Source organism: Microbispora sp. CA-102843, assembly GCF_050936215.1.
Classification (GTDB): Bacteria; Actinomycetota; Actinomycetes; order Streptosporangiales; family Streptosporangiaceae; genus Microbispora.
The window spans coordinates 7,976,869-8,089,770 of the sequence record NZ_JBNJNF010000001.1; the positions used below are offsets into that span (position 1 = coordinate 7,976,869).

107 protein-coding genes (2 of these 107 cut by a window edge) are annotated in these 112,902 nt (G+C 70.8%); 47 read left to right on the forward strand and 60 right to left on the reverse strand.

The features are described 5' to 3' along the window. Positions 1 to 304: the 5' portion of a sigma-70 family RNA polymerase sigma factor gene (locus ACQEVJ_RS36825; RefSeq protein ID WP_433109286.1), read on the reverse strand. It extends 275 nt beyond the left edge of the window; only the first 304 of its 579 coding nucleotides appear in the window; the start codon lies at positions 302 to 304; the stop codon falls past the left edge of the window. Between the two features lie 129 nt (positions 305 to 433). On the opposite strand from ACQEVJ_RS36825, the gene ACQEVJ_RS36830 reads away from it, so the two are divergent. The 12 genes from ACQEVJ_RS36830 (at position 434) to ACQEVJ_RS36885 (ending at position 12,027) form a co-directional block, all read left to right on the forward strand. Further along, positions 434 to 1,021, forward strand: a complete 588-nt coding sequence (locus ACQEVJ_RS36830) for a DUF4142 domain-containing protein (protein ID WP_433109287.1) — start codon at positions 434 to 436, stop codon at positions 1,019 to 1,021. A 23-nt stretch (positions 1,022 to 1,044) separates the two neighbouring features. Then, entirely contained in the window at positions 1,045 to 2,130 is a 1,086-nt protein-coding gene (locus tag ACQEVJ_RS36835) for a DUF1996 domain-containing protein (protein WP_433109288.1), read from the forward strand. Positions 2,131 to 2,242: 112 nt separating this feature from the next. Further along, entirely contained in the window at positions 2,243 to 3,103 is an 861-nt protein-coding gene (locus ACQEVJ_RS36840) for a hypothetical protein (RefSeq protein ID WP_433109289.1), read from the forward strand. After that, positions 3,100 to 4,557, forward strand: coding sequence for an NADH-ubiquinone oxidoreductase-F iron-sulfur binding region domain-containing protein (locus ACQEVJ_RS36845; RefSeq protein WP_433109290.1), 1,458 nt, complete (start codon positions 3,100 to 3,102; stop codon positions 4,555 to 4,557). Before ACQEVJ_RS36840 ends, ACQEVJ_RS36845 begins: the two co-directional genes overlap by 4 nt. Positions 4,558 to 4,629: 72 nt before the next feature. After that, on the forward strand, positions 4,630 to 6,090 hold the full coding sequence (locus ACQEVJ_RS36850; protein ID WP_433109291.1) for an FAD-binding oxidoreductase: 1,461 nt from the start codon (positions 4,630 to 4,632) through the stop codon (positions 6,088 to 6,090). Positions 6,091 to 6,182: 92 nt separating this feature from the next. Continuing rightward, positions 6,183 to 6,680, forward strand: a complete 498-nt coding sequence (locus tag ACQEVJ_RS36855) for a DUF2975 domain-containing protein (protein ID WP_433109292.1) — start codon at positions 6,183 to 6,185, stop codon at positions 6,678 to 6,680. Next, positions 6,680 to 6,901, forward strand: coding sequence for a helix-turn-helix domain-containing protein (locus ACQEVJ_RS36860; protein ID WP_433109293.1), 222 nt, complete (start codon positions 6,680 to 6,682; stop codon positions 6,899 to 6,901). The genes ACQEVJ_RS36855 and ACQEVJ_RS36860 overlap by 1 nt, the downstream gene beginning before the upstream one ends. 45 nt (positions 6,902 to 6,946) lie before the next feature. Continuing rightward, positions 6,947 to 7,681, forward strand: a complete 735-nt coding sequence (locus ACQEVJ_RS36865; protein WP_433109294.1) for a GNAT family N-acetyltransferase — start codon at positions 6,947 to 6,949, stop codon at positions 7,679 to 7,681. A gap of 151 nt (positions 7,682 to 7,832) precedes the next feature. Further along, on the forward strand, positions 7,833 to 8,480 hold the full coding sequence (locus ACQEVJ_RS36870) for a hypothetical protein (protein WP_433109295.1): 648 nt from the start codon (positions 7,833 to 7,835) through the stop codon (positions 8,478 to 8,480). Between the two features lie 49 nt (positions 8,481 to 8,529). After that, positions 8,530 to 9,198 carry an ABC transporter ATP-binding protein gene (locus ACQEVJ_RS36875; protein ID WP_433109296.1) on the forward strand — a complete coding sequence of 223 codons (669 nt, stop codon included), beginning with the start codon at positions 8,530 to 8,532 and terminating at the stop codon, positions 9,196 to 9,198. After that, positions 9,195 to 9,983 carry an ABC transporter permease gene (locus tag ACQEVJ_RS36880; RefSeq protein WP_433109297.1) on the forward strand — a complete coding sequence of 263 codons (789 nt, stop codon included), beginning with the start codon at positions 9,195 to 9,197 and terminating at the stop codon, positions 9,981 to 9,983. The genes ACQEVJ_RS36875 and ACQEVJ_RS36880 overlap by 4 nt, the downstream gene beginning before the upstream one ends. A 19-nt stretch (positions 9,984 to 10,002) precedes the next feature. Beyond that, positions 10,003 to 12,027, forward strand: coding sequence for a polyprenyl synthetase family protein (locus tag ACQEVJ_RS36885; protein WP_433109298.1), 2,025 nt, complete (start codon positions 10,003 to 10,005; stop codon positions 12,025 to 12,027). Between the two features lie 22 nt (positions 12,028 to 12,049). Here the strand turns inward: ACQEVJ_RS36885 and ACQEVJ_RS36890 are convergent, their stop codons facing one another. After that, on the reverse strand, positions 12,050 to 12,772 hold the full coding sequence (locus ACQEVJ_RS36890; protein ID WP_433109299.1) for a TetR/AcrR family transcriptional regulator: 723 nt from the start codon (positions 12,770 to 12,772) through the stop codon (positions 12,050 to 12,052). An 84-nt stretch (positions 12,773 to 12,856) separates the two neighbouring features. Here ACQEVJ_RS36890 and ACQEVJ_RS36895 point away from each other — a divergent pair, with 84 nt between their 5' ends. From ACQEVJ_RS36895 to ACQEVJ_RS36915, 5 genes are all read left to right on the forward strand, one after another. After that, positions 12,857 to 13,705, forward strand: coding sequence for an SDR family oxidoreductase (locus ACQEVJ_RS36895; RefSeq protein ID WP_433109300.1), 849 nt, complete (start codon positions 12,857 to 12,859; stop codon positions 13,703 to 13,705). Between the two features lie 309 nt (positions 13,706 to 14,014). Beyond that, positions 14,015 to 14,581 (forward strand): hypothetical protein, encoded by a 567-nt coding sequence (locus ACQEVJ_RS36900; RefSeq protein ID WP_433109301.1) that lies wholly within the window; start codon positions 14,015 to 14,017, stop codon positions 14,579 to 14,581. Positions 14,582 to 15,050: 469 nt separating this feature from the next. Further along, the gene (locus tag ACQEVJ_RS36905) at positions 15,051 to 15,482 is read left to right on the forward strand and encodes a hypothetical protein (protein ID WP_433109302.1); all 432 of its coding nucleotides are present in this window, start codon (positions 15,051 to 15,053) and stop codon (positions 15,480 to 15,482) included. Positions 15,483 to 15,511: 29 nt separating this feature from the next. Next, a complete protein-coding gene (locus tag ACQEVJ_RS36910; RefSeq protein WP_433109303.1) occupies positions 15,512 to 17,104 on the forward strand; it encodes a hypothetical protein in 1,593 nt (530 codons plus the stop codon). A 91-nt stretch (positions 17,105 to 17,195) separates the two neighbouring features. Next, positions 17,196 to 19,415 (forward strand): glycoside hydrolase family 6 protein, encoded by a 2,220-nt coding sequence (locus ACQEVJ_RS36915; protein WP_433109304.1) that lies wholly within the window; start codon positions 17,196 to 17,198, stop codon positions 19,413 to 19,415. 20 nt (positions 19,416 to 19,435) lie between these two features. On the opposite strand, the gene ACQEVJ_RS36920 is transcribed toward ACQEVJ_RS36915, so the two are convergent. Together ACQEVJ_RS36920 and ACQEVJ_RS36925 are read right to left on the reverse strand one after the other, a co-directional pair. Next, positions 19,436 to 22,522: a DUF3427 domain-containing protein gene (locus ACQEVJ_RS36920; RefSeq protein WP_433109305.1), complete on the reverse strand. Its 3,087-nt coding sequence runs from the start codon at positions 22,520 to 22,522 to the stop codon at positions 19,436 to 19,438. Positions 22,523 to 22,664: 142 nt separating this feature from the next. Next, positions 22,665 to 23,348: a hypothetical protein gene (locus ACQEVJ_RS36925; RefSeq protein WP_433109306.1), complete on the reverse strand. Its 684-nt coding sequence runs from the start codon at positions 23,346 to 23,348 to the stop codon at positions 22,665 to 22,667. A gap of 190 nt (positions 23,349 to 23,538) precedes the next feature. Here ACQEVJ_RS36925 and ACQEVJ_RS36930 point away from each other — a divergent pair, with 190 nt between their 5' ends. The 5 genes from ACQEVJ_RS36930 (at position 23,539) to ACQEVJ_RS36950 (ending at position 25,456) form a co-directional block, all read left to right on the forward strand. After that, entirely contained in the window at positions 23,539 to 23,760 is a 222-nt protein-coding gene (locus tag ACQEVJ_RS36930; RefSeq protein ID WP_433109307.1) for a hypothetical protein, read from the forward strand. 125 nt (positions 23,761 to 23,885) lie between these two features. Then, positions 23,886 to 24,104: a hypothetical protein gene (locus ACQEVJ_RS36935; protein ID WP_433109308.1), complete on the forward strand. Its 219-nt coding sequence runs from the start codon at positions 23,886 to 23,888 to the stop codon at positions 24,102 to 24,104. Positions 24,105 to 24,168: 64 nt separating this feature from the next. Further along, positions 24,169 to 24,381: a DUF397 domain-containing protein gene (locus ACQEVJ_RS36940; protein WP_433109309.1), complete on the forward strand. Its 213-nt coding sequence runs from the start codon at positions 24,169 to 24,171 to the stop codon at positions 24,379 to 24,381. A 61-nt stretch (positions 24,382 to 24,442) separates the two neighbouring features. Further along, on the forward strand, positions 24,443 to 24,862 hold the full coding sequence (locus ACQEVJ_RS36945) for a hypothetical protein (RefSeq protein ID WP_433109310.1): 420 nt from the start codon (positions 24,443 to 24,445) through the stop codon (positions 24,860 to 24,862). Between the two features lie 312 nt (positions 24,863 to 25,174). Then, the gene (locus tag ACQEVJ_RS36950; RefSeq protein ID WP_433109311.1) at positions 25,175 to 25,456 is read left to right on the forward strand and encodes a Fe-S cluster assembly protein HesB; all 282 of its coding nucleotides are present in this window, start codon (positions 25,175 to 25,177) and stop codon (positions 25,454 to 25,456) included. Between the two features lie 120 nt (positions 25,457 to 25,576). On the opposite strand, the gene ACQEVJ_RS36955 is transcribed toward ACQEVJ_RS36950, so the two are convergent. Then, positions 25,577 to 26,332: an SDR family NAD(P)-dependent oxidoreductase gene (locus tag ACQEVJ_RS36955; RefSeq protein ID WP_433109312.1), complete on the reverse strand. Its 756-nt coding sequence runs from the start codon at positions 26,330 to 26,332 to the stop codon at positions 25,577 to 25,579. Positions 26,333 to 26,469: 137 nt separating this feature from the next. Here ACQEVJ_RS36955 and ACQEVJ_RS36960 point away from each other — a divergent pair, with 137 nt between their 5' ends. After that, entirely contained in the window at positions 26,470 to 26,598 is a 129-nt protein-coding gene (locus ACQEVJ_RS36960) for a hypothetical protein (protein WP_433109313.1), read from the forward strand. 138 nt (positions 26,599 to 26,736) lie between these two features. Then, on the forward strand, positions 26,737 to 27,261 hold the full coding sequence (locus ACQEVJ_RS36965) for a GNAT family N-acetyltransferase (protein ID WP_433109314.1): 525 nt from the start codon (positions 26,737 to 26,739) through the stop codon (positions 27,259 to 27,261). Positions 27,262 to 27,274: 13 nt separating this feature from the next. Here the strand turns inward: ACQEVJ_RS36965 and ACQEVJ_RS36970 are convergent, their stop codons facing one another. From ACQEVJ_RS36970 to ACQEVJ_RS37030, 13 genes are all read right to left on the reverse strand, one after another. After that, positions 27,275 to 28,075, reverse strand: coding sequence for an alpha/beta fold hydrolase (locus ACQEVJ_RS36970; RefSeq protein WP_433109315.1), 801 nt, complete (start codon positions 28,073 to 28,075; stop codon positions 27,275 to 27,277). Positions 28,076 to 28,084: 9 nt separating this feature from the next. Beyond that, positions 28,085 to 28,663: a GNAT family N-acetyltransferase gene (locus tag ACQEVJ_RS36975; protein ID WP_433109316.1), complete on the reverse strand. Its 579-nt coding sequence runs from the start codon at positions 28,661 to 28,663 to the stop codon at positions 28,085 to 28,087. A gap of 203 nt (positions 28,664 to 28,866) precedes the next feature. Further along, the gene (gene hxlB, locus ACQEVJ_RS36980) at positions 28,867 to 29,421 is read right to left on the reverse strand and encodes a 6-phospho-3-hexuloisomerase (RefSeq protein ID WP_433109317.1); all 555 of its coding nucleotides are present in this window, start codon (positions 29,419 to 29,421) and stop codon (positions 28,867 to 28,869) included. After that, positions 29,418 to 30,059 carry an orotidine 5'-phosphate decarboxylase / HUMPS family protein gene (locus tag ACQEVJ_RS36985; RefSeq protein WP_433109318.1) on the reverse strand — a complete coding sequence of 214 codons (642 nt, stop codon included), beginning with the start codon at positions 30,057 to 30,059 and terminating at the stop codon, positions 29,418 to 29,420. Before ACQEVJ_RS36985 ends, hxlB begins: the two co-directional genes overlap by 4 nt. 7 nt (positions 30,060 to 30,066) lie before the next feature. Beyond that, entirely contained in the window at positions 30,067 to 31,020 is a 954-nt protein-coding gene (locus ACQEVJ_RS36990; protein ID WP_433109319.1) for a sugar kinase, read from the reverse strand. Next, positions 31,017 to 32,399, reverse strand: a complete 1,383-nt coding sequence (locus tag ACQEVJ_RS36995; protein ID WP_433109320.1) for an amidohydrolase family protein — start codon at positions 32,397 to 32,399, stop codon at positions 31,017 to 31,019. Before ACQEVJ_RS36995 ends, ACQEVJ_RS36990 begins: the two co-directional genes overlap by 4 nt. Further along, complete coding sequence (locus ACQEVJ_RS37000; RefSeq protein WP_433109321.1) at positions 32,396 to 32,788, reverse strand: RidA family protein; 393 nt, start codon at positions 32,786 to 32,788, stop codon at positions 32,396 to 32,398. Before ACQEVJ_RS37000 ends, ACQEVJ_RS36995 begins: the two co-directional genes overlap by 4 nt. Positions 32,789 to 32,802: 14 nt before the next feature. Continuing rightward, positions 32,803 to 33,645, reverse strand: coding sequence for an FCD domain-containing protein (locus ACQEVJ_RS37005; RefSeq protein ID WP_433109322.1), 843 nt, complete (start codon positions 33,643 to 33,645; stop codon positions 32,803 to 32,805). Further along, positions 33,626 to 34,363, reverse strand: a complete 738-nt coding sequence (locus tag ACQEVJ_RS37010) for an SDR family NAD(P)-dependent oxidoreductase (protein ID WP_433109323.1) — start codon at positions 34,361 to 34,363, stop codon at positions 33,626 to 33,628. Before ACQEVJ_RS37010 ends, ACQEVJ_RS37005 begins: the two co-directional genes overlap by 20 nt. A gap of 55 nt (positions 34,364 to 34,418) precedes the next feature. After that, on the reverse strand, positions 34,419 to 35,438 hold the full coding sequence (locus tag ACQEVJ_RS37015; RefSeq protein WP_433109324.1) for an ABC transporter substrate-binding protein: 1,020 nt from the start codon (positions 35,436 to 35,438) through the stop codon (positions 34,419 to 34,421). A gap of 28 nt (positions 35,439 to 35,466) precedes the next feature. Further along, positions 35,467 to 36,492 carry an ABC transporter permease gene (locus ACQEVJ_RS37020; RefSeq protein ID WP_433109325.1) on the reverse strand — a complete coding sequence of 342 codons (1,026 nt, stop codon included), beginning with the start codon at positions 36,490 to 36,492 and terminating at the stop codon, positions 35,467 to 35,469. Further along, entirely contained in the window at positions 36,489 to 37,277 is a 789-nt protein-coding gene (locus tag ACQEVJ_RS37025; protein ID WP_433109326.1) for an ATP-binding cassette domain-containing protein, read from the reverse strand. Before ACQEVJ_RS37025 ends, ACQEVJ_RS37020 begins: the two co-directional genes overlap by 4 nt. Before the next feature lie 3 nt (positions 37,278 to 37,280). Continuing rightward, positions 37,281 to 37,961: an isochorismatase family protein gene (locus ACQEVJ_RS37030; protein ID WP_433109327.1), complete on the reverse strand. Its 681-nt coding sequence runs from the start codon at positions 37,959 to 37,961 to the stop codon at positions 37,281 to 37,283. Between the two features lie 167 nt (positions 37,962 to 38,128). Here ACQEVJ_RS37030 and ACQEVJ_RS37035 point away from each other — a divergent pair, with 167 nt between their 5' ends. Beyond that, positions 38,129 to 39,103, forward strand: coding sequence for an NAD-dependent epimerase/dehydratase family protein (locus ACQEVJ_RS37035; protein ID WP_433109328.1), 975 nt, complete (start codon positions 38,129 to 38,131; stop codon positions 39,101 to 39,103). A 7-nt stretch (positions 39,104 to 39,110) separates the two neighbouring features. On the opposite strand, the gene ACQEVJ_RS37040 is transcribed toward ACQEVJ_RS37035, so the two are convergent. The 6 genes from ACQEVJ_RS37040 to ACQEVJ_RS37065 form a co-directional block, all read right to left on the reverse strand. Next, complete coding sequence (locus ACQEVJ_RS37040; protein ID WP_433109329.1) at positions 39,111 to 39,716, reverse strand: response regulator transcription factor; 606 nt, start codon at positions 39,714 to 39,716, stop codon at positions 39,111 to 39,113. After that, positions 39,713 to 40,663, reverse strand: coding sequence for a sensor histidine kinase (locus ACQEVJ_RS37045; RefSeq protein WP_433109330.1), 951 nt, complete (start codon positions 40,661 to 40,663; stop codon positions 39,713 to 39,715). The genes ACQEVJ_RS37040 and ACQEVJ_RS37045 overlap by 4 nt, the downstream gene beginning before the upstream one ends. Positions 40,664 to 40,850: 187 nt before the next feature. Continuing rightward, complete coding sequence (locus tag ACQEVJ_RS37050) at positions 40,851 to 41,588, reverse strand: ABC transporter permease (protein WP_433109331.1); 738 nt, start codon at positions 41,586 to 41,588, stop codon at positions 40,851 to 40,853. After that, positions 41,585 to 42,496 (reverse strand): ABC transporter ATP-binding protein, encoded by a 912-nt coding sequence (locus ACQEVJ_RS37055; RefSeq protein ID WP_433109332.1) that lies wholly within the window; start codon positions 42,494 to 42,496, stop codon positions 41,585 to 41,587. The genes ACQEVJ_RS37050 and ACQEVJ_RS37055 overlap by 4 nt, the downstream gene beginning before the upstream one ends. Before the next feature lie 103 nt (positions 42,497 to 42,599). Next, the gene (locus tag ACQEVJ_RS37060; protein ID WP_433109333.1) at positions 42,600 to 43,391 is read right to left on the reverse strand and encodes an alpha/beta fold hydrolase; all 792 of its coding nucleotides are present in this window, start codon (positions 43,389 to 43,391) and stop codon (positions 42,600 to 42,602) included. Between the two features lie 12 nt (positions 43,392 to 43,403). Next, positions 43,404 to 44,057, reverse strand: a complete 654-nt coding sequence (locus ACQEVJ_RS37065) for a dihydrofolate reductase family protein (protein ID WP_433109334.1) — start codon at positions 44,055 to 44,057, stop codon at positions 43,404 to 43,406. Between the two features lie 98 nt (positions 44,058 to 44,155). On the opposite strand from ACQEVJ_RS37065, the gene ACQEVJ_RS37070 reads away from it, so the two are divergent. Then, positions 44,156 to 44,665 (forward strand): winged helix-turn-helix transcriptional regulator, encoded by a 510-nt coding sequence (locus ACQEVJ_RS37070; RefSeq protein WP_433109335.1) that lies wholly within the window; start codon positions 44,156 to 44,158, stop codon positions 44,663 to 44,665. An 80-nt stretch (positions 44,666 to 44,745) separates the two neighbouring features. Here ACQEVJ_RS37070 and ACQEVJ_RS37075 read toward each other — a convergent pair whose 3' ends face one another. The 3 genes from ACQEVJ_RS37075 to ACQEVJ_RS37085 all read right to left on the reverse strand — a co-directional run bounded on the left by ACQEVJ_RS37075 (position 44,746) and on the right by ACQEVJ_RS37085 (position 48,565). Next, positions 44,746 to 46,671, reverse strand: coding sequence for an acetoacetate--CoA ligase (locus ACQEVJ_RS37075; RefSeq protein ID WP_433113177.1), 1,926 nt, complete (start codon positions 46,669 to 46,671; stop codon positions 44,746 to 44,748). A gap of 62 nt (positions 46,672 to 46,733) precedes the next feature. Next, positions 46,734 to 47,621, reverse strand: a complete 888-nt coding sequence (locus ACQEVJ_RS37080; RefSeq protein ID WP_433109336.1) for a serine hydrolase — start codon at positions 47,619 to 47,621, stop codon at positions 46,734 to 46,736. Then, on the reverse strand, positions 47,618 to 48,565 hold the full coding sequence (locus ACQEVJ_RS37085; protein WP_433109337.1) for a LysR substrate-binding domain-containing protein: 948 nt from the start codon (positions 48,563 to 48,565) through the stop codon (positions 47,618 to 47,620). Before ACQEVJ_RS37085 ends, ACQEVJ_RS37080 begins: the two co-directional genes overlap by 4 nt. A gap of 108 nt (positions 48,566 to 48,673) precedes the next feature. Between ACQEVJ_RS37085 and ACQEVJ_RS37090 the strand changes: the two genes are divergently transcribed. Then, a complete protein-coding gene (locus tag ACQEVJ_RS37090) occupies positions 48,674 to 50,221 on the forward strand; it encodes a penicillin-binding transpeptidase domain-containing protein (RefSeq protein ID WP_433109338.1) in 1,548 nt (515 codons plus the stop codon). A gap of 109 nt (positions 50,222 to 50,330) precedes the next feature. Here the strand turns inward: ACQEVJ_RS37090 and ACQEVJ_RS37095 are convergent, their stop codons facing one another. Both ACQEVJ_RS37095 and ACQEVJ_RS37100 read right to left on the reverse strand, forming a co-directional pair. Next, positions 50,331 to 52,601 carry a DUF222 domain-containing protein gene (locus ACQEVJ_RS37095; protein ID WP_433109339.1) on the reverse strand — a complete coding sequence of 757 codons (2,271 nt, stop codon included), beginning with the start codon at positions 52,599 to 52,601 and terminating at the stop codon, positions 50,331 to 50,333. A 117-nt stretch (positions 52,602 to 52,718) separates the two neighbouring features. Further along, entirely contained in the window at positions 52,719 to 53,438 is a 720-nt protein-coding gene (locus tag ACQEVJ_RS37100) for an HAD family hydrolase (RefSeq protein WP_433113180.1), read from the reverse strand. 421 nt (positions 53,439 to 53,859) lie between these two features. Here ACQEVJ_RS37100 and ACQEVJ_RS37105 point away from each other — a divergent pair, with 421 nt between their 5' ends. From ACQEVJ_RS37105 to ACQEVJ_RS37115, 3 genes are all read left to right on the forward strand, one after another. Further along, positions 53,860 to 57,990 carry a LamG-like jellyroll fold domain-containing protein gene (locus ACQEVJ_RS37105; RefSeq protein WP_433109340.1) on the forward strand — a complete coding sequence of 1,377 codons (4,131 nt, stop codon included), beginning with the start codon at positions 53,860 to 53,862 and terminating at the stop codon, positions 57,988 to 57,990. A gap of 110 nt (positions 57,991 to 58,100) precedes the next feature. Then, positions 58,101 to 64,355, forward strand: coding sequence for an RHS repeat-associated core domain-containing protein (locus tag ACQEVJ_RS37110; protein WP_433109341.1), 6,255 nt, complete (start codon positions 58,101 to 58,103; stop codon positions 64,353 to 64,355). 1 nt (position 64,356) lies between these two features. Further along, positions 64,357 to 64,767: a hypothetical protein gene (locus ACQEVJ_RS37115; protein ID WP_433109342.1), complete on the forward strand. Its 411-nt coding sequence runs from the start codon at positions 64,357 to 64,359 to the stop codon at positions 64,765 to 64,767. Positions 64,768 to 64,771: 4 nt separating this feature from the next. On the opposite strand, the gene ACQEVJ_RS37120 is transcribed toward ACQEVJ_RS37115, so the two are convergent. From ACQEVJ_RS37120 to ACQEVJ_RS37135, 4 genes are all read right to left on the reverse strand, one after another. Continuing rightward, entirely contained in the window at positions 64,772 to 65,404 is a 633-nt protein-coding gene (locus ACQEVJ_RS37120) for an HAD family hydrolase (RefSeq protein WP_433109343.1), read from the reverse strand. 50 nt (positions 65,405 to 65,454) lie between these two features. After that, on the reverse strand, positions 65,455 to 65,961 hold the full coding sequence (locus ACQEVJ_RS37125; RefSeq protein ID WP_433109344.1) for a DUF6912 family protein: 507 nt from the start codon (positions 65,959 to 65,961) through the stop codon (positions 65,455 to 65,457). A 29-nt stretch (positions 65,962 to 65,990) separates the two neighbouring features. Next, positions 65,991 to 66,665 (reverse strand): HAD family hydrolase, encoded by a 675-nt coding sequence (locus ACQEVJ_RS37130; protein ID WP_433109345.1) that lies wholly within the window; start codon positions 66,663 to 66,665, stop codon positions 65,991 to 65,993. 73 nt (positions 66,666 to 66,738) lie between these two features. Beyond that, positions 66,739 to 67,578: a YbaB/EbfC family nucleoid-associated protein gene (locus ACQEVJ_RS37135; protein WP_433109346.1), complete on the reverse strand. Its 840-nt coding sequence runs from the start codon at positions 67,576 to 67,578 to the stop codon at positions 66,739 to 66,741. Positions 67,579 to 67,661: 83 nt separating this feature from the next. On the opposite strand from ACQEVJ_RS37135, the gene ACQEVJ_RS37140 reads away from it, so the two are divergent. From ACQEVJ_RS37140 to ACQEVJ_RS37150, 3 genes are all read left to right on the forward strand, one after another. Further along, on the forward strand, positions 67,662 to 67,988 hold the full coding sequence (locus ACQEVJ_RS37140; RefSeq protein ID WP_433109347.1) for a hypothetical protein: 327 nt from the start codon (positions 67,662 to 67,664) through the stop codon (positions 67,986 to 67,988). Positions 67,989 to 68,052: 64 nt separating this feature from the next. Further along, a complete protein-coding gene (locus ACQEVJ_RS37145) occupies positions 68,053 to 68,988 on the forward strand; it encodes a hypothetical protein (protein WP_433109348.1) in 936 nt (311 codons plus the stop codon). 80 nt (positions 68,989 to 69,068) lie between these two features. Beyond that, positions 69,069 to 69,263: a hypothetical protein gene (locus ACQEVJ_RS37150; protein WP_433109349.1), complete on the forward strand. Its 195-nt coding sequence runs from the start codon at positions 69,069 to 69,071 to the stop codon at positions 69,261 to 69,263. Here ACQEVJ_RS37150 and ACQEVJ_RS37155 read toward each other — a convergent pair. The 7 genes from ACQEVJ_RS37155 to ACQEVJ_RS37185 form a co-directional block, all read right to left on the reverse strand. Further along, positions 69,256 to 70,590: a glycoside hydrolase family 3 protein gene (locus ACQEVJ_RS37155; protein WP_433109350.1), complete on the reverse strand. Its 1,335-nt coding sequence runs from the start codon at positions 70,588 to 70,590 to the stop codon at positions 69,256 to 69,258. The two genes, ACQEVJ_RS37150 and ACQEVJ_RS37155, sit on opposite strands and share 8 nt — an antisense overlap. Before the next feature lie 57 nt (positions 70,591 to 70,647). Then, positions 70,648 to 72,378 (reverse strand): phosphoenolpyruvate--protein phosphotransferase, encoded by a 1,731-nt coding sequence (gene ptsP / locus ACQEVJ_RS37160; RefSeq protein ID WP_433109351.1) that lies wholly within the window; start codon positions 72,376 to 72,378, stop codon positions 70,648 to 70,650. A 5-nt stretch (positions 72,379 to 72,383) separates the two neighbouring features. Next, positions 72,384 to 72,641 (reverse strand): HPr family phosphocarrier protein, encoded by a 258-nt coding sequence (locus ACQEVJ_RS37165; protein WP_433109352.1) that lies wholly within the window; start codon positions 72,639 to 72,641, stop codon positions 72,384 to 72,386. A 24-nt stretch (positions 72,642 to 72,665) separates the two neighbouring features. Then, a complete protein-coding gene (locus ACQEVJ_RS37170) occupies positions 72,666 to 73,301 on the reverse strand; it encodes an HAD family hydrolase (protein ID WP_433109353.1) in 636 nt (211 codons plus the stop codon). Further along, positions 73,301 to 73,747 carry a PTS sugar transporter subunit IIA gene (locus tag ACQEVJ_RS37175; protein WP_433109354.1) on the reverse strand — a complete coding sequence of 149 codons (447 nt, stop codon included), beginning with the start codon at positions 73,745 to 73,747 and terminating at the stop codon, positions 73,301 to 73,303. The genes ACQEVJ_RS37170 and ACQEVJ_RS37175 overlap by 1 nt, the downstream gene beginning before the upstream one ends. Positions 73,748 to 73,827: 80 nt before the next feature. Further along, on the reverse strand, positions 73,828 to 74,064 hold the full coding sequence (locus ACQEVJ_RS37180; protein ID WP_030509331.1) for a glucose PTS transporter subunit EIIB: 237 nt from the start codon (positions 74,062 to 74,064) through the stop codon (positions 73,828 to 73,830). 33 nt (positions 74,065 to 74,097) lie between these two features. After that, positions 74,098 to 75,132, reverse strand: coding sequence for an SIS domain-containing protein (locus ACQEVJ_RS37185; RefSeq protein WP_433109355.1), 1,035 nt, complete (start codon positions 75,130 to 75,132; stop codon positions 74,098 to 74,100). A 153-nt stretch (positions 75,133 to 75,285) separates the two neighbouring features. On the opposite strand from ACQEVJ_RS37185, the gene ACQEVJ_RS37190 reads away from it, so the two are divergent. The 3 genes from ACQEVJ_RS37190 to ACQEVJ_RS37200 all read left to right on the forward strand — a co-directional run bounded on the left by ACQEVJ_RS37190 (position 75,286) and on the right by ACQEVJ_RS37200 (position 78,118). After that, positions 75,286 to 76,026 carry a GntR family transcriptional regulator gene (locus ACQEVJ_RS37190; protein ID WP_193202539.1) on the forward strand — a complete coding sequence of 247 codons (741 nt, stop codon included), beginning with the start codon at positions 75,286 to 75,288 and terminating at the stop codon, positions 76,024 to 76,026. A gap of 42 nt (positions 76,027 to 76,068) precedes the next feature. After that, positions 76,069 to 77,403, forward strand: a complete 1,335-nt coding sequence (locus ACQEVJ_RS37195; protein ID WP_433109357.1) for a PTS transporter subunit EIIC — start codon at positions 76,069 to 76,071, stop codon at positions 77,401 to 77,403. Positions 77,404 to 77,665: 262 nt separating this feature from the next. After that, positions 77,666 to 78,118 (forward strand): Rv3235 family protein, encoded by a 453-nt coding sequence (locus ACQEVJ_RS37200; RefSeq protein WP_433109358.1) that lies wholly within the window; start codon positions 77,666 to 77,668, stop codon positions 78,116 to 78,118. 65 nt (positions 78,119 to 78,183) lie between these two features. Here ACQEVJ_RS37200 and secA read toward each other — a convergent pair whose 3' ends face one another. Continuing rightward, positions 78,184 to 80,985, reverse strand: a complete 2,802-nt coding sequence (gene secA, locus ACQEVJ_RS37205; protein WP_433109359.1) for a preprotein translocase subunit SecA — start codon at positions 80,983 to 80,985, stop codon at positions 78,184 to 78,186. 218 nt (positions 80,986 to 81,203) lie between these two features. Here secA and ACQEVJ_RS37210 point away from each other — a divergent pair, with 218 nt between their 5' ends. Both ACQEVJ_RS37210 and ACQEVJ_RS37215 read left to right on the forward strand, forming a co-directional pair. Beyond that, complete coding sequence (locus ACQEVJ_RS37210; protein WP_433109360.1) at positions 81,204 to 81,476, forward strand: HGxxPAAW family protein; 273 nt, start codon at positions 81,204 to 81,206, stop codon at positions 81,474 to 81,476. A gap of 68 nt (positions 81,477 to 81,544) precedes the next feature. Beyond that, positions 81,545 to 82,780, forward strand: coding sequence for a winged helix-turn-helix domain-containing protein (locus tag ACQEVJ_RS37215; RefSeq protein WP_433109361.1), 1,236 nt, complete (start codon positions 81,545 to 81,547; stop codon positions 82,778 to 82,780). Positions 82,781 to 82,844: 64 nt separating this feature from the next. Here the strand turns inward: ACQEVJ_RS37215 and ACQEVJ_RS37220 are convergent, their stop codons facing one another. From ACQEVJ_RS37220 to mtrA, 6 genes are all read right to left on the reverse strand, one after another. Beyond that, complete coding sequence (locus tag ACQEVJ_RS37220) at positions 82,845 to 83,549, reverse strand: response regulator (RefSeq protein WP_433109362.1); 705 nt, start codon at positions 83,547 to 83,549, stop codon at positions 82,845 to 82,847. A 159-nt stretch (positions 83,550 to 83,708) separates the two neighbouring features. After that, the gene (hpf, locus tag ACQEVJ_RS37225; RefSeq protein ID WP_433109363.1) at positions 83,709 to 84,374 is read right to left on the reverse strand and encodes a ribosome hibernation-promoting factor, HPF/YfiA family; all 666 of its coding nucleotides are present in this window, start codon (positions 84,372 to 84,374) and stop codon (positions 83,709 to 83,711) included. A 526-nt stretch (positions 84,375 to 84,900) separates the two neighbouring features. Beyond that, positions 84,901 to 85,623, reverse strand: coding sequence for a ComF family protein (locus ACQEVJ_RS37230; RefSeq protein WP_433109364.1), 723 nt, complete (start codon positions 85,621 to 85,623; stop codon positions 84,901 to 84,903). A gap of 44 nt (positions 85,624 to 85,667) precedes the next feature. Continuing rightward, positions 85,668 to 87,434: an LpqB family beta-propeller domain-containing protein gene (locus tag ACQEVJ_RS37235; RefSeq protein ID WP_433109365.1), complete on the reverse strand. Its 1,767-nt coding sequence runs from the start codon at positions 87,432 to 87,434 to the stop codon at positions 85,668 to 85,670. Beyond that, the gene (mtrB, locus tag ACQEVJ_RS37240; RefSeq protein ID WP_433109366.1) at positions 87,424 to 89,172 is read right to left on the reverse strand and encodes an MtrAB system histidine kinase MtrB; all 1,749 of its coding nucleotides are present in this window, start codon (positions 89,170 to 89,172) and stop codon (positions 87,424 to 87,426) included. The genes ACQEVJ_RS37235 and mtrB overlap by 11 nt, the downstream gene beginning before the upstream one ends. 16 nt (positions 89,173 to 89,188) lie before the next feature. Then, on the reverse strand, positions 89,189 to 89,866 hold the full coding sequence (mtrA, locus tag ACQEVJ_RS37245; RefSeq protein WP_030509347.1) for an MtrAB system response regulator MtrA: 678 nt from the start codon (positions 89,864 to 89,866) through the stop codon (positions 89,189 to 89,191). Positions 89,867 to 90,162: 296 nt separating this feature from the next. Here mtrA and ACQEVJ_RS37250 point away from each other — a divergent pair, with 296 nt between their 5' ends. The 5 genes from ACQEVJ_RS37250 to ACQEVJ_RS37270 are packed head-to-tail and all read left to right on the forward strand — an operon-like array spanning position 90,163 to position 95,584. Further along, entirely contained in the window at positions 90,163 to 91,491 is a 1,329-nt protein-coding gene (locus ACQEVJ_RS37250) for a glycerophosphoryl diester phosphodiesterase membrane domain-containing protein (RefSeq protein WP_433109367.1), read from the forward strand. Then, positions 91,488 to 92,129 (forward strand): DUF4129 domain-containing protein, encoded by a 642-nt coding sequence (locus ACQEVJ_RS37255; RefSeq protein WP_433109368.1) that lies wholly within the window; start codon positions 91,488 to 91,490, stop codon positions 92,127 to 92,129. The genes ACQEVJ_RS37250 and ACQEVJ_RS37255 overlap by 4 nt, the downstream gene beginning before the upstream one ends. Then, positions 92,126 to 93,289: a DUF4350 domain-containing protein gene (locus tag ACQEVJ_RS37260; RefSeq protein ID WP_433109369.1), complete on the forward strand. Its 1,164-nt coding sequence runs from the start codon at positions 92,126 to 92,128 to the stop codon at positions 93,287 to 93,289. Before ACQEVJ_RS37255 ends, ACQEVJ_RS37260 begins: the two co-directional genes overlap by 4 nt. After that, positions 93,286 to 94,251 carry an AAA family ATPase gene (locus ACQEVJ_RS37265; protein WP_433109370.1) on the forward strand — a complete coding sequence of 322 codons (966 nt, stop codon included), beginning with the start codon at positions 93,286 to 93,288 and terminating at the stop codon, positions 94,249 to 94,251. Before ACQEVJ_RS37260 ends, ACQEVJ_RS37265 begins: the two co-directional genes overlap by 4 nt. A gap of 7 nt (positions 94,252 to 94,258) precedes the next feature. Beyond that, on the forward strand, positions 94,259 to 95,584 hold the full coding sequence (locus tag ACQEVJ_RS37270) for a DUF58 domain-containing protein (protein WP_433109371.1): 1,326 nt from the start codon (positions 94,259 to 94,261) through the stop codon (positions 95,582 to 95,584). A gap of 31 nt (positions 95,585 to 95,615) precedes the next feature. Here the strand turns inward: ACQEVJ_RS37270 and ACQEVJ_RS37275 are convergent, their stop codons facing one another. Beyond that, on the reverse strand, positions 95,616 to 96,608 hold the full coding sequence (locus ACQEVJ_RS37275; RefSeq protein WP_433109372.1) for a stage II sporulation protein M: 993 nt from the start codon (positions 96,606 to 96,608) through the stop codon (positions 95,616 to 95,618). Between the two features lie 41 nt (positions 96,609 to 96,649). On the opposite strand from ACQEVJ_RS37275, the gene ACQEVJ_RS37280 reads away from it, so the two are divergent. Continuing rightward, complete coding sequence (locus ACQEVJ_RS37280; RefSeq protein ID WP_433109373.1) at positions 96,650 to 97,570, forward strand: RDD family protein; 921 nt, start codon at positions 96,650 to 96,652, stop codon at positions 97,568 to 97,570. Positions 97,571 to 97,775: 205 nt separating this feature from the next. On the opposite strand, the gene ACQEVJ_RS37285 is transcribed toward ACQEVJ_RS37280, so the two are convergent. Next, complete coding sequence (locus tag ACQEVJ_RS37285) at positions 97,776 to 99,191, reverse strand: LVIVD repeat-containing protein (protein ID WP_433109374.1); 1,416 nt, start codon at positions 99,189 to 99,191, stop codon at positions 97,776 to 97,778. A gap of 172 nt (positions 99,192 to 99,363) precedes the next feature. On the opposite strand from ACQEVJ_RS37285, the gene ACQEVJ_RS37290 reads away from it, so the two are divergent. Together ACQEVJ_RS37290 and ACQEVJ_RS37295 are read left to right on the forward strand one after the other, a co-directional pair. Further along, a complete protein-coding gene (locus ACQEVJ_RS37290; protein ID WP_433109375.1) occupies positions 99,364 to 100,014 on the forward strand; it encodes a DUF305 domain-containing protein in 651 nt (216 codons plus the stop codon). Between the two features lie 62 nt (positions 100,015 to 100,076). After that, a complete protein-coding gene (locus ACQEVJ_RS37295; RefSeq protein WP_433109376.1) occupies positions 100,077 to 100,493 on the forward strand; it encodes a nuclear transport factor 2 family protein in 417 nt (138 codons plus the stop codon). Between the two features lie 34 nt (positions 100,494 to 100,527). On the opposite strand, the gene ACQEVJ_RS37300 is transcribed toward ACQEVJ_RS37295, so the two are convergent. Both ACQEVJ_RS37300 and ACQEVJ_RS37305 read right to left on the reverse strand, forming a co-directional pair. After that, positions 100,528 to 101,184 carry a response regulator transcription factor gene (locus tag ACQEVJ_RS37300; RefSeq protein ID WP_433109377.1) on the reverse strand — a complete coding sequence of 219 codons (657 nt, stop codon included), beginning with the start codon at positions 101,182 to 101,184 and terminating at the stop codon, positions 100,528 to 100,530. Further along, positions 101,181 to 102,344 carry a sensor histidine kinase gene (locus ACQEVJ_RS37305; protein ID WP_433109378.1) on the reverse strand — a complete coding sequence of 388 codons (1,164 nt, stop codon included), beginning with the start codon at positions 102,342 to 102,344 and terminating at the stop codon, positions 101,181 to 101,183. The genes ACQEVJ_RS37300 and ACQEVJ_RS37305 overlap by 4 nt, the downstream gene beginning before the upstream one ends. Positions 102,345 to 102,429: 85 nt before the next feature. On the opposite strand from ACQEVJ_RS37305, the gene ACQEVJ_RS37310 reads away from it, so the two are divergent. Then, positions 102,430 to 103,977: a hypothetical protein gene (locus tag ACQEVJ_RS37310; protein ID WP_433109379.1), complete on the forward strand. Its 1,548-nt coding sequence runs from the start codon at positions 102,430 to 102,432 to the stop codon at positions 103,975 to 103,977. A gap of 89 nt (positions 103,978 to 104,066) precedes the next feature. Here ACQEVJ_RS37310 and ACQEVJ_RS37315 read toward each other — a convergent pair whose 3' ends face one another. From ACQEVJ_RS37315 to ACQEVJ_RS37355, 9 genes are all read right to left on the reverse strand, one after another. Next, positions 104,067 to 104,888, reverse strand: a complete 822-nt coding sequence (locus ACQEVJ_RS37315) for a carbon-nitrogen hydrolase family protein (RefSeq protein WP_433109380.1) — start codon at positions 104,886 to 104,888, stop codon at positions 104,067 to 104,069. Continuing rightward, the gene (npdG, locus tag ACQEVJ_RS37320) at positions 104,885 to 105,604 is read right to left on the reverse strand and encodes an NADPH-dependent F420 reductase (protein WP_433109381.1); all 720 of its coding nucleotides are present in this window, start codon (positions 105,602 to 105,604) and stop codon (positions 104,885 to 104,887) included. The genes ACQEVJ_RS37315 and npdG overlap by 4 nt, the downstream gene beginning before the upstream one ends. A 2-nt stretch (positions 105,605 to 105,606) precedes the next feature. Next, positions 105,607 to 106,614, reverse strand: a complete 1,008-nt coding sequence (locus ACQEVJ_RS37325; RefSeq protein ID WP_433109382.1) for an LLM class flavin-dependent oxidoreductase — start codon at positions 106,612 to 106,614, stop codon at positions 105,607 to 105,609. 24 nt (positions 106,615 to 106,638) lie between these two features. Beyond that, entirely contained in the window at positions 106,639 to 108,054 is a 1,416-nt protein-coding gene (gene hydA / locus ACQEVJ_RS37330) for a dihydropyrimidinase (protein ID WP_433109383.1), read from the reverse strand. Between the two features lie 52 nt (positions 108,055 to 108,106). Further along, positions 108,107 to 109,507, reverse strand: a complete 1,401-nt coding sequence (locus tag ACQEVJ_RS37335) for an aminotransferase class III-fold pyridoxal phosphate-dependent enzyme (RefSeq protein WP_433109384.1) — start codon at positions 109,505 to 109,507, stop codon at positions 108,107 to 108,109. After that, positions 109,504 to 110,067, reverse strand: coding sequence for an amino acid synthesis family protein (locus tag ACQEVJ_RS37340; RefSeq protein ID WP_433109385.1), 564 nt, complete (start codon positions 110,065 to 110,067; stop codon positions 109,504 to 109,506). The genes ACQEVJ_RS37335 and ACQEVJ_RS37340 overlap by 4 nt, the downstream gene beginning before the upstream one ends. A gap of 106 nt (positions 110,068 to 110,173) precedes the next feature. Further along, a complete protein-coding gene (locus ACQEVJ_RS37345; protein WP_433109386.1) occupies positions 110,174 to 111,037 on the reverse strand; it encodes a nitrilase family protein in 864 nt (287 codons plus the stop codon). Beyond that, entirely contained in the window at positions 111,034 to 112,518 is a 1,485-nt protein-coding gene (locus tag ACQEVJ_RS37350) for an NAD-dependent succinate-semialdehyde dehydrogenase (protein WP_433109387.1), read from the reverse strand. The genes ACQEVJ_RS37345 and ACQEVJ_RS37350 overlap by 4 nt, the downstream gene beginning before the upstream one ends. A gap of 51 nt (positions 112,519 to 112,569) precedes the next feature. Continuing rightward, positions 112,570 to 112,902 carry the final stretch of an IclR family transcriptional regulator gene (locus ACQEVJ_RS37355; protein WP_433109388.1) on the reverse strand. It continues 459 nt past the right edge of the window, so 333 of the gene's 792 nt are visible here — the last part of the coding sequence; its start codon lies beyond the right edge, outside the window; its stop codon occupies positions 112,570 to 112,572.

Consider the following 112,902-nt stretch of genomic DNA (forward strand, 5'->3'; position numbering starts at 1 on the left):
CGCGCCTGCGGCGCCCGTCGATCACGATGCGGCGGGCGACGGTGAGGAGCCACGCCCACAGCAAGGGCGGCTCCCACGTCAGCTTCGCCGAGTTACGCCAGGCACGCACCAGCGTCTCCTGGACGACGTCCTCAGCCCATTGCAGGTCGTTGCCGGTCGTCTTGCGCACGTGACGCAGCAGCGGACCGCCGAACTCGCGGTACAGCTCCCGGATCAGGCGTTCATCCCGATCGGGGTCCTCGTTGTCAGCGTCGTAGTCAGGGGGGTCAAGACGCACGAACCGGCTGTCGAGTTGTCGACGCACGGCCACATATTTGCACCAGGGTTACATGTTCGTACACCACATCCGTAACTCCAGTCATTTCTGACTATTTCCTGAACCGCGCCCCAGGGGACCGCGTACCTCCGACCGAAGGTCACGAAAGGAGGCACGATGCGGTTCCGGTTTGGGGAACTCCTGGTGCTCGGCGTCTTCCTCTTCGCGGCGGCCGTCACGGTGATCGTGGTCGTCCCCCGGAGCGCCTCGTCCCAGGCGGGCTGGACGCAGACTCCCTACGGCCCGCTGGGTCCGGCCGACCGCGACCTGCTGGTCCGGGTGCGCTGGGCCGGGCTCTGGGAGATCCCCGCCGGCCGCTGGGCCCAGGACCGGGCCGGCAGCGACAAGGTCAAGGACGTCGGCAGGCACCTCGTGGAGGACCACACCAAGCTCGACGCGGCCGTCAGGGAACTCGCCGCCAAGCTCGCCGTCCCGCTGCCGGACCAGCCGAACCCGGACCAGCGCGGGTGGCTGGACGAGATGGCCGCCGCACGCGGCGCCGGCTTCGACCGCGTCTTCGCCGCCCGCCTGCGCGACGCGCACGGCAAGGTGTTCACCTTCGTCTCCGCCGTACGGGCGGGCACCCGCAACAGTCTGATCCGCGACTTCGCCGGGCAGGCGGTCGACGTCGTGATGAAGCACATGACCTTGCTCGAAGGCACGGGGCTCGTCGACTACTCCACGCTGCCCACTCCCACGGTCTAGAAGGCACTGTCTAAGGAGCATCCATGCGAAAACGGCTCGTGCTCGCGATGGCGGGCGTACTGATCGCAGGCTCGCTGACCGGTGTGGGCCGGCCCGCGCTCGCCGACCACTGCGACCCCTCCATCCAGGGCACGGAGTGCGAGGACGTCGGCCCGGCCCTGGAGGACTTCGTCGACATCCGGCAGGTCCCGCCGGGGAACATCGGCGTACGCGCCGGGCGCGGCTCGTTCACCTCACGCTGCGGACGCAACGAGAACGGCCACCGCAACTCCGACAACCACATCGTCACGCCCGGGGTGTCGAACGGCGCGCACCACGTGCACGACTACGTCGGCAACCTCACCACCAACGGCTTCTCCACCGATCAGAGCCTCGCCGCGGGCGGCACCACCTGCCGGTTCGGCGACAGGTCGGCGTACTTCTGGCCCGTGCTGCGCGGCCGCACCGGCGTCGGCGCCCAGCCGGCGGCCTCCCCCTCGCCGGACGACACCGCCGCGCCGGCCGCCCAATCCCAGGCCACGCGGGATCGTGGCCGGGATACAGGTACGGGTACGGGCGCGGGGGCGGACGAGCCGGGCGGCGCGTCCGAGGGCAACATCGGCGGGATCCTCCTGGCCCGGTCGGTCACGCTGCAGTTCCGCGGCAACCCGGTCAGCAGGGTCGCGGCGATGCCCCGCTTCCTCCGGATGATCACCGGCGACGCGAAGGCGGCCACCAACGGCGGCGCCAACGCCCGGGCGCAGTGGACCTGCACCGGCTTCACCAACCGGCTGACGAGCAAGTATCCGCTCTGCCCGCGCGGCAGCCTGGTGCTGCGCGTCCTCGACTTCCCCAGCTGCTGGGACGGCCAGAACACCGACAGCGCCAACCACAGGACGCACGTCGTGTTCCCCGGCGCGAACGGCGCCTGCCCCGCGGGCACCCGGGCGATCCCCCAACTGCGGATGACCCTGGCCTACTCGGTGCCGAGCGGGCCGTCGTTCGCGGTGGACAGCTTCCCCGAGCAGCTGCACAACCCGATCACCGATCACGCCGACTTCGAGAACGTCATGCCCGACCGGCTGATGAGCACGGTCGTCTCCTGTGTCAACCGCGGCCTGCGCTGCTGAGCCGCGTCCCACACGTGCCGCTCCCCGTCCGGTCCTTCGCAGACCACCCCCGCCTGAGGACGGGGAGCGGCGCCCCCCACTCCGAGCCCGTATTGATCAGACGGAGGAATCAGTGCCCAACAGACGGGCTCCCCGGCACACCCGGCCGGATTCCGGCCTCGACCTCGAAAGGCGCAGCGTACGGATCGGCCTCGGCGCCGTGGTCACCCTGGCCCTCACCGGAGGGCTCGCCGCCACCCGGACCAGCGGCGGCGCGGTGTTCCTGGCCGACGCCCAGTCGTTCCTCACGTTCTACGCCGGGGTCTTCTCTCTCGTCGGCCTCACGACGACGGTCGCCCTCGGCCTGGCGGCGACCGACCGCGTCGTCCTGCCGATCTCCCAGCGGGTGCGCGTCCAGCTCGTGCACCGCGCCATGGCGCTGCTCGGGATCGGTTTCCTGATCGTCCATATCGGCATGAAGATCGCCGCCGGACTCGTGCCGCCGTACGGGTCGGTGATCCCGTCCACCAACGTCTACGTGTCGCTGGGGGCCGTGGCCTCGGACCTGTTCGTCGTCATCGTCGCGACCGGCGTGATGCGCGGCAGGTTCGCCCAGGCGGAGCGGCCCTGGCTGTGGCGGGGGCTGCACGACCTGGCCTACCTCGCCTGGCCGGTGGCGATCCTGCACGGCCTGACCGCGGGCCGGTCCGCCGCGCCCTGGGTGACCCTCAGCTACGTGGCCTGCCTGGCGGGGGTCGGCGCCGCCCTGCTGATCCGGCTCGCCGCCGCCACCCGGCCCGCACGGCAGGCCCCGACCACCGACTGGAACACCGACCGTTCGGTCCGCGAGGACCTCGCGACGCCACGGCCCGTCGTACGGCGGCAGCAGGCGCCGCGTGAGGCCGCCGTCCTCGGCCGCACCGGCACCGATCCCTTCGACGTCCTCGACACGCCTCCCACCCCCCAGGAACCCCGCCTCCGGAGGATCGTTTGATTCCCTACCGCGTCTCCCACGTCCGGCGGCTCGGCCCGGCCCGGCTCACCGCCGGTCTGGACGACCACCGCAGGCTCGACCTGAACGCGCACTACAAGTTCCACGACCGGCTCCCGGGCCAGACCGTGGACGCGCTGATCTCCATGGCCGAGGAGGTGGACCTGCGGGGCCGGGGCGGGGCCGCGTTCCCGTTCGCGCGCAAGCTGCGCGCCGTGGCCTCCCGCGCCCGCGACAGCGAGACGGTCGTGCTGGTGAACGCCGCCGAGGGCGAGCCCGCCAGCCTGAAGGACAAGACCCTGCTCACCCGGGCGCCCCATCTGGTCCTGGAGGGCGCTCTGCTCGCGGCCAGCGCGCTCGGCTCGCGGGAGGTGGTGATCGCGGTCGGCGCCGGCGAGCTGGCCGAGGCCTCGGTCACCGCCGCCGTGGCCGAGCGCGGCCTGACCGGCCTGGTCCGCGTCTCGGGCATCCAGGAGCGGTTCATCTCCGGCGAGGGCGGCGCGCTCGTCCGCGCGGTCAACGGCGAGGCAGGCCTGCCCCCCGGCCGGAAGGTCCGCTCCAGCGACAGCGGGGTGCGCGGGCTGCCCACACTGCTGTCGAACACCGAGACCTTCGCCCAGCTCGCCGTGCTCGCCGAGCTGGGGCCGGAGGAGTACGCCGCGGTGGGCACCGTCCAGGAGCCGGGGACGATCCTGCTGACGGTCGGCGGCTCGGTGACCACCCCCGCGGTCGTGGAGGTCACGCCGGGCGTGCCGCTGGCCGACGTGCTGAACCTGTGCGAGGCGAAGATCGGCGACGGGCTGCTGCTCGGCGGCTACCACGGCACGTGGATGTCCGCCGAGGACGCGTACGGCGCGATCCTGTCCCGGCGGGGCGCGAAGGAGGCGGGCGGCGAGCTGGGCGCGGGGATCGTGGTGGTGTTGGGCGAGGACACCTGCCCCCTCGGCGAGACGGCGCGGGTGGCGGGCTACCTCGCCGCCCAGTCGGCCGGGCAGTGCGGGCCGTGCCGCCTCGGCCTGCCGGACCTCGCGCGGGCCTGCCGCCGGCTCCAGGACGGCGACCCGGACGGCCCCGACCTGGTCCGCCGGGCCGCCGCCGCGGTGAAGGGCCGGGGCGCCTGCTTCCACCCGGACGGCTCGGCCAGGTTCGTGCTGTCGGCCCTGGACGCGTTCGCCGACGACGTGGAGGAGCACCGCTTCCACGGCGGTTGCGGGCGGGCGACGAAGGGCGTGCTGCCGCTGCCGATCGAGGACGCGCAGGACGCGCGGCTCGTCGTCGACTGGACCCGCTGCCAGGGCCACGGCCTGTGCGCGCACCTCGTGCCTGAGCTGGTCAAGCTCGACCGCCACGGCTTTCCGGTGTTCATGGACACCGGCGTGCCCTCGTGGCTGCTGGGCGAGGCGCAGAAGGCCGTGGAGATGTGCCCCGCGCTGGCCCTGCGTATAGGAACGAAGTGATGGGCTTGTAACCAACCGGACCGGTTCCATGAGCGTCTCAACGAGGTAGATCACCACCTCGGGAGTACGACCATGATCGACAGACGGAGTTTCCTTCGCGTCTCGGCCCTGGCCGGGGCCGCGGCTTTTTCCGGCACGGCTTTCGCCGCCGCGGGTCCGCGTCCCGCCGACTGGTCCGCGCTCGGCCGGGGGCTGGACGGCAAGCTGATCCGTCCCGGCGACGTGTCGTACGACAACGCGCGCCGCGTGTTCAACTCGGCCTTCGACTCCGTGCGGCCGTCCGGGGTGGCCTACTGCAAGACGGCGGCGGACGTGTCGGAGTGCCTGGCGTTCGCCCGGCGGTACGGCGTGCCGGTGACCTCCCGGTCGGGCGGCCACAGCTACGCGGGCTGGTCCACGGGCAGCGGGCTCGTCGTCGACGTGTCGCCGATGAGCGGCGTGTCCTACTCGGGTGGCCACGCCACGGTCGGCGCCGGGGCGCGCCTGGTCGACGTCTACGCCAAGCTGGCCGCGCACGGCGTCAGCATCCCGGCGGGTTCCTGCCCGACGGTCGGGGTGGCCGGGCTCACGCTAGGCGGCGGCATCGGCGTGGTGTCGCGGCAGTACGGCCTGACCTGCGACGTGCTGGAGTCTCTGAAGATCGTCACGGCGGACGGGAAGGAGCTGACCTGCTCGCCGAGTTCGCACCCGGACCTCTACTGGGCCTCCCGGGGAGGCGGCGGCGGCAACTTCGGCGTGGCGACGTCGTTCACGTTCCGGACTCACCCGACGCGTTCCGTGACCCTGTTCTTCCTGCACTGGCCCTGGTCGAAGGCCGCGGCCGTGCTGAAGGCATGGCAGGCGTGGGCGCCCTCCGCGCCCGACGCGATGTGGTCGAACTGCCATCTCGACCGTGATCCCTCGTTCAACGTGATGGTCGGCGGCCTCTACCTGGGCGGCAAGGCGGCGTGCGAGAACCTGCTGCAGAAGCTCGTCGACCGCATCGGCTCGGGCCCTTCGAGCCGCTACGTCGCGACGTCCGCGTACGACCACGCGATGATGGTGGAGGCGGGCTGCGCCTCGATGTCCGTGGCCCAGTGCCACCGTCCCGGCACCCTGCCCGGGCAGAATCCGAGCGGGAAGCTCGTGCGCGACTCATTCTCGGCCAAGTCGCACTTCGCCTACACGCCGCTGTCGTCCGCCGGGATCAAGGCGCTGCTGGCCCAGGTCGCCGCCCCGGGACGGCACTCGGTGATGCTCGACGCGCTCGGCGGCGCCGTCGGCCGGGTCCGCCCCGACGCCACCGCGTTCCCGCACCGCAAGGCGCTGTTCAGCGTGCAGTACTACTCCCACTTCAGCGGCGCCGCCGGCTGGGCCCGCGCCGCCCACGCCGCCATGCGGCCGTACTTCGGCGACCACGCGTACGTGAACTACATCGACCCCGATCTGACGAACTGGCGGCAGCAGTACTACGGCGCCAACGCCGCCCGGTTGGCGCAGGTCAAGGCCGCGTACGACCCCGGCCGCCTGTTCCGCCTCCCCCAGGGCGTCTAGGAAGCGGTCGCGAGCATCGGCCGGCGGATACGCCTTGCCACCCTTATCGATTATCGATAGATTTCTATTGAGAGTCGATCGAGGGAGGGACGATGAGGAAGCTGACGGTGATTGCGCTCCGCGCCGTGCTCGTGGCGCTGCTCGCCGGCTCGGTGTTCGTGCAGACGGTGATGGTGCCGCTGCTGGCCGCCGACCTGGAGGAGCTCGACTCGGAGTACGCGTACCTGCGCGTCCCGATCCTCGCGATCACGGTCCTGGGCTTCGTGACGGTGGAGGTGGTCCTGGTCTGCGTATGGCGGCTGGTGACCATGGTGCGGCGCGGCACGGTGTTCACCCACGCCGCCTTCCGGTGGGTGGACGTCGTGATCGGCGCGGTCGTGGCGGCCGCCCTCCTGATATTCGCGCTCGCGGCCGTCCTGGCGCCGGGCGAGCCCGTCCCCCCTGGCGTGGTCCTCCTGATAGGCGGGGCCGGCGTGGCGGCCCTGGGGGTCGCGCTCATCGTGCTCGTGCTGCGGATGCTGCTCGCCCAGGCCGTCGCGCGCGACGCCGAGGCGGCGCGGATGCAGGCCGAGCTGGACGAGGTGATCTGATGCCGATCGTCGTCGAGATCGACGTCATGCTGGCCAAGCGGAAGATGTCCGTGGGCGAGCTCGCGGACCGCGTCGGGATCACGCCCGCCAACCTGGCGGTGCTCAAGAACGGCCGCGCCAAGGCGGTGCGCTTCTCGACACTCGCCGCGCTCTGCGAGGCGCTCGAGTGCCAGCCGGGAGACCTGCTGCGCTGGGAGGCCGAGGACGGCGCGGACGCGTGATCTCGACCGGTTGCCGAGCGAGCCGGGTTGCGCGAACCTCACGGTATGACCGAGGAGCGGCGGAGAATGCTCGGCGCCGACGGCGTCCCGGCGTTCAGTTACCTGGAAGGCGTCCGTGACGGAAGCCCGTGGGCCTACGCGATCGAGGACATCGGTCCGGGAGCCGCCGACGCGATGACGTCGCGGATGCCCGGTTGGGTGGTCTCCGTGCCGGCCGATCTCGGTCAAGCCCTGCTCGACCGAGGCGCGCGGCTGCTGCGGCATATGAACGTGATGCTGTGCGATCTGCCGAGCGCCCGGCCGCTCGCGGACGCCGCTCCGGACGGCTTTCGGATAGTCCCCTGCGACCGATCGCCTGCCGAGATCTTCCCCGCGTGGTTCGCGGCCTACCCGCCCGGCCATCCCGACTACCGTCCCCGGGACGGCGAGAAGGCCCTGGAGGAGGAGCTCGTTCCGCTCCTCGGCGGCGAGGAGATCGGCCCCCTGCTTCCCTGCAGCGTCCTCGCCGTACGGGACGGCTCTCCTGGGATGGGCGAAGTGGTGGGTGGCGTTTTCGTGCACGACTCGAACCGGGGACCGTGGATCGCGGACGTGTTCCGGCATCCGGACCGGTCGCCACGAGGTCTCGGCGCGCGCATGCTGTCGACCGCCCTGGCCCGCGCCGCCGAGGGCGGGCTCACCACGATCGGCCTGGTGGTCACCAAGGGCAATCCCGCACGCCGCGTCTACGAGAGGCTCGGTTTCCAGGCGGTCGCCGCCACGATGACGGTCATGATCTGACAGCTGAACCGAAACCCGGACGTCGTTGTCGATCACAGACGTACCGGTACCGATGAGGGGCGCGGCGCATGACCGGTCTCGAGTCACCGGCCTACTCGTTACTGATTGTGATAAGTAGTTTACTGACAGCAATCACCTCGGGGGGATGTCCATGAACGTTTCTCGATCGCGCGTCTACCTGGCCTGCGGTGTCGGCACCGCCGCGGCGGCCGTCGCGGGCCTGGCCCTGGTGGTCGCCCCTACGGTGGCCCAGGGCGCGTCCGGCGGCACCAGCGCGAACGCCAGGCCGGTCGCCGATCCCTCGCCGAAGCAGCCGGGCGGGCACACCGTGCTGACCTGCGCGGTGAGCACCGACGGTCAGCCGATCACCGCCGACCCGGCGGTGGGCAAGGAGACCCGCACGGTGACCGCCAAGGGCAGCGTGACGTTCACCAACTGCACCTCTCCCGACGGGAGCTTCCCCAACATCCGTTCCGGGACGGCCACCCTGAAGGGCACCGGGCAGGCGTCCTGCACGGGCATCCAGAACGTCACCGGCACGGGCACCATCACGTGGAAGGACGGCCAGGGCCAGACGCTGGGCACCTCCACGGTCCGCCCCAACCTCGACGGAATCAACTCGTACAACCCGGGCGACATGATGCTGGTCGGCGAGGTCACCGAAGGAAAGCTGAAGGGCAAGCGGATCGCCGGTAAGGCCGCTCCCACCTCGGACATCAGCCAGTGCTCCAGCAAGGGCGTGAGCAGCGCCCAGGGCAGCGGATCGGCCGCCTTCATCGCCGTCGACACACCGAACTAGCCGAAGCAGCGCAGTCAGATGGTGGGACCGGGTCAGGGGAAGGTGGTACATGCCGTCGGATGAGCCCGTGCTGCGGGTGCGGGACGTACGGAGGAGCTACCGGGGCGGCCCGGTCCTGCGTGGAGTGAATCTCGATCTGCCGCCCGGCCGGGTGATCGGGATCGTCGGGGAGAACGGCGCGGGCAAGACCACGCTGCTGCGCGTCCTCGCGGGCGACCTGCGGCCGGACGGCGGGTCGGTGCGCCACGGCGGGCGCATCGGTCACTGCCCTCAGGAGACGGTGCTGCACGACGCGTTCACGGTCGAGCAGCACCTGAGGTTCTTCCAGGTCGCCTACGGCCTGGAGAGCCTGCGCAGGGCCGAGGAACTGATGGAGGCGCTGCGGTTCTCCGGCTCCCGCCGGGCCCGCCCCGCCACGCTGAGCGGCGGCACGCGGCAGAAGCTCAACCTCGTCCTGGCCCTGATGCACGACCCGGACGTGCTCCTGCTCGACGAGCCCTACCAGGGCTTCGACTGGGAGACGTACGTACGGTTCTGGGACCTGGCCGAGGAACTGCGCGCGCGTGGCCGCTCGGTGCTGGTGGTCTCCCACCTCGCCTACGACGCGGCACGTCTCGACACGCTCCATCGGCTGGAGGGCGGCGTGCTGCGCGAGCAGGAACACGTGAGCACGGGGGCCGCCGGCGAGTGGGCCGCGGACCGGGCGGGTGCGCCGTGAGACGCCATTGGGGCTGCTACGCCACCGCCGTGCGCATGACGTTCGTGGAGCACCTCCGCAACCGGCTGGCATTGATGATCATCGTGGTCTTCATCCCGGTGTGGGCGATCCTCATCTACGCCCTGTCCCTGGAGATCTCGCTCCCGTTCTACGTCCGGGCCGCCGGCCGGACCGTCGCGGTGCCGGCCAACGTCCTCAACCAGCTCGCCGGGGCGCTGCAGATCCTGGCGTTGATCACCGGGTTCATGATGTTCGTGACCACGATGAACTCGGCGTCCTTCGACCGCCGGCTGGTGCGATCCGGTTTCCCCCAGCTGTGCCTGATCGCGGCGAAGCTCACCGCCCTGGCGGTGGTCGCGCTCTGCGTCGCGCTCTACGCGACCGGCCTGATCTGCCTGACCCACCCGACCGCGCAGCCCCTGCTGCTCGCCGCCGCCCTCACCGGTGGAGCGGTGATCTACGGAGGGATCGGCATCGCGCTCGCCGCGGTGCTGACCAGCGACCTGGCCGGATTGGTCCTCGTCACCGTGATCTGCTCGATCGACCTGGCCCTGCAGAGCCCGCTCGCCACCCCGGCCGCGGCCAGCGTCCTGGTTCGTTACCTGCCCGACTACGGGCCGATGCAGGCAGCGGTCGCGGCCGTGGCCATGGACACGGTGCCCGGGAACGCCGTCGGCCCCGCCGTGTGCTGGGCGCTGGGCACGGTGATCCTCGGCATCTCCGCTTTCGCCGCCCGCACGCGCGCGCACCAGCCGGTGGGCCGGCCGGTGACGGCGCATTCATAAGTCCCCGTCAGGAGCATCCGTGACATCTGAGAGCGTTTCTCGTGCCTTCCCCGCCCTGGAGTCCGACCTGGATCGGGTGCGGGAGATCGTCGGCATGGCGGACGTGCCGAGCCGCTCCGAGCTGGCCCCGCTGACCAGGCAGCCGGCCGGTCACCGCCATCTGATCCGGCCCACCCTGGCACTGCTGTCCTACTACGTGCTCGCCGGCCCGGGGCGGGCCGCCGACGTCCGCGCTGTCAAGGCCGCGGCGGCCGTCGAACTGCTGCACATGGCATCGCTCTATCACGACGACGTCATCGACGACGCGCGGCAGCGCAGAGGCAGGCCGAGCGTCAACATCGTCTGGGGCGCGCGCCTGGCGGTCCTGGCCGGCGACCTGCTGTTCATCAGCGCCAGCCGGATCCTCTCCGAGCTGGGCCGGCGTGAGGCCCTGCTGGTCGCCGAGACCGCCCAGCACACCTGCTCGGGAATGATCGCCGAGACCGCCGACCGCTTCCTGTTCTCCCGCAGCGAGGAGGCCTACATGGAGGTGACCGGCGCCAAGACCGCCGAGTTACTGTCCCTGGCCTGCAGACTGGGCGCCATGCAGGCCGCGCGGGACCCCGAGGCGGAGGAGGCCCTGGCGCGGTTCGGCTGGCATCTCGGCATGGCCTACCAGGTGCGCGACGACATCCTCGACCTGACCGCGACGACCGGGGAGCTCGGGAAACCGGCCAACTCCGACATCATGGAAGGCGTCTACACGCTCCCCGTCATCAAGGCTCTGGCCCGCGAACCCGCGCTCGCCCGGCTGCTGCGCCGCGGCCTGACGGCGGCCGACGCCGAGCGCGCGCGGCAACTGGTCCTGTCCTGCGGAGCCGTGGAGGAGGCCCGGCAGGTCGCCGACGCCCAGATGGAGACGGCCCTCCGGCGACTCGGCGGCCTCGGCGATCCTCGGTCACGGGAGGGGCTGGCCGGCTACGTGCGGTCGGTCATGAGCTCCGGTGGAAAGGCCGCCCCGGCGCCCGTCACCGTGCCCGCCCCCTCCCCCGCTCCCTCTCTCGCTCCGGCTTCCGTGCAGGCCGACGTCCTGGCCCGCGTACAGGAGCGGTTGGACGCATGGTTGCTGGACACCGGGCTGGCCGCCACGCCGGAGGAGGCCCGCCACCCGCGATGGAACGCCATGGCCTCGACCGCCGCGCGGTTCTGGCCGGACGCCGACGCCGAGCAGGCCGAGACGCTGGCCCGATGGATGCTGGTGATCGCCGTCGTCGACGACCTCTTCGACGAGCCGGGTCTTGCCGACCCTGGCGAGATCGTCCGGCTGCGACACCGGCTCGCCCTTCTCGTACGGGGGCTCGACGACGGCCCGCCGGCCGGTGGAGCGGTCGCCACGGCCATGGCCCAGGCTTGGGAGCGGATCCGCCTGATCCAGCCGCCCTCATGGCGGACGCGCGCCCTCGGCCACCTCGAGGAATGGCTGGAGGCGGCCGAGCGCGAGGCATGCCACCGGCTCAGCGGGTTCATCCCCAGCCTGCGGGACCAGTTCGCGCTGCGCGTGGGGAGCTCCGGGGCGCCCGTCTTCCTGGACAGCTTCGAGATCACGTACGGCAGGGAGTTCGAGCCGGCGGTACGCGACCATCCGCTCTTCCGGCGACTGCTGGACGTCGCCCTGGCCGCGGCACTCGCGGAGAACGACCTGCGGACCCTGGACGAGGACGATGCCACAGGCGCTCCCTACAACCTGGTCAGGGTGCTCCGCCACGAGACCGGCTGCACCAGGCAGGAGGCGATCGACGAGGTGACCCGCCAGGTCGAGGACGGCTTCGCCCAGGTGGACGCCATACTCACCGCCGCACCCGCCATCCTGCGGCCCGGCGACGGCGGCGCCGCCTCCGTGACCGGGATGGGTCTCCTGCGCCTTGCCCGAGAGCGACTGCCGGGCTGGCGCACCCTCCACGACATCGACCGCTACAGCCGCTCGTCCGCCGGCAGCGAGACGTACCTGACCCGGCTGCGCCGGGAACTCCTGATCGAGTACGCCGAGACCGGCGCGGCCCGCTGACCCCGGCCTGTGCGCCGAGACCTCAGCCGGACCCGTCCGCGGCGAGGCGGTCGAGCCATTCGCCGAGCACGTGGCGTTCTCCGTCGGTGAGAGCGATGGCGTCCGGCAGCGCGGCGCGCAGCGCCATCGCCGCCGCGGCGGGTCCGGGGGTTTCGACGGCGGGAGCGTCGGTGGTGATGGCGGCTATCGCCGCGTCGCGGGCCACCTCCGACAGGCGCGGGTCACGCCGTTCCTCCGGCAGGGCGAGCAACGTGAAGACCGTGCCACAGCCCGCGGCGTGCACGAGGTCCGCCGCCAGGCGCTCGCCGACCTTCAACCGGCCGGCGGCGGCGATGGCGCGGATGCGCTCTCCCAGCATGCGGAAGGCGGCGACGGCGGCGGGCGACTGCCGTCCCGGCGTGGGATCGCCGTACATGAGCGAGAACAAGGCGGGGTTCGCCAGTCCGAAGCCGACGTGCAGGTCCCATCCGGCACGCAACGCTTCCATCGGATCGTCGGCGGGCGGGCTCGCCTTCTTGTCCTGGAGATACGAGCTGAAGCCGAACTCGGCGACCGCGTCGACCAGGCCCTCCTTGTCGCCGAACAGCCGGTAGATCGTCGGGGCCTGCGTCCCCGCTGCGGCGGCCACCGCTCTGGTCGAGAGCGCGTCGCGCCCGCCGCTCGCGAGCAGCCGGGCCGCGACCGACACGATGTGCACCCGCGTCCTGTCGCGGCCGCTCGCCGTCTCGCTCTCACGATCGCTCATGCTTCCAACGATATCAGCTTGTTGCTATCACTGGATTTCCAGTGTTAGCGTTCGGCCGATATCAGCGATAGCAAGGAGTGTGCCGTGATCATCATCACCGGAGCGACGGGGCAACTCGGCCGCGGCGTCGTCGAACACCTGCTCGCACGCATCCCCGCCGACCGGATCGGCGTCAGCGTCCGTGACATTGTGAGAGCCGATGACCTCGCCCAGCACGGCGTACGCGTCCGGCAGGGCGACTTCGACGACCCCGCGAGCCTGGCGTACGCGTTCGAGGGCGCGTCGCAGGTGCTCATCGTCTCCGGCCCGGCGGACGCCCGCCCGCACCGTACGGCGATCGAGGCCGCCAAAGCCGCGGGCGCCGAGCGGATCCTCTACACCAGCCACATGGGCGCGAACCCGGCCTCCCCCTTCCTTCCGATGCCATCCCATGCCGAGACAGAGCAGGACCTGCGCGCATCCGGGGTCACGTTCATCGCACTGCGCAACGGCTTCTACGCGACCACCGCGCTCCAGTTCGTCGGTCAGGCGCTCGAGACCGGCACGCTCGTCGCACCGGAGGACGGCCCGGTCTCCTGGACCGCCCACGCCGACCTCGCCGAGGTGACCGCCGTCGCGCTGACGGAGGAGGGCCGGCTCGACGGGATCACGCCGCCGTTGACCGGTCCCGAGGCGCTCGATCTCGCTGACGTCGCCGCGATCGCCTCCGATCTGACGGGGCGCGAGATCACCCGCATCACCGTCCCGGACGACGAGTGGGTCGCGGGCATGGTGGCGCGCGGCGTTCCCGAGCAGCAGGCCCGGTTCTTGCTGGGCATGTTCGAGGCCAGCCGTCAGGGCGAGTTCGCCGAGGTCGGCCCCGCCCTCGGGGAGCTGCTCGGCCGTAAGCCGATCGCGTTCCGCGAGCTGCTGGCGGCCACGCTGACGAACTGACCGGCCATGCTGCGCTTTTGAGCCCGATTCCGCCCGTTGAGGCGCTATGGCTGCAACGGCTCAACGACCCCGGCCGATGGCGGCAACTGGATCACACCATGTGAGCCACTACGGGTCCTGGGCGAACGCGCGGAAACTTTCATCGGCCGAGATCGCCCACCAGCACGTCCATGCCGCCCACGCCGCCGAGAATGGCCGCCGGGAAACGGCAAATCTACGATGACGTCGCGCCCCGAGATCACGCCCAAAGGGGGGTTCAGAGCACATCCTGCACTGTCGCTATTCATCAGGCGCTCATAGGAGACGCGAATGGCTCAGCACGATGAACCGTACGGAAAATCCCGGCGTGGTTCGCTCGCCGGCCGATTGGTGATGCTGGTGGCGCTCGTCGCGGCGGGGATCGGCCTCAGCCCGGCGGCGGCCCACGCCGACACCTGGCGGACGGCGACCGGCTCGGCATGGGGCCAGACGCAGGCCGCAGCTTCGGCGGCGGCGCAGGCGAGCGCCCGTACCGCCCTTACCCAGATGGCCGCCCAACTGGGTGAGGTCTGCACGAACGTGACCTCGTCGGCCACCCTCGTGTACGTCGTACCCAGCGGAGGTGGCTACCAGTACAGCGGAACCGCGACCGGCCTGTGCGCTCCCGCGCCGCCACCGCCTTCCTACACCGTGTCGCGCACCGCGACGGCTCGCGGTGAGGCGAGCACGTACTCAGTGGCTGTGCAGAACGGCGCGGCAGCGGCCCGTGCCGCCATCCTCGCGGCCGGAGGCGACTGCACCGGCTACCAGACGACCGCCGTGAACTACGTGTACGTAACTCCTACCGGAAGCTGGTACATCTACGACGTGACCGTGTCCGCTCTCTGCGTCCAGTAGCGCCTCTCGGTGATCGCGGGGCGCGATCTGCCGGAGTTGGCGCTCGGCGGTGGTCAATAGGGTCCTTGGTGACCTGACCTGACCTGTCCGAGGCATCCCAGCGGGGGCGAGCGATGTCGCGTTCCGGCGCGAACGGCGGCAGCGAGGCGGGGGGCTTACGCGGTTCCGGTGATGGGCACGAGTCCGGCACCGGGTGGCCGTCAGGCCCGCCGTGGCACCCCGCCGACCTGCGTACCGGCGACCGCAAGCCGCGCAGGGGTCCGTCAACTGCGTGAAGGCCGTTTGGAGCAGTCGGGGAGGCTGTCATCGGTCCCTTAATACGAGCCCCCGCTGCCGACGATCCGAGGCATTATCAGGCGTAATCCCTTCAGGCGGCCTCGTTTTCCGGGTCGATTTCCATGTCTAGACATCCGGCGACCTCACCATGGCCAGATATAAAGTGTCATGAAAACGTGTGAGGAGGCCGGAAATGCTGGTCGAATGGCTGGCAGCGGTGGCCGCGGCAGGTGGCACCGCGGTGGTGCAGGCCGCGGGCACGGACGTGTGGGTGAGCGTGCGGCAGCGGGTGGCGCATGTACTCGGCCGCGACGATCCCGAACGTGAGCAGGCGGAATTGATGCGGCTGGAGCAGACCGCGACGGATCTCGCCTCGCTCGCCCCTGGGGAAGCGGCGCTGATTCGGGCCCGGCAGGAGGCGTCCTGGACGGCCCGATTCGAGATGCTGCTGGAGAGTCTCGGCGAGGCCGATCGCGAACGGGTCGCCCGCGAACTGAACGACATCGCCGACCAGGCCCGTCAGGCATCGGTGGGGGGAGTGTCGGGGAACGTTTTCCATGGACCGACCGCGTTTCAGGTCGGGGACCGCAACCGTCAAGACAACCACTTCGGGCCGAGGGCATGACCCGCGACGCCGAATCAGGAAGAGACGGAGTGTCGGGAAACGTCTTCCACGGCCCGGCCCCCTTCCAACTCGGCGATCGCAACGTCCAGATCAATCACATCCATCAATCCGCGCCGCAGCGCCGCCCGCTGGTCCTCGCAGGTGCGGCGGTTACGACCCGGGAAGAACTGGCCGCCGCCATCCGCGGTGACTGGACTGCCGCGAGGCGTCAGTTCTTCGAGGGCGCGACCACAACGGGCACACCCTCCGATGGTTGGCTCAGCCTTCTCGCCTGGCTGCACGAGCTCGACCGTCTCACCGCCGATGACCTGACCGCCCAGATCGAACTCGTCGACCATCGGCTCCGAGACGACAGACTCCCGGCTGACCTGAAACTGCTTCACCTGCTGGGCTGGCTCGATCCGGAGGGAGCAGCCGTCTGGCGAGGAACGGTCGTGACCCCGGAGTCGCTTTCCGAGGCACTCAGGATCGGTCGTCTACGAGAAAGCGGCCCCGAATGGGAGCTCTACCGCGACCTCTGCGAGGGCGGCATACTGGACGCCCTCTCCAGATTCACTGTGCTGAGCGCGCTGCGAGGAACGCAGCGGGCCTGGGACGAGGTCTGGGATTCGTGGCGGCAGTTGGCCGCTCAGGTTCCCGGACTGCCGCCGGAAGCCCGGGAATGGGCCGAGAGCGGAGCGCGCGGGCTGCTCTTGGCGGCCCTTCTGCCCTACTCGGAGAGCAAGACGTGGTTGCGCGCCGGCTGCGAGCGCGTGGCGCCACCCCCCACCGGTGAGATCGAGTGGTACGACTGGTTGCGTGCGCGGGACGGTGGCTCGGATACCCCTATCGGGTGGCTCGTTCGCGCCGACTTCACCGCCTTCGCCGCGGCCCAGGCGGAGCAGCAACGCCGGCAGGCGGTGGTCGACCGGCAGAACCAGCGGATGTCGGCCGTGCTGGACGCCGCCTCCACTCTGCGAGACCGGCAGTGGGCCGACTATGAGAGCCGGCGGCTCTCGCCCACCGCCCGGCTGGAAGCGGTCATCCGCGCGACACTGTGGCTCGGGGCCTGGGGCGCCGCCACGATCCCGGTGGCCTGGATCATGTGGGGCTGGACTCGGCCGGACATCGCCGCGACGCTGTCCTGGTATCTCGTCGCGCTGACCCTGGCGGCGTACGCAGGCTGGCTGCCGAAAGTCATACGGCTCGGCGCGGCGTACCAGCCTCCGCTGCGGCGCGTACGCGAATGGGCCGAGGAGGCCCGGGCCGACCGCGGAAGCGTTCGGAGAGGCCTGATCAGAGCCGGCGGCGTGGCCGGATTCGTGCTGATTTTCGGGGTGCTCCTCCACGACGTCGACTTCATCGTGACGACGGTTCTCTTCACTCCCTTGCTGGCCGTGGCGTTTTACTTTGCCCGCATTGGGGCGATTCACGACTGGGCGGACGAGCATCGGGAACGACTGCGGGACTACCAGTCCAGGCGGGGTTCCGGCGGAATCCCTCAGAGCATCGCCCGAGGCGTGCGATCGCCATCGCCCAGAGCCCGGGCCGACGCCTACCAGGCGTATATACGACAGTTCACCGGCCTCGACCACGGCGGGAAGGACGAAGCCGACCGAGGGAAAGGCCGCCGCGACCGCTGAGCGGCTCCCCGATGCTGGGCGATGGCCGCGCCCGGCGGTGGTCAATAGGATCCTTACTGATCTGTCGAGAGCATTCCAGCGGGGGCGAGCGATGTCGCATTCCGGGGCGAACGGCGGCAGCGGGGCGGGGGGCTTACGCGGTTTCGGTGACGGGCACGAGTCCGGCCCGGGGTGGCCGTCAGGCCCGCCATGGCACCCCGCTGACCTGCGTACCGGTGACCCGTACCAGGTGGGGCCGTACCGGCTGCTGCGCAGGCTGGGCGAGGGCGGGATGGGCACCGTCTACCTCGGTGAGGCGCCGGACGGCACGCGCGTGGCGGTCAAGCTGCTCCACCACACGATCGCCGCCGACCCCGACTTCCGCCGCCGATTCCGACGCGAAGTGGAAGCCGCAAAGCGAGTCGCCCGCTTCTGCACCGCCGCCGTCCTCGACGCCGAAATGGACGGCGAGACCGCCTACCTGGTCACCGAGTACGTACCCGGCCCGACCCTCCGAGAGGCCGTCCAACGGGACGGACCGCTACGCGGCTCCAGCCTGGACGGGCTCGCCGTCAGCATCGCAACCGCCCTGCGCGCCATCCACGCGGCCGGCATCATCCACCGCGACCTCAAGCCCGGCAACGTCCTGCTCTCCCCCATCGGTCCCAAGGTCATCGACTTCGGTGTGGCCCACCTGTCCGACACCGCCACACACAGCAGCGCGGTCGTCGGCACGCCGTCGTTCATGTCCCCCGAGCAGTTCGAAGGCGGCCCCCTCACACCCGCCTCGGACGTCTTCGCCTGGGCGAGCACGGTCGCGTACGCCGGCACGGGCCACGCCCCCTTCGGCAACGGGCCGCTGCCGGTCGTCATCAACCGGGTCATCAACGGAGAACCCGACCTGACCGGCCTCGACGGGCCGCTGGCCACGCTGGTCACCCGCGCCCTGGCCAAGAACCCGGCCCAACGGCCGACCGTGCAGGACATCCTTGACGCCCTCACCGGCTCGTCCCCGGTTGAGGAGTCGCCGGTCGCGGAGTCGTCGGTCACCACACTGCCCGGGGGCGGGAGACGCCGTCGCAGGCTGCTGACCGGGGTCGGGGCCGGAGTCGCCGGGCTGGCAGTGGTCGCGACGGTGGTCACCGTATGGCCCTCCGACCGCGACACGCATGCCGCGGCGTCCGCGACCTCCTCAATCACCTCCGTGCGCTCCACGGTGGTGGTCTCCGGGGGGCCGGCCCAGACCGGTGCGCCCACCACCCCGGCCGCGTCACCCGCTCCGACGGGCAGTGGCGGCAACCCGCTTCGCGAGCCCGGCGTACGGTTCGCCTACCGGCCGGGCGCCGATGCGCAGCGCCAGGCGGGCGTCTGGAGCGGGCAAGGCAGGAAGGCCGATGCAGCGCTGATGCGTGCCCTCGCCGCGGTGCCGCATCCCGTGAACCTGAACATGCCTGCCGCCGAAGCCGGGCGTACGGTCGCGTCCACCGTGCGGGTGGCCTCCGCGCGTCACGCCGTTCCCGTGTTCGTGACCGATCACGTGCCGATGAAGGACTGCTCCCAATGGGGAGAGCCGGACGAGCGGTCCTACCGTGACTGGATCGACCGTGTGGCGAAGGGAATCGGCAAGGCGCGGACGGTGGTCGTGCTGGAGCCGAACAGCCTGACCAGACTCCCCGGCTCGAACAGTTGCTCGCAGGGAAGCAAGGCGGGCGCGGCCGAGCGCTACCGTGAGCTCTCGTACGCGGTGAACCGCCTGGGGAAGCTCCCCCACACGGCCGTGTATCTCGACGGCGGCATCAAGGGCTGGCCCAGCCTCGTCGAGATCGCCGACCGGCTCGTGAAGGCCGGGGTGAAGCGAGCCGACGGCTTCTACCTGAACGTCGCGGACTTCCAGGAGACCGACGAGCTTCTCAGGTATGGGGAAAGCCTGTCCCGTTGCCTCTACCTGAAGATGAACGACGGCGGGAGCACCTGCACCGGCGCCGAGATCGACGCGGTGCCGGCCAACGCGCCCCTGACCCACTTCGTCATCGACACCAGCCGGAACGGCAAGGGCGTGTGGCAGCCGCCGGAGGGCAAGTACGCCGACCCCCAGATCTGGTGCAACCCTCCGGGCCGGGGCGTCGGCCCCCGCCCGACCACCGACACGGGCAGCGAGCTGGCCGACGCGTTCCTGTGGCTCCGCTCCCCCGAGCAGTCCAACGGCCAGTGCACGCGAGGCGGCAAGGGCCCCCAGGACCCCGTCTACCACCAGGTCGACCCCATCGGCGGCACCTGGTGGTCCACCCTCGCCCTCGACCGCGCCAAGAACGCCGCCCCCCCACTGCGTTGATCAGACCGGCGTACCTAGATTCACCCCGCGATGGCAGCCCTGCGGAATAGGTCGGCGGGCATTTCCTCATCGAGTCGCCAGGTGATGGCCATGGGACGCTCACCTCGATGTTCGACGTATCGCGCGGTTCCATGGAAAACGAACGGTTCGGGGTGACCGCTGTCGTTTTCCTTCCGCTCCCGGGTGAACAGGAGCACGTGGCTACCCTCGCTCTCATGGTTCTGATAGCGCAAGCCAGTAGTCGAGTGGGAACTGGTCCGGTTCTGCGACTCCCAGTGGAACAGACTTGGAGTGAGCGCATAATCCCGGTACATGGTCTGCGGGGAAAACTCCTTCTCGTTCTTGTGCAGGGTGACGAACAGTGCGTCGCACTTGGTGGCGGGGCTCCACGCAACACCCTCGCGCATCGTGGACGGCACCAGCCCTCCAAGGGATGCCCAGCCGATCGCAGCGAGCACTTCCTCCATGGAGTAACGGGCATTGACCGCGAGTGGCACCGCATCGAAGTTCGGACCGAGCGGTCGGGCAACGTGTCGTGGACGGTCGGCGCCGTAGGCGAGAACCTGGCGGATCTCCTCGCACAGATCACGCTCACCGCGTAGTCGTTCTAGCGCCTGGCCATAGGAGGAGAAGTCTCCACCGTCGCGCCAGAAGGAGAAACACAGCATCCGCGCAAAGGCCTGGTCCGCAGGTGAGCAGTCTGCGTAGTGCGGGCCATCGGCGCTCAGCAGCCGGACATAGGCTTCAGCACGGCGACGGTCGTCTACATGCAAAAGCGCCCGGATCCGCCGGCCAAGCAGCTCCTCTAACGGTGAGCCGGACTCGGGCAGCAGGCCTGCTCGACGGAGGAGCGATGTCCAGTACCTGCGGTTGCGATACAGGTCGCCGATTTCGCGCCCACTCTCCTCCAGGTACGCGATGAGCGACTTTTCTGCGAAAGAGCGAATCTCCTGCGTCAGCGTATTCACTGTCGCGCCGAGATGGATCTTTAGCTCGGCCAGGAGTCGATCCTTGGTCACTCGGTCCAGCACAATCTGACTGCCCGGCGGAAGCAGCGGGAAGTCGTCTTTGACCTGCTTGTCCAGCCACCCCCGGGCGAACCCAGTCAATGCACGGAACCGATTAGCGAAACGGTACTCCTTACGGTGCTGGCCGACAAAGTCCAACACCGTAAGCACCTCTTTGTCCGGGGTACGGCGAAGCCCTCGGCCGAGTTGCTGAAGGAAGACAGTGGCGCTCTCAGTCGGCCGTAGAAGCAGCAGAGTGTCCACGTCGGGCACGTCCAGGCCCTCATTGAACAGGTCGACCGCAAACAGGAAGCGGACTTCGCCATCCCTCAGCGCCCGCAAGGCCGCCTTTCGGGAGGCGTCGTCGGTCGAGCCGTCCACCGCGAGAGAGGGCAACCCCGCCTCGGTGAAGAAATCAGCCATGAAGCGCGCATGCCGTACTGAAACACAGAAGCCCAGGCCACGGACAACGGCCAGGTTACTAACCTTGTCGCTCAGCGCGTTGAACACCAGACGGGCTCGGGCATCGTCGCCAGTGAACAAGTTGTCAAGCGCGTTGCTGTCATATGAGCCCCGTGACCATTTAATGCCGGTGAGGTCGGTTTCGTCGTTGATGCCGAAGTAGTGGAACGGGCAGAGCAGGTCGGCGTCTAACGCATCCCACAGGCGCAGCTCAGAGGCGATGCGGCCTTCGAAGAACTCATCCTGAACCCAGGTACCATCGGCGCGTTCCGGGGTGGCGGTGAGTCCTAACAGTTCCTTGGGCTTGAGGTGATCAATGATCCGTCGATAGGTACGAGCAGCTGCGTGGTGAAACTCATCGATGACAACTACATCGAAATGCCCAGGATCAAAGGATTCGATTCCCATGGCGGTGAGCGACTGCACGCTAGCGAAAGCGTGTCGCCAGTCTCGCGAACGATCCGCGCCTACATGCAGCTCGCCAAAGTCTGGCACGGCCAGCACCTGCCGATACGTGCGCAATGCCTGAGTGAGGATCTCACGCCGGTGCGCCACGAACAGTAGTGACGGCTGGCGTCCCAGCCGTTTCTGCAGCTTCCGGTAGTCAAAAGCGGCTACCACCGTCTTACCCGTGCCGGTAGCAGCGACGAGGAGGTTGCGATGCGTGCCATGCACGGTGCGCTCGACGTCCAGATCCTCCAGCATCTCCTCCTGGTGCCGATAAGGGCGCGGCATCAGTGCAGGAATGTCGAAAAGCTGCTTGCCCGCCTTCGAGCGGGACAACGCCTCATCCAGCCGTTCTGCATCAATTACCGGGTCGTAAAGTTCGAACTGGGATCGGTTCCAGTAGGAGTCGAAGGTTGCCTCGAACTTGTCCAGCAGCCGAGGGGTGGTCACGGACGAGAGTCGTACGTTCCATTCCAGCCCATCTAGCAGCGCCGCCCGGGACAGGTTGGAGCTACCAACGTAGGCTGTGTCGAAGCCAGTGTCGCGGCGCAGCAGCCATGCCTTGGCGTGCAGGCGGGTGGAGTTCTGCTCGTAACTGATCCGCACCTCGGCGCCGAAGTCCCGCACTAGCCGGTCCAGCGCACGTCTCTCTGTCGCGCCCATGTAGGTCGTCGTGATCACTCTCAGCGGGACACCCCGACGCTGTAGCTCGGCGAGTGGGCGTTCCAGGATGCGCAGTCCCGACCACTTGACGAAGGCGCACAAGAGATCCACCCGGTCGGCGCTGACCAACTCGGCCGCCAACTCATGCGCCAGGTTGGGGTCCTCGCGAGCGTTGGTCAGCAAGGCCGCCTCGGACAGCGAGGTCAACGGGCGTACCGGGGCGCTCGCACCCGGACTGTGTCTCACGATCGACAACAGCCTGTTCGGCCCATCTGCCACAGTTGGGGGCTCCGCCAACTGGCTCAGCAACCGGTTGACCAACTCAACCTGCTCTTGGGGCTCTTTCAGCATGGCCAAGGCCCGCGCTGCCGTTTCGCCGACGAAACGACCCAGCAGGTGAGCGACCTCTTCCTTATCGACCTCCGACACCTCCACGAGGTGTCCCGTCTGCCGCCACGCATCGACGCTTTTGGCGAGTTTGTCAGTGAGCAGCGAATCGTACAGACCAGTGATCGGGGCGTCGTCCACTACATGTCCTTGTGACTAGATCTGCGCTACAGGCGCACCGCAGGCGATCATCGTATTTGGAACGCGCCAAAAGTTTCACAACAACATGATCACAAAGTCGCCACTCATTCCGATTTACCAAACTCGCACGTCACGGGTGATGTCATCCCACGCTCGTCCCCGACCAGATGTCTCGTCCGGCTGACCACAGTTCGTTGACGTGGTACGCGAAGCGGTCGTAGAGGCCGTCATCCTGGTGGCGCTTGAGGTGCAGGAGCGGCGAGTCGTGGCCGACCAGCTTGGCCAGATGTGGGGTGACGAGCATCTCGTCGTCGAACTGGAATGCCGACAGGGCGATGTGCTCGTCACCGAACCGCGCCTCAATGCCAGGCACGTCCTTGAGCTGGTCTAGTTCGGCCAGCGTGATACGAATCCGAGTGGACACCGTGAGCGGGACCGCTTCCGTCTCCTCGCGTCGGCGGGTTACCTCACTATCGGGGTCACCGATGAGAAAGCGGATGCAGCAGCCCTGTTCAGCTTTGCGCTTCAGTACCTTCGCCAGATTGGGATGCTCCAGCCAGAGAAAGTAGTTCGTGTATCCGGCCAGCGTGATTGTCGACTTCGCGTCGGTGATGAGCGCCCGCCATACGCTCTTCGGGCAGGCGGACCGGTAGGGGTAGACCGACACGATCTCCCGATCAGGTCCAGTCTTGACCGTGGTCCTTATCGCCTCTGGCCATAACACGGACTCATCCACTCCCAACGCTTCGGCAGCGGCCCACCGATGACGCGGGTGCGGCACGCGTGCCTCGTCAGTCAGCCAGCGGGACACCGTCTTGACGTCCACCTCGCATCGCAACGCGAGGTCTCTTTCGGTAAGTCTCGCATTGGTCATGGCATGGCGTAGAGAGTCGTTAGCCACTGGCGACCTCGAATCGGGAGGACGTTGGGGACGTATCCAGACGGTAACGCGAAACGTCCCGCACGTCCCGAGAACGCGGTGTAAACGCCCAGACACGATACGTCACGCTGTCGCCATGTCCACGACGACAACCTTTGAGGATCTGCAGGCCGCGTTCCCCCACTGGACGATCTGGCGGAGCTCAGCGGATCGCCTATGGGCCACACGCAACCAGCGACTCACCGATGCTCAGTTGAATCGCGGGCTGAGCCACACCATCGACGCTGACAATGCCGACCAACTCGTTGCGCAGCTCCACCACCAGGAGGAGCTCGCCGCAGGATCGTTGCCCCAGTGAGTGGCGGCATACCTGCCCTCCGATCGGCCGCCGTTCGGGCGCTCGATGCGCTGGCCCAGGCCGAGTCCGCCTGTCCCGGGTTGCATGTGGCGCCCGAACAGCCGGGGCATGTCGCGATCCGGTGGATGCGCGAGACCAGGCGCTGTGTCCGGGCCCGGGTCGTGGCGCACACCTGCGACCACTGCTCGCCCCTGGCGTACGAACTGTGCGCCTCCGGCGGGCTGCTGTTCGTCCGCCGTACCGACCGAACCGGCACAACACCGCAGGCCCGAGAGACCGAACGCCTGCCCGACGCGCGGGCGCGACGGCTGTGGCTGGACCTGCTGCTCGGCCGCGCCCGATGAATTCACACAAGACGCCCGCCCCGGCAAGCCGTCCCAGGCGGGACCACCAACAGGAAAGAACGCGGTGGGCCTGTACGAACGCAACCTCGCCGGAGTGCGCTTCCGGCGGTTGTGCGGCGGCAACCAGCAGGAGGAGGACATGGAGTCCTGCGTCGAGCTGGCCCCGATTCCGGGCGAAGCCGACGCCTTCGCCCTGCGTGACAGTAAGAACCCGGATGCCGGGACTCTCCGGTTCACCGCTGCCGAGCTTCGCGCGGCCGGCCTGACCACACTGTAGGAGCACGGTGGCCCCTGCCCGGTGATAGCAGGCAGGGGCCACCCCCACTGTACGGAGCGTCATGCACCTGCATTGCTACGTGTGGAGCGGGATCGGGGAAGACCTGCGCAACGAGGCCGAGCGGCGACCGCCGCTGCCGCCCGCCGACCTCGGTCCGTTCACGAACTCCCCGCTGCCGCCCATGCGTACGTGCGACTGGCTGCTGAAGCCGGCCCGCCGGATCGACGCCTCTCCGGCCTCGCCCGACGACGCTCTCGCCTGGCTCGCGGAGCGCTACCGGTCGATGGAAAGCTCCTTCCTTCGCCCGGCCGACGAGGCCCGGATCGGGCTGGGCCTCCGGCTTCGCAACGCCCGCGAGGCGCTCACCAACGGTGTGGACGTGCAGTGGGGCATCTGGCTGACCGGCGGCCGCTTCCTCACCTACGGCGTGGTCTGCTGCTCCCCCAACCGCCACGCCGACTACCGCTGCCCCGCCTCCTGAATCGGCCTACGAGCCTTCCGACCAGAAGAGCTGAAGACGAGCAAGAGCCTCATCGCGCGACATGCGGGCGACCTCGGCGCCCGTACGTCCCCCCGTGCACAGGTGGTGGCCGAGCCGACAAGCCACATGATTGGCAGGACGCCCGCTACCGGAGCGCTACGTGGTTTCCCGCCCACAACAGGGGTACGGGCTACGAGGTCAGGGTGGCCGGGTTTCACACTCGCCGTCGGGCCATCCCGACCCACAGGCGGTGCCCGCGGTTCACTCCGGGCCCGTCGGAAAATCCGTCCCCACTGGTGAAGGAGCATTTCAATGCTGACACTGACCGACAACGCCGTCATGGCGATTCGTGATCTGACGGTCGGTGAGAACATCCCCGACCAGGCGGGCCTGCGGCTGGCGCCGAAGCCCGGCGAGGAAACCTCGCTCGAACTGTCTCTGGTGAGTGCGCCGCAGGCCGGCGACCAGGTGATCGAGAAGGCGGACACCCGGGTCTTCGTCGAGGCGGGGGTGGCACCCGCGCTCGACGACAAGACGTTGGACGCCGAGATCGGCGCGGAGGGTGAGCACACCTTCAAGCTGATGCGCCAGTAGATCCACATCTCCAGCGGTACGACACCGAGGCCCAAGGTCGTGTGGGCCCGCAGGTCTTCCGGCATCAGACCAGCCGGCGGCTCTCGCGGGCTCGCATAGGGTCGCCACAGCGAACAAGTGTCAGGCCCCGCCGGTCACCTTGATCGCCTGTCCGGTGATGCCGGTGTTGGCGGCCGAGCCCAGGTAGACGACGGCGTTGGCGACCTCGGCGGCGTCGAGCAGGCGGCCGATCGGAGCCAGTGCGCTGTAGTGCCCGCCTGCCTGGTCGACGATCGCGACGTCGGTCTCGGTCCTGGTGAGGCCGGGCATGACGACGTTGGACAGGATGTCGCCGTCCTTTCCGAGCCCGAACGCGGCGGACCTGCTGAAACCGTGCAGTGCCGCCTTGGCCGCACCGTAGTACTCACCACCGGCCATGCCGTCGGCCGCGATACTCGACGAGATGTGCACCAATCGGCCCCATCTACGCTCTCGCATGGACGGGACGACCGCCCGGCTGAGCCGGAGCGCGCCCTCGACGTTGGCCCGGATCACCTTCTGCCACGTCTCGTCGGGCACGGCCTCGAAAGGGCGGCCGGGTGTCGGCTCGGTGGCGCCCCAGTGCACGGCGTTGTTGATCAGCACGTCGATCCGGCCGGACCATTCGAGCACGGCCGCGACCAGGCCGCGGGCAGCTTCGTCGTCGTCCAGCTCGTACGGGGCGACCAGCGAGCGTCCGCCGATCTCCTCGGCAAGCTGCTCCGCGCCCGCCTGCGAACGGTGATAGGTGAGCACCACGTCAGCCCCTTCGGCGGCGAACCCGCGGGCGATCTCGCGGCCGATGCCCCCGGAGGCCCCCGTCACGATGACCGTACGGCCGGTGAGTCCCAGATCCATTTCAATGCTCCCCACGACTGTAGAAACCTTGAGCAGGGCCAAGGGTTCTGCGGCAGGACCGCCGGAGGGAGGCCGGGCCGAGACTGGCCCCGGCAGGGCCACGATCGGAAACGAGGTCACTCGGTAGCCTGCGAATCGTGAGCGACAACACTCTGGGCGAGTTCCTGCGGGCCCGCCGTGAGGCCGTCACCCCCATCGAAGTCGGGCTACCCGGCGGCGGCCACCGCCGCACCCCCGGCCTTCGCCGTTCCGAAGCCAGCTCCTGATCGTCTATCTCCCCGCAGACGACTCCACCGCCGCCAGGCTTGACCGCCTCACCGGCCGGCGCCCCGGCGCCCTCCGCGCCGTTAGCGGCTGATGATCTCCCCACTATCGTCCAAGAGCATGCGCAGGAAGGCGGCACGGTGAGCGCGTTTGAGGTACGACTACGCCCGGTCGCAGAGGACGATCTCGCCATGTTCCGGCGTTTCGCCACGGAGCCGGGACTGATCGGCCTGGACTGGGCGGGGTTCCGCGACGCGCAGGCCCCGGCGCGGCGCTACGCCAAGGACGGATACCTGGGCGAGGATGACAGCAGGGTCATCGTCGAGGTCGACGGCACGGCCGCGGGCATGATGAGCTGGTCGGCGCGAGGGTTCGGGGTCTCCCGATACTGGGAGATAGGGATCGCCCTGCTTCCGGACTGGCGTGGGCGTGGCATCGGCTGGCGCGCTCAGGCGATGCTGTGCGACTATCTGTTCACCCACACCCCGGTCGAGCGCATCCAGGCTTTCACCCATGCGGAGAACACCGCAGAACAGAAGTCGCTCGAGAAGGCCGGCTTCACGCTGGAGGGGGTCCTGCGCTCGGTGGAGTTCCGCGCCGGTCAGTGGCGCGACGGCTGGATGTACAGCAGGCTGCGAAGCGATCCGTACCCGCTCAATCCGTGAGCCGCTCGCGCGCTCATGCGGCGAGACGCTCATTCACTCGGTCGAGCCATTCGGTGATGAGCGCGCCGAACAGCCCTGCCTGCTCGTGCGGAAGCGCGTGGCCGGCGCGGTCCAGGACGGCGAACGTGGCGTGCGGATAACGCTCCACCAATTCCCATGAACCGGCGTACCCCACCGTGGCGTCCTGTCGCCCGGCGACGATCAGAGTCGGTCCTGTGTACGCGGACGTGTCGCTCAGCCGCCATTGTTCGAACACCCGCCCAAGGCCGTCCCGGTCGACGAGGGGCAGGGCCGGAGCCACGTACTCCCGGAACTGTTGGAGAGTGGCAGGCGTCTGCACCACGAAGTAGTCCCTGAACTGGGCCTGCTCGGCCGGGCTCAGGACATCGGCCACGTCGACCGAGGCGTGCTGCACCTCGTGTGCGGGCACATCCCGCGCCTTCTCGCCGAGGGGGCAGATCACCGCCAGCCCCGCGACCTGGGCCGGGCGCCGACCGGCGATGCCCCTGGCCAGATACCCGCCGAACGAGTGGCCGACGATCGCGAACTCCTGATCGCCGATAACAGCGTCGACAAGGCCGAGCACGAGATCGAGGACATCGTCAGAGCCACGGAACGAGTCCGGCACCGGAGTGCGCCCCATGCCGGGCAGGTCCGGATAGACGCGCCGATAACCAGGCCGGTCGCGGAAGACCGACTCCAGGGCGCCGGCCATCTCGCGATGGTCCACCCCCGCTCCGTGCAACGCCACCACGGGGAGTCCGCTTCCGTGCTCGACGTAGTGCACCGCTACGCCGCCGACCTCTGCCTCCATACCGACAACTTAACCAAGCTTGGCCGCTTGGGAAGCGAGCCATTGCTCTCGGTTGATCGCGTACTCGACCTCGCCGAGATCACTGCCGGGGAGCGGCTCCTCCCAGTCCGCGTGGAAGGTACGGACGTACCGCATGCCGATCGCCGTCATCGTGGCGCGAGAGGCGGTGTTGACCGCCATGGTCTCGGCGAAGACGCGGGTCAGCCGGAGGTCCTCGAATCCGTGGCGGAGGAGCTCGCGGGCTCCCTCGCTGGCCAGGCCCTGACGCCAGTAGCGACGCAGGAGCCGGTATCCGAGTTCGGCCTGCCCTTCGACCGGACCCTGGTCGTCACGCGTAGGTGGCTCCAGAAGCCACCAGCCGACGAACTGCCCATCCACGAAACCGACCCAGAAGCCGAGCCCCGCAACGCGGCCCGCGGCGGCGAGCCGCTGGCGATGGAGGTCCTCCACTTCCTCACGGCTACGTGCGCGACCGGTGAGGTATCGCATGACCTCGGGATCAGCGTCGAGTTCGATCTCGAGTTCCAGGTGTTCGTCGCACAGCGGAACGAGCTCGATGCGGTCGGTACGCAGTATCGGCTGAGACATGGGGGCGATTCTCGCGCTTGAGCCGCGTGCCGGTCATTCGGTTTTCCCGGGGGACGTCGGCGATCGCGGCGCCAGGCCATGGCACACCGGCCGCAGCGCGCACCAGCGCGCCAGACCCTGGCTCAGGAGGACCGCCTGCGGGCGATGGCATGGCTGTCGTCCTACACCGTATGAACGCGACACCGGCGTCGGCGGCCGTAGCGTCACTCGGTGTTCGCGTGGGCCTGCCTGGCCTGGTCGTCGGTCACGCCATGCCGCCGGGCCAGCTCCAGGCACACGCAGTCGAGCAGCAGGTGCGTGCACTGGTCGAACAGGCTGGACAGAGGCTGCACCGTGGCCGCCTCGCCCTCGCGCCGGTGCTTGGTGGCCGCCGGAACATGCAGGACGTGAAGGGCGCCGGAGGCGAGGGGCGACGTGGGAGCGGTGGTGACCGCCAGCACGCTGCCGCCGCCGTCGGTCACCGCCCGCGCTGCACGTACGGTGGCCGCCGTCGTCCCGGACCCGGAGACGGCGACGAGCAGGTCTCCCGGTCCGGTCGACGGCGTGCAGGTGTCGCCGACGAAGTAGGCCGTACGGCCGAGGTGTACGAGACGCATGGCGAACGCCCTGGCCATGTATCCGGACCTGCCCTCCCCCGCCACGAAGATCCGCGGCGCGTGCTCCAGCAGATCGGCGGCCGACACCGGCGAGGACGGGTCGATCCCGGCCAGGACGCCGGCCACCTCGGACTGGACGATGTCGAGAAGGTTCGAGGTCATCGTGTTCCTTTCATAAGCATGGCGGCCTTCATGCCGACGACGGCGGCGAGGGGATCCGGCGCCTTGGTGATCGCCGCGCCGGCGATCACCCGCAACCCCGGCCACTCGGGAGCGAGCGCCGCCACGTCCCCCGCGCCGAGCCCTCCGGCGACGGCGAGCCGCAGGCCACGTGCCCAGGGCCCGAGCACCGCCGCCACCTTGGCCTTCCCGTCCTGCGCGTCCTTGCCCAGGTGCGGCGCCCACAGCACGTGGGGAGCCGGCCCGAGCAGGGCGAGGAGGTCCGTACGCCGCGACGGCGACACGGCCAGGAGGTCGACAAGCAGCTCGGCGCCGTGATCGGCCGCGATGGCGGCGCACGCCCGCACCGTGGCGTCCGTCGTCATGCCGAGCACGGTCACGGCCTTCGCTCCGGCGTCGAAGCACATGCCCAGCTCGGTCGCGGCGTCGTCGGCGGTCTTGGTGTCCGCGAGCACCGGCACCCCGCCCGCCGCGTCGGCAACCGCCGCGACCGCCGCCGTGCCGTACCTCTTGATCAAGGACGTGCCGACCTCGATCCAATCGGCGTGCGGGGCGACAAGCCCGGCCAGCTCCACCGCGCGGTCGAGGGTCATCCGGTCGAGAGCGACCTGTAGCTCCATGTCCCGCCTACCGTCCGCCGGGGCCGGCCGCGAGCAGGGCGTCCAGCTCCGCACGGGTAGGCATGCCGTCGCAGTCGCCCTCGTTGCTCGTGGCGAGCGCCCCCACCGCACACGCGCGCCGAAGCCGCTGCTCGTCGCCGAGCCCGTCGAGCAGGGCGCTGATGAAACCGGCCGCGAACCCGTCACCCGCCCCTACGGTGTCGACGGTGGTGACCCGGAACGGCGGGCAGGACCACGATCCGCCGGACGTGAACAGGCGGGCACCCGAGGCGCCGAGTTTGACCGCGACCCCGCGCGCTCCCCGTGACAGGTAATGGTCGGCGATGGCCTGCGGCTCGCGCCGCCCGGTCAGCGCCTCGCCTTCCGCGACCCCGGGCAGCACCCAGTCGGCCCGGGCGGCCAGATCGTTCACGACTCGCACCATCTCGCCGCGGTCCGGCCAGAGGGAGGGACGCAGGTTCGGGTCGAAGGTGACACCGGTTCCGGCGTCCCTGGCCGCCTCCATCGCCTCGTACGCGAACCGGCGTGCCGTGGCGGACAGCGCGGGCGGGATGCCGGTCGCGTGCAGTTGCCTGGACGACGCCAGGTAGGCGAGCGCCTCCGGGTGGGGCGCGAGCAGCGACCCGGCCGACCCGCGGCGGTAGTACACGTAGCGGGGATCCCCCACGAGCACGCGTTCCTTCAGCTGGATCCCGGTGACCGCGTGTTCCTCGGCCAGCACGTGCGTGTCGTCGATGCCCTCCTCGCGCAGGCGGGCCCGAGCGGCCTCCCCCAACGGATCGCCGCCCACGCGGCCGACGAAGCCGGCCCGGTGGCCGAGCCGCGCCAGCGCGACCGCGACGTTCAGCTCCGCGCCCGCGAGCCGCCGTTCGAACAGCTCGGCCTTCTCCAGGGGCCCCACGGCGGCGGCCACGAAGTTGCCCATGATCTCGCCGTACGTCACGACGTCCGGTGCGCTCATGAACGTGCCATGGGTTCACGGGCGAGGAAGCTCCCGGCGCCCTTCTCCCCCGCGAACCGCCCGTCCTCGACGACCAGCCGGCCGCCGGCGATGACATGGCGGGCGAACCCGCTGCCGCTGGAGCGCTCGTACAGCGAGAAGGTGGAAGGCGAGACGGGCCGCAGGTCGGCGCCGGTCCAGGCGTGGGCGGGGTCCCACAGGACGAGGTCGGCGTCGGCGCCGACCGCCACGCGGCCCTTGCGCGGGAACAGCCCGAGGGCTCGGGCGGCGCGCTCCGCCGAGACCTGGACGAACAGGCACGGATCGAGCCCGCGTACGTTCACGGCCTCGTTCCACAGCACCGGCGTGCGGGCCTCGATGCCGGGGGCGCCAGCGGGAATCTTACGGTGGTCGTGCTCCCACCCCCGCTTCGCGGAGGTGTCGTACGCGCAGTGGTCGGACCCGACCGAGACGACCGTTCCGTCCGTCACCCCGGACCACAGGTCGCGCCGGTCGCTCGCGGCACGGATCGGCGGGGAGATGACGAAGCGCCACGCGTCCTCACCGGTGAACACGCTCTCGTCGTGCGCGAGGTAGTGCGTGCACGTCTCGGCGTGGACGACCGTCCCCGCCCGGCGGGCGAAGCGTACGGCGTCCAGCGCGTCGGAGCCGGAGACGTGGAAGATGTAGACGGGCGTGTTCAGCCGCCGCGCGTACATCGACACCATGTGGATGGTCTCGGCCTCGGCCAGCCCGGGACGGCTGTGCGGATAGTCCGCCAGGCCGAGGTGGCCGGAGCGGACCTGGTCGTCCAATGCGCTGGTGAGGATCTCGTGGTTCTCGGCGTGGAAGCCCGGCAGCCCGCCGTGGGCGGCGATGGCCCGCATCAGCACCCAGGCCGCTCCGTCGTCGACCCGCCGGTCCTCGTACGTCGTGTACATCTTGAACGAGGTGAAACCCTCGGCGATGACCTTGCCGATGTCCTCGACGTCCCGGGTGTCGGACGCGGTGAGGATCGGGTGGAACCCGAAGTCGATGACCGCGCCCGCCGCGGCCTCCTCGGCACGGGCGCGGCAGCGCGCGGCCAGGCCGCTCTCGCCGGGCGGGACGAAGTCCATGATCGTGGTCGTTCCGCCCAGCACCGCGGCCCTGGTCGCCGAGTGCCAGTCGTCCACCGTGACGGTGTCGTCGTACGGCCAGGCGACGTGGGTGTGAGTGTCGACGCCGCCGGGCATGACGAGCAGCCCGGTCGCGTCGATCTCTTGCTCGGCGGCGGCCAGCGAACCGGGTGCGAGGAGAGCGGCGACCCGCCCTCCGGACACGCCGACGTCCAGGGCCGCCCGGGCGTCGCCGTTGACGACCTCACCGCCGCGGACGAGTAGGTCGAAACCGGGCCTCATGCCGCGTCTCCGGGCTTGACGGCCCACGCCTCGATCTCGAACAGCAGGTCGCCCGCGAGAGCGACGCCCACCGTGCTGCGCGCGGGGAGCGGGTCGGAGAAGTGCCGCCGGTAGACGGCGTCGAACTCCTCGAAGTCCTCGATCCTCGTGAGGAAGCAGTTCGTCTTCACCACGTGCGACAGGTCGAGGCCGGCCGCCGCCAGCACGGCCTTGAGGTTGGCGATGGCCGACTCCACCTGCCCGGCCAGCGTCCCCGCCAGCTCGCCTGTCACCGGGTCGCGGCCGACCTGCCCCGCCGTCGCGACGAGCCCACCGGCCACGATGCCCTGGGAGTACGACGCGGTCGGCGCCGCCGCGGCGTCGGTGATGATCGGAACGATAGTGGTCACGGATTCCTCCAGGGTCATGTGCCACCGCCGATGACGGGGCTCTGGTTTTTCAGCAACAGTTCGATCGCCAGGCGCGTGGACGGGGCGACCACGGCGCTGGCATCGGCGATGAGCCGGTTGATGTGGCGGACCATGGCCGCCTCAGCCACGTCCGGGTCGCCGGTCCGGATGGCACGCATGATCTCCTCGTGCTCGCTGACCGAGTGCATGGTCGTGCCGCGCCCGGCCGTGACCATGTCGAGGACGTGCTCCAGCATGTCGAACCGGGGATCGAAGATCACCGTGGCGACGGCGCGGAGCATCGAGTTCTCCACCGTGGTCGCGAGCGCCTTGTGGAAGTTGGTGGAGACGTCACGGCGCCGCTCGTCGGTGTGGACGGATCGCTCGTACTCCTCCATGACCGCCTGGAGGCGTTCGATGTCCTCGTCCGAGACCGACGTCGCCGCCTCCCTGACGATCTCGCGTTCCACGCCGCGCCGGGCGATCAGCAGGTCGCGTACGTCCTGCACCGTGCGGATCTCCAGGGAGCCGATCTGCTGGTGCCAGGTGTGCTCGGCCGCGGCCCGCTGCGCGAGCACCCGCCCGGCCTCGGACACGACCCGTCCGCGGCCGTCCATGGAGCGGGTCAGTCCCTGCTCGTCCAGCCGCCGCAGCAGCCGGTTCACCGTCGACTCGCTCAGCGGCCGGTTGCCGGCCTTGATGCGCCGGCCGAGCTCCCGCGCCCCGAGCGGTTCCGGCGAGTTCGCGATGGCCTGCAGCAGTTCCAGGGCCCGCGGCTCCAGCGAGGCGTGGACGGAGGCGGGCGGGCCGCTGTTCAGGGGGTCGTCCGCCTCGGAGTTACTGCGCTGTGTAGCCACCGTCGACCGTCCATGCCGTGCCGGTGACGAAGGCGGCCGCGTCGGACAGCAGGAAGCAGATCGTCGCGCTGATCTCCTCCGGCTTGGCGACGCGGCCCAGCGGCACCCGCGACGTCGCCAGCTCATACCCTTCCCCGGTCTGCTCGAAGCCCTCGCGCAGCATCGGGGTGTCGACGGGCCCGGGGCACACCGCCACCGCGCGGACGCCACTGTCGCGGGCGTCGACACTGATCGCGCGGACCAGGTTGATCACCCCTGCCTTCGCCGCGCAGTAGGCGACGTTCTCGGGGTAGCCCACAAGCCCCACCTGTGAGGCGACGGCGACCAGGGCACCGCCGCCCGCCCGGCGCATCGCGGGGAGAGCCGCCTTCCCGAGGAGGAAGACCGAGGTCAGGTTGACCCGCAACACCTCGTTCCAGGTGTCCAGGCTCATGGAGTCGACCGTCCCGGCACGGGTGATCCCCGCGCAGGCGACCGCGCCGTTCACCTGGCCGAAGGCGTCCTCCCCCGCCCGCACCGCGTCCAGGACCTGCCGCTCGTCGGCGGCGTCGCCGACGACGGGCAGCACTCCGTCTCCGGCGAGTGCCTCGACGTCCCGCGCCCGGTCCACGGCGATCACTCGCCCACCGCGCTCCAGCACGTCGCGGACGGTCGCGGCCCCCAGCCCGGAGGCCGCGCCCGTCACCACCACCACCTTTCCGGCGAGGTCTGCCGTCATCTCGATCCCCTCGTTGAATTCGCGTTGATGATGTTCGAGAGCGACAGTGCCACGCTCAGGAACAGGTTGTGGGGTAGAGCAGTTTCTTGATCTCCGGCGAATCGACGTTGTCGGCGGTGACGATCGCATTCGGCACCACGTTGTCGAAGGCGGCCCCCTGCGGCGCCTGGCCGCGGATCTCCTGGACGAGCCGGGTCAGCGCGTCGTACCCCTGCGTGTAGGAGCCCTGCGCCACGAGCGCGTCCAGCGTCCCGGCACGCAGCGCCGTGACCAGGGTCGGGCCCGCGTCGTACGCGATCACGGTCATCTTGTCGTTGTCGACCTTGGCGGCCTGGAGCCCGGAGACCGCACCCATCGCGCCCGACTCGGAGGTCGCGAAGATCCCCACGATGTCCGGGTGGGCGCCCAGCGAGCTCTGCACGATGGTCGCCGCCTTGGTCGGGTCGTCCTCGTAGTACTGCGTGCCGAGGATCTCCAGCTTCGTGCCGGAGTCCTTGAGCGCCTTGATGAAGCCATCGGCGCGCTGGTTGGTCACCGGCAGGCCGGGCCGGGCGTCCAGGACCAGCACCTTTCCGGTCTGTCCCTGGGCTCGCTTCAGCAGTTCCTCGGCGGCCAGCGCGCCGCCCGCGTTGTTGTCCCCGCGGAACTGCGCCTTGGCCACCTGCTCGTTCAGCGTCGCGTCGGTGGTGACGACCGGGATCCCGGCGTTCACCGCGAGCCTGATGGGCGCCACCATCGCGGCGGGGTCGGCCGGTACGAAGATCATGCCGTCGGGGTGCCGGTTGACCACCCCTTCGAGCACGGGAGTCTGGTCGGCGGCGTTCATGCCCCGAGACGGCCCGTCCGCCTTCACCGTGATGTCGCCCAGCTTCTTCGCCGCGTCCTGCGCACCGCACTGCATCGCCGTGTAGAAGGGCAGGCCGTTGTACGTCGTGAGGAGAGAGATCTGCAGGGGGCCGGACTTCTGCTCGGCGCCGTCCGTACCGCTCGCGCCGCTCGACGAGCTGCAGGCCGTGGCGGCCGTCATGGCGATCACCGCCAGCGCGGCTGCCAGCACACCGGTGCGTACTTTCATGGTGCTTCTCCGAATCTCGGCGGGGGTGCTACTTGCCGCGCAGTTGGTCGAGCCAGACAGCGATGACCAGAACGGCGCCGATGGCGATGTTCTGATAGAAGGACGAGACGCCGACCATGACGAACCCGGCGAGCAGCCCGGTCGGGATGAAGGTCGCGAGGACCGACCCCAGCACCGACGCCCGTCCGCCGAACAGGCTCGTCCCGCCGATGATCACGGCGGACAACGCCTGAAGCATGGTCGTGTCGTGCCCGGAGATGGCGGTCGTGCCGAACCGGGTGATGTCGAGGAATCCGGCGATCCCGGCCATGAGCCCCGAGATGACGAAGACCGTGATCGTGCTGCGCTGGACGTTCACCCCGGCGCGCATGGACCCGTCGGAGGACGAGCCGATGGCGAGGGCGTGCCTGCCGGCGCTGGTCTGGGTCAGGACGACGCCGGCGACCAGGCTGACCGCCACCGCCAGCAGCAGGGGGAGAGGGATTCCGGCAATGGTGCTGAGACCGAAGGACGTCTGGACGTCGGGCGGGATACCGGCGACGTTCGACCCGTTCGTGAGGACCTGCGCGGCGCCCGTGGCCACGCCCATCGTGCCCAGGGTGACGACGAACGAGTTGACCTTCAGCCTGGTGACCAGAAGCCCGTTGACCAATCCAACGGCTCCGCCCACGACGACCGCGGCGAGTGCCGCGACGGCGACGGCGGGCCCGACGTTCGGGAAGATTCCGGACGACGACGGGGTTCCGGCCAGGTCCACGGCCACGGTGCCTGCCACCACCGACGACAGCACGAGCGTGGCTCCGACGCTGAGGTCGATGTGCCCGGCGCCGAGGACGAAGGTCAGGCCGACGGCCAGCAGGACGAGTCCGGCGCTGTTGCGCCCGACCGCCTGCAGGTTCGTCGCGTCCAGGAAACGCCCTTCGGGCGAGATGATCGTGAAGACCACGACGAGCGCGACCAGCGCGACCGTGATGTAGGCGGGCGTGGACCTCATCAGCGCGCCGGCGCGGGCGCGGACCGACGGAGCCCGAAGTGTCGGTTGCATCGCGGTCATGCCGGCAGGCTCTCCTCACTTGAGTCGTTCTGCTCGCCGAGCATCAGCGCGACGATCTGGTTGATCTTCAGACCTCGCGCGGGTAGATCGGCCGCCACCCGGCCCAGCCGCATGACCACGATCCGGTCCGCGACCTCCAGCACCCTGGGCAGGTCGTGCGAGATGAGGACCACGCCGAGACCGCGTTCGCGGGTCGCCTTGATGGTCTCGATCACCATCGCCGACTGCCGGGCGCCGAGCGCCGCCGTCGGCTCATCCATGATCACCAGACGCCCGGCGCGGGAGACGGCACGTGCGACCGCGACAACCTGGCGCTGCCCGCCGGACAGGTCGCCCACCGGCAGGGTCACGTCCTGGAGTGTGGTGATGCCGAGACCGTCCATCAGCTCCCAGGCGCGCTCGCGCATCGCCTTCTTGTCCAGGAGGCCGAGCCGTCCCAGGAGACCGGGACGGCGCAGCTCGCAGGACAGGAAGAGGTTCTCGGCCACCGACAGGTCGGGGGCCATCGCCAGGCCCTGATAAACCGTCGCGATGCCGTGCTCCATCGCGGCCTTGATGGACCCGAGCGGCATCGGCCGGCCGTCCACCCTGACCTCGCCGGTGTCCGGCAGGTGGGCGCCGGAGACGCAGGAGATCAGCGTGCTCTTGCCGGCGCCGTTGTCCCCGACGAGCGCGACCACCTCTCCGGCGTGGACGGTGAGCTCACCCTGGCGCAGTGCCTGCACGTGACCGAAGGACTTGGTGAGCCCCTCGGCCTGCAGCACCGGAGGTTGCCGGTCGGTCATCGGTCACTCCTCCGCGGTGGGCAGCGACCGCAGATGCGCCAGCACGTCCGCTTCGGGCACGACATCGCCATACCGGGCGTCGATGTCGAAGAGGTTCGCGGCGTGCGCGGAGGGACTCCGATCACCGACCGCCTCGCGCGGGACGATCACGTGGAATCCCCGGTTGAACGCGCTCTCGGCGGTGGCCCGGATGCAGCCGCTGGTGCTGCACCCCACCACGATCACCGTGTCGGCCTTGGCGGAGATCAGCATGGCGTCCACGTACGTGCCGAAGAACGCCGAGGCACGCGGCTTCACCACCAGGGGCTCGTGGGGGCGGCGCTCCATCTCGGGCCGGAGCTCGACCCGCGGCGTCCCGTGCAGCATGAGCTCGCTGTGCGGTGTCTTGCGGCGGACCACCTCGCCGATCTCGGCCAGGCTCGGGTCCCACGCCATGGTGGTGAAGATGATCGGCAGGCCCGCACGGCGGCCCTCCTCGAGGATGCGGACGATGCTGTCGGACACCGCCGACAGGTCCGAGCCGATCTGCTCCTCAGGATCGGCCCAGGCTCCGGCCATGTCGATGACGAGAATCGCCGGTCGCTCGCCCCATCCGACGCGCCCGGCGAATCCCGCGGCCTCGTAGAAGGCCCGCAGATCGTCGTTTTCCAGGCTGTGCGCGTACGCGGTGTTGACAGTGGTCACTCGAACCTCCTCGCGGGCGGCTCTCGCCCGTGGGCCCAGACCCTGCCACCGCCGAGAAGCGTGTGTCAATAGCGACACATCAAATCTCTTCTTCTGCAGATTCATGGTCAAATCGCCATCTGGTGTGTCACAGTTGACACATATTGATTGTGAGGAAGGAATCAGCGATGGACGTCCTGCTGACCGGCGGAGGCGGATTCGCGATGGCCGTGCTGGCGGCCGTGCTGCGGGACGACTCCGGCATCCGCCTGACTCTGCTCGACCGGTCGGCCCTGACCGCGGAGCCTGGAGTACGGGTGATCCGGGCAGACGTACGTGACCGCGAGACCCTGCGGGAGGTGCTCGCCGAGAGGTTCGACGTGGTCGTGCACGGCGCCGCGCTGACTCACGTGCCTGACTGGGAACGGAGCCGCCCGGCCGACTACCTCGAGGTCAACGTGATGGGCACCTGCGCCGTGCTCGACGCCGTCCTGGCCGGTGCCCGACCGCCCCGGCGCCTGATCTACGTCAGCAGTTGCGCCGTCTACGGAGACGGGACTCCCGGTCTGGACCCGCAGCCCGAATCCGGCCCGCTCACGCCGGGCGAGCTCTACGGCGTCAGCAAGGCGGTCGCCGAACGGGTGATCGCCCGCTACGGCGAGCTGTTCGGCCTGCCGTACGTGACGGTCCGCCCGGCCAAGCTCTTCGGCCCGATGGAGCGTCCGACCGGGACGCGCGCCCTCATGTCGGCCCCGTTCCTCCTGGCGTCCGCTCTGGTGCGCGGCCGGCCGCTCCTCGTCACGGAGCGCACCATGCGGGCGTCCCTCGACTGGCTCAACGCCGAGGACGCCGCCGAGGCCCTGACGCTTCTCGTACGGGGAGCCGGTCTCGACGGCGCGACCTACAATCTCGGCACCGGACGGCGCATACCCTTCCGCGAGCTTCTCCAGATCGCCGAGGCCCATGCCGCCCGCGAGCTCGTACGCGTCGTCCCTCCGAACACGGCCGAACTCGACCTTGATCCGGACGAGTGCCTCGGCAGAGACGCGGCCAGCGCCGTCGACCTGGCCCGGCGCGACCTGTCCTGGCGACCCAGGCCCTTCCGGGAGCAGGCATCGTCCTACTTCACCTGGGCGTTGCGAAATCCGGCCGTGTTCGACTGAAGCCGGACTAGAGCCAGCCGTGCTCGTCGGCGATCAACGCGGCCTCGGCGCGGGTGCTCGCTCCCGTTTTGCCGATGGCCGCCGACAGGTGGTTGCGTACGGTCCCTGCGGACAGGTGCAGGCTCCGAGCTATCTCCGCCACGGTGCCGCCCTGCCTGGCCGCGCGCAGGACGTCGCGCTCCCGCGCGGTCAGCGGGCTCGACCCGCTGGCGAGCGACTCGGCGGCGAGGGCGGGATCGACCACGCGCAGGCCCGCGTGGACCCGGCGCACCGTGTCGACCAGGTGCTCGGGCGGCGCGTCCTTCACGACGAAGCCCGAGGCGCCGTTCTGCATCGCACGGGCGAAGTAGCCCGGCCGCCCGAAGGTCGTACAGATCACCACCCGGCAGGACGGGAGCGCGGCGCGCAGGTCGGCGGTGACCTCCAGGCCGTCCCTGCCCGGCATCTGCACGTCGAGCAACGCCACGTCAGGAACGGTCCGCCGCGCGGCCTCAAGCACCTCCTCGCCCGAGCCGACCTGGGCCACCACCTCGATGTCGGGCTCCAGCGCGAGCATCGCCGCCAGCGCGCCGCGTACGAGCGCCTGGTCGTCGGCGAGCAACACCCTGATCATGCGCGGCTCGCCCGCAGCCGGAAGCCACCGGCGGGCAGCGGGCCCGCCTCGACCTGCCCGCCGACGGCCCGCAGCCGTTCGGCCAGGCCGGACAGGCCGTTGCCCGGCCCCGCCGCCTTCTGCCCGGGGCCGTTGTCGCGCACCTCCAGCCAGTCGTCTCCGACCAGCACCTCGCATCGCGTCGCGCCGCTGTGCCGGATCACGTTGGTGACTCCCTCCCTCAGGACGTACGCGAAGGGCTCGGCCAGTTCGGCCGGGACGTGGGCCGCGGACGGCGGGAGGATCGGGCTGATCCCGGCGGCCCGCAGCGCGGCGCGGGCCCCCGCCAGCTCGGCGGCGAGGGAGGGCCGGCGGCGGCCGGACACGGTCAGGCGCACCTCGCTGTGCGCCTGCCGGGACAGCCGCTCGACGTCGCGCAGCTCGGCCAGCGCGCGTTCCGGGTCGCCGCCGCTCTCCAGCACCCGGCGGGCCAGACCGGTCTTCACGGTGATCGTGGTCAGGCTGTGCCCGAGCACGTCGTGGAGGTCCCTGGCCAGCCGGTCGCGCTCCGCCGCCGCGGCCAGTGCCGCGATCTCCTCTCGGGCCTGGCCGAGCTGGACGACAAGCCGGATCAGCAGCGTCACGGCCACCGGGATCACGACGGCCGGGAAGAGATCGCCCACGAGACCCCAGGAGAGCGGCCCGGGCGCCGCCCACAGCACGAGCGCTTGGGCCGCCCCGAGGCCCAGCCCGAGGAGCACGGCCCACAGCGCCGGGAACAGCCAGGCCGCCGCCGCGAGCGCGAAGCTGAAGACGCCGGCGTGACCGAGGTAGGCCGGGCCGTTCTGCAGCAGTGCCGCCGCGCCCGCCAGCGTGAGAAGGGCCCCGACCAGCAGGATCCGCCGCCGGGGCGACAGGCGGGGCCCGGTGATCATCGCGACGAGCCAGCCCGCCGCGTACAGAGGCATGACAGCTCCTACCGCCGCATCCGGCCCACCGTCGTCCGCGCGCAGCGCTTCCCAGAGCGGCCACAGGAGGAAGGCCGACAGCACGAGCACACCGCGTACGCGGGCCGAGCGGGAGCCCTGCCTGGCCGGGTTCCACATTGGCCACGCGGAACGTCCCCATACGCCCTGCTCGCCCACCTCAGTCACCCTAGGCCCGAGCGGTGTCGCGGCGATACCGGACGACCACGGCGGCGCCCAGCACGAGCGCGTACAACGCAAGGACCAGCCCGGCCTGCCAGCTGTCATCCCCGCTGCCACCACCGCTGCCACCACCGAGCGCGGCGGCGTGCCCGACCTGCGCGAGCCAGTAGCTCGGCAGGACCTTGGCCACCGTCGCGAGCGCCTGCGGGAACGTGCTCACCGGGATGAACAGCCCGCCGACGAAGCTGAGCACCAGCACCACCGCCCCCTGGTACGCCTGCAGGTTCTGGGCGGTGGCGAACTGGCCGATCAGCAGGCCGAGCAGGGCGAACGGCACCGTGCCCGCCCACACGCCGAGCACGGCCAGCGCCCACCCGCCGGCAGACAGGTGCACCCCGCTGACGAGCGCGGCGACCAGCGACACCCCGGCCACCGGCGGCAGCGCCACGACCATCGCCACCGACGCCTTGGCCAGCAGGTAGCCGCCGCCGCTGAGCGGCGTGAGCCGCAACTGCCGTTGCCAGCCGATGCCGCGCTCCACCGCCGTACGGGCACCGACGTCGAGCGCCGCCTTCACCGCCCCGAATGCCGCGACGCCGCCCATGACGTACGACGCGGGAGCCCCCTGGTCGATGAAACGGTCGGCCATCAGCAGATACAGCCCCACCGGCAGGGCGACCGCGAACAACAGGAACTTGGCGTCCCGCAGGGTCCGCCTGATCTCGAACGCGAGATATCCGGTCATCGCACGGCCTCCGACGCTCCGGTCAGGCGGAGGAAGGCGTCCTCCAGGCCCAGCGCGCCGACCTCGACGCCCCGGACTTCGGGATAGCGCGTCAGCAGTTCGCGTACGACCAGGTCGGAGTCGGTGCAGCGCAGTTCGGCCCTGCCGTCGCGGAGGTGCACCGCCGTCACGCCCGGCAGTGCGCCGAGGTCCTCGGCGCGGGCGCCGGGCACGGTCGCGGTCACCGTACGGCCGGACACCTCGGCCATGACCGCCGGCACCGGGCCGTCGGCCACGACGCGGCCCGCGTGCATCAACACGACCCGGTCCGCGTACGTCTCGGCCTCCTCCAGGTAGTGGGTGGAGAACAGCACGGTCCGGCCGGTCTCGGCGAAGGCGTGCATCGACTGCCAGAACTCGCGCCGGGCCGTCACGTCCATCGCCGCCGTCGGCTCGTCGAGCACCAGCAGGTCGGGGTCGGACACCAGTGCCATGGCGAACCGGACCCGCTGCTTCTGGCCGCCGGACAGCCGCGCCGCCCGCCGGTCGGCGAGGTCGGCCACCCCGGCCCGGCGCAGCGCCTCCTCCACAGAAAGCGACGTTCGGTGCAGAGACGCGATCAGCGCCACGGTCTCCCCCACGGTCACGTCGTCGAGCAGCGCGCCCTCCTGGGGCATGACGCCCACCATGCCGCGCCGCACCGCCTCGTGGGGAGAGGTGCCGAACACGGCGATCTCCCCGGCGTCCGGGCGGGCCAGCCCGACGGCCATGTCGATCGTGGTGGACTTGCCCGCGCCGTTGGGACCGAGCAGGGCCACCACCTCCCCTCGGTCCACCACCAGGTCGATCCCGTCGACCGCGCGGGTCTCGCCGTACGTCTTGCGCAGCCCCGTGACGGACAGGGCGTGGGCGCCGTCATGAAGTTTCATACGGCAAGCCTCCGCCGCCGCCCCCGCGCGGACCTCCGCCGTCTGTCACGACCCGACCACGACAGATGTCATGCCGGGCCGAAGTGCCGGCACGGGGATGTGGTCAGCCGAAGAACTTCGTCAGGATCTGGGCCAGGGCCGCCGGCCGGTGCAGCACCCCGTGGTCCTCTCCGGCCATCACCTGCAGTTCGGCGCCGGGCACGGTCGCCGCGACGGCCTTCGTCCCCTCCGCCAGGCCGGGCGAGGTCTGGTCGCCGTAGACCGCCAGCACCGGCACGCCGATCCCGGCGATCCGGTCGAACGGCATCAGCTGCCAGGGGGCGCTGACCAGCACGTCGTACGGCAGGCTGGGCGCCTTGTCGGCCAGGAACGCCCACTCCTCCCCGGCCTTCATCCCGGCGATCGCCTCGGTCGGGACCCCGACCGCCTCGTGCAGGAACAGCTCCACCGCGCCGTCGCGGTCGCCGGCGGCGACCAGGGCCTTGAGCCGGTCGTAGACGTCGGCCGCCGGCCTCGGCTGGTTCTCGTCGGCGCAGTAAGGCGGCTCGTAGACGGCCACCCGGTCGATCGGCAGCCCGCGCATGGCCCCCTCCAGCACGAGGACGGCGCCCGAGGAGTGGCCGAACACCGAGGCCCGGCCGCCGACGTGCTCGATGACGGCCGCCAGGTCGTCGATCTCGTTGGCGACCTGGTAGTCGTCGCTCTTGTCGTCGCTGGCCACCCGGCCGCGCCGGTCGTAGGTCACGACGGTGAACGCCGACGCGAGTTCCGTGCCAAGCCCGGCCACGGTCGAACGGTCGTTGAACGCGCCGCCGACGAGGATCACCGGCGCGCCCTGGCCGATCGTGTCGACCGCGAGGGTCGTGCCGTCCTTGGAAGTGATGCTCTCGGTCATGTCTGTCAGCCTTCAGGGGGTCTGCCGTCGGGTGAAGGTCATGTGGGTGATGCCGCTCGGGGTGGTCACGGACTCGATCCGGAAGCGCTTCTCGAGCCCTTCGAGCCCGTCCCACAGGCGTTCGCCGCGGCCCAGGATGATCGGGACGACGGTGATGTGCATGTGGTCGATCAGGTCGGCGGCCAGGAACTGGCGGACGGTGCCCGGCCCGCCGCCGATCCGCACGTCGAGACCGCCCGCGGCCTCGCGGGCCTGACGCAGCGCCTCCTCGGGAGTGGCGTCGATGAAGTGGAACGTGGTGCCGCCCTCCATCTCCACCGAGGGCCGGGGGTGGTGGGTCAGGACGAAGACCGGCGTGTGGAACGGCGGGTTCGGTCCCCACCATCCGGTCCAGTCATGGTTCTCCCACGGGCCTCGCTGCGGCCCGAACTTGTTGCGGCCCATGATCTCCGCGCCGATGCCCGCGTCCCACGTACCGGCGACGGCGTCGTCGACCCCGGCGCTCCCGCCGGTCTTCCCCTGCATGCCCTGAAAGGTCTGGGTCTCGAAGAACCATTCGTGGAGCCGTCCGCCTGCGTGGCCGAACGGCTCGTCGAGGCTCTGGCCCTCGCCGGTGGCGAAGCCGTCCAGGGAGACGCCGAAGTTGTGCACTCTGACACGAGACATGGCTGATCTCCTGCTTTCGACCAGTGATTGCGGATTACAACTACCAGGATTGAGCGTAGAGTAGGTGATGGCGAAACGCAATCAGTTGGAGGTCGGCCATGCGAGACGAGCCGCGGTCGGGGTGCGCGATCAATGCGGCGGTGGAGGCGTTCGGAGACAGGTGGAGCCTCATCGTCCTGCGCGACGTGGTCTTCGGCGGGCGCCGGCACTTCCGCGACCTGCTCGCCAACTCAGATGAGGGGATCGCGTCGAACATCCTCAGCAGCCGCCTCAAGGCCCTCGTCGCCGGAGGTCTGCTGACCCATGAGGAGGCGGGGCGAGGACGGCGAGGGACCTACAGCCTCACCGAGGCGGGCATCCAGACGATTCCGGTCATGGTCGCGCTCGGCTCCTGGGGCCTGCGCCATCGGCCGACGACACCGGAGCTGACCATCCGGGCGCAGTTGCTGGAGGAGGGCGGCCCACCCCTGTGGGAGAACCTGATGGACGAGCTGCGCGAGGCGCACCTGGGTATCCCCCGCCCGGACCCCGACCTCCCGCGCGCGTCCCAACTGCTCCAGGAGGCGTACGAACGGGTCCTGGCGACGTCATCGACAATGGAAACGTGACCTCCGAGGATCAGCAGCACCCGCGCGGCATGGTCACCTTCCCCGTCCGCGCGTACGCCCTCGGCTTCTAACGGAAGTGATCAAACCTCCGGCGCGAAATGGGTGAGGACCTCGGGGTTGGCCATGGCGTCGGGGTTGGCGGCCTTCTCGACCGGGGTGCCGAGCAGGATCTTCCGTACGGGGACCTCCAGCTTCTTGCCCGACAGCGTCCTCGGGATGCCGGGGACCACGTGCATCTCGTCGGGCACGTGCCGGGGCGACAGCTCGGTGCGCAGGGCCGTACGCAGGCGGGACACCAGCTCGTCGGAGAGAGCCGCGCCGTCGGCCAGGGTGACGAACAGCAGCAGCCTGCCCTCCTGACCGAGCTGCCCGGTGTCGATGACCAGGCTGTCGGCGATCTCCTCGAAGCGCTCCACGACCCGGTAGAACTCGCTGGTGCCCATGCGTACGCCGCCGCGGTTCAGGGTCGAGTCGGAGCGGCCGTAGATGACGCAGCCGCCGTCGGGGAGGACCTTGATCCAGTCGCCGTGCCGCCAGACACCCGGGTAGTCGGCGAAGTACGACTCCCGGTAGCGGTCGCCCGAGGGGTCGTTCCAGAACATGACCGGCATGGACGGCATGGGCCGGGTGATGACGAGCTCCCCCACCTCGCCCACGATCGAGGCACCCGTGGGGTCGAAGGACTCGACGGACGCGCCGAGGCAGCGGCACGGGATGACGCCGGCCCGGATCGGCAGCAGCGGCACCGCGCCGACGAACCCGGTGCACACGTCCGTGCCGCCGGAGAACGAGCCGAGCTGGACGTCGGGCTTGACGTCGGAGTAGACCCAGGCGAACCCCTCGGGCGGCAGCGGCGAGCCGGTCGAGCCGATCCCGCGCAGCCGGTCGAGCCCCTCCGGCTTCACCCCGGCCTTCATCGACGCCATGATGTACGGCGCGCCGGTGCCGAAGTACGTCACGCCCTCCTCGGCGGCGAGCCGCCACAGCGCGCCGGTGTCGGGGTGGGCCGCGCTGCCGTCGTACAGCAGGACGGTGGACCCCACCAGCAGGCCGCCGATGAGGTAGTTCCACATCATCCAGCCGGTGGTGGTGTACCAGAAGAACACATCGCCCTCGCCGAGGTCCTGATGGAAGGACAGCGACTTGAGGTGCTCCAGCACGATCCCGCCGTGACCGTGGACGATGGGCTTGGGCAGGCCGGTGGTGCCCGACGAGTACAGCACCCACAGCGGATGGCCGAACGGCACCCGCTCGAACTCCAGCGGCGCGGTCTCGGCGCGCAGGTCGTCCCAGCTCAGCGCGGTATCGGGGGTGTCGTCGGGCGCGTCGGCGCCGAGGGCGGGGACCCACACGGTGGCCTGCAGCGTCGGCAGCTTCGCCGCGATCTCGCGCACCACCTCCGACCGGTCGTACGCCTTGCCGCCGTAGCGGTAGCCGTCCACCGCGACCAGCACCTTCGGCTCGATCTGCGTGAACCGGTCGGTCACGCTGGGCGCGCCGAAGTCAGGCGAGCAGGAGGACCAGATAGCCCCGAGCGAGGCGGTGGCCAGGAAGGCGATGAGGGCCTCGGGGATGTTCGGGAGGTAGGCGGCGACCCGGTCACCACGCCCGACACCCAGCCGCACGAGCCCTGCCCGGACCCGGGCGACCTCCTCGCGGAGCTCGCCGAGCGAGTACTGCCAGCGACTGCCCGATTCATTGCGGAAAATCACGGCCGTCCGGCCGGGGTGGCCGCGCAGCGCGTTCTCCGCGTAATTCAGGGCCGAGCCCGCGAACCATTCGGCGTCCGGCATCGTTCCCTGGATGACGGGCCCGTCGCCACGCGCACCAACCACACCGAAGTAGTCCCATATGGACGTCCAGAAGTCGGCCGGAGACTCGACCGACCACTTCCACACGTCCTCGTAGTCCCCCGTGCGGCCCAGTCGTTCCATGTAACGGGTGATCCGGGCCGCACGTACGACATCGGGCGTGGGTTCCCAGAGCAGAGCGCCTTCCTCGACCATGCCCCCATCTTTGCCACGCTTGAGCCGCATGTCACCCTCCCCGCCCACATAGAAAGGGTCTGTCATATGTGGGTTCTGAGCTGGTCGATCGCCGTCCGGGCGGCGGCCCCGATCGCGGCGTCGGCGCGCGGCTGGTTCTGCGCCGTGCTGAACGACCGGGTGAACACGGCCACGGCGTAGCGCCCGCCGTCGGGATACTCGACCACCCCGACCTCGTTGCGGAGCGTGGGCAGCGTGCCCGTCTTGCCGCTCACCGCGACGTCGTCGAACGGGAACCCCGAGGCCAGCCGGTGCGGCCACACCTGCAGGGCCATGAGGCGGCGGATCGCCGCGCAGGAGGCCGCTCCCGCCGCCTCGTCGCGCCAGATCATGGCCAGCAGCCGGGTCATCTCACGTGGTGTGCTCCGGTTGCCCAGCGCCGGATCGAGCGCGCGCAGCCGCGCCACCACCTCGGGGTCGGTGCACGCCTGGGTCACGGCGGACTGGTCCGCCACGCCCGCGTCCACCCACAGGCTGGTGAGCATGTCGCGGCAGTTCTGCACCACCCGCGTCGCCGTCAGCCCGAGGCCGTCGAGCAGCGTGTTGACCGCCTCCCGGCCCGCCCGGGCGAGCAGCACGTCGGCCGCGGTGTTGTCGCTCACCGCCATCATCAGGTACGCCAGGTCGCGCAGCGACAGCGTGGCGTCGTCCAGCATCGCCGCCAGCCCGGTGCCCCCGCCCGTACGGTCCTCCGCCGGCACCCGGACGAGTTCGGCGAGGTCGAGCAGTCCGCGCTCTGCCTGGCGGTGCAGTTCCAGCAGCAGGGGCACCTTGAACACCGACGCGAGCACCACCGGCTCGTCGGCCCCCACGCCCACCTCACGTCCGTCGTCGACGTCGACGGCGTGCAGCCAGCCGGTGACGCCGGCATTGCGGAACACCCGCTCCACGGGGTTCGTGCCGGGGTTCATGCAAGGAACCCGGTCGCCGGGCGCGGCGCGACCCGCGGCGCGGGCGGCACGCCTTCGTCCACCATGCCGGCACTCTCTTTCAGCACCTGTACGGCCACGGCCGTGAAGTCTCGCACGTACGGCCCCGGCTCCGCCCGCCAGGCCGGGGAGCAGCGCCAGGCCAGTGGCGTACCCGCGAGGGGCCGCCACACCACGCCTGGCATCTCCGCGGGGGCGCCGAACGCGACGGCCGTGCCGGACAGGACCAGGCCGAGGGCGAACTCCATGCGGTCGGTGCAGATGATCTCGGTGGGCACGAAGCCGCCACGGCGGCACGAGGCCAGCGTGTCGTCGTACAGGCCGGGCTCGGCGTCCCTGGGGAACAGCACCACGTCCCGCCCGGCCAGGTCGCCGAGGTGCACGGTCGCCCAGGCGGTCAGCTCGTCGCCCTCGGCCAGCAGGACGCCCGGATGCCGGACGAGCACCGGCCCGTAGGCGAGCCCGTTCGAGGCGACCGGATGGCGCAGCAGCCCGACGTCGAGCCTGCCCTCCAGCAACGCCGCGACCTGCGCGGCCGTGCCCATCTCGGTCAGCGACAGCCGTACGTCGGGGCGGCGGTCGCGAAACCCCGCGATGAGCGCGGCGAGCACGGCGGCGCCGAGGTCGGCGGGGACGCCCGCCCGCACGACCGCCGCATCGCCGCGCGCCAGGTCGGACATGAGGTCGCGCATCCGCTCCACCCTGGCGACGATCTCACGGGCCTCGGGCACCAGCAGCCGTCCCGCCTCGGTGAGCGCCACCCGGCGGCTCGACCGCTCGAACAGGCGCACGCCCAGTTCCTCCTCCAGGCGCCTGATGCGCTGGCTCAGCGGCGGCTGGGCCATCCCCAGTCGCGCGGCCGCGTTCCCGAAATGCAGCTCTTCCGTCACAACCAGGAAGTAGCCGAGATGCCGGACCAAGTCCACGAGCTGGGAGCATATCCGAACCACACATGAAGCGCGTTGATATCCATATTGGACATACTCCCGGCAGGTCTGCTGCTCTTGGCGTGCACTCGACTCGAAGGGGGACGCATGCGAGAGCGAAGGCGCTGGCCGTACGTCACGGCGGCGGTGCTCGTGCCGGTGGTGGCCGCGGGGGTCACGGTGTGGGCGCTGCGGACGAAGGGATCGCCCGAGGAGACCGCGCGGGACTTCCTCGCGGCCTGGTCGCGCTCGGACTACGCGGCGATGCGCACACTCGCCGCCGACCCGCCTACCGGCTTCGAAAGCACCTACCGCCGCTTCCACGACGACCTGAAGCTCACGGGGCAGCGCTTCCAGGTGACGAGCGTCCAGGACGACACCGTGCGGTTCCGGGCCCGGCTGACGGGCCCACTGCCCATCGCGTACGACGGGAGGCTCCGCCTGGTCGAGCGCGACCGCGCGTGGAAGGTGGCATGGACCCCGGCGGCCGTCCACCCCCGGCTGACCGACGGCCTGCGGGCCAAGCTCACCACCGTGCCCGCCGAGCGCGCCCCGATAACCGCCGCTGACGGCACCCGCATCGACACGCCGGACACCCCCGGCTCCGTGCAGCAGATCGTGGAGGGGCTGCGCGAGCAGTACGCCTCCCGCCTGACCGGCACCGCCTCCGCACGGGCCGACCTGGTCGACAGCCGTACGGGCTCAAAGGTCGTCACGCTCGCCGAGGGCGGATCGAAGCCCGGCAAGCCGCTGCCGACCACGCTCGACCCGCGGGTGCACCAGGCGGGGGCGCGGGCACTGGAGGGCGTGGACAAGCCCGCCTCGCTCGTCGCGCTGCGCCCGTCCACGGGCGAGGTCCTCGCGGTGGTCAACAAGCCGGGCGGCTACAACCGCGCCCTGCTCGGCACGTACCCGCCCGGCTCGACCTTCAAGATCGTGACCGCGTCGGCCCTGGTCGCCGGTGGCGTCACGCCCGGCCAGACCGTCGAGTGCCCGGCCGAGAAGACGATCGGCGGCTTCCCGTTCCACAACGCCGAATTCCACGACTACGGCACGCTGCGCTTCGTCGACGCCTTCGCCCACTCGTGCAACACGACGTTCGGCGACATGGCGGTGCGACGCCTCGGCGCCGACCGCCTGTCCAAGGTGGCCGCCGACTTCGGTTTCGGCGCCAGCATCAAGATCGGCGTGCCCGCCGTGGACGCCGCCTTCCCCGCACCGCATGACGACACCGACCTCGCGTCCGCCGCCATCGGCCAGGGGCGCGTCTTGGCCAGCCCGCTGAACATGGCCGCGGTCGCGGGCGCCATCGCTGGCGGCACCTGGCGGCAGCCCCGGCTGGTGCCGGCCTCGCTCGTCCCGGAGGGCGGCACGCCTCCACGTGCGCTGGAGCCCGCGGTGGTGTCCGCGCTGCGCCGCCTCATGCCCGCCGTCGTCAGCGAGGGCACCGCGAGCGGCGTCTCCTTCCCCACCGGTACGGCCGGCAAGACGGGCACAGCCGAGTACGGCTCAGCCGAGAACGGTAAGAACCCACCCACGCACTCCTGGTTCATCGGTTACAAGGGCGACCTGGCCTTCGCCGTCGTGGTCGAGGGCGGCGGCACCGGAGCACAGGTGGCGGCCCCCATCGCGGCCCGCTTCCTCAAAGCACTGTGATCCCGCACAAGCACGGTGATCCCGCCGAAGCACGGTGACCTCGCCAAAAGCACCCGTGGTCTCGCCCAACCGCGCCGCCCGGCCGCCTGTCGCGTGCGAGTCACCTCCCTCACTCGCGCAGCCGACGGGCTCCCGGGAGGCGGTGGTAGGTGAAGGCCCAGCGGTCGACGCCGGTCTTGTGGCGGGTGTAGCGGTCGGGGTGGCGGTAGCGGTCGCGGTTGTGGAACTGGCAGGCCGGGCCGAGCAGTTTCAGGTCGGTCAGCCCGCCGGTGCTCCAGTTGTCGGCGTGGTCGATCTGGCACATGGTGGCGGGGAGTGGGCAGCCGTCGATCCAGCAGGTGGAGTAGCGGGCGAAGATAGCCCGTCGTTGGGCGGGGGTGGCCAGGCGGACCTTGCGGCCCATGTCCAGCACCTGCCCCTCGGCGTCCATCACCAGACGCACCAGCGTGGAGGTGCGGGCCAGCCGGTGCACGCCGGAGACGGGCAGCATCTGCCCGGTCACCAGCAACAACCCCGGCGCCGCCCCGGGCAGCGCTCCTGGCATCGTCCCTGGCGCTGTTCCCGGTGTCCCCGGCGCTCCGCACGAGCACCGCGCTCTACCGCCGCACCCGCATCCGCCTTCGTCGTGCCCCCGATGCTCATGGCTGTGGCACTCACACCCGCCCTGCCCATGCCGGCAGTCCCCCGCAGGCCGGTGCCCGGCGTGGGCGTGATGTCCAGGTGGGCCCTCGGGAGGAGGATCCGGTTGCTCTGAGCGCGACTGCTCTGTGCGCGGATGCGCTGCGTGCGAATGCGCTGCGTGCGAATGCCCGCTGCCGCCGCGCGTAGGCCATGCTGACGCGCGCACGGCGGTCGTTGCTCCCGTTTGGCCTGCAGCACGGTCGCGGTCCTTGCCCTCTGCGGGCGCGGTGCGGTCGCCCTGGGCAAAGGTGGTGCTTGCGGTGTCGCGCGGCCCGCGCCCACCGGCCTGCTTCTCTTCGGCCCCGCGCTCATCGCTCCCGCGCTCTCCGGTCCCGCGCTCACCGATCGCGCCCTTACCGGCTCCGGGGTTGCGAGGCTCCTCATCGCGAGGGCCGGTGCTGGCATGGTCGCCGCTCTCGGCAGCGGCGTCCGCGGCTACATCGGCACCGGAATCGACCGCCGGACCGGCACCTGCCTCTGCTGCGGCTGCGGCCGCTGCTGTGGCATCGCCGGGGGCGGCGGGATGGCAGGGGCGCTCATCCTGGGCAGGGGCGGCGGCGGTGCTGCCCACGTCACCGGGGTCACCCATCTCGCCGGGGTCGTCAGCGCTTCCGGTGTCGCTGGGGGCGCAGTCGCCGGTGTCTTCGGTGTCGCTGGGGCCGGTGTCGCTGGGGTCGGTGTCTTCTGGGTGATCAGGGTGGTCGGGGTGGTCGGTGACGGGGTCGGTGGGGAGGGATTCGGCGTTGACCAGGACCAGGAGCTCGGTGGCGATCTTCTGCTCCAGGAACGCGATGAACGCATCCGCGTTACGCACCCGCAGCGGCCGGTCATCACCCTCAGCCTTCGGCTTGGCGTAGGCGTTCAACAGGCTGCGCAGCCGGGCTGCCGCCTCACGCGGCAGGTAGAACTCCCCTTCCAGCCCGCCGCTCGCGGTCAGGCGGACCCGCAGGAAACGCCGCCCGTAGTCGGCCTGCTCATCACGGTCCTCACCATCGGGGTCGAGCACGGCGCGCAGGTAGCGGCCGGCCTTAGACACCTCCGCCGGGCCTGCCTTGCCCGCCAGCTCCAGCAAAATCGGCTCGGCCACGTCGGCCTGCTCATCGGTCAACTGCGCGGTGGCGGCGCAGATCGCCTCCACCACCCCCGCCGCCAACTGCCCGGCGGCGAACCGCTCCCGCACCCGCGGCAGGCGGCCCAACTCCACGGCCAAGGTCAGCAGGCGACCGGCGCCGGGGACACTCATCCCTCCGGCTGTACGCAGCCAGCTGCGGGTGGAGGCATGCCCGTGCTGCCTGGCCTGTCCCGCATGATGCACTCGCCCGACGCGGTCCGCCAACGCGCACGTGATCCGGTCCCGGGCGAACATCAAATCCTCGGCCTCGGCCAAGCAGACGTCCGCATCCTCCGGAAGCGGCGCCAGCGCCAACGCCTGCGCCGATTCCCGCAACGACGCCACCAGCACCCACGACGACCGGGCTCGGCGATCACCCGCGCCAGAGGCGCTTTCGGCACCGGTCGCGCCGTCGCTCGTGTCCCGGCTCGCATGCTGCCGCAGCTCAGGGTCGATGATCGGGAAATGCTCCCGCGCGAGCGAACCCTCAGCCGACCACAACGGCGAACCGGAGGTCAACCGATCCCACCAGTCGTCAGAGCTATTCGAACGACGAAGGTGATCAGGATCACGGTCGAACGGATCCATCACACCCTCCTCAAAGAATTCGAAAACCTGTATGAATTCTTTCAGCCCTCATCACCCCCAGCAACCGCCAGGGAGCGAATAGTTGGAGCAGCAGGTGAGCTCCGCCCGGCTGCGGGGTCAGGGGGCCGTACGTTCGGCCGGGGTGGTGAGGCGGGCGACGGCCGCGACGACTTCGGAGGAGTTGGACAGGTCGGACAGCACGATGTCGGCGCCCGCCTCGTGCAACTCGGCGGCCGTGGACCGGCCCGACGCCACGCCGATCATGGCCGCGCCGCCGATCTTCGCCGCTTGGACGTCACGCGTGGAGTCGCCGATCAGGACGGTGTTGCCGACGGTGAAGGCGCCGCCATGCCTGGCCTTGGCCCGTCCCTGCGCCACCTGCAGCAGGGTGGCCTTCGGATAAACCTCCTCGCCGTAGCCGCCCACCTCGACGTTGATCCACTTGTCCAGCCCGAACGCCTTGAGCTTGAGCACGGCGTTGCTCTTGATGGTGCCGGTGAGCACCGACTGCACGGCGCCGTCGAGGCGGGACACGGCCTTGAGCGCGTCCTTGGCGCCGGGCAGCGCGCGGCCGTCCTTGGCGAGCCGGTCGCGCCGCGCCGCGAAGCTGACGGCCAGCGCGTCGACGAACTTGGGCAGGTGGTGGTCCTCGACGGCGATGCCGTTGACGGCCAGGGTCTCGAAGATGATCTCCGAATCGGGACGGCCCAGCGCCGGTGCGAGTTTCACCAGCGGCCGCCCTGTCACCATCCGGAACGCGTCCGCGTAGGCGTCGCGGGTGACGATGGCGACGTCGACGAGCGTCAGGTCGATGTTCCAGAGAACAAGGCGGTTGATCGCGGCCTCCGTGGGGGTGCGGTGTGGATCGTGCTCAGCGTACGGCCCACGCGGGGCACCCGCCGCATCCACGACAACCTCGACAAGTCGCACGCACGGGTTGGTATGCGGGCCGGGAGAGCGAGGTACCGGCCGAAATCCGCCCTGACGCTCCCCCCGGCGCCCGTTACCCCGGCAGCCGCCATGGCCGGAACCCGGCCCGTACGGCATGTGGAGAGTCCGCAAATCCGCCGCGGATTCGGCCCGAACCCGCCTTCCCCGGCCGCCTGCGGCGCGGTGATCGTAACCGTCCACCACCCCGCAAACAAGATATTGACAAGAAATGTCACGGGCGGTTCTCTTAATGATCAGTAAACGTTTTTTGCACTTTCCGCGCGGTTCTTAGCTCTCGTCCCACCCTGTCCAGAATGAGGCAGACGTCGTGTACCGAAAGCTGGGTTCTACAGTGCTGGCCGCGGTCCTCGCGATCGGCCTGACCGTAACCACCGAGGGCGGGAGCGCGGCGTACGCGGCTCCCCGCGCCGCGCAGGCCGATCCTCCGGGGCCGGAGGAAGGAGCGCCCACCGACGAGGCCGCCGGGCGGGCCGCCCGCGAGACCGGCCGCCCTGTCGAGGTGCTGGCCAAGCGCGGCGAGGACCGGGAGACGTACGCCAACCCCGACGGCACCTTCACCACGGTCGAGCATCTGCGCCCTGTGCGGGTGCGGCAGGGCGACTCCTGGGTCGCGCCCGACACCACGCTGGTCAGGCGGCCGGACGGCTCGATCGGGCCACGCGCGAGCACCGTCGGGCTGTCGCTGTCCGCCGGCGGCGACGCACCGCTGGCCCGCGTCGCCAGGGCCGGCCGCGAGATGTCGCTGAAGTGGCCCGGAGGACTGCCCGAACCCGAACTGCAGGGCGACTCGGCCGTCTACCACGACGTCATGAAGGACGTGGACCTCGTCGTACGGGCCGACGTGGACGGCTTCTCCCACACTCTCGTCGTCAAGACCAGGGAGGCCGCGGCGAACAACGCGCTGGCCCGGCTCACGCTCGGCCTGGGCGGCGCCGGTGTCGGTGTGCGGTCGAAGGAGGGCGGCTCCGTCGAGGCGGTCGACGCCGGGGGCGGCGGAGCGCTGTTCGAGGCGCCCGCGGCGGTCATGTGGGACTCCGGAACTCCGGCCCCCGCACTGAAGGCGGCGACCTCGGCCCCCCTGGAGCGCGGCCCCTCCGACACCTCAAAGGTCGCTTCTTTGAACGCGGCCGTGGAGGGCGGGAGCCTCACCCTCACCCCCGACAAGGCGCTGCTCGACGCGCCCGACACCCGCTACCCCGTCTACATCGATCCGGTGTGGAAGACGGTCAAGGCGTCGGCCTGGGCGTACGTGTCGCGCACCTACCCCAGCACGTCGTACTACAAGTTCGGCGGCAAGGCCGACTCGGGCCTCGGTCTGTGCTCGGGCGACTCCAAGTGCGCGCCGTCCGACGTCAAGCGCATCTTCTACCGCATGCCGACCAGCGCGTACGCCGGCAAGTACATCATCTCCGCCGACTTCGTGGCCAAGGAGACCTGGTCGTACTCCTGCGACGGCCGCACGGTGCAGTTGTGGCGGACCAAGGGGTTCGTCGAGAGCTCGACGTGGAACTCCACGAAGGACAACTGGCTGGAGCACCTCGACACCCGTGACGTGGCCAAGGGCTGGTCGTCCAGCTGCCCGGCGGGCGACGTCGAGTTCGACGCGACGAAGGCCGTCAAGGACGCCTCGGCCGGCAAGTGGTCGACCACGACGTTCGGCCTGCGCGCGGGCTACGAGACCGACGCCTACGGCTGGAAGCGGTTCGCCGACGACGCCTACCTGCGGGTCAACTACAACACCCCGCCGCCACAGCCGAAGATGTCGGACCTGTCGATGAACCCCGGCGGCACCTGCGTCTACTCCCCCGCCCCTGCCGTGCGCGTGCCCCCCACCATCTCGGCGGTCCTGTACGACGCCGACTCCGCCGACGCCAAGAAGGTGTACGCCGAGTTCGGCGCGACCTGGGACGGCGCACAGAAGTGGTCGTCGGGCAAGATCGGCCCGAAGACCACCGGCTCGACCTTCCAGGTCACGCTGCCGGCGTCGATTCCCGAGAAGAAGACCATCAACTGGTACGTCCGCACCTGGGACGGCTACCAGTACAGCCCGTGGAGCTACGCGGGTGACGCCACCGCGTGCTACTTCACCTACGACAAGAGCGTGCCGGCGGCTCCCACGCTGTCGTCGACGGCGTACCCGCAGTCGGACCCGGAGAACGAGGGCGATCCCTGGTACGACGGCGTGGGCCGCTACGGCCGTTTCACCGCGGCCTCGTCCTCAGCCGACGTGGTCAAGTACTGGTTCGGCATCAACTCCAACCCGACCTCCGCCAACGAGCGCAAGCCGTCCAGCCCGGGCGGGGCGGTGACCATCGACATCGCGCCCGACCACGCCGGGCCGAACTACCTCACGGTGAAGGCGTTCGACGCGGCCGGCAACTCCAGCGAGATCGGGCGCTACGTGTTCCGCGTGAAGGCGGGCTCCCCGGCCAAGGCCCAGTGGGCCCTGGACGAGCCGATCGACTCCACCCAGGTGGCCGACGCCTCGGGCGCGTACCCGGCGACCGTGTACGGCGGGGTGACGCTCGGGGTGGACGGCATGTCGAAGACCGCCATGCAGACCAACGGCACCAACGGCTACGCCAAGACCGCCGGACCGGTGCTCGACACGCGCAACGGCTTCGCGGTGTCGGCCTGGGCGCGGCTCCCCGCGACCAAGCCCACGCACGCCGGGATCATCGCGACCCAGATCGCGAGCGTGCGCAGCGGGTTCGAGCTGTACTACTCCTCCAGCTACGACCGGTGGATCTTCAACCGCTACAACAACGACACGACCGACAACACGATCACCCGGGCCATCGGCACCGCCTCGCCCCAGGGCAGCGAATGGACCCATCTCGTCGGCGTGTACGACGCGGTGGCCAAGAACATCAAGCTGTACGTCAACGGCCAACTCCAGGCCACGACGGCCTACACGACCCCGTGGAACGCCACCGGCCCGGTGCAGATCGGCGCGGGCTGGTACGGCAAGCTCGACGCCTTCTTCCCCGGTGAGATCGACGACGTGCGTCTGTTCGACCGCATCCTCATGCCGGAGGAGGTCGGCAATCTGTTCACCCAGCACCCAGTGGTGGCGGCGCGCTGGAAGCTGAACGACTCCGCCTCCGCCGTACGGGCCGCCACCGCCTACTGGAAGATGGACGAGGCAGCCGGGGCCGTGCGCGCGGAGGAGGCGGGCGGCGCCTACCCGGCCGGTCCACAGGGCAGCGTCACGTTCGGCGCGGCGGGGCGGTTCGGCAAGGCCGTGCACCTCGACGGCACCACCGGCTATCTCAAGACCGGCGGCCCGGTCCTGCCCGACACCACCAAGAGCTTCTCCGTGTCGGCCTGGGCGAAGCTCCCGGCGACCAAACCGACCCACGCCGCGATCATCGCGACGCAGGCCGGCTCCCGGCGCAGCGGGTTCGAGCTGTACTACTCCTCCAGCTACGACCGGTGGATCTTCAACCGCTACAACAACGACAACGACGACGACGTGATCACCCGGGCCCAGTCCACGGCCGTGCCCGAGGGCGGCGTCTGGACCCACCTCGCCGGCGTGTACGACGCGGCGAACAAGCAGATCAGGCTCTACGTCAACGGCAAGCTCAACTCCACGACGGCCTTCACCACGCCGTGGAAGGCCACCGGCCCGGTGCAGATCGGGGCCGGCTGGTACGGCACGCTGAAGTCCTTCTTCCCCGGCGAGATCGACGACGTGCGGCTGTACGGCCAGATCATCAGCGACTCGGAGATCGCGACACTGGCCTCCGGCGCCTCGCTGACCATCGCCGCCGACGACGGCCCGTCCGGGCGCCACGTCACGCTGAACGGCAACGCCAGGATCGACCAGGGAGCCGGCTGGGTGGGCACCCCGCCGGGGGGCCTGGTGCTGGACGGCGACGGCGACTACGCCGCCACCTCCGTCCCGGTCGTCCGCACCGACGAGAGCTTCACGATCGCGGGCTGGGTGACCACCGCGGGACGGCCGTCCAGGGCCGCGGCGGTCTTCAGCCAGGAGGGCTCGGTCAACAGCGCGTTCACCCTGCGCTACCGGCCCGACGCGGCCGACCCGGCAAACGCGGGCGGCTACCAGATCGAGATGCCGGACAAGGACGCGACCGGCGCGGCCCGGCCGACCGCCGAGCATTCGGCCTTCCAGTCCGGCTTCGACTGGGACCACGTGGCGATCGTGTACGACGCGTTCCAGGACGAGATGCGGCTCTACGTGAACGGCGAGCTGGAACAGGTCGAGGACACGGTGTCCTGGCGCCACAACGTGATCGGCTTCAACGCCGGTAAGGGGCTCCAGCTCGGCCGCACCAAGGCGGACGGCGCATGGGGCGAGTACTGGCCCGGCGTGATCGACGACGTGTGGGCCTTCCAGGGGATCGCGACCGAGGAACAGATCCAGATGCTGGCCGGCGGCACCGAGCTGGCGACCGACACGGGCCTTTAAAGAACCGGCGACTCGAACTCGAACCAGGCCCGGCCGCCGCACGGCGGCCGGGCGGGAGGTTGCGCATGAACGGGTTCCCCCACCCGAAGAGAGGTTCCCGCCGCCACCCGATGAGCCGCCTTCTGAGCCGGCGGTTCAGGCAGCGGTTCAGACGCAGGGTCGCCGCCTTCACGGCGCTGGCCACCGTCGCCGCGTCCCTGGTCGCCCAGCCCGCGCAGGCGGCGGCCCCGGACGCGGGACGCCCGGAGGTGAAGAGCGCCGAGCGCGTGGTCCGCGGCGAGACGCTGGGCGTCAAGCCCCGCCGCCCCGACCCGGTGGGCACCCCCGCCAAGCGACGGCCCGCGTCCGGCGAGGTGAAGGTCACCTCCCCCGGCGCCGTGCGGATGCTGGACGGCGCCGCCGCCGAGCGCGCGGGCGTCGACGGCGCCCTGTTCACCGTCACGCCCGCCGCGAAGGCCGGGAACACGGCCGCCACGGACGCGGCAGCGAAAGGCACAGCGAGTGTCGCCGTCGACTACTCGGCCCTCGCCGACGACTTCGGCGGCTCGTACGGCAGCCGGCTGCGCCTGGTCCGGTTGCCCGCCTGCGCGCTGACCACCCCCGACCAGCCCGCCTGCCGTACGGAGACGCCGGTCCGCGCGCGCAACGACGCGGCGAACCGTACGCTCACCGCCGAGATCCCGGTGTCACCCGCCGAGACGGCCCTCGCGGGAGAGCAGGGGACCGTGCTGGCCGCCGTGTCCGGCGACTCCAGCGACAAGGGCGACTACAAGGCCACCAAGCTGTCGCCGTCGGCCACCTGGACCGTGGCCGAGCAGTCGGGCGACTTCTCCTGGTCGTATCCCCTGCGAGTGCCGCCCGTCCCAGGTGAGCTGACGCCCAAGGTGGAGATCGGCTACTCCTCCGGCGCGGTGGACGGCCGCACGTCCAACACCAACAACCAGCCGTCCTGGGTGGGCGAGGGCTTCGACTACTGGCCCGGCTACATCAAGCGCGCCTACAAGCCCTGCGCGGACGACGGCGCGCCGAAGGACCAGTGGGGCACCCCGCCCGGCGACCAGTGCTGGGCGTACGACAATGCCGTGATCAGCTGGAACGGACGCGGGGGCGAGCTGATCCAGGCGTCGGACGGCACGTGGCGGATGAAGAACGACGACGGCACCCGCGTGGAGCGCCTGAAGGACACGGCCAAGGCCAACGGCGACGACGACGGGGAGTACTGGAAGCTCACCACTCCCGACGGCGTGCAGTTCTTCTTCGGGCTCAACCGGCTGCCCGGATGGAGCAGTGGCAAGCCGGAGACGAAGTCGGCCTGGACGCACCCGGTGTTCGGCAACGACGCGAACGAGCCGTGCCACGCCTCCACCTTCGCCGCCTCATGGTGCCAGCAGGCCTACCAGTGGAACCTCGATTACGTCGTGGACCCGCGCGGCAACGCCATCTCGTACTACTACCAGCAGGAGGGCAACCACTACGGCCGCAACCTCAAGCCCGAGGACGAGACGCCGTACGTGCGCGGCGGCTGGCTCGACCGCATCGAGTACGGCCAGCGCTCCGACACGCTGTTCACCGCCAAGGCCCCGGCACGCGTGGTGTTCGGCGTCTCCGAGCGATGCCTGAAGACCGACGGCTTCGACTGCGATCCGAGCAAGATCGGTTCCAACCCCACCAAGTGGCCGGACGTGCCGTACGACCTGAACTGCGATGCCGGCACCGAGTGCAAGGCGACCCACGGCACGCTCGCCCCCACGTTCTGGTCGCGCAAGCGGCTCACCGGCGTCACCACGCAGGTGATCAAGGCCGACGGCACCTACCGCGACGTCGACAACTGGACCCTCGACCACCTGTGGGGCGACGCGGACATCGACCAGGCCCTGCTGGTGAAGTCGATCACGCACACCGGTCGCGCGGCCGGCAGCCCGGTGGCGCTGCCCTCGGTGACCTTCAACCACGTGCAACTGCCCAACAGGGTCGACAAGCAGGGCGACGACATCCCGCCGTACGTCAAGTACCGCCTCGGGGCGATCTACGACGAGTCGGGCGGGCAGATCGACGTCAACTACTCCGACGCCGACTGCACACTCGGCTCGCTGCCCACCCCGGAGACCAACACCCGGCGCTGCTTCCCCGTCAAGTGGACGCCCGCCGGGTACGACGACCCGATCATCGACTGGTTCCACAAGTACGTCGTCACCCAGGTCGTGCAGACCGACCGCACCGGCGGCTCCCCCGACGCGCTGACGACGTACGAGTACCTCGACGGCACCGCCTGGCACTATGACGACGACGACGGCATGACCAAGGAGAAGTACAAGACCTGGTCGCAGTGGCGCGGCTACGGCCGCGTGCGGGTGAGGACCGGCGGCTGGAACGACCTGCGATCCCTGGTCGAGACGCGCTACCTGCGCGGCATGAACGGCGACCGGGCCGGACCGAGCGGCGGGACGAAGAAGGTCACGATCTCCGACGGCGAGGGCGGCAGCGTCGTCGACGAGGACCCGCTGCAGGGGTTCGAGCTCAAGCGGACCGAATACGAGGACGTGAACGGCGCGGTCGCGGTCAAGGCCGTCAACACCCCGTGGTACCAGGAGACGGCCAAGCGCACCCGGAGCTGGGGCACCGTCACCGCGAACATCGTCAACGTCGCCAAGACGCACACGTGGACCGCGATGGACGGCGGCGGCTGGCGGGAGACCGAGACCGGGACGAAGTACGAGCCCGTCGCCGGCCTCACCACCCAGGTGGACGACAAGGGCGACCTGTCCACCACGGCCGATGACCGGTGCACCCGCACCACCTATGCCCAGAACACCAAGGCCTGGATGCTGAAGTATCCGTCGAGGGTGGAGACCGTCGCGGTGGCGTGCTCGGCCACCCCCGACCGGGCCAAGCAGGTCGTCGAGGACGACCGCACCTTCTACGACAACGGCGCCTTCGGAGCCGCGCCCACCAGGGGCGACATCACCCGCGTCGAGACGATCGCCGCGCACGACGGCACCACCGCGACGTACGTCGCCAAGGAGGTCTCGACGTACGACGCCTACGGCCGCGAGCTGACCACCAAGAACGCGGCCGGCCACGTCACGACCACGGCCTACACCGACACCGGCGGGCTGAACACGGGCGTGAAGGTCACCGGCCCGCCTGTGGTCCCCGGCGACGCCTCGACGGCCCACGTCACCAGCCAGGAGAAGGACCCGGCGTACGGGTTCGAGACCGTGAAGATCGACGCCAACGGCAAGCGCACCGACCTGGAGTACGACGCGCTCGGCCGCCTCATGAAGGTGTGGATGCCCGACCGGTCGAAGGCGGCGGGCCAGACACCGAACCTGGAGTTCAGCTACCGCATCGTGGACGGCCAGATCGTCGCCATCGGCACGAGGAAGCTGGACGCCGAGGGCGGCCAGACCCCGCCGACGTACGAGCTGTACGACGGGCGGCTGCGGCTGCGCCAGACGCAGGAGCCGGGGCCGGACGGCGGCCGCCTGGTCAGCGACAAGTTCTACGACTCCCGGGGCAACGTGGCCCGCGAGTACGGCCAGTACTACTCGACCCAGGCCCCCTCGACGACGCTGTTCGGCGCGTACGACGGCGACGTCGAGTCGCAGAAGGTGTTGGACTACGACGGCCGCAACCGGGTGACGCTCGAACGGTTCCTCGTCGGCAACGGCGAGACCAAGGAGAAGTGGCGCACGGTCACCAGCTACGGTGGCGGCAGGGTCACCGTGGACCCGCCGACGGGCGACACGCCGGTGACCACGCTGACCGACGCGCGCGACCAGATCGTCGAGCTGCGCCAGTTCAAGGGCGACTCGCCCACCGGCGACTACGACAAGACGACCTACACGTACACGCCCGCCGGCAAGCTCTCGATCGTCAAGGATCCCGCGGGCAACGTCTGGACGCACTTCTACGACCTGCGCGGGCGGGAGATCGAGGTGCGCGACCCCGACAAGGGGACAACGAAGACGACGTACGACGACCTCGACCACGTGCTGACCACCACCGACGCACGCGGCAAGACGATCTTCAACGTCTACGACTCGATGGGCCGGAAGACGGAGACCCGTGAGGGCTCGGCGACCGGCCCGTTGCTGGCGACGTGGACCTACGACACCGTGCGCAAGGGACAGGCGTCCAGCGCCACCAGGTACGCGAACGGCCAGGCGTACACGACCACGTTCAACGCCTACGACAACCTCTACCGGGCCATCCGGACGACCGTGACGATCCCGTCGACCGAGGGCGCGCTCGCGGGCAGCTACGTGTTCGACACGCGCTACAAGCTGGACGGCACCGTCCAGTCGGCCACCTACCCCGACGCGGGCGGCCTGCCGGCCGAGACGGTCGTCTACTCCTACGACGACCTGCGCCGGCCCACCACCATGTCGGGCCTGTCGCCGTACGTCACCGACTCGATCCACAGCCTCACCGGCAAGCCCGAGCAGTACGAGCTGTCGACCGGCGGCAAGAAGACCTGGTTCACCTACTCCTACGAGTACGGCACCCAGCGCCTGCACTCGTCGCGGGTGGACCGCGAGAACGTGGCGGGCGTGGACCGCGACGCCACCTACACCTACGACGCGGTGGGGAACGTCGTCTCGATCTCCGACGTCTCCCGCAGCGGCACCGACACGCAGTGCTTCGCCTACGACTACCTGCGCCGCCTCACCGAGGCCTGGACGCAGGGCACCCAGTCGTGCGGGGGCGCGCCGAGCGCGAGCGTCATCGGCGGCGTCGCGCCCTACTGGCAGTCGTTCGGGTACGACGTGACCGGCAACCGCACGAAGGAGGTCGAGCACGATGTCGGCGGCGCGGCCGACACGACCCGGGCCTACGGCTACCCGGCCCCCGGCTCGCCGCATCCGCACGCCCTGTCCGGCGTGACCCAGACCGGCGGCGCGGGCGCCCGCACGGAGTCCTACGCCTACAACGAGACCGGCGACACCACCGGCCGCACGATCGGCGCCACGGCCCAGACGCTGGAGTGGGACATCGAGGGCCACCTGGCCAAGGTGACCGAGGGCACGAAGGTCACCTCCTACGTGTACGACGCCGACGGCAACCGGATCATCCGGCGCGACCCCGGCGGCACCACGCTCTACCTCCCCGGGTTGGAGCTGCGCCTGGACAAGGCCACGGCCAAGGTCCAGGCGACCAGGTACTACACCCACGACACCGTGACGGTCGCGGTGCGCACCACCTCGGGCGTGAAGTTCCTGGCCGCCGACCAGAACGGCACGGCGGAGCTGGCGATCGACGCGGCGAACCAGTCGCTGACGCAGCGCCGGTTCAAGCCCTTCGGCCAGCTGCGGGGATCGCCACCGGGCTCCTGGCCGAGCGAGAAGGGCTTCGTCGGCGGCACCGTGGACGAGTCGACCGGTCTCACCCACCTCGGGGCGCGTGAGTACGACCCCGCCACCGGCAGGTTCATCAGCGTCGACCCGATCATCGACCCGCACGACCCCCAGCAGATGAACGGCTACGCCTACGCCGGCAACAACCCCGTCACCTTCACCGACCCCGACGGCAAGTTCTGGGGCAGCTGGCTGGCGATCCTCCTGGCGCTCCTGCGGGCCCTGATGGCCATCCTCAACCACGGAGGAGGAGGAGGAAACCACGGCGGCGGCGGCGGAAGCCACGGCGGTGGCGGCGGCGGCTACACCGGCGGTGGTGGCGGCGCTCCGCACCGCTCCGGCCCGAGCTTCGGCTCCACGGTCAAGAGCAACACCCTGGCCAGCGTCGATCCGCGCAAGTTCACCGCCCTGGGCTGGCTGGCGTACGGGCTGGGCGGCCCCGCGGACATGCTCAACACCTGGGGTGAGAACTTCAAGGAGAGCCGCCGGGTCATGGCCGGCCTCTACAAGCTCAAGTCGGTCAGCTATCCGGAGGGCAACTGGCTGACCAAGTGGCTGTGGCAGGGGCTCAGCAAGTGGTACGACGCCAAGGCCAGCCGGATCGAGGCGCGCGGCATCAAGTGGGGCGGCCGGCTCGGCAAGGCGGGCAAGTTCGTCGGCAGGTTCGGGGTCGTCGCCACCTTCGCCGACGGCGCGCTCACCCAGTGGGGCAACGACTCGGGCAAGGACATCAACACCGGTGAGAAGGTCGCGCGGGCGACCATCCGCGGAGCGGCGGTCGCGGGCGGCTCCTACGCGGGCGCCACGATCGGCGCGGCGGCGTGCAGCCCGGGCGTCGTGCTCGCCGCGGTCTGCGGCGCCGCGGGCGCGTACGTCGGCGGTATGGTCGGCGGCGTCGTCGGCGACACCGCGATCGCCGCGTACGACCACATGCGCAAGCCGGTGGTCAACACCGTCAAATCGGTCGGGTCGGGTATCAAGAAGGGATGGAAGAGTCTCTTTGGTTAGCATGACGGCCGCCCTGGCCGACACCGCCGAGGTCGTGGGCTACCCGCACGCGCCGGTGTGGGCGGTGCTCGCCGCCGCCCTGCTCGCGATCCTCGGCTTCGTCAACCACGTCAGGTTCGTCCGCGGCGGACCCGGCGGCACCTGGGCGGCGCGCTACTTCGACACCGACAACCCCAAGGAGCTGCGCAACCTGCCGTTCGCGCAGCTCCCCGGGGCCGTCATGCTCGCGATGTGGGCCGTGATGCTCGCCTACACCCGGGTCTCCGGCCAGGAGACCTGGGACGCGATCATGGGTCTGTTCCTGTTCGCGTCGTTCGTCTTCGGGGGTGTGGCGGTCAAGCGGCTCTACCGGCCGCCGCGCAGGGCCAAGCCCCGGTGGCTGCTGGAGGAGGAGGAACGCCAGGCCCGCTGACGCGTCAGACGAGGTCGAGGGCGTTGGCCAGCGAGTCCACCACCGGGACCCCGACGCCCTCGAGCTCCGACCGCCTGGTCATGCCGCCGGTGTAGAGGATGGCGCGGGCGCCGACGTGCTGGGCCGCGTGGGCGTCGTCCACGCTGTCGCCGATGACGACGACCTTCGCCGAGTCGAGGCCGAGCGCGCTCAGGTGCTCCACCATGTGCTCGGCCTTGTGGCCGCCGGTCGCCGAGCGCGAGCCGTCGATCCGGGTGAAGTGGCCGTCGATGCCGAACTCGCCGGTCTTGCGGACCAGCCGTTCGTGGCCCCACATGGACAGCAGCGACTGCGTGCGGCCCGAGTCCCCCCAGGCGCGCAGGCTCGACAGCGCCCCCTCGGCGAGGCTGCAGGCCTCCATCAGCCGGTGGTAGTGATCGTGGAAGCCCGCGTCGAGCAGTTCCCACTCGCCCTCCCCGAGCGGCCGGCCGAGCATCCGCTCGTACGCCACCCAGATGGGGCGGGTGTACACCTCGCGGAAGCCCTCCGCGTCGTACGGCCCCAGGCCGTACGGCTGGAAGAGCTCGTTGGTCGCGCCGACGACGGCGTCGATGTCGTGGAAGAGTGTCCCGTTCCAGTCCCAAACAATGTGTGTCATCTCGCCTCCAGCTTAGACGCCGGGCGTGACAACACCATGAACTCCGCGGGTCAGGTGAGCAGATCCGGGATCTCCTGTGTGGCGTACCACAGCAGTTCGTGGTCCTCGGCGCCGTCCACGACGAACCGCGCGTCGTCGTCCCCGCCGTCGGCCGCGGGCAGCGCCGTGATCGCCGCCTCCACGTCCGGTGCGGCGTCGGCGTCGTCCACGTGGACCGCGGCGACCAGCCGCATCGGGATCGGCTCCAGCACCCGCACGCGGGCGCGCTCCTCCAGATCGGCGCCGGCCTTCACGATCTCGTCGGGCACCTCGGCCGCGATCACCACCCGCCGGGCGGCAACCTCGACGCCGTCCTTGCGGTCGGCGGCCAGCATGCGCAGGGAGGCCCGGGCGGCCTCGGTCAGCGCGACGTACTCCAGCTCCTCGGTGTCGCCCGAGACGTACCACTCGATCAACGCGGGGGTGACCGCGAAGCCGGTCAACGGGGCCGGGCCCAGCTCCCCGGCGGCGACGACGCGCGCCAGCGCGGAAATCGTGGACGGCAGATAGACGCGCATGCGTTCCTCGACTCGGTCTCTGATTGAAGCTACAGACGGGCTGCGGCGCCGGGCTCGCGGAAGGACAGGCCGAACAGGCGCTCCATCTCGGCGATGGTCTCCGCGGGATCGCTGTGGTGGACGCCGACCAGGCCGATCGCGCGGGCCGCCAGGATGTTCGCCTCGATGTCGTCGACGAACACGCACTGTCCCGGCTCCATCCCCAGCAGGCCGAGCGCGTGCCGGAAGATCCGTTCCTCGGGCTTGCGCATGCCGACCTCGCCCGAGATGACGACCGCGTCGAAGAGGACCTCCCAGCCCTCACGCGAGTAGTGGTCGCCCCAGGAGTTGGACACCAGGCAGGTGCCGAGCCCCGCCGTGCGGGCCAGGCGGAGCATCTCGTTCATCTCCTCCACCGGCCGGAAGCCGGCGAACATCCGGGCCAGCAGGCCGTCGGCCTCCGGCGGGCCGCCGTCCAGGGTCACCAGGCGGGCCGCCAGGGCGCGCTCGAACTCCAGGACCGGAATCTCGCCCCGTTCGAGCGCGTGGATCGGGTTCTCCGCGCCGGGCTCGGCACCCGCCCGGTACGCCTGCGCGACCAGCGCGCGCATCACGTCGCGGTAGTGCCGGGGGTCGATCCGGTCCGCCTCGATCCACTCCGCGACGGACTCGGCCAGGCTCGTGGTCAGAACCCCGCCCCAGTCGATCAGCACACCCTTGAGCACCGCGCCTCCCACCCGACGTGCCTCCAAATATAGGCCGTCCGCGGTCCTAGACTCCGGCACCGGTCAGGGGTGATCAGTCCGGCCGCTCGAACGGCTTGAGCAACCCGCCGAACCACTCGTCGACGGCGTCCGGGCCGAACGACTCGCCGGGCGCCATCTCCCGCAGCGCGTCACTCACCAACTGGCGGCTCTGCCGTTCCGCGTCCTGCTGCGCCCGGCTCAGGGCCAGCAGGAGTTCCTCGGCCAGCGTCCGGCTGGGCAGGCGCATGGCACGAGGCTCGATGACGACCTCCCGCACCTGGCCGTACACCGTCGTGACGGCCTCGATCCGGCCATCCGCCGCCCGGCCGCGGCCGGTGACGGCCTCGATCTCGCGCTGCCCGTCCTCCAGCCATGCCTCGATCTGCGCGGCCCGCTCCGCGTCCTGCTCCAGGTCGTCCCGGTCCGCGGAGTGTCGGTCGGCGGAGTGTCGGTCGGCGGAGTGTCGGTTGGCGGAGTGCGAGCCGAAGCCGTCGGCTCCCGCGTCCAGCTCCTGGGCGAGCTGGTCGAACCGATAACGCACGAACGTCTCGTCCAGCGGGGCGGCCAGCCCGGTCGCCCGGGTCTGGGCGGCGGCCACGAGCTTGTCCGTCCTCTCCTTCGCGGCGTCCTGGGCGGCCCGGATCGCCTTCGTCACCTCCGCACTCAGAACGGCCGCGTCGAGCCGCATGACCCGCGGATCCAATGTGATCGCGGTGACGCCTCCACGGCCGTCGGCCCTGGCCCTCACCAGGCCGTCGGCGCCCTCCCCTTCGCCGGTGACCCGCCGGATCTCGGCCTGGACGTCCGCGAGGCCGCGCATGACGTCCTCGGCCTGGCGAATCATCTGCTCCAGCAGCTCCAGGTCGCTGCCACCCGGAAACGACAGAGACAAGTGTTCCTCCACAAAAAGGACAAAAGGCGTTTACTGTGCAATTCACCCGTCCGTAATTCGCCGGTCATGCTAACGTGCCGCGCATGCACGGGGAACTTGGCATCGAACACAGTGAGGTGGGCAGGGCCTCCTCTCGCCTGGGAGAGCACGGCGACGAGTTCGTGACCGCCCTGCGGTATCTGCGCGAGCGGGCGGGCGCCTCCTCGTGGGGCGACGACGGCCTGTTCGGCGCCTTCGTGGCCGCGTACAACCGCTCCGCACTGACGGCCGTCGAGGCGTACGGGCACCTCGGAGGGACGGTGGGCGGCACGGGAGACGCGCTCGCGGTCGCGAGCCGGCGGGTGTCGGACGCCGAGGTCGACGCGGGGCGCCAGATCGCGCGGGCGCACGACGAACCGGGCCTCGCATGAGCGAGCGAATCAGTCAGCGCAGTGCCCGGCGCATGCCGCTCCGAGCCGAAGGCGAGGAGGTGGCATGGGTCTGATGCCGCCTGACTGGGCACAGCCGATCGCGAGCCTGGTCAACTTCCCGAAGATCGACGAGGCCGACATCCGCGCGGACATCCGTCCGTGGCAGGTCGTTCAGGCCGGTGCCGCCTCCGGGGGGAGCGGCGCGGAGGACGAGGTCAGGCGGCTGCCGGGCGTGTATCAGGGCGTGTCCGCCGACGCGATGCGGAACAACTGGAACAGGACCGGCACCACAGAACACCTCCGTACGGCCGTCGGGGCCGCCACGTACGCGCCGGCGGTGCTCGAAGGCACGGCCAGCGCGGTGACCGCCACGAAGGTGGCCGTCATCACGCAGGCCGTCGCGGGCGCGACCAGGCTGGCCTCGGTCCTCGTCGCGGGCGGTCCGTTCGCCGCGGCCTCGGCCACGGCCGGGCTTCTCGCCACCCGGTACGCCATGCGGAAGATCCTCCGGGAGGCCGAGGAGGGCGGTGCCCGGGTTCTGGCCCCGGCCGTCACGCGGCACATCACCGAACCGCTGGAACGCATTCTGAAGAACACCCGCGGCCCCTTCGGAGGCGGCGGCCCGTCCCTGGCGGGGGCGGGCGGCCCCCACGTTCCCCTGAGGGGCACGCCCCTGCGGACGGCAGGTGAGACGGGGCCCCGTGGGGGCGTCAAGCTGGACATGGGCAGGAGCCGCAAGCCCTATTCGAAGCAGACCGGCCCCCAGCTGTCCTCCGCCGAGCAGGCCGCGCTGGACGCGAAGAAGGCCGGTCAGCCGTACGACAGGAAGGCCGCCAGAGCGGCCGAGCAGAAGGCGAAGACGAGCGAGAAGCTCGACGGCGACCGCAACGCCCAGAAGCGCGGCACCCAGTCCAACCAATCCAACCAGGGCAGCGCGAACCAGCAGCAGGGCCAGCAGAATCAGGACACCCAGGGCAAGAAGAAGAAGCGTTTCTGGTAGGGACTTTCGTGACAAAGCCAATCACCAATCAAATGCATCACTTCACCCAGAACAATCCGGAAGGGATTGGGCAGGACAGCGTGCCGGCGCTGCTCCGCCGGGTCGCGACCACGATCGAGGAACTGGGCCAGGTCGAGGTGTACGACCTGATCATGCACAACGAGATCACCGACGAAGGGACCAACTGGCCGTCGATAACGGTGTACTTCGACTACACCCAGGTGGACGAGCCCGAAGAAGACGCGCCCGCAGAAGACGAGCCCGGCGTCACCTGACGGCGGCGAAGACCCGATCGGCCACCTTGCGGTGCGCGGCGGACTTCAGCGCGCCGGGGTCGGTGCGGATCGGGCCGAAGACGCCGCGCTTCTCCTTCAGCCGCAGGATCCGCAACACCGACTCGTCGATCCTGCGTTCGGAGATCCGCCCCGACTTCACCGCGTCGAGGACGGCGTCGTACGCCTTGGGCAGGTTCGGCGGCATGAGGAGCATGTCGGCCCCGGCGAGCACGGCCCGCACGACGACCTCGGCGTCGCCGTACTTCTTCCGCACCCCGGCCATGTCGAGCGCGTCGGTGCTGATCACGCCGTCGAAGCCGAGTTCCTCGCGCAGCAGACCGGTGAGGATGCGGTGGGACAGCGTCGCGGGGTCGCCCGAGGGGTCGAGCTTCGGCATCACCACGTGTGCCGACATGATCGCGTCCACGCCGTGCGCGATCGCCTCGCGGAACGGCGGCGCGTCCAGCTTCCGCCACTGCGTCTTCGAGTGCGTGATGACCGGCAGGCCCGTGTGGCTGTCGACCGAGGTGTCCCCGTGGCCGGGGAAGTGCTTGGCGACGGAGGCCACGCCCGCCGCGTGGAAGCCGTCGACGGCCGCCCCGACCATCGCGGCCACCTTCCCCGGGTCGGAGCCGTACGCGCGGGGGCCGATCACGGGGTTGCGGGGGTTGATGTTGACGTCGGCGACCGGCGCGAAGTCGAGCGAGATGCCGAGGTCGCGCAGCTCCTCACCGGTCGCCCTGGCGACGTCGCGCGCGTTCGCCGTCTTGCCGGTCTCGCCGATCTCCGACGCGCCGGGAAACTTGGTGACGAGAGACTTGAGCCGGGAGACGAGCCCGTTCTCCTGGTCCACCCCGATCATGAGCGGCGCCCCGCCGGACCTGACCGCCGCCTCGCGCAGGCCGCTGGTGAGCGCGGCCACCTGGCTCGCGCCGGAGACGTTGCCCGCCCAGTCGAACAGGATCACCCCGCCGGGGCGGAACTTCTCCACCACCTGCGCCGGCGTCGCCACGCCGTACCGCGCCTCGTTCTCGTTGCTCGCCGCCCCGGCCTTCTCGCCCCACACCACGACGGTGAAGAGCTGCGCGACCTTGTCCCGCAGGCTCATCTCGGCGAGCGTCCGCTCGGCCTGACTGCCGGAGGGCCGGGCCGACGGCGGCAGAGACGACGACAGAGACGGCGCCAGGGAGCGCGACGGGGACGCCACCGGAGACACCGGCGCGGACGCGCGCGGCGAGGGCGCCTGGCTCGCGGCGCCGATGCCGGACGAGCATCCGGTCACGAGGAGGGCGGCGAGCATGACGGCACCGTGTCTGATTCGTGGCACGTTCTTTACCGTAGCCGCGCCTGGCCGTGACCGAGCCCCGAACCCGGTCACGGACGGTCAGAGCGCGAGTGCGTCCAGGCCCGGCAGTTCCACGCGGGCGGCGGCCTTGGCGGCATGTGCCGAGGTGGCCGAGCACGCCGCGGCGGCGGCCGCGCGGCACTGCGCGAGCGTGTGCCGCGACAGGGCGGCGCGCACCCAGGGCAGCGCGGGGGCGCCCATGGACAGCGAGGTGACCCCCATGCCGACGAGCACGCAGGCGAGCACCGGATCGGCCGCGGCCTCGCCGCAGACCCCGCAGCCCTTGCCCGCCGCGGAGGCGGCCGAGGCCGCCATCGCGATCAGGTCGAGCACGGCCGGGTGCCACGGGTCCTGCAGTCCAGCGACGGCGCTGACCTGGCGGTCGGCCGCGAGCGCGTACTGCGTGAGGTCGTTGGTCCCGATCGAGAAGAAGTCGACGGCCCGGATGAGGTCCGCCGCCCGCAGCGCCGCCGACGGCACCTCGATCATGATGCCCGCGCCGTCGAGCCCCGCCGTACGGCAGGCCTCGGCGAACCACTCGGCCTCCTCGACGGTGGCCACCATCGGCGCCATGACCTGGACCTTGGCCGAGACTCCCGCGGCGGCCCCGGCCAGCGCGCCCAGCTGGGCGGTCATGATCTCCGGATATCGGCGGAACATGCGCAGGCCGCGCTCTCCGAGCGCCGGGTTGGGCTCCTCCTCCGGCGGCGGCAGGAACGCCAGCGGCTTGTCGGCGCCGGAGTCGAGCGTGCGGACCACCACACGACCCTCCGGGAACGCCTCGAACACCGCCCGGTAGGCCTCCTCCTGCTCGCTTCCCGACGGCGCGGTCTCGCGGTCGAGGAAGAGGAACTCGGTGCGGTAGAGGCCGACGCCCTCGGCGCCGTTGGCCAGCGCGCTCTCCAGGTCGCGGGGGCCGCCGATGTTGGCGAGCAGGGGAACGGGGTGACCGTCGGCGGTCGCGCCGGGGCCGGTGGCCGCAGACAGCACCGCCCGCCGCGCCTCGTCGGCGGCACGCGCCTCGGCCACGCGGGCCGGGTCGGGCGTGAGCAGCACCTGCCCGGACGCGCCGTCGACCAGCACGGGGGTGCCGGGGGGGATCGCGGTCGCGCCGGCGCAGCCGACGACGGCGGGCACGCCCATCGAGCGGGCGAGGATCGCCGTGTGGCTGGTCGGCCCGCCCTGCTCGGTGACGAACGCGGCGACCACGTCCTTCGACAGCAGCGCGGTGTCGGCCGGGGCGAGGTCCTTGGCGACGAGCACGAACGGCTCGGCGGCGCTGGCCGGCACGCCGGGCATGGGCAGGCCGGTGAGCACGGCGATCACCCGGTCGCGGATGTCGTCGAGGTCCGCGACGCGCTCGGCCAGGTAGCCGCCGGCCGCCGCGAGCAGGTCCCGATACTTGCCGAAGGCGTCGAAGACGGCGCGCGGGGCGGCCACGCCCCGGTCGACGAGCTCGCCGACCTCCATGGCCAGGCTCGGGTCGCGGGCCATCAGCGCCTGCGCGCCGAGCACCTCCTGGGCCTCGCCTCCCGCCCTGGCGCCGCGCGCCTCCAGGTCGGCGGCCACCTCCTCGACCGCCCGCTCGGCGCGGGCCCGTTCGGCGGCGGCGTCGCCGTCGTGGCGCGCCTCCTTGTCGGGCTCGGGGATCTCACCCGCGAGCACATGGGCCGGGCCGTACCCGGCGCCGGGGCTGACCCCCGTGCCGGCCAGCGACCGCGCGCCGTTCTCGTCCCCCGCCGTCGTCCCCGTCTTCTCGTGCCCGTCCACTGGCGTCAGGCAGCCGAGGCGATCTGGGCGAGCTCGTCGAGCAGCTCTTCGGCGCCGTCGCCCTCCGCGCTGATGACGATCGACTCCCCCTGCCGTACGTCGAGCGCCAGAACCGACAGGATGCTCTTCGCGCTCACCGGCGAGCCGCCCGCCTTCGCGACGGTGACGTCGAAGGGCGCCTTCGCCGCGGTCTGCACGAACGTCGCCGCCGGGCGGGCGTGCAGCCCGACCTCGGACGCGACGCTGACTGTGCGTTCGGCCACGTTTCCTCCTCCTGCGGCGGTGGTCTAGACCGCCGGTAGTTCCGTCAAAGGCCAGTCAATACCCGACATATCGGGTATTACCAGATCCGCGTGTGACAGTTCATCCGGATGATGCGTGGTGGCCACCGCAACGCAGGTCATACCCGCAGCCCGAGCCGCCGCGATCCCGGCGAGCGAGTCCTCGAACACCACACACTTGGCCGGGTCCACCGCGAGCAGGTCGGCCGCCATGAGGTAGCCGGACGGATCCGGCTTGCCCACGGTCACGTCCTCGGCGGAGACGATGGTCCGTACCACCTCCACGACGCCGATGTCGGTGAGCCGTTCCACCGCCCACCATCGCTGAGCCGAGGTGACCAGGGCCAGCGGAGCCCCCTGCTCCGCGACCCGGGACACCAGCTCCGCCGCCCCCGGGACAGGCATGATGTCGGGCAGGTCCGGGTGGTCGTAGTAGGAGCGGATCTCCTCCATCACGACCTCGGGATCCATGCCGGGCAGCACCTCGGGGACGACGTCCACCCCGCGGCGGCCCATGACGCGCCGCAGCAGCGTCTCGTCGTACGTGATGCCGTGGTCGTCCAGGAACATCCGCCACAGGGCGCGGCTGCGGACCTCGGTGTTGACCAGGGTGCCGTCGAGATCGAAGAGCGCGGCCTCCATCACGACCACTCGAAGAGCGGGTCGCCCGCGTCCACGCCGCCCTCGGCGACCTCGCCGACCGAGCCCGCCACCGCGTCGAGCGCCACCACCGGGCAGACCGGCGAGCGTCCGCCGGCCTCGACGGCCGCGGGGTCCCAGGCCACGACGGGCTGCCCGGCGCTGACGTGGTCCCCCTCTGCCGCGAGCAGGCGGAAGCCCTCGCCCTTGAGTTGCACGGTGTCGATGCCGAGATGCACCAGCACACCCCTGCCGTCGTCCCCCACCACGACGTACGCGTGCGGGTGCAGCTTCACGATTGTGCCGCCGATCGGGGCCAGGGCCTCGACGGGCTGCCGGAGGGGATCGATCGCGGTTCCCGGGCCGACCATCGCCTGCGAGAACACCGGGTCCGGCACGGCGGCCAGGCCGATGGCCGCCCCCGCGACCGGGGCGAGAACAGTCGTCAATGAAGAGCCCTTCCCTGAGATCCGGGCAGGCGTCGCCACAGGTCCGCCCGAGATCGGCGGACCCGCGGCGAACTCCCGGTTCAGCCGATGATGTCCTCGATGTCGCTGGCGATGGTGTCGGCCTCGGGGCCCACCACGACCTGGACGACGTTGCCCGCCGCCATCACTCCGTGGGCGCCGGCCGCCTTGAGCGCGGCCTGGTCCACCTTCGAGGCGTCGTGCACCTCGGTGCGCAGCCGGGTGATGCACGGCTCCACTTCGATGATGTTGTCGGCGCCACCGAGCCCGGCGATGATCGCCTCGGCGTCTGCAGCCATGGGGGTCCTCCTGTAGTTCAGCCGGTCTGTCGTTCAGTCGGTCTGCGTGACCTTCTTCAGACCGCGGGGGGAATCGGGGTCGATACCGAGCCTGCGCGCGAGCGCCTCGGTGAGCAACTGCCCGGGGACGATGAGTCCCAGCGGGGCCACCCACTCGGGCAGGTCCGGACCGTTCAGAGCGGCGGTCGAGGCGGCGGCGAGCCGCTCGCCGCCTCCGACGCCGAAGGCGGCGGCGCCCGCGCCGGTGACCCGCTCGGCCAGCGCGACCGTGCCCGCCAGTGTCGGGCCCTGCCCCGCGGCAACCAGGATCGCCGGGGTCTCGGCGTCCACGACCGCGATCGGGCCGTGCAGCAGGTCGGCGTACGACAGGCCCATCGCGTGCAGGTAGCACGCCTCCTTGAGCTTGAGCGCCAGCTCCAGCGCGGTCGAGAACGCCAGGCCGCGGCCGGACACGACGACGCCGGGCTTGTCGGCCAGGCCCTCGACCACGGCGTCCAGGTCGCCGGGGTCGGAGACCAGCTTCTCCACCGCGTCCGGCACCCGGCGCAGGTCGTCGGGGTCAACGTCGGCGCCGAGGCCGATCGCGAGCACGGCCAGCGCGGCGAGCTGGGTCGTGTAGGTCTTCGTGGCCGGGACGGCCTTCTCCTCGCCGGCGAGCGTGCACAGCGCGAGGTCGGCGACCTGGGCCAGCGGCGACTCCTCGCCGCCGTTGGTGATCGCGACGGTCTTCGCGCCGCAGTCCTTCGCCCACTGGAGGGTCTCGACGATCTCCTCCGTACGGCCGGACTGGGACAGGCCCACGGCCAGCACCCCGTCGAGGTCGAGCCTGCGGCGGTAGGTGGTGGCGACCGAGGGGGCGCCCATCGCCGCCATCCGGCCCGCCCGCGCCTCGATCAGGTAGCGGCCGTAGACCGCCGCGTTGTCCGAGGTCCCGCGGGCGACGAACAGCAGATGGCGGGTGTCCCGCGCGACCGCCTCGACTTCGCCGGCCCTCGGAAGGAGAGCGTCCAGCGTCGCCTGAATCGCCGCGGGCTGCTCGGCGATCTCACCGCGCATCCTGGTCGTCATCGATGATCATCCTCTGCTTGGCGAGATTTGTCCGTTATCGATCCGTCGCCGGCCCATACATTGACACACATTTCCCGGCTGTGGTCTAGTCCGGACTAGACCAGTAAGAACCTTAACTTATTCGGACGATTCAGAGCGAGAGGGGAGGGATCAGTGGCCCAGATCGATCCGGCCAGCCCGGTGCCCAAGTATTTCCAACTGCGGGAAATCCTGCTCGACCTGATCGAGAACAACGAGCTGCCGATCGGCGCGGCGATCCCCTCCGAACGCGACCTGAGCCAGCGCTTCGACCTGTCCCGTATGACGGTACGGCAGGCCGTCGACCACCTGGTGTCCGAGGGCCGGTTGCACCGGGTCCCGGGCAAGGGCACGTTCGTGGCCCGCCCGAAGATCGAGCTGGCACTCCAGCTCACCTCCTTCACCGACGACATGCGGGCGCGCGGCATGGAGCCGGGCTCCCGCGACCTGGACCGGCGAGTGGTCCGGGCCAGCGCCCACCTCGCACGGCAGCTCGGCATCCAGCCGGGAGACGCCGTCCACTTCATCGAGCGGCTGCGCACGGCGGACGGGGAACCGCTGAGCATCGAGCGCGCCCACATCCCGGTCGCGCTCGCACCCGATCTCGATGCCTACGACCTGACCGGACGATCCCTGTACGCCCTGCTCGAGTCGCGCTACGGGCTCGTGATGGACGCCGGGGAGCTGACCATCGACGGCGGCCTCGCCGATCCGAGCGACGCCGACCTGCTCAAACTGCCCCGGGGCGGGGCCGTGCTGCTGCTGCAGCGCCGGTCCTTCGCCGGCGGGGTATGCGCCGAACTCGGCGTCTCCACCTATCGCGCCGACCGCTACCAACTCCGGACGCTCCTCGGAGCCCCGGCCAGAAGACTCTGACACTCCTCCCTGTTCTCCCCCACCCCCCTGGAGGAACAACCGATGAGTTCCACCTCCGCCGACGCGGGCCTGCCCGCCGCACCCTCTAACCAGAACGCGGTGATGACCGCGCTGTCCCGCATCGGCCGTTCCCTGATGCTCCCGATCGCGGCGCTGCCCGCCGCGGCGCTCCTTCTCCGGATCGGCCAGGACGACCTGCTCGGCCGTACGGACAACGCGACACTTGACAAGATCGCACAGGTCATCGGCGGCGCGGGCGGCGCCCTGTTCGACGCGCTGCCGCTGCTGTTCGCGGTGGGCGTCGCGGTCGGCTTCGCCCGGCGGGCCGACGGCTCGACCGCCCTGGCGGCCGTGGTCGGCTACCTCGTCTGGGACCGGGTCACCCACCTGATGTTCTTCGACGCCTCCGCGGACGCGGCGGTGCACAAGAAGGTGGCCCAGACGCTCATGGGGGCGGACGGCAAGCCGGCGGAGGCGCTCAATCTCGCAGCGGCCAACCCGACCGGAGTGCTCGGCGGCATCCTCATGGGCCTCGTCGCGGCGATCCTGTGGCAGCGGTACTACCGGACGAAGCTACCGGCCTACCTGGCCTTCTTCGGCGGTCGCCGCTTCGTGCCGATCCTCACCGCGCTGGCCGGGCTCGTCCTCGGCGTCGTCTTCGGCCTGATCTGGCCGCCGATCGGGCAGGGTCTGACCAACTTCGGCGACTGGCTCGCCAGCAACTCCACGCTCGGCGCGGGCATCTACGGCGTCGTCAACCGCGGCCTCATCCCCTTCGGTCTGCACCACTTCGTGAACTCGATCGTCTGGTTCACCGTGCCGGAGTGCACCGTCGGCGCGACCCACGCGGCGGGCGACCTGAACTGCTACTTCGCGGGGCAGGACGGCGCCGGCGCGTTCATGGCGGGCTTCTTCCCGGTCATGATGTTCGGCCTCCCGGCCGCGGCGATCGCGATGTGGCGGGCCGTCCCGCCGCACCGCCGCGCCACCGTCGGCGGCATCATGATCTCCTCGGCCCTGATCTCGTTCGTCACCGGCATCACCGAGCCGATCGAGTTCGCGTTCATCTTCGTGGCCCCGGTCCTGTTCGCGGCGCACGCCCTGCTCACCGGCGTCTCGATGGCCGTGGTCGCGGCCCTCGACGGACGGCTCGGCTTCGGGTTCTCCGCCGGCGCGATCGACGCGGGCCTGAACGCCTCCAAGGACAACACGCACAACTTCTGGCTGATCATGTTGATCGGCGTCGTCTACTTCTTCGTCTACTACGTGGTCTTCAGCTTCCTCATCAAGAAGCTGAACATCATGACGCCCGGTCGCGAACCCGAGCCCGACGTGGACTCCGGGGAGAGCGCCGAGACGGCGCGTGCCCGCGCCTGACGCGTCAGGTCCCCTCTCAGGGAGCAGGGGCGCCCGGTGACCCCGGGCGCCCCTGTTGTGTTTCCCGCCATTGCGGATGCCGCTAATTGCCGATCAACCTATGCGTAAAATCCGCGGCGGTCGCGCCAACCCGGAGGAATCTTCCGGACGAACGGCGGCACAAAGGCTCGCGACTCGGCAAAGTTGGCGTCCCCCGTATCAGGGCGGATGACCGCAACCTCTATTAGGCGTCAGCTTCACGGCGCACGAGAGCGGAGTCCCGATGCCCAAGCCCGTCCCCCTGCCACGGCTCGCGTCCGTCCCCCCGGCCGATCCTCCCTACGACGAGCGTGACAGTGGCGGCCACGTGACGCGTCCCGGCACGTACGGCGCGCTCGCCCTGGCCCCCGTCCCGCGCCGTCCGGGCACGCCCACGGACGAGCGCCGCCTGCGGGGGCTCGGCCAGGCGCTCGCGGAGATCCTGGCGGGCCGCAGGCCGCCGGAGACCGTCCAGGACCGGCTCACCGAGCGGGCCTACCGCGAACTGGTCCGGGCCGGGAAGATGATCGACACCGAGCGGCCGCCCCTGACGGGCCTTCCCCACGTGCAGCGGCCCAGCGACGGGGTGATCGAGATGTGCCTGCTCGTCCACTGCGGGCCGCGCAGCCGCGTGCTCGCCGTACGGCTGGAGCGGCAGGGCGTGCAGTGGCTGGTCACCGAGTTCGAGACCGCGTGACCGGAGGCCGTACAGCGCGAAGGACCCCGCCGGGCATGGCCCGGCGGGGTCCGTCTCAGGTCAGATCACGCCTGCTGGTTGCGCGGGTCTCCGTGGCAGCGCTTGTACTTCTTGCCCGAGCCACAGGGGCAGGGCGCGTTGCGCTCGGTGTCGCCGTACGCGGCGCGCTGCTCGGGAGTCGACCGCACCCGGCTGACCTCCACGTCGCCGCTCTCGCCCGGCGCGGTGTAGACCATCTCGGTCGGCCGCGACGGCTGCCGCAGCGCCCGGGCGATGATCGAGCCGGTCTCGGAGAGAGCCGTGTCCTCCTCGGCGTTCTCCTCGACGATCGGGTTGGCCTGCACCTCGACCTCGAGGTTGAACAGGTAGCCGGCCGACTCCTCCTTGATGCCGTCGAGCATCGCGGAGAACATCTCGTAGCCCTCGCGCTGGTACTCGATCAGCGGGTCCTTCTGGGCATAGGCGCGCATGCCGATGCCCTCCTGGAGGTAGTCCATCTCGTAGAGGTGCTCGCGCCACTTGCGGTCGAGCACCGAGAGGATGACCCGGCGCTCCAGCTCGCGCATCGCCTCGGAGCCGAGCTGCTCCTCGCGGCGGGCGTAGGCCGCGAACGCGTCCTCCTTGACCTTCTCGGCGATGAGGTCCGCCGTCAGCTCCTCCCGGTCGCCGCCGGCCTGCTCGATGAGCTCGTCGACGGTGAAGGAGATCGGGTAGAGCTGGCCGAACGCCTTCCACAGCTTCTCGAGGTCCCATTCCTCGGCGAAGCCCTCTGCGGTGGCGCCCTTGACGTAGTCGTCGATGACGTCGCCGACGAAGCCGCGGACCTGCTCGTGCAGGTCGGCGCCTTCCAGCACCCGCCGACGCTCGGCGTAGATCACCGTGCGCTGGCGGTTCATCACCTCGTCGTACTTCAGGACGTTCTTGCGGATCTCGAAGTTCTGCTGCTCGACCTGGTGCTGCGCGGAGGCGATGGCCTTGGACACCATGCCCGACTCGATCGGCACGTCGTCCGGGATGTTGAGCCGCGTCATGATCATCTCGACCCTGGCCGAGTTGAACAGCCGCATGAGGTCGTCCTCGAGCGAGAGGTAGAACCGCGACTCGCCGGGGTCGCCCTGACGGCCGGAACGGCCGCGGAGCTGGTTGTCGATACGCCGCGACTCGTGCCGCTCGGTGCCCAGCACGTAGAGCCCACCGAGCTCGGTGACCTCCTCGTGCTCGGTCTTGACGGCCTCCTTGGCCTTCTCCAGCGCCTCGGGCCAGGCCTTCTCGTACTCCTCCGGAGTCTCGGACGGCGACAGGCCGCGCTGCTGAAGCTCCAGGTCGGCGCGGAACTCGGGGTTGCCGCCGAGCATGATGTCGGTGCCTCGACCGGCCATGTTGGTCGCCACGGTGACCGCGCCCTTGCGGCCCGCCTCGGCGACGATCGCGGCCTCACGGGCGTGGTTCTTCGCGTTCAGCACCTCGTGCGTCACGCCCTGGCGCTTGAGCATCCGCGACAGCTTCTCGGACTTCTCGACGCTGGTGGTGCCGACGAGGACCGGCTGGCCCTTCTCGTAGCGCTCCTTGATGTCCTCGACGCACGCCTGGAACTTGGCGTCCTCGCTCTTGTAGACGACGTCGGCCTGGTCCTTACGGACCATCGGCCGGTTGGTCGGGATCGGGACGACGCCCAGCTTGTACGTCTGGTGGAACTCGTTGGCCTCGGTGGCGGCCGTACCGGTCATGCCGGCGAGCTTCTCGTAGAGGCGGAAGTAGTTCTGGAGGGTGATCGTGGCGAGGGTCTGGTTCTCGTCCTTGATCTTCACGCTTTCCTTGGCCTCGATGGCCTGGTGCATGCCCTCGTTGTAGCGGCGGCCGTGCAGGACGCGCCCGGTGAACTCGTCGACGATCAGGACCTCGCCGTCGACGACGATGTAGTCCTTGTCCTTCTTGAACAGTTCCTTGGCCTTGAGGGCGTTGTTGAGGAACTGCACGAGGTGGGTGTGCTCGGGCTTGTAGAGGTTGTCGATGCCGAGCAGGTCCTCGACCTTCTCCACGCCCGCCTCGAGGATGCCGACGGTGCGCTTCTTCTCGTCGACGACGTAGTCGCCGGTGCTCTCCTCGCCGTCCTTGCCCTCGGTGCCGCGCCGCAGCCTCGGCACGATCTTGGCGAACTCCTGGTACCACTTGCCCGACTGCTCGCCCGGGCCGGAGATGATGAGCGGGGTCCTGGCCTCGTCGATCAGGATCGAGTCGACCTCGTCCACGATGGCGAAGTTGTGGCCGCGCTGGACGCACTCCTCCATCGACCACGCCATGTTGTCGCGGAGGTAGTCGAAGCCGAACTCGTTGTTCGTGCCGTACGTGATGTCGGCGTTGTACTGCTTTCGGCGCTCCTCCGGCGGCATGTTCGCCAGGATGACCCCGACCTCCAGGCCGAGGAAGCGGTGGACGCGGCCCATGGTCTCGGCGTCGCGCTTGGCCAGGTAGTCGTTGACCGTGACGACGTGGACGCCCTTGCCGGAGATCGCGTTGAGGTAGGCGGGAAGCGTACAGGTGAGCGTCTTGCCCTCACCGGTGCGCATCTCGGAGATGTTGCCCATGTGCAGGTTGGCGCCACCCATGAGCTGCACGTCGAAGTGGCGCTGCCCGAGCACGCGGCGGGCGGCCTCGCGGACGGTCGCGAACGCCTCCGGCAGCAGGTCGTCGAGGGACTCGCCCTCGGTGTGACGCTGCTTGTACTCGGCGGTCAGCGCGCGGAGCTCGGCGTCGGACAGGCTCTTGAAGTCCTCTTCGATGGAGTTGACCTGCTCGGCGATGCGCTTGAGCTTCCGCAGAGTCTTGCCTTCGCCGGCGCGAAGGATCTTGTCGAGAATGGCTGGCACTTTTAGTAAAGCTCCTCGCAGGTCTACCCAGGTTGATCACCGAGGTGTGAGGACGAGACATACTTCCCCGCTAGCCATCGTAGGCGGTTCCCGTACCAGACACACCCACCTGCAATCGACGGAGCGCCGCGGCACAATCGCATAACTCATAAGGGAAAACCGCCCCCAAGGTTCCCCCGATGTTCCGACCACCTCTGCCATCAGGTAGAAAACGGGGTATGGCACAGAGCGGACACCAGGGCAGCCACGCGGGAAGCGCCAAATCTTGGCTCGCCGTCATCACCATCCTCATCGGCTTCACGTTCGGGGGTGTGGCACTGACGCTCGGACCGAACTGGATCTTCGTCTGGATCGGCGTGGGCATCTGCGCCGTCGGCGGGCTGCTCGCGCTCGCGTTCGACATCTTCTCGGACGTGATCGTGGACGCCCCCCGGCAGATTCCGGTCCAGGAGCACCACTCGCCGTTCGAGCACCGGTCCATCAGCTCCTGAGGGTTCCCGGGCCCGCACCCGAACCGGCGTAGGCGTTTTGTCGGTCACGGCGTCTAGCATCTCTGGCTGTGACCGACCTGACCGCCGACGAGGCCCGCAGGATCATCCTCCGGGCCCAGGGTTTCCTCGGTGCCACCGCCCGCGGCGGTGGCGTCCCCACCATGCTGCGGCGCGTCGGCGCCGTCCAGCTCGACACCATCTCCGTCCTCGCCCGCTCCCACGAGCTCGTCGCGTACGCGCGCCTCGGGCCGGTCGGCCGCTCCGTGGTCGAGCGGGCCTATTGGGACGACCCCGCCCGTGCCTTCGAGTACTGGTGCCACGCCGCCTGCGTGCTGCCCATCGAGCAGTGGCCGCTGTACGCCTTCCGCCGCCGCGCCTACCGGGAGCGGCGCTATCGCTGGCACGAGGTGCCGCCCGTGGTCGACAAGGTCCTGGAGCAGGTGCGCTCGGACGGCCCGCTCACCACGGCCGACATCGGCGGCGCCCGAGTTGACCGGGGCGGCTCCGGCACGACACAGGCGGGCGAGTGGTGGGACTGGTCGGACACCAAGATCGCCATCGAGTTCCTGCTCGACATCGGTGAGGTCGTCTGCACCCGCCGGGTCGGCTGGCGGCGCGTCTACGAGCTCGCCGAGCGCGCGGTCCCGGCGGACCTGCTCGCGCAGGACCTGGCCGACGACGAGTGCGTGACCCGGCTGACCGAGATCGCCGGGCGGTCGCTCGGCGTGGCGACCAGGGCGGACCTGGTCGACTTCACCCGCGTCAAGGGCAGGCACGCCGCCATGCTCGACGAGGCGCTGCTGAGCGGCGCCGCCGGCCTCGTGCCCGTACGCGTGTCGGGCTGGCCCGCGCGGCGCGGCGCGGACGCGGACGGGCCGAACGCCTGGGCGGACCCCGCCGCGCTGGAGAGCGAGCCGCGCGGGCGGCACCGCACCACGCCGCTGTCGCCGTTCGACTCGCTCATCTGGGAGCGGGCGCGGGCCGAGCGCGTGTTCGGCCTCAACCACCGCCTGGAGGCGTACGTCCCGAAGGACAAGCGGGTGCACGGCTACTTCGCGATGCCGGTGCTCGCGGGCGGGCGGATCATCGGCCGGTTCGACCCGGCCCGCGAGGGCGCCACGCTGGTCGCCCGGCAGGTGGGATTCGAGCCCGGCGGCGGCCGCGCCAGGGCCGCGGAGGCGATGAGCGACGCCCTGTGGGAGGCCGCGAGCTGGGTCGGCTGCACCGACGTGCGGGTGGAGCGGGTCGGCACGCCGGACCTGGAAGCCCCGCTACGCGCCGCGGTGACCCGCGGCCCTCGCTAGTCGCTCAGGAGTGTCTTACAAATGCTGCCCGTCGCGCAGCAGGGCTTGATTTGTCAGACACGACCTAGGTGATCTCCAGCAGCCGCTCGCGCACGGCGTAGACCACGGCCTCCATGCGCGAGTGGAGCTGGAGCTTCTCCAGGATGTTGCGGACGTGGTTCTTCACCGTGTTCTCGGAGATGAACAGGTCCTTGGCGATCTCGCGGTTGTTCATGCCCTTCGCGACGAGGCGCAGGACCTCCATCTCCCGATCGGTCAGGCGGGGGACCGGGAGCTGGGGGGGCCGCTCGGCCTCCTTGCGGCTCATGTTCGCGAACTCACTGATCAACTTCGCGGCCATGGCGGGGTTGATGAGCGACTGGCCCTCGTGGACGCCGCGCACGGCGTCGGGCACCTCGTCGATCTGGACGTCCTTGAGCAGATAACCGGTCGCACCCGCCTTGATCGCTTCGAAGAGGTCCTCCTCCTCGTCGCTGACGGTCAGCATGATGATCCGGGTGCTCGGCACCGACTCCTTGATCTTCCGAGTCGCCCCGATGCCGTCCAGCCTCGGCATGCGGACATCCATCAGGACCACGTCCGGCATCAGCCGGTCCGCGAGCTGGACGGCCTCCTGGCCGTCGCTCGCCTCGCCTACCACCTCGATGTCCGCCTCCGCGGCCAGCGCGAGCTCCAGGCTGCGGCGGATCAGCGCGTGATCGTCGACGATCAGCACACGGATCGGCTCGCTTCGACCGGCTGCTCGGGCCGCCTCGTCGGGTCGGGTCACGGAACCTCCTTGCGGGGGCCAAGGACGCTGGATCGCCATCATTACACGGGTTCCAGGGTGGTTAGGGATCTTCGTCGGCCCGCCCGTCCCTCTCCTCCCGGTTCCTACCGGATCGTGCGGCGCCCCGGCCCGGATATCCGGGCCGGGGCGCCGAGAGAGCTAGCTCTCTACGAGCCTGAGGACTCCGTAGTCGTAGCCGCGACGCCGGTAGACGACGCTCGGCTGGCCCCCTTCCTTGTCGCGGAAGAGGTAGAAGTCGTGACCCACGAGCTCCATTTCCAGGAGCGCCTGGTCGATCGTTATGGGGTCGGCCTTGTGGAACTTCTCGCGTACGATCAGCGGTCCTTCGCCGTCCATCTCGATGGGCACGATGGGCTCGGAACCCTCGGCCCGCCCTCCGCCGGTCTCCGCCGGGATCTCGGCGACCGGCTCCGGCTCCTGCCGGACGGTCGTGATCACCCCCTGCTCGCCCTCCGTCACCGCGGTGAGCTCCGCCATCGAAGGGGGGCAGTTCTTCCCGTGATGGATCTTGCGGCGGTCGGCGAGCCGCCTCAGCCGCTCCTCCAGCTTGCCGATGGCGATGTCCAGCGCCGAGAATCGGTCGTCCGCACAGGCCTCGGCGCGGATGGCGGGGCCCCGCGAGTGGATCGTCAGCTCCACCCGTTCACGCTGCCCGCTCTGGCGGTGGTTGGGCTCCTTCGAGACCTCTACGTCGATTTGGATGAGCTTGTTGTTGAGCTTCTGGATTCTGGCCAGCTTGGACGTCACTTGATCGCGGAACCGGTCACCCACAGTGGTGTGCCGTCCCTTGACGATGATTTCCACGCAAAGCCCCCCTTCGCACATCGACGGTGGTGCACGCGCTCCTGGACACCCGTCCGGCCGACCTGGTCTTCGTCCCCACATCCGCCTGCTGAGGGGTTCGCAGCTCACTCGCCACTACTGCCCTTCTCCTCTTACGGGGGACATCTGGACCCCCGGGAGGGCAGGGCTTACCTCTAAGCCGCACCGTGATCGGTCGACCAAGAGTCGCCTTACGTGGGCCGTTTCGCCTGCGGCTGGCATCGGCTAACCAGGCCGAACTCCGAGAGGGAGTCGGCCCGGCGCAACCACGGACCCGGACGGGTGCCATGTCTGAACGCTAGTCGCTACCGCCTGGAATGTCAGCCAGGAGATCGGCTAAACGATCACTTTGCGTGATCCCGGTTGCCATCTCGCCGTCGGAAAATTCGTGGTCATATTCTGGGAATCCCCGCCAGCGCGGCGTCCACACCTGCATTGAGCAGGGAAGTCGCCGAAAACTCGGCATGGGACCGTTCCCCGGCGGCAAGCCCCGCGCTTACCCAAGTCTTTACTGTCCGTGATAATCACCAATCCGGCGTCTCCGGCGTGTCGCGGCGACGGTCACCGCCGCGGACGCCTCCGCTCCCGCGGCGCGCAGCGCCCTGGCCGCCTCCGCCAGCGTCGTCCCCGTCGTGACGACGTCGTCGACCAGGACCACGGCGACGGCCTCCAGATCGCGGCGAGAGGGCCGTAGCCGCGCCGCCGAGCCCGGCACGACCTCGAACGCCCCGGACAGGTTGACGGCCCGCTCCGCCGATCCCAGCCCCGCCTGGTCGGCCACGCGCCGGCTCTGCCGCAGCAGGGGCGCGAGGGCTGCGGGCCGGCCTCGCCGGCGCAGTTCGCGTGCCGCCGCCGCGGCGACGGCTCGGACGGGCTCGTGCCCCCGGCGGCGGGAGGCGGCCCGGGCGCTCGGCACCGGCACCAGCCACACCTCGCGGTCGGCTCCCCCGCCCGCCGCCCACGCGGCCACACAGGCGCTCACGGAGGCGGCCAGGACCGGCACCAGGGCCGTGCGGCCGCGTTCCTTGAAGGCGAGGATCATCCTGCGGGCCGCGCCGTCGTAGGCGGTGGCCGACCAGCAGTCCGGCAGGCCCGGAGGCGGCGGGTCCGGCGGCCGGGGAGCCGGCTCCCGCAGCAACTCGGCCGTACACGCCGGGCAGGCCGGAGCGCCCGGCGCGCCGCATCCGGCGCAGCGGGGCGGGAGGATCAGATCGAGCAGGGCGGGCGGCACGCCCTCAGCATGCCGCCCGCCACCGACAGTTCACTCCGGCCCGCTCAGCCGAGCGGATAGACGGGGGTGGTCGCGCCGTTGTCGGCGCGCGGCGTCCAGGCGTGCTTGTCCACGCTGTAGGAGAGCACCTGGCCCTCGTCGGCCGCCGCGAGGACGTGGTCGGGGACGGCGGCGATGGACTTGATCTTCGAGTCGAGCTTGATGGGGCCGTCGTTGGGTACGACGCCCTCCATCACCGACCAGGTGGCGAGCTCCTGGCCGCTTCTGCCCTCCGACAGCACGAGCAGATCGGCGGCGTCCTGCCAGGCGATGTCCTTGATCTTCCGCGCGTCGCGCGGCTCGATGAGCGCCCGTATGGACTCGATCCGCGTCTGCTGGCCGTTGCGGACGATCGTGCCGATCTTCACGGAGGTGCCGAGGCCGTCGTCGACGATCGCGGCGATCCGGGCTCCGTCGCGGGAGACCCGCAGATCGACGATCCGCCCGTACGACAGGTCGTCGTCGATGTCCACACGGCGGGCCCGGCCGTTCTCGGCCGTCCAGACCCGGCTCTCGTGCGGGTTCACCCTCTCGGCCGCCCAGACGGCGCCGTATCGGTCCCAGGAGGGCGGGCTCATGTCCCCGCCCGCGATCCACCGCTGCCACTGGCTGCCCGGGGTCATCGGGGCGGCGTAGACGCCGTCGCCGTTGACCAGGGCGGCCACGAGGGGCGGGAAGTCGTCGGTGTTGGAGACGGCCGGCTGGGAGAACTTCCCGGCCTGCTCGCCGGCCGCGCCGGGCACCGGCGTGCCGTCGCCCTTCTCCTTGAACTGCAGCAGCCTGCCGCCCTGCATGTAGTACGCCTGCAGGGAGCCGGTCAGCACGTTCGGGTCGTATCGGACGTAGTCGGCGGGCCGGAACCGCACGCCCGACTCGCCGTTCACGCGGATCTCGACGGTCCGGCCGGTGACCAGTTCGCCGAGCGTCCACACGAGCTGCGCCTTCAGCGCGTCGAGGCGGTCGGGCGGCACCGACTCCAGCTCCGAGGAGAAGTCGACCACGACCGTGTCGCCCTCGACGGTGATCCGGTTGAGCTCGGTGCCCGGCGGGAACGCGCTGCTCACCGCGTTCCTGATGGACGAGGTCGGCCCGGCGAGCAGGCGGCGGACCAGCGTCTCCGGCACCCCCCTGCTGGGTTCGATCGGCACCCACACGCGGTCCGCCACGAGCCCGGTGCCCCGGGTGGCCGGCGGGTAGTACAGGTCCACCCTCCGGTACGCGCGTTGCAGATCGTCGTTCGACAGCAGGCGGGCGTCGGGCGGCACGTCGATCCGCCACTCGCCGTTCACCTTGATCAGCGTGAAGGGCTCGACGAGGTTGCCGGCGGCCGGGGTGGACCTGCCCTCCGCGTCGATCGTGGCGACCGCCGTGCCCTTCAGCGTCACCGTCGTCCGCGTGGCCTCCTGGAGGTTCTGCGCGCGGTCCGACTCGATCTTGCCCTCGTAGATCCGGGTCTGCCGCCACGGGTTCCAGCGCTTGGCCGCGTCCGGGGTGAGGTACTCCCTGGCGACGCTCAGCTCGCGGTCGTCGAAGGCCGCCATCGCGGCCTGGAAGCCCTTCACGATGTCCTCGGGCGGGGCGCCCTTCTTGGGCGCGGTCGCGATGAGCCGCACGTACGGCTGGCTGAGCGTGTCCTTGCCGTGGTCCTCCTGGGCGGCGCGGGGGCTGCCGCTCGTGGGCACGGTGGCGCACCCCGCCCCGCCGGAGACCAGGACGAGCGCCGCGCCCGCGGCCGCGGTGAGACGGCGGGCGCCGATCCGCTCACTCCGCATCGAAGGCTCCCGCGTCCACGTTCTCCCGCCCGCGCGGCGCCGCCTCCGGCACGGTGCCGACGGCCGGGGTCAGAACCGGTGTGACGTGGCCGCGCCACGTGCGCCGCATCTCGACCTCCGGCGGCACGAGCGGGAGCGGCGACCCGCGCAGCGGGGCTCCCGTCACGCGCGGCAGCGACAGGCGGAACTGGCTGCCCTCCCCCGGCGCGCCCCACGCCTGGAGCCAGCCGCCGTGCAGCATGGCGTCCTCCCGCGAGATCGCCAGGCCGAGCCCGGTGCCGCCGATGGTCCGGGCGCGCGAGGGGTCGGCCCGCCAGAAGCGGTCGAACACCATCGTCTCCTCGCCCGGTTTGAGGCCGACCCCATGGTCGCGCACGGCCACGGCCACCGCGTCGCGGTCGGCGCCGAGCGTGACGACGATGTCCTTGCCCTCGCCGTGCTCGATGGCGTTGAAGAGCAGGTTGCGCAGGATGCGCTCGACCCTGCGGCTGTCCACCTCGGCCATGCAGGGCTCGTTCGGCAGGCGCAGCTCGAACCGGGTGGCCTGCCGCTCGGCGAGCGTCTCGGAGTCGCCCACCGCGCGCAGGACCACGTCGCGCATGTCGACGGGGTCCAGGTCGAGGGTGGCCGCCCCCGCGTCGTAGCGGCTGATCTCCAGCAGGTCGGCGAGCATCGACTCGAAGCGTTCGAGCTGGTTCTGCATGAGCTCGGCGGCCCGGGCCGAGGAGGGGTCGAAGTCCTCGCGGCCCTCGTACAGCAGGTCGGCGGCCATGCGGACGGTCGTCAGCGGCGTGCGCAGCTCGTGGGAGACGTCGGAGACGAACTGCCGCTGCACCTGGGAGAGCTCCTCCAGCTGGTGGATCTTCACGGCGAGGTTGGACGCCATCTCGTTGAACGAGGTCGCCAGCCGGGCGAGGTCGTCCTCCCCGCGCACCTTGAGCCGCTCCTCCAGCCGGCCAGCGGCGAGCCGTTCCGCCGCCTGGCGCGCGAGCCGTACGGGTGTGACCACCTGCCGGGTGACCAGCGAGGCGACGCCGGCGAGCAGCAGCACGAGCGCGGCCCCCGCGCCGAAGACCATCTGCTGGACCGTGAGCAGCGTCTTCTCCTCGTCGCCGAGCGGGAAGACGTGGTAGATCTCGTAGGTCCCGTTCACCCGGGCGCCGACCACCCAGGCGCTCTCAGGCTGCTTCGCGCCGATGTACCGGATCTTCACCGTCTCGTCCCAGAGCGACTGCTCCTCGCTGCTCTGGACCTTCGCGCGCAGCGACGCCGGGATGCTCGACCAGTCGACCTGACCGGACGCCCGGCCCTCGCCGACCGAGCCCTCGTTGAAGACGACGACGTCGTAGCGCCCGCCGGAGCGCTCGGCCAGCGCCTGGGCCGCCTGGTCGGCGGGGTTGCCGGCCTGACCCGGGGCCGAGCCGTCCTGCGACACGTCGCCCACCTCGGCCGGCGGGGCGAGATAGCCGCCGGCGGTGGCGATGTTCGCCCGCGACTCCTCGACCGCGGCCACCTCGCTGGCGTGCAGCACCGAAGTGACGATCGACTGCATCAGGAAGACGCCGAGGACGACCACGACGGCCATCGACAGGACCAGCGTGCTGGTGACGACGCGAAGCTGGAGCGAGCGCCGCCAGGCGTGCCGCAGCCGGCCCGCGAGGCGGCGCGCGCGTCTGCGGACCCCGCGGGCGATCTGGCCCGGGGTCCGGCGACGGGGTTTCCTCGCGGAGGCCGGCATGACGGTGACGTGCGGCTTACGCCGGGCCGGCCTTGTAACCCACGCCCCGGACCGTGACGACGATCTCCGGGTGCTCGGGGTCCTTCTCTATCTTCGCGCGCAGGCGCTGGACGTGCACGTTCACCAGACGGGTGTCCGCGGCGTGCCGGTAGCCCCAGACCTGCTCAAGCAGCACCTCGCGGGTGAAGACCTGGCGGGGCTTGCGGGCCAGCGCGACCAGCAGGTCGAACTCCAGCGGCGTGAGGTTGATGGTCTCCTCGCCGCGCTTGACCGAGTGGCCGGCCACGTCGATGGTGATGTCGCCGATCTGCAGGATCTCGGGCGTGGGCTCGTCGGTGCGGCGCAGGCGGGCGCGCACGCGGGCGACGAGCTCCTTGGGCTTGAACGGCTTGACGATGTAGTCGTCGGCGCCGGACTCCAGGCCGAGCACCACGTCGATGGTGTCGCTCTTGGCCGTGAGCATCACGATCGGGACCCCGGACTCGGCGCGGATGCGGCGGCAGACGTCGATGCCGTCGGCGCCGGGAAGCATCAGGTCGAGCAGGACAAGATCCGGCCGAGTGTCTCTGAAGGCGTCGAGCGCCTTGTCGCCATCGGACACGAACGACGGCTCAAAACCCTCCCCGCGCAAGACGATGCCGAGCATCTCGGCGAGAGCGGCGTCGTCGTCGACGACCAGCACGCGTCCTTTCATGGCCCCTCATTCGTACGCGTTTGGGAGATTTGGGCGTTTGTCACAGTTTCCCCCGCAGGCTACCGTGGCCACCGCTTTGGTGTTACACAACCATGGCAGAGGATGGAGTTTAGGCGCAGCAGACGAAGCGCGCGATTATCTGACCAGATGCGGTCACACCGGCGGGAATCCCGTGGTGCGGTCACGTTCCAAGTGTGCGCCCGCACCCCCCGTTTCGGCCATCCCCCGAGAGTCTTCCGCCCGAGAGCCTTTGTACAGCCGCGCGGCACGCCCGTACATCATGCCAGGATTGGGACATGACAGACGGCCCCGGCTCCACCCCCGACATGCCCTCCGGCTGGGCGGCCGAGCAACCTCCCGCGTACGGCGGGGCAGCCGGGGCAGCGGGGGCAGCCGGATCCTCCTGGGCCTCCCCCGGCGCGCCGCAGGGCGCGAATCCGTCCGCTCCGTACCCGTCGGCTCCGTACCCGTCGGCTCCGTATACGCCGCCTGCGGGCGGGCCGTACGGATACGGGTACCGGGCGCCGGACGCGCCGCGGCCGGGCATCATCCCGCTGCGCCCGTTGACGCTCGGCGACATCCTCGACGGCACGATCAAGCTGATCCGGTCGAACCCCAAGGCCACGCTCGGCCTGTCGGCGATCGTGGCGGCGGTCACCGGAATCCCGGCCGCGATCGGGCAGGCCATCTCATTCGGCTCGCTCGGCGACCTCATGGCCGACCCGTACGCCGCCGACGCGGTGAACGTGCCGGTCGCCGGGGTGGCCGCGCAGTACATCGGCACGCTCATCAGCTACGTCATGACGTTCGTCGGCACCACGATCCTCACGGGCGTCCTCACCCGGGTGCTCGGCCGCGCGGTGTTCGGCGGGCGCATCACGGTGGGCGAGGCGTGGCGGCTGGCGCGGTCACGGGTGCCCGCGCTGTTCGGGCTGGTGCTGCTGCAGGGGCTCATTCTCCTGCTGCCGCTGCTGGCGCTCGTCGCGGTGCTCGTGACCCTCGCGGCGGCCAACGCGTTCGACGGCACGGGAAACACCGGCGTGGGGGTCGCGGTCCTCGTCGTCCTGCTGTTCTTCGTGGCCTACCTCCCTTATCTGTTGTTCTTCTACACGCGCCTGTCGCTGTCGGCCCCCGCCATCGTGCTGGAGGGCCGCGGGGTCACCGACGCCATGAGCCGTTCGTGGCGGCTGGTGAAGGGCGACAGCTGGCGGGTGCTCGGCGTCCTGCTGCTCACCGGCATACTCGCGGCCATCATCAGCAGCGTGCTGGCGGTCCCGTTCACGCTCGGCGGCTCGCTCCTCGGGATGCTGAGCCACGGCAGCGCCGCCGGGACCACGACCGCGGCGCTCCTCCTGGCGGTCGGCCAGGTCATCGCCTCCATGATCACTTACCCCTTCCAGGCGGGCGTGTCCGGACTGCTGTACGCCGACCGGCGGATGCGGGCCGAGGCGTTCGACCTCGTGCTGCAGACCGCAGCGGCGCAGAACCAGTCGCAGGGCTGGGTCCACGCCGGGGTCGACGACCTCTGGCACCCGAGCTACGCCGCCGGGACGGGGCCCGGCTCCGGGCCCTACCACGGGGCTCCGCCGTACGGGCCGTACGGGCCCTACGGCCCGCAGGCGTGACGACCGTGCGGGCGGCGGCGGCGCTGCTCGCCTCGCCCGTCGACGTCGGCCGCGACCAGGCCGCGCGGGAGGCGGTGCGCGAGCTGTCCGGGGCGGGCTACCAGCACGAGCCGCTGATCGACCGGCTGCAGCGGGAGATCTCCCAGTTCCTCGGCGACCTCATGAACGGCGGCGGGACGGGCGGGGGCGGCGTGGCGTCGCTCGTCGTGATCGCCGTCGTCCTCGCCGTCCTGGCCGTGCTGCTCCTGTGGGCCCTGCGCCGCTTCTCCGGCGGCCGGCGTACGGAAAGCGGTGCGGTGTTCGGGCAGCGCGAGCGGACGGCCGCCGAGCATCGCGCCGAGGCCGAACGTCTGGCGGCCGAGGGCGGCTGGGCCGGGGCCATCCAGGAGCGGCTGCGCGCGATCGCCCGTGAGCTGGAGGAACGCGCCGTCGTCAGTCCGATGCCGGGCCGCACCGCCGTGGAGCTGGCCCAGGTCGCCGGGCAGGCACTGCCGCCCCACGCGGCGGACCTGCGCGCGGCGGCACACCTGTTCGACGACGTGACCTACGGCGGGTCGGGCGGCACCCAAGAGGGTTACCTGACGCTCACCGCCCTGGACGAGCGCCTGCGGTCGGCCCGCACGGGCGTGGCCGCATGACCGCCACGGCCGCCCCGGCGAACACCCGCAGCCGGGGACGGCAGGCGGCGTGGATCACGCTGCTGGTGGTGCTCGTGCTGGGCACGGCGGCGCTGCCCCTGCTGCTGGCAGGTGGGCAGTCGGGCGGCCGTGCCCTCGATCCCGAAGACACCTCGCTGCAGGGCGGCGCCGCCCTCGCCCGGCTGCTGGAGGCGCACGGGGTGCAGGTGGCCCGCGTGGAGACCCCCGCCGCGGCCGTGGCCGCCGCAGGGCCGCATACCCTGCTGCTGGTCACCGAGGCGAGCCTCCTGAACCGCGACGCCGCGGGCCGTATTGCCGTGGCTTTCGGCGACCGGCTCGTCGTCGGCTCCGTGCCGTACCTCGACGTGCTCGCCTCCGGCGTACGCAGGGAAGGGGCGGCGCGCACCCGCTCCCGTGCCCCCGAGTGCGCGCTGCGGGAGGCGGTGCGGGCGGGCAACGCCTACACCGGCGGCATGTCCTTCACCGGGCCGCCGGGGTCCACGGGCTGCTACCCGGCCGGCGACGGGCACGCCCTGGTCCGATACACCGCGGACGGGCACACGGTGACCGTGCTGGGCGACGCGTCGTTCATGACCAACCTGCGCCTCGCGGAGGACGGCAACGCGGCGCTCGCGCTGAACCTCGCCGGGGCGCGGCCGAAACTGGTCTGGCTCACCGAGCCCGGCGATCCCGCCGAGGCCGGCGGCTCCGGCGACGGGACGGACGCGCAGGCGCGCTCGCTCGGCGACCTCATCCCCGGCGGCGTGAAGTGGGCGGTCCTCCAGCTCGCCGTCGCGGTGGCCCTGGCCGCCCTGTGGCGGGCACGCAGGCTCGGGCCCGTCGTGGCCGAGCGCCTGCCCGTGGTCGTGCGGGCCGCGGAGACCGTGGAGGGGCGCGGACGTCTGTACCGGTCGCGCCGGGCCAGGGACCGGGCCGCTCTCGCGTTGCGGGCCGCCGCGGCCGACCGGCTCGCCCTCCGCCTCGGACTGCCCCGCACCGCGACCGCTGAGGAGGTCGCCGTCGCCGCGGCCGCGCGCACCGGCCGCGACCCGGAGCCGGTGCTGACGCTGCTGTGCGGCCCGCCTCCGGGGGACGACACCGCGCTGGTGACCCTCGCCGCCCACCTGGACACACTCGAAAGGCAGGTACGAGACTCTTGACTTCACCTGAATCGGACGCGGACGCCGCCCGCGAGGCGCTCGCGGCGCTGCGGGCGGAGGTGGCCAAGGCGGTCGTGGGCCAGGACCCGGTCGTCACCGGCCTGGTCATCGCACTGCTGTGCCGGGGTCACGTGCTGCTCGAAGGCGTGCCCGGCGTGGCCAAGACCCTGCTCGTACGCACGCTGTCGGCCACGCTCGCGCTGGACTTCAAGCGGGTGCAGTTCACCCCCGACCTGATGCCGGGCGACGTCACGGGGTCGCTGGTATACGACGCCAGGACGGCGGAGTTCGAGTACCGCGAGGGGCCGGTCTTCACCAACCTGCTACTCGCCGACGAGGTCAACCGCACGCCGCCGAAGACGCAGGCCGCCCTGCTGGAGGCCATGGAGGAACGGCAGGTCAGCGTCGAGGGCGCGGCCCGCGCGCTGCCGGATCCCTTCATCGTCGTGGCGACCCAGAACCCCGTCGAGTACGAGGGCACCTACCAGCTGCCCGAGGCGCAGCTCGACCGGTTCATGCTCAAGCTGACCGTGCCGCTGCCGCCGCGCGAGCAGGAGATCGCCGTCCTCGAACGGCACGCGCTCGGCTTCGACCCGCGCGACCTGACGGAGATCAAGCCGGTGGCGTCCGCGGCCGACCTCGCGGCGGGCCGCCGGGCGGTCGCGCAGGTCCACGTGGGTGCCGAGGTGCTCGGCTACATCGTGGACGTCGCACGGGCCACCCGGCAGTCGCCCTCGCTCCAGCTCGGCGTCTCGCCCCGCGGGGCCACCGCGCTGCTGGCCGCCGCGCGGGCGTGGGCGTGGCTGTCGGGGCGGTCGTACGTGACGCCGGACGACGTGAAGGCGCTGGCGCGGCCCGCCCTGCGTCACCGGGTGGGACTGCGCCCGGAGGCCGAACTGGAGGGCGCCACCCCCGACGGCATCCTGGAGGGCATCCTGTCCGCCGTCCCCGTTCCCCGGTGAGGGGCGCGTGGCGCTGACCGGGCGCGCGGGACTGCTCGCCGCGCTCGCCGCGATCGTCGTGCTCCTCGCCCCCGAGCCCGGCCTGGTCGTCGTGGCCGCCGCGCTCGTGCTCGCCGTGCTCGTGACGGCCGACCTGCTGCTCGCGGGCCGTGTGCGCGGGCTGCGGTTCCAGCGCGACGGCGAACGGCGGGTGCGGCTCGGGCAGTCGGCCGCGATCGGCCTCGTCGTGGACAACCCGGGCCCGCGGCGGGTCCGGGGCGTGCTCCGCGACGCCTGGCAGCCCTCGGCCGGGGCCGCCCCGCGGCGGGCGAGGCTCGACGTGCCGTCCCGCGAGCGGCGGCGCCTGGTCACGACGCTGACGCCCACCCGCAGGGGTGACCGGGAGGCCGTCGCCGTGACGGTCCGCTCGGTCGGGCCCCTCGGCCTGGCTGCGCGGCAGCGGACGTTCCACGTGCCGTGGACCGTCAGGGTGCTGCCGCCGTTCCTCAGCCGCAGGCATCTGCCGGCGCGGCTCGCCCGGCTGCGCGAACTCGACGGACGGCATCCCGCGCTGGTGCGCGGCCAGGGCACCGAGTTCGACTCGCTGCGCGAGTACGTGGTGGGCGACGACGTCCGCTCCATCGACTGGCGGGCGAGTGCCCGGCGCAGCGACGTCGTCGTGCGCACCTGGCGGCCCGAGCGCGACCGCCGCGTGCTGATCGTGCTCGACACGGGCCGCACCTCGGCGGGCCGGGTCGGCGTGGCGCCGGTCGGCGGTGACGGGCCCTCCGGCTGGCCTCGTCTGGACTGGTCGATGGACGCCGCGCTGCTGCTGGCCGCCCTCGCGGCACGGGCCGGCGACCGCGTCGACTTCCTCGCCTACGACCGGACCGTACGGGCCCAGGTGTCCGGCGCGTCGCGTACGGAACTGCTGTCGTCGCTGGTGGACGCGATGGCGCCGATCGAGGCGGAGCTGGTCGAGGCCGACGCCGCCGGGATGGTGGCGGCCGTGCTGTCCAGGGCCAGGCGGCGCTGCCTGGTGGTGCTGCTGACCGACCTGAACGCCACGGCCATGGAGGAGGGCCTGCTGCCCGTGCTGCCCAGCCTGTCGTCCCGGCACATGGTCCTGGTGGCCTCGGTCGCCGATCCCCGGGTGGCCGGAATGGCGGCCGGGCGCGGCACCGCCGAGGCCGTCTACGACGCCGCCGCGGCCGAGCGGCTGCGCGGCGAGCGGCGCGAGATCACCGCGGTGCTGCGCCGCCACGGCGTGGAGGTCGTGGACGCCCTGCCCGAGGACGTCGCCCCGGCGCTCGCCGACGCGTACCTCGCTTTGAAGGCCGCCGGCCGGCTCTGAGCTTTACTGGGTGGGCTTCACGCGCTGAGCTTTACGCGGTGGGCGCGAGGTCGGGGGCGTGCTCGATGTCCCCCGTCTCGTTCGCGCGCTCCGCCCGGCGACCGAAGACGATCACGTACGCGAGGAAGAGCGCCTCCGCGAGCGCGCCGATCGAGATGCGCGCCCAGGTCGGCAGGCCCGACGGGGTGACCCCCGCCTCGATGAGCCCGGAGACGAGCAGCACCACGACCAGGCCGAGCGCGACGCTCATCACGGCCCTGCCCTGCTCGGCCAGCGCCTCCGCGCGCCGCCTCGGGCCGGGGTCGACGACGGTCCAGCCCAGCCGCAGCCCGGCGGCCGCCGCCAGGAAGACCGCGGTCAGCTCCAGCATGCCGTGCGGCAGGATCAGGCCCCAGAACACGTCCGCCTTGCCGTGCGAGTGCATCAGGCCGCCCATGAGCCCCACGTTGGCCGCGTTCTGGAACAGGATCCAGGGGATGGGCAGGCCGAGCAGGATCGCCGAGACCACGACCTGCATGGACAGCCAGGCGTTGTTCAGCCACACGTGGCCGGCGAACGACGCCGCCGGGTTCTCCGAGTAGTAGTCGGCGAAATCGTGCTCGACGATTTGGCGGATCTCCTCGGGTGTGCCGATGAGGCTCTGCACGGTGGGGTCGCGCGCCACCCACACGCCGACGACGTACGCGACCGCGAGCGAGGCCACCGTGACGCCGATCCACCACCGGCGCGCCCGGTAGGCCACCACGGGGAACGACACCGTGAAGAACCGGGCGACCTCCCGCCAGGCCGGGCTGTGGGCGCCGGTGACGGCCGCGCGCGCCCTCGCCACCAGCGACGACAGCCGTCCGACGAGAAGGGCGTCGGACGACCCCGACCGCACGATGGACAGGTGGGTCGCCGCCCGCTGGTAGAGCTCGACCAGCTCGTCGACCTCCGCGCCGCGCAGCCTGCGCTGCCGCCGCACGAGGTCGTCCAACCGATCCCAGGACGGCTTGCTCGCGGCGACGAACGCATCGATGTCCACGGACCGGACCCTATCGGCGGCGGCGCAGTAGGGTGCGCAGTGTGTCCGAAGTCGTGACCGGCGAGGCGGTCGTCGTAGAGGTCCGCGTCGCCCAGCTCCCCAGCCGCGCCCTGGCCTTCCTCATCGACTGGGCCGTCCAGTGGACCGTGATCATCCTGGCCTTCGTGCTGATCGCGCAGGCGTCCCTGGTGACCGACGAGTCGCTGTCCACCGGCCTGCTCATCCTGTTCGTCGTGCTGGTCACGGTGGGCTACCCGGTCGCGTTCGAGACGATCACCAGGGGCCGCTCGCTGGGCAAGCTCGCCCTCGGCCTGCGTGTGGTGAGCGACGACGGCGGGCCGGAGCGCTTCCGGCAGGCGCTGTTCCGCGGGCTCGCCGGGTTCCTGGAGTTCTGGACGTTCGTCGGCGCCCCCGCGCTCATCACATCGCTCCTCAACCAGCGCGGTAAGCGCCTCGGGGACGTGTTCGCGGGGACGACCGTCATCGGGGAGCGTTCGCCGCACCAGGCCCCGCCGCCGGAGATGCCTCCGCCGCTCGCGTCATGGGCCGCGACGCTGGAGCTGTCCGGGCTGTCCGACGACCTGGCCAACACCGCCCGGCAGTACCTGTCCCGGTGGAACCAGCTCAGCCCGCACATGCGCGACGAGATGGGGCTGCGCGTGGCTGGGCAGATCAGCGCGCGGGTGGCGCCGCCGCCTCCGCCCGGCGTTCCGCCGCACGCCTATCTGGCCGCCGTGCTGGCCGAACGCAGGCGCCGTGAGGAGATGCGGCTCGCCCGGGCTCGTTCCACGCCCCCGCCGTACGGCCCGCAGGGGTACGGCGTGCAGGGGTACGGCGCGCAGAGGCAGGGCCCGCAGGGATACGACGTGCAGGCGCCTCCCCCGCCGCCCCCGCCGAGGGAGGCGGGACCGCCACGCGGAGAGGCTCCGACAACATCGGGAGGATTCGTTCCTCCCGTTTAGGTGTAGACCGCGATTTGCGGGGCACCTGTGGTCATTGCAGGTCATGGGGCATACCTGCAGTGGGGTTGAGGCGGGCATCGCCGGTGTGTTGAGGGAGAGGCCGCACCGGAGATGCCCGCCTCCTTGTCTGTCTGCTTGGTCTGTGGTGCTTGGTCTGTGGTGCTCGGTCTGTGGTGCTCGGTCTGTGGGCTCGGTGCCCGCGTGCCTAGTGGCCGCCCGGCCTACCCCCGCCGTGCTCGCGGTACGAGCCCTGGCTCTGCACGTTGAGGATGTCCATCTTCACGCTCTTGGCCTGGTTCGTACGCGGGTCGTTGATCTTCAGGACGTCGAGTCCCTTGTTGAAGTCGCTGCCGTAGATGTAGCCGTTGTAGTAGTAGGCCGACCAGAAGCCGCCGCTCAGCGGCTGCGACCACGGGCCGCGCTCGAAGTAGCCGATCTCCTGCGGGTGCGCCGAGTCGGTGAAGTCCCAGATCGAGACGCCGCCCTGATACCACGCCTGCACCATGATGTCGCGGCCCTTGACCGGGATCAGCGAGCCGTTGTGCGCGACGCAGTTCTCGGTGTCGTCCTGGTAGCGCCCGATCTTGAAGTAGCTCTTGAAGGAGAGCTTGTTGCCGGGGGCGATGTCGTAGATGGCGTCGGCGCCGCGGTTCGGGCCGATCGCCTCGTTGCAGGTGGGCGCGCCGCCGCCGCCGAGCTCGTCGGTGAAGACCACCTTGGTGCCTTCGTTGTTGAACGTCGCCGAGTGCCAGAAGGCGAAGTTCTCGTCGTCGCGGACGACGTCGAGCACCTTCGGGTGCTCGGGGTCACGGATGTCCATGAGGATGCCGTCGCCCATGCAGGCGCCCGCCGCCAGGCCCTTCTCCGGGTAGGCGGTGATGTCGTGGCAGCCGGTCGTCGCGGACGTGCCGTAGGGGTAGGGCTGCCCGTCACCCGGGTTGCCGCCGTCCGGGAACAGCACCGGCGCCGCCACGACGGACGCGGCGGTGGGGTTCTTGAGCGGGACCTTGATGATGGAGATCAGGTCGTGCGGCGGCTGGCAGTCGGGGAAGGCCGCCGACGGGCTGTAGGAGGAGACGTAGATGTAGACGTTCTTGCCCCTCGTGTCCGGCACGAGGGTGTGGGTGTGGGACCCGCAGTTCGTCTCGACCGACTTGATGTACTTCGGGTTCGACTTGTCGCTGACGTCGAAGATGCGGACGCCCTCCCACGACTCCTTGACCGACGCCGACTGCGCCGTGCTTGCGCACGAGTCGTCGTTGCGGGAGGAGTCGACGGACCCGAACAGCAGGTCGCCGTACACGGACATGTCCATCTGGGAGCCGGGGCAGACCACCGAGCTCACCACTGCCGGCTGCTTCGGATTCCGGATGTCGAAGATCGTGAACCCGCCGTAGTTGCCGACGTAGGCGTAGTCACCCTGGAAGGCCATGTCGGTGTTGATGGTGCCGGCCAGGGCGGCCGGGGTCGGCACGTTCGCGACGTGGGTGACGTTCGCGCTCATCGCGATCTCGTCCGGAGCCAGCACGTCGGCGGCCTGTACGGGATTGGCGGACAGGGCCAGGACGACCGCCGCTCCCGCCACGGCAAGCGCGCGACCGCTGCGGCGTAAGGTGAACAACTCGCTGTCCTCCTCATATAAAGGGGAGATAAATGATCAGATCGTCACTTCTGACATGAGTGTCCCGCCAGTTGTCAATCTGTCAATAAAACTGGCACATGTCGCCCTTTGACCTTCCGTCCCTGCCGGGTTAGCGTCGTGATCTCGACACGCTCTGTGACAGGGAGGCAGGGTGCGGATTGCGCGGGAAAGCAGAGCGCGGATCGGGCTCGTCCTCGTAGTCGGTGCCATGTTCTTCCTGGGCGCCTGCGCGGAGGACGTACGCGAGAGTGCTCCCGTCTCGACCGCCCCCGTGATCGCGCCCGGCCGGCCCGGCGAGGAGGCCAGGACCCTGAGCCCCGCCGAGGCCGCCACCGCGGTCCCCTCCCCCACGATCAACGCGGCCGACGTGCGCTACGTCCACGACATGGTCGTCCACCACCGGCAGGCGCTGGACATGGCGGCCCTGGCACCGACGCGGGCCTCCTCCGCCAAGCTGAAGGCACTCGCGGCCCGCATCCATGACGTACAGGAGCCGGAGATCCGCGTCATGACGTCCTGGCTCGACCGGGAACGCCTCCCCCGGCCCGACCATCACGCGGACCACCAGGACATGCCGGGCATGGCCACCCCGGAGCAGATGAACGCCCTCAGAGCGGCGTCCGGCGCCACGTTCGACAGCCTGTTCCTCCAGATGATGGTCGCCCACCACGAGGGCGCGATCGCGATGGCCACTCAGGCGCTCACCGAGGGCTCGCACCTCACCGTCGAGCAGTGGGCCACGGACGTGATCGCCGAGCAGACCGCCGAGATCCGGCGGATGCGCGAGATGCAGGGGACCTGACCTTCCCCGCGCTTACCTCACAGGTAATCGACGCGTCGCGCTTCGGCCGCGAGAGTTGCGGCATGAGTAATGACACTTATGACGTCGTGGAAGAGTTGCTGCGCCGGATGGCGGAGGGCGATCACGACCGTACGGCGGAACTGTTCGCCGAGCCCGTCGACTGGCGGCTCTCCTGGCCCGCAGAGGGGCATCCGGCGGTTCCGTGGATCCGGCCCCGGTCCAGCCGGGCCGAGGTGGCAGACCACTTCCGGTCGCTGGAGGCCCACCATGTGCCGGAACTGAACGGCACGTCGGTGACGCGGATCCTGGTCGACGGGCCGCACGCCGTCGTGCTCGGAGAGATCGCACAGACGGTCCGAGCCGGGGGCACCGCCTACACCTCGCCTTTCGCGCTGCACCTCACCGTCGAAGACGGGCTCGTCACCCGCTACCACATCTACGAGGACAGCCTCACTGTCACGCGAGCTCTCAGCACCTGAAACGCCACGCCGTTCGCCCCCCGCGCGGCAAGGGTCAGGCGAGCCGATAGCCCACGCCAGGTGTCGTCGTGATGACGGGTGGCTCGCCGAGCTTGCGGCGCAGCCGCCCCATCGTCACAGTCACCGTGTTGGTGAACGGGTCCGCGTTCTCGTCCCAGACCCGCTCCAGGAGAGCCTCCGTGCTGAGGAAGCCGGGACTCGCCCGCATCAGCGCCTGCAGCAGGGCGAACTCCTTCACGGAAAGGTTCAGCCGCCGGCCGTCGCGCGCCGCGGTCCGGCGCACCGGGTCCAGTTCGATCCCGGCGGCGCGCAAGGTGGGCGGATGCGCGTTCGGCTTGCGGCGGGCCAGCGCCTGGATACGCAGGATCAGCTCCGGGAAGTGGAACGGCTTGGCGAGGTAGTCGTCCGCGCCGAGGGTCAGACCGCTGACGCGGTCGTCGGGTGTCCCTGCCGCGGTCAGCATCAGCACCATCGGGCGGTCCGGCCGCTCAGTGATCATCTGGCACAGCGTGTCGCCGTGCAGGCCGGGCAGGTCGCGGTCCAGGACCACCACGTCGTACGCCGTGAGGTCGAGCTTGGCGGCGGCGGACAGCCCGTCGTGACTGATGTCGACGGCCATCCCCTGATCGCGCAGGCCCTCGGCGACGACCTCGGCGAGCGGCCGCGCGTCCTCGACGACCAGGATCCTCACAGCCGCACCTCGGCCGGGACCAGGACGTACGGCAGCGCGATCGAGACTCGCAGGCCGCCCTCCTGCCGGGCGTGCAGTTCGAGCCGCCCGCCGTGGGCCGCCGCGATCGCCGCGACGATGGACAGGCCGAGGCCGGAGCCGTTCTCGGATCCGGTTCGATCCGCGCCGAGCCGCTCGAAGGGCCGCGCGAGCCGGTCCACGTCCCGCTGGTCGAGGACGCGTCCACCGGTCCGCACGACGAGCCGGACCTCGGCGCCCTCCCGGAAGGTCTCGACCCGGATCCAGCCGTCCTCCTCGTTGTGCGCCACGGCGTTGTCGATCACGTTCTCCACCATCCGGGAAAGCAGGGCGGCATCGCCCCTGGTGGACATGCCGTCCCGCAGATCCTCGGTCACGCTCAGCCGTTTGGCCGCGATCCCGGCGCTGCGGTCGCTCACCGCCTGCGCGACCAGCCGGGTCACGTCGACCTCGGCAGCGCCGGCCAGCGCGCCGTGCTGCGCCCGGGCCAGCATGAGGAAGCCGTCGAGCAGCTGATCCACTCGGTCGAGCTGCGTACGGAGCCGGTCGCCCAGGGCGAGCGTCTGCGGCGCCACACCGGGCTTGGCCACCGCGACGTCCAGTGACGCCCGCATGGTCGCCAGCGGGGTCCGCAACTCGTGCGAGGCGTTGGCGACGAACCGGCGCTCGGCGGCGAAGGACGCCTCCAGCCGCCCCAGCAGGCCGTCGATGGTGTCGGCCAGGTCCTTCACCTCGTCCGCCGGGCCGCTGACGCCCAGCCGCTGGTCCAGGTTGTCGGCGGAGATGCGCCGGGTCGCCGCGGTGATCACCCGCAGCGGGCGCAGCACCCGGCGGGCGAGTGCCCGCCCGGCCAGCACGGAGACGACCGCCATCACCGTCAGCGCGAGCAGGGAGCCGACCAGCAGCTGCCGGGAGTGCTGCGCGTTCACCCCGGCCAGTTGTTCCTGCAGATGGCGAACCTGCTGGTGCATCGCGTCCAGGCCGCCGCCGGCGGGCGGTTGCCGGTCGGCGGGGGCGCTGGACCTTCCCCCGCCGGCGAGCAGGAACGTGAGAGCGAGCAGCCCGATCCCGGACATGAGGAACACTCCGGCGTACAAGATCGTGAACCGGAGTCCCACGGTCCCGTTGCGCAGCCTGATCACGCCTCCAGCATGCCCGGCCGGACCTAACAACGGGGTGACAGGGGCGGTTCGGGCGGTGTTAGGCCCGTGCCCGTAGAACGACCGCATGCTCACCGGAGAACTCCTTCACCGGGAATGGACGGCCTTCCGCCGCCCCGCCCGGCTGATCGCCCTGACCGTGGCGGCCCTCATCGTGATCGCCGCCGGCCTGATGTACGCCTTCGGAAACCGGGCGTCCTGCGAGGGGCCCTGCCCGGCCGATCCGACCGCCGCGGACGGCTCGATCGTCGGCGACCAGTTCTGGTTCCTGCACCGCGACCTCGGCCCGGAGGGCGCCATCACCGTGCGGATGACCTCGATGACCGGCACGATCACCTATCCTCCGCCCGACCACGACCAGATCGTCTCCGGCCTGGTGCCGTGGGCGAAGGCCGGGATCATCATCAAGGACGGCGTCCGGCAGGGCTCCTCCTACGCGGCGCTCATGATGACCGGCAGGCACGGCGTGCGGATGCAGTACGACTACCGGCACGACATGGCCGCGGGTGAGGGCGGCGACCTCACGCCGCGGTTCCCGCGCTGGTTGCGGCTGACGCGGTCCGGCGACACCGTCACCGGTTCCGAGTCGGCCGACGGCCGGCGCTGGCACATCGTGGGGACGGTGAGACTGGCCGGTCTCCCGGCGACGGCGCAGGTCGGGCTGTTCGCCACGTCCCCCGGCGACCTCACACTACGGAAGGTCGGATTCGGCGGAGCGATCGAGGAGAGCCGCTTCACGCAGGCAACCGGTGTCTTCGACCACGTCACCGTGGAGGGCGCTTCCGCCGGCGCGTGGCGCAGCGAGGCCGTCGGTGAGATGAACCAGACCGACTGGGAGAAGTACCACAACGCCTCCGGCGCCGTCGAGAAGGACGGCGTCGTCACCGTGAGCGGGACCGGCGACATCGGCCCGAGCGGGAGCGAGGGCACCGGCACCGTCGAGAGGACGCTGTCCGGCCTGGTGATCATGCTGATCATCGTCATCGTCCTGGCCGCCCGGTTCGGCGCCCGGCCGGACACGGCGGTGTCTCGCCTAATTCTGGCCGCCCGAGCCGTGGTGGTCGGCGCCGCGACCTTCGTGACCGCGCTCGCCGCCGTCGGCGTGGTCCTGCCGGTCGGCGTCGCGATCCTGAGCGGCAACGGCGTCCCCGTGCAGCCGGTTTCCCCGCTGACCGGCGTTCGGGTCGTCGTCGGGACCGCGGCGGTGCTCGCCCTCTGCGCCGTCCTGGCGTACGGACTGGGCGTCCTGCTGCGGCGCGGCTGGGCGGCGATCATCCTCGCGCTGTCGCTCGTCGCCGTGCCCTATGCGGTGACCGCGTTCCCGTTCCTGCCCGACGTCGTGTCGCAATGGCTGCTGCGGCTCACCCCGGCCGCGGGCTTCGCCGTAAAGCAGACGGCAGTGGAGTATCCGCAGGTGGTGGCCCACTACGCGCCGTCCGCCGGGTATTTCCCGCTCCCCGGCTGGGCCGGCTTCGCCGTGTTGTGCGCGTACACGCTGGCGGTTGTGTGGCCGGCCGTGAACCGCCGCACACCGAACCGCCGCACACCGGGCGTCCGTCCGCACGCCGCGCGGGGACCACGAACGATCGCCGGTGCGGGGCCAGACGACGGCTGATGATGGGCGGATGGCCAGACGGGTTCGCACGGCAACCGGCGCCGCGGCCGCGGCGGTGATCGGGCTCGGTGTCTACGCGCCCGAAACCGTCACTCCATGGCGGTCAGCCGGCCGTACAGTTCGGGACGCCGGTCGCGGAGGAAGGGACGGCGGCGGCGCGAGGCGGCCACCAGGCCGAGGTCCACCTCGGCGGCGGCCACGCCGTCACCGTCGTCGCCCGCCTGTGCGAGGACGTCGCCGTCCGGCCCGTAAACGGCGCTCATCCCGAAGTAGTCCTTCACGCCCTCCTTGCCGACCCGGTTGGCGCAGATGACGTAAAGACCGTTGAAGACGGCGTGCGCCCGCAGTTCGAGCTGGAAGACCTCGCGCATCGGCGCGCTCGCCGACGCGACCGGCACGCAGAGCACCGAGCCGCCGCGCAGTGCGACGATCCTGCTCAGCTCGGGAAAGTGCCGTTCGTAGCAGATGATCGTGCCGACGCCGGTTTCACCCGTGTCCACCACCTCGGGCTCGGTCCCGCCCGGCCGGAAGTAGAACTTCTCCGGGAACCCGTTGGAGAACGGCAGGTGGGACTTGCGGTAGACGGACTTCAGCTCACCGCGGACGAACGTGCACGCGGTGTTGTAGTAGACGCCCGGGGTCTCGGCCGCTTCGAACACGGACGAGACGACCGTGATCCCGTGACGCCGGGACCGCTCGGCCGCCATCGTGTTGGAAGGGCCGTCGAGCCCCTCCGCCAACGCGAAGTAATCCGGATCCGGATCCGGCTGCACGAACGGCACGGCGAACAGTTCGGGCAGCAGGACGACGCGGGCACCCTGCCCGGCGGCCTCGTCCAGCAGGTCGCCGGCCCGCCCGACGGTTTCCCGCCGGTCGTCGGTCGCGCGGAGCTGTACTGCGGCGAGCTTCATCGGTTCACTCCTTCACCGGGCACGGACGAGAGAAGGGGCTGGGGCAGGCCGGTCAGCGCGATCCCCGACCGGGTGCGATAACGCTTGTTCACGGAGATGAGCACGGCGGTGAGCGGCTCGAGCTGGCGGGCCATTCGGAGCCGGCCCGCGTCGACACCCCTGCCGCCCGTCACGTCGGCGGCCAGTGCCATCACGCGTTGCCTGGCCGCGGCGTCGTCGCTGCACACGAGCACGTCCTCGTGGGACAGGTCCGCGTCCGGGTCGAGCAGCAGCGGGGCCGCCAGATGGTGGAACGCGCCGGCCACGACGGCGTCCGGCACGATCCCGGCCGCCTCCTCCGCGGCGCTCCCGGCCGGCACGTGCAGTCCGTACGGGCCGTTCCGGTCGAAGCCGAGGGGGTTGACGCAGCTGACGACCAGCGTGCCGGCCAGGCCGGCGGCGAGTTCGCGGACCAGCTCCGCGTGCCCCTCGTACGGCACGGCCAGGATGACGATTCCGGCCTCCACCACCGCCTCCGCGTTGGAGGTCCCGCGAATCGGTGCCGGAACTCCGGGCGACGCCGAGAGCTCGGCCGCCTTCGCCGCGGCGCGGTATCGATCGCGCGATCCCAGGACGACGGGATGTCCCGCGCGGGCCAGCCGGTAGCCGAGCCCGCTTCCCTGCGGGCCGGTGCCGCCGACGACGGCGATGGTCTGTGGAAGAGAGGTGTCGAACACGGTCAGTCCTTCGCGGCCATGGCGAGGCGGGTGAGGGTCTGCTCCTTGTCGCCGAGGGTGGAGACGATCGGGCACCTCACGCCCGCCTCGTGGTAGGCCATGAGCCTGTCGAAGGCGTCCGAGGTCGTCCCGCACGCCGTCACGTTCTGCACCAGCGCGTTGGGGACGAGCGGCATCGCGCGCCTGATGTCCTCCGGGGAGGCGGGCCAGCCGGCCACCTCCTGCAGCCGGTCGACCAGCTCCCGCTCGACGCCGCAGTGCTCGGCGATGTGCGGCTGCTGCATGAGGTAGAGCGTGAGGAACGCCTTGCACGCGTCGATGGCCTCCTGCGGGTCCTTGTCGTTGACGCTGCAGGCCACGATCTGCGTCAGGTCGATCCCGGTCCGGCCGTCGGTCCGCTTGGCGACGCCCCGGTCGATCGCCTGCCGAGCCCCGGTCAGGTAGGACGGCGGCAGCAGGAAGTCCATGTGGACGCCGTCGCTGATCTCTCCGGCGAGCTCCAGCATCTTCGGCCCGACCGCGCCGATGTAGATCGGGATGTCGACCGGCCTGTTCTCGCGGTACATGCTGTCGAAGCGCACGCCGCGCATCTGCACGAACTCGCCCTCGAAGTCGACCGTCTCGTTCCGGAAGAACCTCTGGCACACGGTGATGTACTCGCGCATCGAGGCGATCGGCTTGGACAGGGGCTGGCCCACCTTCGTGGCGAGGGGCTCCCACCAGGCGCCGATGCCGAGGATGATCCGGCCCGGCGCGACCTCGTCCAGGGTCTTGAACGTCACCGCCATGAGCGCGGCGTTGCGGCTCTTGTTGTTGACCACGCCCGTGCCGATCCGCACGTTGGAGGTCCGGCTCGCGATGATCGCCGCGGGGACGATGCCGTCCCTGGCCAGGCGGCCCTCGGCCACCCACACCGACTCGAACCCGTTCTGGTCGGCGAACTCCGCCTGCCAGTACGTCTGCTCCAGGCTCAGCCGCTCCCCCACGTGGATGCCGAGAGGCAGTTTCATCCGTACAGCTCCGATCAGTCGAAATCAGAAGAGGTGAGGCGCGCCGCGGGTCAGGAAGGCCCCCCGACCGGGCCGTCCGTCGAGCGCTCCGTCGTTGACGAGGTGGTGTCCGCGCGAGAAGACGTGGACGGGGCGTCCCGTCACGCGCATGCCTTCGTAGAGGTTGTAGTCGGTGCGCAGGTGCGAACCGGCCGCGGTGATGACGTGATCCGCCTCCGGGTCCCAGACGAGGAGGTCGGCGTCGGCTCCCGCGGCGACCAGGCCCTTGCGCGGGAAGAGCCCGAACAGCTTGGCCGGGCGGGTCGCGATGAGGTCGACGAAGCGGCACACGTCGATCCGGCCCGTCCGCACCCCGGTCTCCCAGAGGACCATGAGCCGGTCCTCCACTCCGGGCACCCCGTTGGGGACCTTGGGGAAGTACCCCGGGCTGCGCAGCTTCTGCGGCGGAAGGTCGTCCGGCTGTTCCAGGCAGAAGCCGGCGTGGTCGGTGGCAACGGTCGACAGCGCGCCGACCTGGAGGGCCTGCCACAGGCCCTCCTGGTTGGCGCGCTCCCGGATGGGCGGCGAGCAGACGTACGCGGCGGCCTTCTCGCCGAGGCCGGCGTAGTCCTCGTAGGCGACGGCGAGGTACTGCGGGCAGGTCTCGCCCCACACCTGTGCTCCCCCGGCCCGTGCCCTGCCGATCTCCTCCGCCGCCCGGGCGCTGGAGACGTGCACCACGTACAGCGGGGTGCCCACGGACTCGGCCAGGACGACCGCCCGGTGCACCGCCTCGGCCTCGGAGTCGTGGCCGTGCGCCAGCGCGTGGAAGCTCTCCGAGGTGCGGCCGCTCTCGACCAGGCGGCGGGTCTCCCGCACCACCATGTGACCGTTCTCCGCGTGCACCATGGGGAGCACGCCGTGCTCGGCCGCGAGTTCGAACCCCTCCAGGAGTTGGCCGTCATCGACCATCTGGGTGCCGGGGTAGGCCATGAAGAACTTCCAGCTCGCCGCCCCCTCGCCGGCCAGCAGCCGGAGGTCGTCGAGCACGTTCTCCTGCTGGTCGCGCGGCGGGACGATGGCGTGCAGGCCGAAGTCGACGAACGACTTGGCCGCGGCCACGTCCCTGCGGCGCAGGTACGAGTCGCGCAGGGAGGCGCCCGGTTCCTTCTTCACGAAGTCGACGACCGTCGTCGTCCCGCCGTGCGCCGCCGCGACCGTGCCGGAGTGGAAGTCGTCCGCGGTGCGGGTGGTGAAGCCGTCGATCGGATATTCCAGGTGCGTGTGCGCGTCGATTCCGCCGGGCAGGACCAGCTTCCCGGTCGCGTCGACGACCTCGTCGGCCGCCCAGCCGTCGCCGTCCCCCAGCGCGGCGACGACGCCGTCGCGCACCAGAACGTCGGCGCGTACCGCCGCGTCGGCGTTGACGACGGTGCCGCCTTTGATGAGCGTCGATCCCATCGTTGTTCTCCTCGTGGTACGGCCGGCTGTGCCGGTGCTCGGTGGGCCGGGATCAGCCGGTGTAGTGCTCGTCGGCCAGCGTGAGCACGTCGTCGAGCACGTCGAGCGCGAGGTCGATCTCCTGCTCCCGGACGACCAGGGGCGGTGTCAGGCGCAGCACGTTGAAGTTGGCCGTCAGGTACAGGCCGCGCTCCATCGCCGCCTTGAGCAGCCGGGTGACGGGCAGTGCCGCCTGCCCCTTCCCGTTGAACGGTACGAGCGGCTCGCGGGTGGTCCGGTCGGTGACCAGCTCGACGCCGTAGAACAGGCCGCGGCCGCGGATGTCGCCGATGCTCGGGTGCCGTTCCGCCAGGGCCGCCAGCCCGGCGCCCAGCCGGTCGCCCATGAGCCGGGCGTTGTCCACGACGCGCTCCTCCTGCATGATCCGCAGTGAGGCGACCCCGGAGGCGCAGGCGAGCGGGTGTCCCGCGTAGGTGAGCCCGCCCCAGAACATGTTGTCGCGCAGCCAGTCGGAGATCCGCTCGGACACCGTCATCGCGCCGAGCGGGACGTATCCGGAGTTGAGGCCCTTCGCCGTCGTCAGGATGTCGGGGGCGACGTCCCAGTGGTCGCAGGCGAACCACTCGCCGGTGCGCCCGAACCCGGCCATCACCTCGTCGAAGATGAGCAGGATGCCGTACTTGTCGCAGACCTCGCGGAGCGAGCGGAGGTATCCGTCGGGCGGGTACAGCAGGCCGTTGGTCCCGGTGACCGTCTCGACGATCACGGCCGCCACAGTGCTGGGGTTCTCGTACTGGAGGATCTCCTCCAGGTGCGGCCCACCGGTGCAGACCGGGCAGGGGTCGGGGTGGCCCGCCGGGCAGCGGTAGGTGTAGGGGTCGAGCATCCGGACCACGCCGGTCATGCCGGGCTCGGCCGCCCACCTGCGGGGGTCGCCGGTGAGCGAGATCGCCCCCGCCGTGGCGCCGTGGTAGGAGCGGTAACGCGCCACGATCTTCTGCCGGCCCGTGACGTGGCGGGCGAGCCGGATGGCGTTCTCGTTGGCCGCCGCTCCCCCGGTGGTGAAGAAGGTCATCTTGAGGTCGCCGGGTGTCAGCCCGGCCAGCATCTCGGCCAGCTCGGCCCGGGACCGCTCGGCGAAGCCGGGGCCGATGTAGCAGAGCTCTTCGGCCTGCCGGCGGATCGCCTCGACCAGCTTGGGGTGCTGGTGTCCCAGGTTGAGGTTGACGAGCTGGGACTGGAAGTCGAGATACCTGCGCCCCTCGTAGTCCCAGAACCACGAGCCCGACCCGCCCGCCACGGGGACGGGGTCGAGGGCCCCCTGAACCGACCAGGAGTGGATGACGTACTCCTTGTCGGCCGCCTTCACACGCGCGCCGGTCCAGGCGTCCGCGCCGGTGACGGTCCCGGTGGCGCTCATCGTCTCCGCGCTCCCTCGCTCCGCGGTGGTCATGAGTTCCTCGTCTCGGCCCCGAACGCGGCCAGCCGGGCCAGGGGGCGGCCGGCGTTGGCCGCCGCGCAAATCACGAGGATCTCCCTCGGGCGGGGCGCGTCGGCCACCTGGAACGTCACGGTCTGGTGGTGCGAGCGGGTCTTCGCGTCGAGCTTGTGCTTGAGGGGGATGTCGATGGGGCTGCCCGGAAGGCCCACCTTCTCGGCGGCGGGGAGCAGTTCGGTGCCGCCGGCGGCCGTGCGGAAGACGTTTCCGAACCGGAGGTTGTGGATCAGCGCGGAACCGTGCTCGACCTCACCGTCGATGCCGACCAGCGCCGCCTTGCCGAACGCCTCCACTTCGCCGCCGAGCAGTTCCACGCACGGCGGCCCGATGAGCCGGCCGATCTCCTCGCCCAGCGCGTCGGCCAGCGTCACCAGGTCCGCGACGTACTCGCTGGGGTAGGGGTTGGCGATCACAGCGCCCACGAACGCGACGCGGTGCGCGGGCTCGACCTGGCGCCCGTTCTCGAGCCTGGTCTCCTCGACGTACTGGATGATCTTTCGGACCTCGATGCCCACTACTGCTCCTCGGCTTAGGCGGTTCATCTAATGAACCATTGGTTCAAATTCTTCTCATGGGAGGCCCGGGTGTCAAGAGACTTCCGAGCGCTCCGGGAAGACCGGGTCAGACGGCGAGCACGTCCCCGCTCGGACGCTCGTCCCTGGTCACGTACAGGTCGGGCCGCCGGTCCGCCAGTGGCTGGTTGAACGGATTGCCGTGCCGGAGCGGGCGCGACCCGATCAGGTCGACCTCGGCGAGCAGCAACTCCTCCTGGTCGGGGCTGGCCGGGCCGTGGACGACCCAGCCGTCCGGCCCGACCACCACCGACCTGCCGATGAACCCCTGCCCGCGCTCGGTGCCCACGCGGCTCACGCCGGCCACGTAACACTGGTTGCTGTGCGCCCCGGTCATGCACATGAGCGTGGCCATGGCCGGCGCCCCGGGCGGCTGGCCCGGCACCGGAACCCAGTTCGAGGGCAGGGCCACCAGGTCGGCGCCCTGGAGGGCCGCGCTGCGGAACGTCTCGGGGAACCAGGCGTCGTAGCAGATGCCCAGGCCGATGCGCCCGAGCGGGGTGTCGAAGACCGGGAAACCCTTGTCGTTGCGGCCGTAGATGTCCTTCTCGTCGTTCCAGAGATGCGCCTTGCGGTACGTCCCGACATGCCCGTCCGGGCCGATCAGCACGGCCGAGTTGTACGGCAGGCCGCCCTCCCGCTCGGTCAGCCCGGCGACGATCCACAGGTCGTGCCGTCTCGCGAGGGCCGCCCACGCGGAGCAGGCGGGCCCCGACGGCACCTCCTCCGCGTATCGCAGGGCCTCCGCCCGGTCGGCGAAGACATACCCGGCGGAGCTCGCCTCGGGCAGGATCACGAGTCGCGCGCCGCTTTCCGCCGCCCTGACGATCCACTGCGACGAGCGCTCGATGTTGCCCGCGACGTCGCCGATGCGGGGGCGCATCTGCACGCCCGCCAGGACGAACGCGGTCACCACGGCGCCCTGATGGACATGTACTTGATCTCCAGGTATTCGTCGATGCCCACGCGACCGCCCTCGCGGCCCAGCCCGGACTGCTTGACCCCGCCGAACGGCGCCGCGGGGTTGGAGATCACGCCCTGGTTGAGGCCGACCATGCCGCTCTCCAGGCGTTCGCACACCCGCAGACCCCGTTCGAGGCCCTCGGTGAACACGTACGCCGCAAGGCCGTACTCGGTGTCGTTCGCCATGGCGAGCGCGTCGTCCTCGTCGTCGAAGGCGACGATCGGGGCGACCGGGCCGAAGATCTCCTCGCGTACGGCCCGCACGCCGTGGGCCACGCCGGTCAGGACCGTCGGCCGGTAGAAGTTCCCCTCGCCGTCGATCCGCTCGCCGCCGGTCAGCACCTCGGCCCCCGCGTCCCGCGCCTCGTCCACCAACCCCGCCACGTTGGCGAGCGCCCCCTGGTCGATCAGGGGGCCGACCTGCGTCGCCGCGTCGAGCCCGTGGCCGACGGTCAGCGCGCCCAGGCGCTTGGCGAGTGCTTCGCCGAACTTCCGCGCGACGCCCCTTTGAACGTAGAACCTGTTGGCGGCGGTGCAGGCCTCGCCGATGTTGCGCATCTTGGCCTGGACCGCGCCCTCGACGGCCGCGTCGAGATCGGCGTCGTCGAAGACCAGGAACGGCGCGTTCCCGCCGAGCTCCATCGAGGTGCGCAGCACCCTGTCCGCGCACTGCGCGAGCAGTACGCGCCCGACCTCGGTCGAGCCGGTGAACGACAGCTTGCGCAGTCGTGGGTCGCGCAGCAGCTCCGAGGTCACCACCCCTGACCGGGAGGTGGTGAAGACGTTCACCACGCCGGGCGGCAGGCCGGCCTCCTCCAGGATCTGCACCAGGGCGAACATGGACAGCGGCGTCTGGCGGGCCGGCTTGACGACCACGGTGCACCCCGCAGCGAGCGCCGGACCGATTTTGCGGGTGCCCATCGCCATGGGGAAGTTCCACGGGGTCACCAGCATGCTCGGCCCGACCGGCTGCCGGGCCACCACCACGCGGGAGCCCCCGCCGGGCGCGACCAGGTAGCCGCCGTCGATGCGGACGGCCTCTTCCGAGAACCAGCGGAAGAACTCCGCGGCGTAGGTGATCTCGGCCTGCGACTCCGCGAGCGGCTTGCCCATCTCCAGGGTCATGAGCAGGGCCAGGTCGTCGCGCCGGGAGACGATCAGCTCGAAGGCGCGGCGAAGGATCTCCCCACGCTCGCGGGGCGGGGTGGCCGACCAGGACGCCTGGGCGTCCGCCGCCGCGGCCAGGGCGGCCAGGCCGTCCTCGACCCCGGCGTCCGCTACCTCGGCGATCGTCGCGCCGGTGCCCGGGTCGTCCACGGCCAGGACGGCGCCGGAGCCGGACTCGCGCCATTCACCACCGGCGAACACGCCTTTCGGCACGCTGCCGGCGATGCCGCGCGCCGCGGCCATCGTGTCTGTCAGCGCTGTCATTCCAGAACTCCTTGTCGTACGTCGCCGTCCGCCGGACGCCCGCCCTGGTCCCTAGCGCCCGGTGAGCGCGCTGGGCAGGACGATGTCCGTGACGCTGAGCAGGTCGCCCAGCTCGCGGGCGGCATTGATCACCGACACCGCCAGGGTGTCGATCCGTTCACGAGTGATGCGATACGTGGGCCCGCCGATCCACACCGCGTACGGCGTCCTGTCCCTGACCCGCACCGGCGCGGCCACAGACGCCGCGCCGACCTCCAGTTCGTCGTAGGCATGGGCGAAGCCGTTGCCGCGGACGGAATCGAGAGAGGCGATGAAGGCCTCGATGCCGCCGAGCTCCTCCGGCGCCTTCTCCTCGAACTCCGCCGCGAACTCCGCGCGCACGGT

What these genes read in the sequence shown, in the direction of transcription:
- ACQEVJ_RS37055 (WP_433109332.1), bottom strand. Translation starts at nt 42,496, where the DNA reads ATGAAACTTCATGACGGCGCCCACGCCCTGTCCGTCACGGGGCTGCGC.
- ACQEVJ_RS36835 (WP_433109288.1), top strand. Translation starts at nt 1,045, where the DNA reads ATGCGAAAACGGCTCGTGCTCGCGATGGCGGGCGTACTGATCGCAGGC.
- ACQEVJ_RS37025 (WP_433109326.1), bottom strand. Translation starts at nt 37,277, where the DNA reads ATGACCGACCGGCAACCTCCGGTGCTGCAGGCCGAGGGGCTCACCAAG.
- ACQEVJ_RS37350 (WP_433109387.1), bottom strand. Translation starts at nt 112,518, where the DNA reads ATGACAGCGCTGACAGACACGATGGCCGCGGCGCGCGGCATCGCCGGC.
- ACQEVJ_RS37310 (WP_433109379.1), top strand. Translation starts at nt 102,430, where the DNA reads ATGCTCACCGGAGAACTCCTTCACCGGGAATGGACGGCCTTCCGCCGC.
- ACQEVJ_RS37295 (WP_433109376.1), top strand. Translation starts at nt 100,077, where the DNA reads ATGAGTAATGACACTTATGACGTCGTGGAAGAGTTGCTGCGCCGGATG.
- ACQEVJ_RS37315 (WP_433109380.1), bottom strand. Translation starts at nt 104,888, where the DNA reads ATGAAGCTCGCCGCAGTACAGCTCCGCGCGACCGACGACCGGCGGGAA.
- ACQEVJ_RS37115 (WP_433109342.1), top strand. Translation starts at nt 64,357, where the DNA reads ATGACGGCCGCCCTGGCCGACACCGCCGAGGTCGTGGGCTACCCGCAC.
- ACQEVJ_RS37080 (WP_433109336.1), bottom strand. Translation starts at nt 47,621, where the DNA reads ATGAACCCCGGCACGAACCCCGTGGAGCGGGTGTTCCGCAATGCCGGC.
- ACQEVJ_RS36905 (WP_433109302.1), top strand. Translation starts at nt 15,051, where the DNA reads ATGCTGGTCGAATGGCTGGCAGCGGTGGCCGCGGCAGGTGGCACCGCG.
- ACQEVJ_RS37060 (WP_433109333.1), bottom strand. Translation starts at nt 43,391, where the DNA reads ATGACCGAGAGCATCACTTCCAAGGACGGCACGACCCTCGCGGTCGAC.
- ACQEVJ_RS36915 (WP_433109304.1), top strand. Translation starts at nt 17,196, where the DNA reads ATGTCGCATTCCGGGGCGAACGGCGGCAGCGGGGCGGGGGGCTTACGC.
- ACQEVJ_RS36995 (WP_433109320.1), bottom strand. Translation starts at nt 32,399, where the DNA reads ATGAGGCCCGGTTTCGACCTACTCGTCCGCGGCGGTGAGGTCGTCAAC.
- ACQEVJ_RS37010 (WP_433109323.1), bottom strand. Translation starts at nt 34,363, where the DNA reads ATGACGGCAGACCTCGCCGGAAAGGTGGTGGTGGTGACGGGCGCGGCC.
- ACQEVJ_RS36855 (WP_433109292.1), top strand. Translation starts at nt 6,183, where the DNA reads ATGAGGAAGCTGACGGTGATTGCGCTCCGCGCCGTGCTCGTGGCGCTG.
- ACQEVJ_RS36955 (WP_433109312.1), bottom strand. Translation starts at nt 26,332, where the DNA reads ATGGATCTGGGACTCACCGGCCGTACGGTCATCGTGACGGGGGCCTCC.
- ACQEVJ_RS37065 (WP_433109334.1), bottom strand. Translation starts at nt 44,057, where the DNA reads ATGTCTCGTGTCAGAGTGCACAACTTCGGCGTCTCCCTGGACGGCTTC.
- ACQEVJ_RS37070 (WP_433109335.1), top strand. Translation starts at nt 44,156, where the DNA reads ATGCGAGACGAGCCGCGGTCGGGGTGCGCGATCAATGCGGCGGTGGAG.
- ACQEVJ_RS37090 (WP_433109338.1), top strand. Translation starts at nt 48,674, where the DNA reads ATGCGAGAGCGAAGGCGCTGGCCGTACGTCACGGCGGCGGTGCTCGTG.
- mtrA (WP_030509347.1), bottom strand. Translation starts at nt 89,866, where the DNA reads ATGAAAGGACGCGTGCTGGTCGTCGACGACGACGCCGCTCTCGCCGAG.
- ACQEVJ_RS37200 (WP_433109358.1), top strand. Translation starts at nt 77,666, where the DNA reads ATGCCCAAGCCCGTCCCCCTGCCACGGCTCGCGTCCGTCCCCCCGGCC.
- ACQEVJ_RS37210 (WP_433109360.1), top strand. Translation starts at nt 81,204, where the DNA reads ATGGCACAGAGCGGACACCAGGGCAGCCACGCGGGAAGCGCCAAATCT.
- ACQEVJ_RS37050 (WP_433109331.1), bottom strand. Translation starts at nt 41,588, where the DNA reads ATGACCGGATATCTCGCGTTCGAGATCAGGCGGACCCTGCGGGACGCC.
- ACQEVJ_RS36975 (WP_433109316.1), bottom strand. Translation starts at nt 28,663, where the DNA reads ATGTCTCAGCCGATACTGCGTACCGACCGCATCGAGCTCGTTCCGCTG.
- ACQEVJ_RS37015 (WP_433109324.1), bottom strand. Translation starts at nt 35,438, where the DNA reads ATGAAAGTACGCACCGGTGTGCTGGCAGCCGCGCTGGCGGTGATCGCC.
- ACQEVJ_RS36970 (WP_433109315.1), bottom strand. Translation starts at nt 28,075, where the DNA reads ATGGAGGCAGAGGTCGGCGGCGTAGCGGTGCACTACGTCGAGCACGGA.
- ACQEVJ_RS36900 (WP_433109301.1), top strand. Translation starts at nt 14,015, where the DNA reads ATGGCTCAGCACGATGAACCGTACGGAAAATCCCGGCGTGGTTCGCTC.
- ACQEVJ_RS37195 (WP_433109357.1), top strand. Translation starts at nt 76,069, where the DNA reads ATGAGTTCCACCTCCGCCGACGCGGGCCTGCCCGCCGCACCCTCTAAC.
- ACQEVJ_RS37235 (WP_433109365.1), bottom strand. Translation starts at nt 87,434, where the DNA reads ATGCGGAGTGAGCGGATCGGCGCCCGCCGTCTCACCGCGGCCGCGGGC.
- ACQEVJ_RS37095 (WP_433109339.1), bottom strand. Translation starts at nt 52,601, where the DNA reads ATGGATCCGTTCGACCGTGATCCTGATCACCTTCGTCGTTCGAATAGC.
- ACQEVJ_RS36830 (WP_433109287.1), top strand. Translation starts at nt 434, where the DNA reads ATGCGGTTCCGGTTTGGGGAACTCCTGGTGCTCGGCGTCTTCCTCTTC.
- ACQEVJ_RS37180 (WP_030509331.1), bottom strand. Translation starts at nt 74,064, where the DNA reads ATGGCTGCAGACGCCGAGGCGATCATCGCCGGGCTCGGTGGCGCCGAC.
- ACQEVJ_RS36875 (WP_433109296.1), top strand. Translation starts at nt 8,530, where the DNA reads ATGCCGTCGGATGAGCCCGTGCTGCGGGTGCGGGACGTACGGAGGAGC.
- ACQEVJ_RS37140 (WP_433109347.1), top strand. Translation starts at nt 67,662, where the DNA reads ATGCACGGGGAACTTGGCATCGAACACAGTGAGGTGGGCAGGGCCTCC.
- ACQEVJ_RS37250 (WP_433109367.1), top strand. Translation starts at nt 90,163, where the DNA reads ATGACAGACGGCCCCGGCTCCACCCCCGACATGCCCTCCGGCTGGGCG.
- ACQEVJ_RS36865 (WP_433109294.1), top strand. Translation starts at nt 6,947, where the DNA reads ATGACCGAGGAGCGGCGGAGAATGCTCGGCGCCGACGGCGTCCCGGCG.
- ACQEVJ_RS37020 (WP_433109325.1), bottom strand. Translation starts at nt 36,492, where the DNA reads ATGACCGCGATGCAACCGACACTTCGGGCTCCGTCGGTCCGCGCCCGC.
- ACQEVJ_RS37125 (WP_433109344.1), bottom strand. Translation starts at nt 65,961, where the DNA reads ATGCGCGTCTATCTGCCGTCCACGATTTCCGCGCTGGCGCGCGTCGTC.
- ACQEVJ_RS37040 (WP_433109329.1), bottom strand. Translation starts at nt 39,716, where the DNA reads ATGATCAGGGTGTTGCTCGCCGACGACCAGGCGCTCGTACGCGGCGCG.
- ACQEVJ_RS37110 (WP_433109341.1), top strand. Translation starts at nt 58,101, where the DNA reads ATGAGCCGCCTTCTGAGCCGGCGGTTCAGGCAGCGGTTCAGACGCAGG.
- ACQEVJ_RS37260 (WP_433109369.1), top strand. Translation starts at nt 92,126, where the DNA reads ATGACCGCCACGGCCGCCCCGGCGAACACCCGCAGCCGGGGACGGCAG.
- ACQEVJ_RS37045 (WP_433109330.1), bottom strand. Translation starts at nt 40,663, where the DNA reads ATGCCTCTGTACGCGGCGGGCTGGCTCGTCGCGATGATCACCGGGCCC.
- ACQEVJ_RS37145 (WP_433109348.1), top strand. Translation starts at nt 68,053, where the DNA reads ATGGGTCTGATGCCGCCTGACTGGGCACAGCCGATCGCGAGCCTGGTC.
- ACQEVJ_RS36850 (WP_433109291.1), top strand. Translation starts at nt 4,630, where the DNA reads ATGATCGACAGACGGAGTTTCCTTCGCGTCTCGGCCCTGGCCGGGGCC.
- ACQEVJ_RS37335 (WP_433109384.1), bottom strand. Translation starts at nt 109,507, where the DNA reads ATGACCACCGCGGAGCGAGGGAGCGCGGAGACGATGAGCGCCACCGGG.
- ACQEVJ_RS36945 (WP_433109310.1), top strand. Translation starts at nt 24,443, where the DNA reads ATGCACCTGCATTGCTACGTGTGGAGCGGGATCGGGGAAGACCTGCGC.
- ACQEVJ_RS36950 (WP_433109311.1), top strand. Translation starts at nt 25,175, where the DNA reads ATGCTGACACTGACCGACAACGCCGTCATGGCGATTCGTGATCTGACG.
- ACQEVJ_RS37120 (WP_433109343.1), bottom strand. Translation starts at nt 65,404, where the DNA reads ATGACACACATTGTTTGGGACTGGAACGGGACACTCTTCCACGACATC.
- ACQEVJ_RS37035 (WP_433109328.1), top strand. Translation starts at nt 38,129, where the DNA reads ATGGACGTCCTGCTGACCGGCGGAGGCGGATTCGCGATGGCCGTGCTG.
- ACQEVJ_RS36985 (WP_433109318.1), bottom strand. Translation starts at nt 30,059, where the DNA reads ATGGAGCTACAGGTCGCTCTCGACCGGATGACCCTCGACCGCGCGGTG.
- ACQEVJ_RS36860 (WP_433109293.1), top strand. Translation starts at nt 6,680, where the DNA reads ATGCCGATCGTCGTCGAGATCGACGTCATGCTGGCCAAGCGGAAGATG.
- ACQEVJ_RS36870 (WP_433109295.1), top strand. Translation starts at nt 7,833, where the DNA reads ATGAACGTTTCTCGATCGCGCGTCTACCTGGCCTGCGGTGTCGGCACC.
- ACQEVJ_RS36990 (WP_433109319.1), bottom strand. Translation starts at nt 31,020, where the DNA reads ATGAGCGCACCGGACGTCGTGACGTACGGCGAGATCATGGGCAACTTC.
- ACQEVJ_RS37170 (WP_433109353.1), bottom strand. Translation starts at nt 73,301, where the DNA reads ATGGAGGCCGCGCTCTTCGATCTCGACGGCACCCTGGTCAACACCGAG.
- ACQEVJ_RS36930 (WP_433109307.1), top strand. Translation starts at nt 23,539, where the DNA reads ATGTCCACGACGACAACCTTTGAGGATCTGCAGGCCGCGTTCCCCCAC.
- ACQEVJ_RS36890 (WP_433109299.1), bottom strand. Translation starts at nt 12,772, where the DNA reads ATGAGCGATCGTGAGAGCGAGACGGCGAGCGGCCGCGACAGGACGCGG.
- ACQEVJ_RS37185 (WP_433109355.1), bottom strand. Translation starts at nt 75,132, where the DNA reads ATGACGACCAGGATGCGCGGTGAGATCGCCGAGCAGCCCGCGGCGATT.
- ACQEVJ_RS37325 (WP_433109382.1), bottom strand. Translation starts at nt 106,614, where the DNA reads ATGAAACTGCCTCTCGGCATCCACGTGGGGGAGCGGCTGAGCCTGGAG.
- ACQEVJ_RS36935 (WP_433109308.1), top strand. Translation starts at nt 23,886, where the DNA reads ATGCGCGAGACCAGGCGCTGTGTCCGGGCCCGGGTCGTGGCGCACACC.
- hydA (WP_433109383.1), bottom strand. Translation starts at nt 108,054, where the DNA reads ATGGGATCGACGCTCATCAAAGGCGGCACCGTCGTCAACGCCGACGCG.
- mtrB (WP_433109366.1), bottom strand. Translation starts at nt 89,172, where the DNA reads ATGCCGGCCTCCGCGAGGAAACCCCGTCGCCGGACCCCGGGCCAGATC.
- ACQEVJ_RS37075 (WP_433113177.1), bottom strand. Translation starts at nt 46,671, where the DNA reads ATGGTCGAGGAAGGCGCTCTGCTCTGGGAACCCACGCCCGATGTCGTA.
- hxlB (WP_433109317.1), bottom strand. Translation starts at nt 29,421, where the DNA reads ATGACCTCGAACCTTCTCGACATCGTCCAGTCCGAGGTGGCCGGCGTC.